Source organism: Ferrigenium kumadai, from assembly GCF_018324385.1.
Taxonomy (GTDB): Bacteria; Pseudomonadota; Gammaproteobacteria; order Burkholderiales; family Gallionellaceae; genus Gallionella; species Gallionella kumadai.
Genome location: NZ_AP019536.1, coordinates 343,121 through 456,543, shown reverse-complemented (window position 1 = coordinate 456,543; position 113,423 = coordinate 343,121). Strand labels below are relative to the sequence as shown.

Annotated in this window: 108 protein-coding genes, 4 tRNA genes and 3 rRNA genes (2 of these 115 running past the window's edge); 36 read left to right on the top strand and 79 right to left on the bottom strand. The window is 58.2% G+C overall.

Annotated elements, in window-relative coordinates; translation table 11 throughout:
* The 8 genes in view from FGKAn22_RS02100 to FGKAn22_RS02065 are tightly spaced (at most 48 nt apart) and all read left to right on the top strand, a layout consistent with a single transcriptional unit that may run on beyond the window.
* Positions 1-1,369, top strand: partial view of an RNA polymerase factor sigma-54 gene (locus FGKAn22_RS02100; protein ID WP_212786335.1) — the 3' portion only. It extends 65 nt beyond the left edge of the window; only the last 1,369 of its 1,434 coding nucleotides appear in the window; its start codon lies beyond the left edge, outside the window; its stop codon occupies positions 1,367-1,369.
* A gap of 12 nt (positions 1,370-1,381) precedes the next feature.
* The gene (hpf, locus tag FGKAn22_RS02095) at positions 1,382-1,714 is read left to right on the top strand and encodes a ribosome hibernation-promoting factor, HPF/YfiA family (protein ID WP_212786334.1); all 333 of its coding nucleotides are present in this window, start codon (positions 1,382-1,384) and stop codon (positions 1,712-1,714) included.
* Positions 1,715-1,762: 48 nt separating this feature from the next.
* The gene (locus FGKAn22_RS02090; RefSeq protein ID WP_212786333.1) at positions 1,763-2,221 is read left to right on the top strand and encodes a PTS sugar transporter subunit IIA; all 459 of its coding nucleotides are present in this window, start codon (positions 1,763-1,765) and stop codon (positions 2,219-2,221) included.
* A 1-nt stretch (position 2,222) separates the two neighbouring features.
* On the top strand, positions 2,223-3,161 hold the full coding sequence (gene hprK, locus FGKAn22_RS02085; protein WP_212786332.1) for an HPr(Ser) kinase/phosphatase: 939 nt from the start codon (positions 2,223-2,225) through the stop codon (positions 3,159-3,161).
* 1 nt (position 3,162) lies between these two features.
* Positions 3,163-3,999, top strand: a complete 837-nt coding sequence (gene rapZ / locus FGKAn22_RS02080) for an RNase adapter RapZ (protein WP_212786331.1) — start codon at positions 3,163-3,165, stop codon at positions 3,997-3,999.
* A complete protein-coding gene (locus tag FGKAn22_RS02075; RefSeq protein ID WP_246487439.1) occupies positions 3,986-4,384 on the top strand; it encodes a NusG domain II-containing protein in 399 nt (132 codons plus the stop codon). Before rapZ ends, FGKAn22_RS02075 begins: the two co-directional genes overlap by 14 nt.
* Complete coding sequence (locus FGKAn22_RS02070) at positions 4,365-4,979, top strand: Gx transporter family protein (RefSeq protein WP_212786330.1); 615 nt, start codon at positions 4,365-4,367, stop codon at positions 4,977-4,979. The genes FGKAn22_RS02075 and FGKAn22_RS02070 overlap by 20 nt, the downstream gene beginning before the upstream one ends.
* Complete coding sequence (locus FGKAn22_RS02065) at positions 4,976-5,578, top strand: flavin prenyltransferase UbiX (RefSeq protein WP_281411889.1); 603 nt, start codon at positions 4,976-4,978, stop codon at positions 5,576-5,578. Before FGKAn22_RS02070 ends, FGKAn22_RS02065 begins: the two co-directional genes overlap by 4 nt.
* A 73-nt stretch (positions 5,579-5,651) precedes the next feature.
* Here the strand turns inward: FGKAn22_RS02065 and mutY are convergent, their stop codons facing one another.
* From mutY to hemN, 3 genes are all read right to left on the bottom strand, one after another.
* Complete coding sequence (gene mutY, locus FGKAn22_RS02060; protein WP_212786329.1) at positions 5,652-6,692, bottom strand: A/G-specific adenine glycosylase; 1,041 nt, start codon at positions 6,690-6,692, stop codon at positions 5,652-5,654.
* Between the two features lie 74 nt (positions 6,693-6,766).
* Positions 6,767-8,986, bottom strand: a complete 2,220-nt coding sequence (locus tag FGKAn22_RS02055; RefSeq protein WP_212786328.1) for an AsmA family protein — start codon at positions 8,984-8,986, stop codon at positions 6,767-6,769.
* A 261-nt stretch (positions 8,987-9,247) separates the two neighbouring features.
* The gene (gene hemN / locus FGKAn22_RS02050) at positions 9,248-10,642 is read right to left on the bottom strand and encodes an oxygen-independent coproporphyrinogen III oxidase (protein WP_212786327.1); all 1,395 of its coding nucleotides are present in this window, start codon (positions 10,640-10,642) and stop codon (positions 9,248-9,250) included.
* An 89-nt stretch (positions 10,643-10,731) separates the two neighbouring features.
* On the opposite strand from hemN, the gene fnr reads away from it, so the two are divergent.
* The 3 genes from fnr (at position 10,732) to FGKAn22_RS02035 (ending at position 12,782) form a co-directional block, all read left to right on the top strand.
* Positions 10,732-11,475, top strand: coding sequence for a fumarate/nitrate reduction transcriptional regulator Fnr (gene fnr, locus FGKAn22_RS02045; protein ID WP_212786326.1), 744 nt, complete (start codon positions 10,732-10,734; stop codon positions 11,473-11,475).
* 92 nt (positions 11,476-11,567) lie between these two features.
* Positions 11,568-12,086, top strand: a complete 519-nt coding sequence (locus tag FGKAn22_RS02040) for a hypothetical protein (protein ID WP_212786325.1) — start codon at positions 11,568-11,570, stop codon at positions 12,084-12,086.
* An 18-nt stretch (positions 12,087-12,104) separates the two neighbouring features.
* Positions 12,105-12,782 carry a hypothetical protein gene (locus FGKAn22_RS02035; protein WP_212786324.1) on the top strand — a complete coding sequence of 226 codons (678 nt, stop codon included), beginning with the start codon at positions 12,105-12,107 and terminating at the stop codon, positions 12,780-12,782.
* Here the strand turns inward: FGKAn22_RS02035 and ccoS are convergent.
* From ccoS to FGKAn22_RS01985, 10 genes are all read right to left on the bottom strand, one after another.
* Complete coding sequence (gene ccoS / locus FGKAn22_RS02030) at positions 12,772-12,969, bottom strand: cbb3-type cytochrome oxidase assembly protein CcoS (RefSeq protein ID WP_212786323.1); 198 nt, start codon at positions 12,967-12,969, stop codon at positions 12,772-12,774. The genes FGKAn22_RS02035 and ccoS overlap by 11 nt on opposite strands.
* Before the next feature lie 10 nt (positions 12,970-12,979).
* Positions 12,980-15,442 (bottom strand): heavy metal translocating P-type ATPase, encoded by a 2,463-nt coding sequence (locus FGKAn22_RS02025; RefSeq protein ID WP_212786322.1) that lies wholly within the window; start codon positions 15,440-15,442, stop codon positions 12,980-12,982.
* Positions 15,443-15,448: 6 nt separating this feature from the next.
* Positions 15,449-15,964 carry a FixH family protein gene (locus FGKAn22_RS02020; protein ID WP_212786321.1) on the bottom strand — a complete coding sequence of 172 codons (516 nt, stop codon included), beginning with the start codon at positions 15,962-15,964 and terminating at the stop codon, positions 15,449-15,451.
* Between the two features lie 25 nt (positions 15,965-15,989).
* On the bottom strand, positions 15,990-17,420 hold the full coding sequence (gene ccoG / locus FGKAn22_RS02015) for a cytochrome c oxidase accessory protein CcoG (RefSeq protein WP_212786320.1): 1,431 nt from the start codon (positions 17,418-17,420) through the stop codon (positions 15,990-15,992).
* A gap of 342 nt (positions 17,421-17,762) precedes the next feature.
* The gene (gene ccoP, locus FGKAn22_RS02010) at positions 17,763-18,701 is read right to left on the bottom strand and encodes a cytochrome-c oxidase, cbb3-type subunit III (RefSeq protein ID WP_212786319.1); all 939 of its coding nucleotides are present in this window, start codon (positions 18,699-18,701) and stop codon (positions 17,763-17,765) included.
* Positions 18,698-18,865, bottom strand: a complete 168-nt coding sequence (locus FGKAn22_RS02005) for a cbb3-type cytochrome c oxidase subunit 3 (RefSeq protein WP_212786318.1) — start codon at positions 18,863-18,865, stop codon at positions 18,698-18,700. The genes ccoP and FGKAn22_RS02005 overlap by 4 nt, the downstream gene beginning before the upstream one ends.
* A gap of 34 nt (positions 18,866-18,899) precedes the next feature.
* Positions 18,900-19,697, bottom strand: a complete 798-nt coding sequence (gene ccoO, locus FGKAn22_RS02000; protein WP_212786317.1) for a cytochrome-c oxidase, cbb3-type subunit II — start codon at positions 19,695-19,697, stop codon at positions 18,900-18,902.
* A 10-nt stretch (positions 19,698-19,707) separates the two neighbouring features.
* Positions 19,708-21,141 (bottom strand): cytochrome-c oxidase, cbb3-type subunit I, encoded by a 1,434-nt coding sequence (gene ccoN, locus FGKAn22_RS01995; protein WP_212786316.1) that lies wholly within the window; start codon positions 21,139-21,141, stop codon positions 19,708-19,710.
* Between the two features lie 750 nt (positions 21,142-21,891).
* Positions 21,892-22,530: a hypothetical protein gene (locus tag FGKAn22_RS01990; protein WP_212786315.1), complete on the bottom strand. Its 639-nt coding sequence runs from the start codon at positions 22,528-22,530 to the stop codon at positions 21,892-21,894.
* A gap of 100 nt (positions 22,531-22,630) precedes the next feature.
* Positions 22,631-23,767, bottom strand: a complete 1,137-nt coding sequence (locus FGKAn22_RS01985) for a hypothetical protein (protein ID WP_212786314.1) — start codon at positions 23,765-23,767, stop codon at positions 22,631-22,633.
* 362 nt (positions 23,768-24,129) lie between these two features.
* Here FGKAn22_RS01985 and FGKAn22_RS01980 point away from each other — a divergent pair, with 362 nt between their 5' ends.
* The 4 genes from FGKAn22_RS01980 to FGKAn22_RS01965 are packed head-to-tail and all read left to right on the top strand — an operon-like array spanning position 24,130 to position 27,743.
* The gene (locus FGKAn22_RS01980; protein WP_212786313.1) at positions 24,130-25,485 is read left to right on the top strand and encodes a DNA modification methylase; all 1,356 of its coding nucleotides are present in this window, start codon (positions 24,130-24,132) and stop codon (positions 25,483-25,485) included.
* A gap of 3 nt (positions 25,486-25,488) precedes the next feature.
* Positions 25,489-25,935, top strand: a complete 447-nt coding sequence (locus FGKAn22_RS01975) for a DUF5681 domain-containing protein (protein WP_212786312.1) — start codon at positions 25,489-25,491, stop codon at positions 25,933-25,935.
* Positions 25,928-27,439, top strand: a complete 1,512-nt coding sequence (gene terL / locus FGKAn22_RS01970) for a phage terminase large subunit (RefSeq protein ID WP_212786311.1) — start codon at positions 25,928-25,930, stop codon at positions 27,437-27,439. The genes FGKAn22_RS01975 and terL overlap by 8 nt, the downstream gene beginning before the upstream one ends.
* 52 nt (positions 27,440-27,491) lie before the next feature.
* Entirely contained in the window at positions 27,492-27,743 is a 252-nt protein-coding gene (locus FGKAn22_RS01965) for a hypothetical protein (protein ID WP_212786310.1), read from the top strand.
* Positions 27,744-27,806: 63 nt separating this feature from the next.
* Here FGKAn22_RS01965 and FGKAn22_RS01960 read toward each other — a convergent pair whose 3' ends face one another.
* The 5 genes from FGKAn22_RS01960 to FGKAn22_RS01940 are packed head-to-tail and all read right to left on the bottom strand — an operon-like array spanning position 27,807 to position 32,685.
* Positions 27,807-29,009: a hypothetical protein gene (locus FGKAn22_RS01960; protein ID WP_212786309.1), complete on the bottom strand. Its 1,203-nt coding sequence runs from the start codon at positions 29,007-29,009 to the stop codon at positions 27,807-27,809.
* A gap of 44 nt (positions 29,010-29,053) precedes the next feature.
* Entirely contained in the window at positions 29,054-29,788 is a 735-nt protein-coding gene (locus FGKAn22_RS01955) for a hypothetical protein (RefSeq protein WP_212786308.1), read from the bottom strand.
* Positions 29,781-30,530 (bottom strand): hypothetical protein, encoded by a 750-nt coding sequence (locus FGKAn22_RS01950; RefSeq protein WP_212786307.1) that lies wholly within the window; start codon positions 30,528-30,530, stop codon positions 29,781-29,783. Before FGKAn22_RS01950 ends, FGKAn22_RS01955 begins: the two co-directional genes overlap by 8 nt.
* Positions 30,505-32,436 carry a hypothetical protein gene (locus FGKAn22_RS01945; protein ID WP_212786306.1) on the bottom strand — a complete coding sequence of 644 codons (1,932 nt, stop codon included), beginning with the start codon at positions 32,434-32,436 and terminating at the stop codon, positions 30,505-30,507. The genes FGKAn22_RS01950 and FGKAn22_RS01945 overlap by 26 nt, the downstream gene beginning before the upstream one ends.
* A 9-nt stretch (positions 32,437-32,445) precedes the next feature.
* A complete protein-coding gene (locus FGKAn22_RS01940) occupies positions 32,446-32,685 on the bottom strand; it encodes a hypothetical protein (RefSeq protein ID WP_212786305.1) in 240 nt (79 codons plus the stop codon).
* 231 nt (positions 32,686-32,916) lie between these two features.
* Here FGKAn22_RS01940 and dcm point away from each other — a divergent pair, with 231 nt between their 5' ends.
* Both dcm and FGKAn22_RS01930 read left to right on the top strand, forming a co-directional pair.
* Positions 32,917-34,362, top strand: coding sequence for a DNA (cytosine-5-)-methyltransferase (gene dcm, locus FGKAn22_RS01935; RefSeq protein ID WP_212786304.1), 1,446 nt, complete (start codon positions 32,917-32,919; stop codon positions 34,360-34,362).
* Positions 34,289-34,717 (top strand): very short patch repair endonuclease, encoded by a 429-nt coding sequence (locus FGKAn22_RS01930; RefSeq protein ID WP_212786303.1) that lies wholly within the window; start codon positions 34,289-34,291, stop codon positions 34,715-34,717. The genes dcm and FGKAn22_RS01930 overlap by 74 nt, the downstream gene beginning before the upstream one ends.
* A 316-nt stretch (positions 34,718-35,033) precedes the next feature.
* On the opposite strand, the gene FGKAn22_RS01925 is transcribed toward FGKAn22_RS01930, so the two are convergent.
* Both FGKAn22_RS01925 and FGKAn22_RS01920 read right to left on the bottom strand, forming a co-directional pair.
* The gene (locus tag FGKAn22_RS01925; protein ID WP_212786302.1) at positions 35,034-36,107 is read right to left on the bottom strand and encodes a hypothetical protein; all 1,074 of its coding nucleotides are present in this window, start codon (positions 36,105-36,107) and stop codon (positions 35,034-35,036) included.
* A 511-nt stretch (positions 36,108-36,618) separates the two neighbouring features.
* Positions 36,619-37,653, bottom strand: coding sequence for a Fe(II)-2OG oxygenase family protein (locus FGKAn22_RS01920; protein WP_212786301.1), 1,035 nt, complete (start codon positions 37,651-37,653; stop codon positions 36,619-36,621).
* Positions 37,654-37,744: 91 nt separating this feature from the next.
* Here FGKAn22_RS01920 and FGKAn22_RS01915 point away from each other — a divergent pair, with 91 nt between their 5' ends.
* Positions 37,745-38,782 (top strand): hypothetical protein, encoded by a 1,038-nt coding sequence (locus FGKAn22_RS01915; RefSeq protein ID WP_212786300.1) that lies wholly within the window; start codon positions 37,745-37,747, stop codon positions 38,780-38,782.
* Positions 38,779-42,111, top strand: coding sequence for a UvrD-helicase domain-containing protein (locus FGKAn22_RS01910; RefSeq protein WP_212786299.1), 3,333 nt, complete (start codon positions 38,779-38,781; stop codon positions 42,109-42,111). Before FGKAn22_RS01915 ends, FGKAn22_RS01910 begins: the two co-directional genes overlap by 4 nt.
* A gap of 429 nt (positions 42,112-42,540) precedes the next feature.
* Here FGKAn22_RS01910 and FGKAn22_RS01905 read toward each other — a convergent pair whose 3' ends face one another.
* From FGKAn22_RS01905 to FGKAn22_RS01895, 3 genes are all read right to left on the bottom strand, one after another.
* A complete protein-coding gene (locus FGKAn22_RS01905) occupies positions 42,541-43,374 on the bottom strand; it encodes an HNH endonuclease (protein ID WP_212786298.1) in 834 nt (277 codons plus the stop codon).
* 78 nt (positions 43,375-43,452) lie between these two features.
* A complete protein-coding gene (locus FGKAn22_RS01900; RefSeq protein WP_212786297.1) occupies positions 43,453-43,929 on the bottom strand; it encodes a hypothetical protein in 477 nt (158 codons plus the stop codon).
* Positions 43,930-44,252: 323 nt separating this feature from the next.
* On the bottom strand, positions 44,253-45,725 hold the full coding sequence (locus FGKAn22_RS01895; RefSeq protein ID WP_212786296.1) for an MvaI/BcnI family restriction endonuclease: 1,473 nt from the start codon (positions 45,723-45,725) through the stop codon (positions 44,253-44,255).
* A 197-nt stretch (positions 45,726-45,922) separates the two neighbouring features.
* On the opposite strand from FGKAn22_RS01895, the gene FGKAn22_RS01890 reads away from it, so the two are divergent.
* From FGKAn22_RS01890 to FGKAn22_RS01880, 3 genes are read left to right on the top strand one after another with little or no spacing between them, the layout of a single operon-like run.
* The gene (locus FGKAn22_RS01890; protein WP_212786295.1) at positions 45,923-46,315 is read left to right on the top strand and encodes a DUF3489 domain-containing protein; all 393 of its coding nucleotides are present in this window, start codon (positions 45,923-45,925) and stop codon (positions 46,313-46,315) included.
* Positions 46,312-46,689 carry a DUF2924 domain-containing protein gene (locus FGKAn22_RS01885; protein WP_212786294.1) on the top strand — a complete coding sequence of 126 codons (378 nt, stop codon included), beginning with the start codon at positions 46,312-46,314 and terminating at the stop codon, positions 46,687-46,689. Before FGKAn22_RS01890 ends, FGKAn22_RS01885 begins: the two co-directional genes overlap by 4 nt.
* A complete protein-coding gene (locus FGKAn22_RS01880; RefSeq protein ID WP_212786293.1) occupies positions 46,686-48,383 on the top strand; it encodes a recombinase family protein in 1,698 nt (565 codons plus the stop codon). Before FGKAn22_RS01885 ends, FGKAn22_RS01880 begins: the two co-directional genes overlap by 4 nt.
* Positions 48,384-48,583: 200 nt before the next feature.
* Here FGKAn22_RS01880 and FGKAn22_RS01875 read toward each other — a convergent pair.
* A tRNA-Ser gene (locus tag FGKAn22_RS01875) sits at positions 48,584-48,674 on the bottom strand.
* Positions 48,675-48,739: 65 nt separating this feature from the next.
* Between FGKAn22_RS01875 and mltF the strand changes: the two genes are divergently transcribed.
* Entirely contained in the window at positions 48,740-50,125 is a 1,386-nt protein-coding gene (mltF, locus tag FGKAn22_RS01870; protein ID WP_212786292.1) for a membrane-bound lytic murein transglycosylase MltF, read from the top strand.
* Here mltF and FGKAn22_RS01865 read toward each other — a convergent pair.
* The 15 genes from FGKAn22_RS01865 to bioB form a co-directional block, all read right to left on the bottom strand.
* Positions 50,122-50,919: a potassium channel family protein gene (locus FGKAn22_RS01865; RefSeq protein ID WP_212786291.1), complete on the bottom strand. Its 798-nt coding sequence runs from the start codon at positions 50,917-50,919 to the stop codon at positions 50,122-50,124. The genes mltF and FGKAn22_RS01865 overlap by 4 nt on opposite strands.
* Positions 50,916-52,250: a serine--tRNA ligase gene (gene serS, locus FGKAn22_RS01860; protein WP_212786290.1), complete on the bottom strand. Its 1,335-nt coding sequence runs from the start codon at positions 52,248-52,250 to the stop codon at positions 50,916-50,918. Before serS ends, FGKAn22_RS01865 begins: the two co-directional genes overlap by 4 nt.
* A 10-nt stretch (positions 52,251-52,260) precedes the next feature.
* Positions 52,261-53,028 (bottom strand): class I SAM-dependent methyltransferase, encoded by a 768-nt coding sequence (locus tag FGKAn22_RS01855; RefSeq protein WP_212786289.1) that lies wholly within the window; start codon positions 53,026-53,028, stop codon positions 52,261-52,263.
* Entirely contained in the window at positions 52,988-54,316 is a 1,329-nt protein-coding gene (locus FGKAn22_RS01850) for a replication-associated recombination protein A (RefSeq protein WP_212786288.1), read from the bottom strand. The genes FGKAn22_RS01855 and FGKAn22_RS01850 overlap by 41 nt, the downstream gene beginning before the upstream one ends.
* Positions 54,316-54,933, bottom strand: a complete 618-nt coding sequence (lolA, locus tag FGKAn22_RS01845; protein ID WP_212786287.1) for an outer membrane lipoprotein periplasmic chaperone LolA — start codon at positions 54,931-54,933, stop codon at positions 54,316-54,318. Before lolA ends, FGKAn22_RS01850 begins: the two co-directional genes overlap by 1 nt.
* A gap of 81 nt (positions 54,934-55,014) precedes the next feature.
* Positions 55,015-57,285: a DNA translocase FtsK gene (locus FGKAn22_RS01840; RefSeq protein WP_212786286.1), complete on the bottom strand. Its 2,271-nt coding sequence runs from the start codon at positions 57,283-57,285 to the stop codon at positions 55,015-55,017.
* Entirely contained in the window at positions 57,278-57,952 is a 675-nt protein-coding gene (locus FGKAn22_RS01835) for a response regulator (RefSeq protein WP_212786285.1), read from the bottom strand. Before FGKAn22_RS01835 ends, FGKAn22_RS01840 begins: the two co-directional genes overlap by 8 nt.
* A 17-nt stretch (positions 57,953-57,969) precedes the next feature.
* On the bottom strand, positions 57,970-59,388 hold the full coding sequence (locus FGKAn22_RS01830; protein ID WP_212786284.1) for a sensor histidine kinase: 1,419 nt from the start codon (positions 59,386-59,388) through the stop codon (positions 57,970-57,972).
* A 2-nt stretch (positions 59,389-59,390) separates the two neighbouring features.
* Complete coding sequence (locus FGKAn22_RS01825) at positions 59,391-59,981, bottom strand: SCO family protein (RefSeq protein ID WP_212786283.1); 591 nt, start codon at positions 59,979-59,981, stop codon at positions 59,391-59,393.
* The gene (locus FGKAn22_RS01820) at positions 59,968-60,678 is read right to left on the bottom strand and encodes a sulfite exporter TauE/SafE family protein (RefSeq protein ID WP_212786282.1); all 711 of its coding nucleotides are present in this window, start codon (positions 60,676-60,678) and stop codon (positions 59,968-59,970) included. Before FGKAn22_RS01820 ends, FGKAn22_RS01825 begins: the two co-directional genes overlap by 14 nt.
* Positions 60,671-61,351, bottom strand: coding sequence for a dethiobiotin synthase (gene bioD / locus FGKAn22_RS01815; RefSeq protein WP_212786281.1), 681 nt, complete (start codon positions 61,349-61,351; stop codon positions 60,671-60,673). Before bioD ends, FGKAn22_RS01820 begins: the two co-directional genes overlap by 8 nt.
* Entirely contained in the window at positions 61,348-62,217 is an 870-nt protein-coding gene (gene bioC / locus FGKAn22_RS01810) for a malonyl-ACP O-methyltransferase BioC (protein WP_212786280.1), read from the bottom strand. Before bioC ends, bioD begins: the two co-directional genes overlap by 4 nt.
* The gene (bioH, locus tag FGKAn22_RS01805; RefSeq protein ID WP_212786279.1) at positions 62,210-62,986 is read right to left on the bottom strand and encodes a pimeloyl-ACP methyl ester esterase BioH; all 777 of its coding nucleotides are present in this window, start codon (positions 62,984-62,986) and stop codon (positions 62,210-62,212) included. The genes bioC and bioH overlap by 8 nt, the downstream gene beginning before the upstream one ends.
* The gene (gene bioF / locus FGKAn22_RS01800) at positions 62,970-64,124 is read right to left on the bottom strand and encodes an 8-amino-7-oxononanoate synthase (RefSeq protein ID WP_212786278.1); all 1,155 of its coding nucleotides are present in this window, start codon (positions 64,122-64,124) and stop codon (positions 62,970-62,972) included. The genes bioH and bioF overlap by 17 nt, the downstream gene beginning before the upstream one ends.
* Before the next feature lie 86 nt (positions 64,125-64,210).
* Positions 64,211-65,206, bottom strand: a complete 996-nt coding sequence (bioB, locus tag FGKAn22_RS01795) for a biotin synthase BioB (protein WP_212786277.1) — start codon at positions 65,204-65,206, stop codon at positions 64,211-64,213.
* A 52-nt stretch (positions 65,207-65,258) separates the two neighbouring features.
* Here bioB and FGKAn22_RS01790 point away from each other — a divergent pair, with 52 nt between their 5' ends.
* Positions 65,259-65,978 carry a ComFC family protein gene (locus FGKAn22_RS01790; RefSeq protein ID WP_246487438.1) on the top strand — a complete coding sequence of 240 codons (720 nt, stop codon included), beginning with the start codon at positions 65,259-65,261 and terminating at the stop codon, positions 65,976-65,978.
* Positions 65,979-65,996: 18 nt separating this feature from the next.
* Here the strand turns inward: FGKAn22_RS01790 and FGKAn22_RS01785 are convergent, their stop codons facing one another.
* The 17 genes from FGKAn22_RS01785 to FGKAn22_RS01705 form a co-directional block, all read right to left on the bottom strand.
* Positions 65,997-67,013: a tetratricopeptide repeat protein gene (locus FGKAn22_RS01785; protein WP_212786275.1), complete on the bottom strand. Its 1,017-nt coding sequence runs from the start codon at positions 67,011-67,013 to the stop codon at positions 65,997-65,999.
* On the bottom strand, positions 67,010-67,966 hold the full coding sequence (locus tag FGKAn22_RS01780) for an ExeA family protein (protein ID WP_212786274.1): 957 nt from the start codon (positions 67,964-67,966) through the stop codon (positions 67,010-67,012). Before FGKAn22_RS01780 ends, FGKAn22_RS01785 begins: the two co-directional genes overlap by 4 nt.
* Before the next feature lies 1 nt (position 67,967).
* Entirely contained in the window at positions 67,968-69,674 is a 1,707-nt protein-coding gene (locus tag FGKAn22_RS01775; protein WP_212786273.1) for a secretin N-terminal domain-containing protein, read from the bottom strand.
* Positions 69,671-70,096: a hypothetical protein gene (locus FGKAn22_RS01770; RefSeq protein WP_212786272.1), complete on the bottom strand. Its 426-nt coding sequence runs from the start codon at positions 70,094-70,096 to the stop codon at positions 69,671-69,673. The genes FGKAn22_RS01775 and FGKAn22_RS01770 overlap by 4 nt, the downstream gene beginning before the upstream one ends.
* On the bottom strand, positions 70,081-70,773 hold the full coding sequence (locus FGKAn22_RS01765; RefSeq protein WP_246487437.1) for an agglutinin biogenesis protein: 693 nt from the start codon (positions 70,771-70,773) through the stop codon (positions 70,081-70,083). The genes FGKAn22_RS01770 and FGKAn22_RS01765 overlap by 16 nt, the downstream gene beginning before the upstream one ends.
* The gene (locus FGKAn22_RS01760; protein WP_212786271.1) at positions 70,770-71,411 is read right to left on the bottom strand and encodes a PilN domain-containing protein; all 642 of its coding nucleotides are present in this window, start codon (positions 71,409-71,411) and stop codon (positions 70,770-70,772) included. Before FGKAn22_RS01760 ends, FGKAn22_RS01765 begins: the two co-directional genes overlap by 4 nt.
* Positions 71,408-72,364: an agglutinin biogenesis protein MshI gene (locus FGKAn22_RS01755; protein ID WP_212786270.1), complete on the bottom strand. Its 957-nt coding sequence runs from the start codon at positions 72,362-72,364 to the stop codon at positions 71,408-71,410. The genes FGKAn22_RS01760 and FGKAn22_RS01755 overlap by 4 nt, the downstream gene beginning before the upstream one ends.
* A 270-nt stretch (positions 72,365-72,634) precedes the next feature.
* Positions 72,635-74,938, bottom strand: a complete 2,304-nt coding sequence (locus FGKAn22_RS01750; protein ID WP_212786269.1) for a DUF6701 domain-containing protein — start codon at positions 74,936-74,938, stop codon at positions 72,635-72,637.
* Positions 74,939-74,969: 31 nt separating this feature from the next.
* Positions 74,970-75,392 (bottom strand): hypothetical protein, encoded by a 423-nt coding sequence (locus FGKAn22_RS01745; RefSeq protein ID WP_212786268.1) that lies wholly within the window; start codon positions 75,390-75,392, stop codon positions 74,970-74,972.
* A complete protein-coding gene (locus tag FGKAn22_RS01740; protein ID WP_212786267.1) occupies positions 75,389-76,207 on the bottom strand; it encodes a prepilin-type N-terminal cleavage/methylation domain-containing protein in 819 nt (272 codons plus the stop codon). The genes FGKAn22_RS01745 and FGKAn22_RS01740 overlap by 4 nt, the downstream gene beginning before the upstream one ends.
* Entirely contained in the window at positions 76,207-76,695 is a 489-nt protein-coding gene (locus tag FGKAn22_RS01735) for a type IV pilus modification PilV family protein (protein ID WP_212786266.1), read from the bottom strand. Before FGKAn22_RS01735 ends, FGKAn22_RS01740 begins: the two co-directional genes overlap by 1 nt.
* A complete protein-coding gene (locus tag FGKAn22_RS01730) occupies positions 76,682-77,155 on the bottom strand; it encodes a pilus assembly FimT family protein (RefSeq protein ID WP_212786265.1) in 474 nt (157 codons plus the stop codon). Before FGKAn22_RS01730 ends, FGKAn22_RS01735 begins: the two co-directional genes overlap by 14 nt.
* A 139-nt stretch (positions 77,156-77,294) precedes the next feature.
* Positions 77,295-77,750, bottom strand: coding sequence for a type IV pilin protein (locus tag FGKAn22_RS12575; protein WP_212786264.1), 456 nt, complete (start codon positions 77,748-77,750; stop codon positions 77,295-77,297).
* 142 nt (positions 77,751-77,892) lie between these two features.
* Positions 77,893-78,504 carry a hypothetical protein gene (locus FGKAn22_RS01720; RefSeq protein WP_212786263.1) on the bottom strand — a complete coding sequence of 204 codons (612 nt, stop codon included), beginning with the start codon at positions 78,502-78,504 and terminating at the stop codon, positions 77,893-77,895.
* A gap of 7 nt (positions 78,505-78,511) precedes the next feature.
* Positions 78,512-79,066: a prepilin-type N-terminal cleavage/methylation domain-containing protein gene (locus tag FGKAn22_RS01715; protein ID WP_212786262.1), complete on the bottom strand. Its 555-nt coding sequence runs from the start codon at positions 79,064-79,066 to the stop codon at positions 78,512-78,514.
* A 23-nt stretch (positions 79,067-79,089) separates the two neighbouring features.
* Entirely contained in the window at positions 79,090-80,328 is a 1,239-nt protein-coding gene (locus tag FGKAn22_RS01710; RefSeq protein WP_212786261.1) for a type II secretion system F family protein, read from the bottom strand.
* Positions 80,329-80,330: 2 nt separating this feature from the next.
* Positions 80,331-82,034 (bottom strand): GspE/PulE family protein, encoded by a 1,704-nt coding sequence (locus FGKAn22_RS01705; RefSeq protein ID WP_212786260.1) that lies wholly within the window; start codon positions 82,032-82,034, stop codon positions 80,331-80,333.
* A gap of 98 nt (positions 82,035-82,132) precedes the next feature.
* Here FGKAn22_RS01705 and trmL point away from each other — a divergent pair, with 98 nt between their 5' ends.
* Complete coding sequence (trmL, locus tag FGKAn22_RS01700; RefSeq protein WP_212786259.1) at positions 82,133-82,603, top strand: tRNA (uridine(34)/cytosine(34)/5-carboxymethylaminomethyluridine(34)-2'-O)-methyltransferase TrmL; 471 nt, start codon at positions 82,133-82,135, stop codon at positions 82,601-82,603.
* Here the strand turns inward: trmL and FGKAn22_RS01695 are convergent.
* The 10 genes from FGKAn22_RS01695 to FGKAn22_RS01650 form a co-directional block, all read right to left on the bottom strand.
* Complete coding sequence (locus FGKAn22_RS01695; RefSeq protein WP_212786258.1) at positions 82,593-83,591, bottom strand: NAD(P)H-dependent glycerol-3-phosphate dehydrogenase; 999 nt, start codon at positions 83,589-83,591, stop codon at positions 82,593-82,595. The two genes, trmL and FGKAn22_RS01695, sit on opposite strands and share 11 nt — an antisense overlap.
* Before the next feature lie 131 nt (positions 83,592-83,722).
* Positions 83,723-84,157 carry an SH3 domain-containing protein gene (locus FGKAn22_RS01690; RefSeq protein ID WP_246487436.1) on the bottom strand — a complete coding sequence of 145 codons (435 nt, stop codon included), beginning with the start codon at positions 84,155-84,157 and terminating at the stop codon, positions 83,723-83,725.
* A 14-nt stretch (positions 84,158-84,171) separates the two neighbouring features.
* Entirely contained in the window at positions 84,172-84,636 is a 465-nt protein-coding gene (gene secB, locus FGKAn22_RS01685) for a protein-export chaperone SecB (protein ID WP_212786256.1), read from the bottom strand.
* A gap of 24 nt (positions 84,637-84,660) precedes the next feature.
* On the bottom strand, positions 84,661-84,918 hold the full coding sequence (grxC, locus tag FGKAn22_RS01680) for a glutaredoxin 3 (protein WP_212786255.1): 258 nt from the start codon (positions 84,916-84,918) through the stop codon (positions 84,661-84,663).
* Positions 84,918-85,328 carry a rhodanese-like domain-containing protein gene (locus tag FGKAn22_RS01675; RefSeq protein ID WP_246487435.1) on the bottom strand — a complete coding sequence of 137 codons (411 nt, stop codon included), beginning with the start codon at positions 85,326-85,328 and terminating at the stop codon, positions 84,918-84,920. The genes grxC and FGKAn22_RS01675 overlap by 1 nt, the downstream gene beginning before the upstream one ends.
* A complete protein-coding gene (locus FGKAn22_RS01670) occupies positions 85,312-87,090 on the bottom strand; it encodes a PglL family O-oligosaccharyltransferase (protein WP_212786254.1) in 1,779 nt (592 codons plus the stop codon). The genes FGKAn22_RS01675 and FGKAn22_RS01670 overlap by 17 nt, the downstream gene beginning before the upstream one ends.
* The gene (locus FGKAn22_RS01665; protein WP_212786253.1) at positions 87,084-87,296 is read right to left on the bottom strand and encodes a YgaP family membrane protein; all 213 of its coding nucleotides are present in this window, start codon (positions 87,294-87,296) and stop codon (positions 87,084-87,086) included. The genes FGKAn22_RS01670 and FGKAn22_RS01665 overlap by 7 nt, the downstream gene beginning before the upstream one ends.
* A 32-nt stretch (positions 87,297-87,328) precedes the next feature.
* Positions 87,329-90,529 (bottom strand): efflux RND transporter permease subunit, encoded by a 3,201-nt coding sequence (locus FGKAn22_RS01660; RefSeq protein ID WP_212786252.1) that lies wholly within the window; start codon positions 90,527-90,529, stop codon positions 87,329-87,331.
* Positions 90,530-90,533: 4 nt separating this feature from the next.
* On the bottom strand, positions 90,534-91,550 hold the full coding sequence (locus FGKAn22_RS01655) for an efflux RND transporter periplasmic adaptor subunit (protein ID WP_246487434.1): 1,017 nt from the start codon (positions 91,548-91,550) through the stop codon (positions 90,534-90,536).
* Positions 91,551-91,616: 66 nt separating this feature from the next.
* Entirely contained in the window at positions 91,617-91,916 is a 300-nt protein-coding gene (locus FGKAn22_RS01650) for an ArsR/SmtB family transcription factor (protein WP_212786251.1), read from the bottom strand.
* A gap of 90 nt (positions 91,917-92,006) precedes the next feature.
* On the opposite strand from FGKAn22_RS01650, the gene gpmI reads away from it, so the two are divergent.
* From gpmI to FGKAn22_RS01630, 4 genes are read left to right on the top strand one after another with little or no spacing between them, the layout of a single operon-like run.
* Positions 92,007-93,533, top strand: coding sequence for a 2,3-bisphosphoglycerate-independent phosphoglycerate mutase (gene gpmI / locus FGKAn22_RS01645; RefSeq protein WP_212786250.1), 1,527 nt, complete (start codon positions 92,007-92,009; stop codon positions 93,531-93,533).
* Positions 93,530-94,705 (top strand): murein hydrolase activator EnvC family protein, encoded by a 1,176-nt coding sequence (locus FGKAn22_RS01640; protein ID WP_246487433.1) that lies wholly within the window; start codon positions 93,530-93,532, stop codon positions 94,703-94,705. The genes gpmI and FGKAn22_RS01640 overlap by 4 nt, the downstream gene beginning before the upstream one ends.
* Before the next feature lie 13 nt (positions 94,706-94,718).
* Positions 94,719-96,113 carry a S41 family peptidase gene (locus tag FGKAn22_RS01635; RefSeq protein WP_212786249.1) on the top strand — a complete coding sequence of 465 codons (1,395 nt, stop codon included), beginning with the start codon at positions 94,719-94,721 and terminating at the stop codon, positions 96,111-96,113.
* 21 nt (positions 96,114-96,134) lie between these two features.
* Positions 96,135-96,539: a hypothetical protein gene (locus FGKAn22_RS01630; RefSeq protein ID WP_212786248.1), complete on the top strand. Its 405-nt coding sequence runs from the start codon at positions 96,135-96,137 to the stop codon at positions 96,537-96,539.
* A gap of 545 nt (positions 96,540-97,084) precedes the next feature.
* Here FGKAn22_RS01630 and rrf read toward each other — a convergent pair.
* The 5 genes from rrf to FGKAn22_RS01605 form a co-directional block, all read right to left on the bottom strand.
* Positions 97,085-97,197: ribosomal RNA gene (gene rrf / locus FGKAn22_RS01625) — 5S ribosomal RNA — on the bottom strand.
* Positions 97,198-97,352: 155 nt separating this feature from the next.
* Positions 97,353-100,235, bottom strand: a 23S ribosomal RNA gene (locus tag FGKAn22_RS01620).
* A gap of 294 nt (positions 100,236-100,529) precedes the next feature.
* Positions 100,530-100,605, bottom strand: a tRNA-Ala gene (locus FGKAn22_RS01615).
* A gap of 12 nt (positions 100,606-100,617) precedes the next feature.
* Positions 100,618-100,694, bottom strand: a tRNA-Ile gene (locus FGKAn22_RS01610).
* Positions 100,695-100,792: 98 nt separating this feature from the next.
* Positions 100,793-102,332: ribosomal RNA gene (locus tag FGKAn22_RS01605) — 16S ribosomal RNA — on the bottom strand.
* The 16S, 23S and 5S rRNA genes sit together here with 2 tRNA genes alongside, the layout of an rRNA operon.
* Positions 102,333-102,821: 489 nt before the next feature.
* On the opposite strand from FGKAn22_RS01605, the gene tsaD reads away from it, so the two are divergent.
* Entirely contained in the window at positions 102,822-103,838 is a 1,017-nt protein-coding gene (gene tsaD / locus FGKAn22_RS01600; protein ID WP_212787122.1) for a tRNA (adenosine(37)-N6)-threonylcarbamoyltransferase complex transferase subunit TsaD, read from the top strand.
* Between the two features lie 36 nt (positions 103,839-103,874).
* Here tsaD and plsY read toward each other — a convergent pair whose 3' ends face one another.
* On the bottom strand, positions 103,875-104,486 hold the full coding sequence (gene plsY / locus FGKAn22_RS01595; RefSeq protein ID WP_212786247.1) for a glycerol-3-phosphate 1-O-acyltransferase PlsY: 612 nt from the start codon (positions 104,484-104,486) through the stop codon (positions 103,875-103,877).
* Between the two features lie 178 nt (positions 104,487-104,664).
* Here plsY and folB point away from each other — a divergent pair, with 178 nt between their 5' ends.
* Positions 104,665-105,021 carry a dihydroneopterin aldolase gene (gene folB / locus FGKAn22_RS01590; protein WP_212786246.1) on the top strand — a complete coding sequence of 119 codons (357 nt, stop codon included), beginning with the start codon at positions 104,665-104,667 and terminating at the stop codon, positions 105,019-105,021.
* 387 nt (positions 105,022-105,408) lie between these two features.
* Here folB and xerD read toward each other — a convergent pair whose 3' ends face one another.
* The 7 genes from xerD to FGKAn22_RS01555 form a co-directional block, all read right to left on the bottom strand.
* Complete coding sequence (xerD, locus tag FGKAn22_RS01585) at positions 105,409-106,305, bottom strand: site-specific tyrosine recombinase XerD (protein WP_212786245.1); 897 nt, start codon at positions 106,303-106,305, stop codon at positions 105,409-105,411.
* The gene (locus FGKAn22_RS01580) at positions 106,302-106,862 is read right to left on the bottom strand and encodes a methylated-DNA--[protein]-cysteine S-methyltransferase (RefSeq protein ID WP_212786244.1); all 561 of its coding nucleotides are present in this window, start codon (positions 106,860-106,862) and stop codon (positions 106,302-106,304) included. Before FGKAn22_RS01580 ends, xerD begins: the two co-directional genes overlap by 4 nt.
* A gap of 75 nt (positions 106,863-106,937) precedes the next feature.
* On the bottom strand, positions 106,938-107,300 hold the full coding sequence (gene rplS / locus FGKAn22_RS01575; RefSeq protein ID WP_212786243.1) for a 50S ribosomal protein L19: 363 nt from the start codon (positions 107,298-107,300) through the stop codon (positions 106,938-106,940).
* A gap of 4 nt (positions 107,301-107,304) precedes the next feature.
* Positions 107,305-108,075: a tRNA (guanosine(37)-N1)-methyltransferase TrmD gene (trmD, locus tag FGKAn22_RS01570; RefSeq protein ID WP_212786242.1), complete on the bottom strand. Its 771-nt coding sequence runs from the start codon at positions 108,073-108,075 to the stop codon at positions 107,305-107,307.
* Complete coding sequence (rimM, locus tag FGKAn22_RS01565; protein ID WP_212787121.1) at positions 108,072-108,572, bottom strand: ribosome maturation factor RimM; 501 nt, start codon at positions 108,570-108,572, stop codon at positions 108,072-108,074. Before rimM ends, trmD begins: the two co-directional genes overlap by 4 nt.
* 13 nt (positions 108,573-108,585) lie before the next feature.
* Positions 108,586-108,840 (bottom strand): 30S ribosomal protein S16, encoded by a 255-nt coding sequence (gene rpsP, locus FGKAn22_RS01560; RefSeq protein WP_212786241.1) that lies wholly within the window; start codon positions 108,838-108,840, stop codon positions 108,586-108,588.
* A gap of 138 nt (positions 108,841-108,978) precedes the next feature.
* The gene (locus FGKAn22_RS01555; protein ID WP_212786240.1) at positions 108,979-109,791 is read right to left on the bottom strand and encodes a cytochrome C assembly family protein; all 813 of its coding nucleotides are present in this window, start codon (positions 109,789-109,791) and stop codon (positions 108,979-108,981) included.
* Between the two features lie 59 nt (positions 109,792-109,850).
* On the opposite strand from FGKAn22_RS01555, the gene ffh reads away from it, so the two are divergent.
* From ffh to rpe, 5 genes are all read left to right on the top strand, one after another.
* Positions 109,851-111,200, top strand: a complete 1,350-nt coding sequence (gene ffh, locus FGKAn22_RS01550) for a signal recognition particle protein (RefSeq protein ID WP_212786239.1) — start codon at positions 109,851-109,853, stop codon at positions 111,198-111,200.
* A 29-nt stretch (positions 111,201-111,229) separates the two neighbouring features.
* Complete coding sequence (locus tag FGKAn22_RS01545) at positions 111,230-111,943, top strand: HAD-IA family hydrolase (RefSeq protein WP_212786238.1); 714 nt, start codon at positions 111,230-111,232, stop codon at positions 111,941-111,943.
* A gap of 26 nt (positions 111,944-111,969) precedes the next feature.
* Positions 111,970-112,045 (top strand) — tRNA-Ala (locus tag FGKAn22_RS01540).
* Positions 112,046-112,239: 194 nt separating this feature from the next.
* Positions 112,240-112,575, top strand: coding sequence for an HU family DNA-binding protein (locus tag FGKAn22_RS01535; RefSeq protein ID WP_212787120.1), 336 nt, complete (start codon positions 112,240-112,242; stop codon positions 112,573-112,575).
* Positions 112,576-112,792: 217 nt separating this feature from the next.
* Positions 112,793-113,423, top strand: partial view of a ribulose-phosphate 3-epimerase gene (gene rpe, locus FGKAn22_RS01530; protein WP_212786237.1) — the 5' portion only. Its footprint extends 56 nt past the window's final position; only the first 631 of its 687 coding nucleotides appear in the window; the start codon lies at positions 112,793-112,795; its stop codon lies beyond the right edge, outside the window.

The window sequence follows — 113,423 nt, the reverse complement described above, 5'->3', positions numbered from 1 at the left end:
TATCCGTTTGCTGCAGCTCTCCACGCAGGACATCCACCAGGAAGTCGCCCGCATGCTGGACGAAAACCCCTTGCTGGAAGCGGCAGAGGAACCCGCATCGGCCATCTATTCCCCCGGCACCTCATCTATGGAATCGCGCGGCAGCGCAAGCAACGACGAGGATGGCACATCGTCTCGCGACGAGCGCGATGTGGACGGTCTGGCCAGCGAACCCGCCGAGTGGAGCAGCAGGACTGCGCGCAGCGCCGACGACGAAGACGACAGCTACCCGGAACAGGCCGCTGAACAGGCCAGCCTGCGCGAACATCTGCACAATCAACTGACCACCAGTTCACTGGACGAACGCGACCGCAAGGTGGTCAGCCTGCTGATCGATGCGCTGGACGAGAACGGTTACCTGGTACAGGACCTGGCCGAACTTGCCGAACTGTTGCCCGCCGAACTGGCGATCTCTCTGGATGACCTGGAGACCGCACTGGTGCAATTGCAGCACCTCGACCAGCCCGGGCTGGGAGCGCGCAACCTGGGCGAATGCCTCGCGCTGCAGCTCAAGGCGCTGCCGGAAGATACGCCGCAACGCGACCTGTCGATCAGCCTGGTGAGCCGACATCTCGACCTGCTCGCCGCCCACGATTTCGCCAGGATCAAGAAGCTGCTGCGCTGCTCAGATGACCAGTTGCGCAGCGCACAGCACCTGATCATCGGGCTCAACCCGAAGCCGGGCGCGGAATTCGACCAGAGTGTCGCGGACTACGTGGTCCCGGACGTGATCGTGGAGAAGCACAAGAACCAGTGGCGCGCCCGCCTCAACACGGAAGCGATGCCCAAACTGCGCATCAACCAGATCTACGCCAACATCCTGCAGCAGCGCGACGACAAGAACGCCTCGCAGCTCGCCACCCAGCTGCAGGAAGCGAAGTGGCTGATCAAGAACCTGCAACAGCGTTTCGAGACCATCTTGCGCGTGGCTCAGGCCATCGTGGATCGGCAGACCAACTTTCTCGAGCACGGCGAGATCGGCATGCGCCCGCTGGTGCTGCGCGAGATCGCCGAGGCGCTCGACCTGCACGAGTCGACCGTCTCGCGCAGCACCACGCAGAAATTCATGCTGACGCCGCGCGGCATCTACGAATTCAAGCATTTCTTTGGCAGCGGACTGGCCACGGAAAGCGGCGGCACCTGTTCTTCCACCGCAATACGCGAACTGATCAAACAAATGGTCAGCGCGGAAGACCGGCGCAAACCGCTTACCGACAGCCGCATGTCGGAAATTTTGGCACAGCAGGGCATCGTAGTCGCCCGGCGTACCATAGCAAAGTACCGGGAAGCGCTGCACATACTCCCGGTGAACCTCCGTAAATCACTCTAAAAGGAGCATGACATGAACCTCCATCTCACCGGACACCATCTGGAAATCACCCCCGCCATCCGCGAATATGCGACCGGCAAGTTCGGCAAGATCAAACGTCATTTTGACAATGTGATTGACGTGAACATCATCCTTTCCGTTGAAAAACTGAAGCAGAAAGCGGAAGCCACCGTGCACATCAGCGGCAAGGACGTGTTCGTCGAGTGCGAGGATGAGAACTTGTACGCCGCGATCGACGCGCTGGTGGATAAGCTGGACCGCCAGGTGCTGAAGCACAAGGAAAAAGTGTCCGACCGTCGTCACGACGATACCGGCAAACACGCAGCGGCAGAAGCAGCAGAATAATTAATCACGGGCGGCAGCAATGCCGCCCCTTTTTTATCCGGCCTGACAATGAACCTGATCAGCAAAATTCTGCTGCCCGACAATATCCTGTTGGACACCGAATCCACCAGCAAGAAGCGCGTGTTCGAACGCGTTGGCTTGCTGTTCGAGAACAATCAGCAGATCGCGCGCAGCCAGGTGTTCGACAGCCTGTTCGCACGCGAGAAGCTCGGCTCCACCGGCCTGGGGCAAGGCGTGGCCATCCCGCACGGGCGCATCGCCAAACTGCGCGACGCCACCGCCGCATTCGTCAAGACCAGCCACCCGATCCCGTTCGACTCGCCGGACGGCCAGCCGGTGAACCTGATCTTCGTGCTGCTGGTACCGGAGCGCGCCACCGACCTGCACCTGCAGATCCTAGGTGAACTGGCGCAGATGTTCAGCGACAGCCAGTTCCGCAACCGCCTGAGCGAATGCGAAGATACCGCGAGCATCCACCAGTTATTCTACGATTGGAAGGGATCCTGATATGTCCGAAGTCAACATCCGGCAGCTGTTCGAAGACAAACAGGCGCGGCTCGAGCTGAGCCACGTGGCCGGTGCTGACGGCAACGACCGCATCATCACTGAAGAGGCTGTCAACGCTTCCAACAACGGCCTGATCGGCCACCTCAACCTGATCCACCCGAACTGGGTGCAGGTGTTAAGCCAGACAGAGCTGGATTACCTGCGGGCGCTGAGCGCGGAACAGCTAGCCGATGCGTTCCGGCAGATCGAGCAAAGCGGCTCGACCTGTCTGATCGTGGCCGGCACCAAGGACATTCCATCCGAACTGGTCGCCTTCGCCGACCGCTCGCGCATCCCGCTGTTCAAGTCGCCCAAGCCCAGCGTGCACCTGATGTGGCTGATCCGCCACTACCTCGCCAAGGAACTGGCCGAATCGACCACACGCCACGGCGTGTTCCTCGATGTGCTCGGCGTCGGTGTGATGATCACCGGCGAGAGCGCGGTGGGCAAGAGCGAGCTGGGACTGGAACTCATCACGCGCGGCAACGGCCTGGTCGCCGACGACATCGTCGAGCTGCACCGCATCGCGCCGGACACGCTGGAAGGCCGCTGCCCGGAACTGCTGCGCGACTTCCTCGAAGTGCGCGGACTGGGCGTGCTGAATATCCGCACCATGTTCGGCGAGACCGCGGTGCGGCGCAAGAAGAGTCTGAAACTCATCGTCCACCTGCACCGCCCGCCCGGCGGCGACCTGTCGCAGATGGAGCGTCTGCCGCTCAACGCCACATTCCAGGAGATCCTCGGCGTGAACATCAGCACGGTGAAGATCCCCGTGGTCGCGGGGCGCAACCTCGCGGTGCTGGTCGAAGCCGCGGCACGCAATTTCGTGCTGCAGCAGCGCGGTATCGACAGCATGCAGGAATTCATCACGCGGCACGACCAGATGCTGCTGGAGGACTAGCGTGCAGTTATTCCTCATCAGCGGGCTGTCCGGCTCCGGCAAGAGTGTCGCGCTGAAGACTCTGGAAGATGCGGGCTTCTATTGCGTCGACAACCTGCCCGCCGAATTGCTCTCCAACCTGGTAGACCAGCTTCTGCCGGCGGGTTATCAGAACATCGCGGTCAGTGTGGACGTGCGCAACGCCCACAGCGTGCAGATTCTGCCTTCGCTGCTGATGCAGCTCATGCAAAAAGACCTGGCGGTGCATGTGCTGTACCTGAATGCGCGGACCGACACGCTGGTGAAGCGCTTTTCCGAAACGCGCCGCCTGCATCCGCTCAGCGACGGCGTGCGCACCCTGCCGGAGTGTGTCGCCTACGAGCGGGAACTGCTCGCCGAGATCAGCGACATCGGCCACCACATCGACACCAGCGACCTCAACGCCAATGCGCTGCGCGCCTGGATCAAACAGTTCATCCAGGTGGACCGCGCGCGGCTGACGCTGCTGTTCGAATCGTTCGGTTTCAAGCACGGCATCCCGCTGGATGCCGACCTGATGTTCGACGTGCGTTGCCTGCCCAATCCCTATTACAGCGAGAACCTGCGTCCGCTCACCGGACGCGATGCGCCGGTGATCGAATTCCTCGAGAACATCGAGGCGGCTCAGCGGATGTTCGGCGACATCCGCGATTTCGTTGCTCGCTGGCTGCCCTGCTACATCGTCGACAACCGCAGCTACCTCACCGTCGCCATCGGCTGCACCGGCGGCCAGCATCGCTCGGTGTATTTCGCCGAAAGGCTCGCGCGCCACTTCGAGGGGCAGCAGCAGGTGCTGGTGCGCCATCGTGAACTCGCATGAGTCCCTGCGCGCGGCCATCCTGCCGCACCTCAAGCCTGGTGACTGGCTGACGCTGCTGATCGGCAGCGCTTGTGTCATCCTGCTCGCGCTCAACCTTTGGAGCGGCGACCTCGCCGACCGAGCCATCATCCGCAGCGGCGGCAAGATCTTCCGCGAAGTACCGTTGTCGCACGACCAGCAGATCGAAGTCCCCGGCCCGCTTGGCACCAGCATCATCACCATAGAGAAACGCCGCGCGCGCATCAGCTCAGACCCCAGCCCGCGACAGTACTGCGTGCGCCAGGGCTGGCTGCAACAGTCCGGCGAGATCGCCATCTGCCTGCCGAATGAAGTCAGCGTCGAACTGGCGGGAAGCCAAAAGAAATATGACAGCCTCAACTACTGAGAAGCAGGAATCAGGATACGGGATACGGGATACAGGCGGGCAGCCCCGCATCCCGGATCCTGCATCCCGGATCCTGCTGAACACCACCGCCGAAGACCACCAGGTCGCGCGCATGGCGGCCGTGGCGCTCGGCCTCACCCTGCTCGAGAACGCCATCCCCTCGCCGCTGCCCGGCGTGAAGCCGGGGCTGGCGAACATCGTCACGCTGATCGTGCTGGCGCGTTATGGCTGGCGCATCGCGGCCTGGGTGTCGCTGCTGCGCGTGGTGGCGGGCAGCCTGTTGTTCGGCAACTTCCTCGCCCCCGGTTTCTTCCTCAGCCTGTCCGGCGCGGTGCTGAGCCTGCTCGTGCTGGCCGCGGCGCAGTACCTGCCCAAGCGCTGGTTCGGCCCCGTCAGCCACAGCATCTACGCCGCCTTCGCCCACATCGCCGGGCAGATGGCCGTGGTGTACCTGTGGCTGATCCCGCACGCGGGCATTGCCTACCTCATCCCCATCTTCGCCGCCGCCGCGCTGATGTTCGGCACGGTGAACGGATTGATCGCGGCGAGATTCATGGATAATGACGGCAAACAGAATTTGGGATCGCAACCATGAAAACGATTACGCTCGCCTTCACCGGCGCCTCCGGTCTGCCCTATGGCATGCGCCTGCTCGAATGCCTGTTGCAAGGCGGACAACGCGTGCATCTGGTGTATTCGCAAGCTGCGCAGATCGTCGCCAAGCAGGAACTGGACTTCACGCTGCCGAGCCGCCCGCAGGACGCGGAACAGATGTTCGCCGAACGCTTCGGCAAATTCAGCGGCGAACTGAAGGTGTTCGGCATCCAGGACTGGTACGCCCCCATGGCCTCCGGCTCCAACCCCGGCGACGCCATGGTGGTCTGCCCCTGCACCATGGGAACCCTGAGCAAGATCGCCGGCGGCATCAGCGACGACCTCATCTGCCGCGCTGCCGACGTGATACTCAAGGAAAAGCGCACGCTGATATTAGTGCCGCGCGAGATGCCCTTCTCGTCCATCCATCTGGAGAACATGCTCAAACTGTCGCATGCCGGCGCCGTCATCATGCCGCCGAATCCGGGCTTCTATCATCATCCGCAGAGCGTGCAGGAGATGGTGAATTTTGTTGTCGCGCGGATACTCGACCATCTGGGTGTCGAGCAGGAGTTGATGAAGAAGTGGGGCGAAAAGTAGCAAGCATGTAGGTTGGGTTGAGCGTAGCAATATCCAACCTACAGATTCTCAATCTGTTCATGCTTCGACAGACTCAGAACGAACGGATTAAATTCTCCAGCATCTTCCTCACCGGCGTCGGTATCGCCGCCCTCAACGCCTCTTCCACATCCAGCCACACACTCCCCGCCTGCTGCACCCGCATAGGCTTGTGCGCCACCTGCAACAGAACGGGCGTGATGTGCAACTTGAAATGCGTGAAAGTGTGGGTGAACTCTTCTAACTCGACTCGTTCACTCACCTCCACACCGTTGCGCTGCAGATAGTCCGCCACGATTCCCTGACCATCGTCCAGTTGCGGCGGACACCACAGCCCGCCCCAGATGCCGCTGCTGGGGCGTTTCTCCAGCAGGATGTCGCGGCCAGACATCAACAACAGGAAGGTGGTATGCCTTTCCGGCACGGCCTTCGTCGGACGCGGAGTGGGAAGTTCGGCGATGCGGTCAGTCTGCCGCGCGACGCAGTCAGTCTGCACCGGGCACTCGCCGCACTTCGGTTTGCCGCGCGTGCAGACGGTCGCGCCCATATCCATCAGCGCCTGGGTGTAGGTCGCTACATTGCGTCGCGGCATCAACGCTTCGGCCTGCTGCCACAGCTTTTCTTCTACCTTCTTGTTGCCCGCCCAGCCTTCGATGCCACACCAGCGCGCGAGCAATCGCTTGACGTTGCCATCCAGTATCGCGCGGGATTCGTGATAAGCCTGCGCGCAGATTGCGGCGGCGGTGGAACGGCCGATGCCGGGCAGTTCGAGTATCTGCTCGAATTCGCGCGGGAATTCGCCGTTGTGTTTTTCCACAATGATCTGCGCGGCTTTATGCAGGTTGCGGCCGCGGGCGTAATAGCCGAGTCCGCTCCAGTGCGCGAGCACTTCATCCTCGGTCGCGGCGGCGAGTGCTGCGATGTTGGGGAAAGATGCGATGAAACGCTGATAGTAGGAGATGACGGTGGCGACCTGAGTCTGCTGCAGCATGATCTCGGACAGCCACACGCGGTAGGCATCCTGCCCCTGCCAGGGCAGGTCGTGGCGTCCGTGCCGGCGCTGCCAGCGGATAAGGCGGGAGGAAAAACTATGCATTCAATGCCGCTGGAGCGGGCCCTGTCCGCAACTAGAAAGTTCGCAGGGAGAGCCCGCTCCTGCAGTACCGCCAATCACTTGAACAATCCCTTGAGGTTTTCTTTCAGTTGATCCTGCAGCTTGGTTTTGACTTCTGTCTTCACCTTCTCTTTAACGGCTTCGCCCACCATCGCGCCGAAGTCCAGCGTGTATTTCAGGTCGGCAAACGGGCCGCTGACGCGCACCGGCACGGTGATGCCGCCGACCATATCCTTGCCACCCTGGCCTTCCAGCGTCTTCGCCAGCGTGGCCTTGGCGAGGTAGTTCATGCGGTCGTTGCCGATGTCGATGTCGCCGTTGCCGGAGACGCGCAGCAGCGGCGATTTCAGCGAGAGGTCTTCGTTGTGCGCCACGCCGCTGTTCACCTTGAAGCTGGCCTTGAGCTCGCTGAAGTCGGTCTTTTCGGCATTATCGGCGGATTGCGTCTGCGCGCTGGCGCCGCCCTTCCCTAGCATGCCTTGCGCTTCGCGCAGCTTCTTGGCGATATTGATGCCCTTGATCGCGCCGTCCGCGAGGTTCAGCGACATTGTGCCGTTGAGCGCCTTCTTCATCGCACTCACGGTATCGCCGCGCATGCTGAGGTTAAGGCCGACGTTGCCCTTGCCCTCCAGTGTGTCGAAGTCCGCCGCGTCCTTGGTCAGTGCGGCAACATTGACGCCGTTCAGCGACTGGTTGACGGTGATGCTCGGCGTGGTCTGCGCGTTGACGCTGACGCTGCCGTTCATGCTGCCTTGGTACAGGTTGGCCGACAGCGGCGCGACGTTGATCTGACCGTTGCGCGCCTTCATGTTCAGCCGCACGTTGCTGGTTTTCACGTTCGCCACTTTGAGTGAGCCGATGCGCAGGCTGCCGTCCAGGTTGAGCTTGCGTAGTGCGGAGAGATCGAGCGGTTGCTCGGGAGCAGCGGCCTTGGATGCCTCGGCGGTCTTCTTCGGCATGTAGAGGTCGGCATCGAACTGGTCGACATCGACGTCGAAATTGATGGCCGGTTCGGCGAATCCGTTCACGCCGACCTTGGCCTTGACTTGGCTCTGCAGCAGGCCGCCCGCAAGATTGGCCTGCACGGTCTGCTTGGCCGCATCCACCTGCACGCGGCCCTTCATCTCGCTGCTTACCGACTTGTTCGGCAGCTTGTCGCCGGAGGCATTTACCGCCAGCACGAGGTTGGAAAAATCGAATTGCTGCGCCTCGAAATTGCCGGACAGCGGCGAGGACAGCTTCACCTTGAACGCCTGTTCGGGCTGCTTCAGGTCGAGGTCGAGAGTGAGCGCGCCGACCTTGAATGCCTTTGCGTTGCCTTCCACACCCGGCACGGACAGTAACGCGACGAGGTTGCCCATCGCGCCGTCCAGCTTCGCGTTCAGCGTCAGCTTGTCGCCGGAGAACTTGTCCTTGGTGAGGCTCAATGCGGGCGCGTCCAGCGATGCCTCGAAGTTATCCTTGCCCTTAACACCGCTCGCCTTCAAGGCGAACTTCTGTGCGCCGAATTCCTGTGTGGTCATATCCGCGTTCGCATCGCCGCTCGCCTGCAGCTTGAGATTGGCGATGTCCAGCGCCACGCCGTTGGCCTGCAGGTCCAGCCCTTCCACGCGGTACTGCTGCTTGTCCAGGTCGAAGGTCAGCGTGGTCTTGAGTTGGGTGTTGATGTCCAGCTTCGGCTGGTTGGCCTGCACGGTAGCGGCAAGGTCGACCTTGCCCGGCACGCCGTTCGCGATACGCCCGGTGTGCAGGTTCAGGTCCTTGATGGCGTATTGTGCGCCCGTGCCTTCATCGCGATAAGTGAGCGCCGTCTTTTCGATGGATACCGAGGCGATGTCGAACTCGACCTGCTGCTTCTCTTCGGTCTTCTTCTCGTTTTTGCCCAGCAGGTCGTCGATGTTGGTCGTGCCGTCCTTGTGCTTGACCAGGGTGGCCTGCAGACCGCTCACCGCCACTTCGTCCACCACCACCTTCTTGGAGAGCAGCGGCATCAAAGCAAGCGAGACTCGCGCCGACTCGACCGCGGCGAACTGATGATCGCTCTTGTATTCCGAGAGCGACACCTTGCCCAGGTTCGCGCCTATGCTGGGAAAGAACGACAGCGTAATGTCGCCATCAAGGCGCAAGTCGCGCTGCTTGCTCTCCTTCACCGTCTGGATGATGCGGTCCTTGTAGTCGTTGGGATTAAAGGTCGCGGCCAGATAGGCCGCTCCGGCCACGGCGACGCCGACTACGCTGCCCGTACCGATCAGGGTGTATTTGAGGATCTTGTTCATGTTATTCGCCTCACACAGGAAGAGGAGGCGAATTATAGCGGAGGTAAAAAAAGCGGGCTTGCGCCCGCTTCTTCAAGAACAAAGCAAAACCGTAGCGAGCGGCTTGAGTGCAAGGCGCACGAAACGCAGAAACCGGAACGTACTTAAGGTACGTGAGGATTTCGAGTACCGCGCAACGCCGCGAGCGAAAGGGTGGCTGCATAACAGCCGGGCACCCATCGGCCTACCCCTTGCGGGTGAATCGGGTCGCGCAGTAGGTTTTCAGATTACCTTGGAGTAGCGGGCGTGCTCAGTGCGCGTCCGCAGGTACTTGTCGAACACCATGCAGATGTTGCGGATCAGCATGCGGCCCTTGGGGGTGACGCTGATCCATTGCGGCGAGATCTCCAGCAGGCCTTCGCGCTCGTACTCGCGCAACTCGCCCATTTCAGTGGCGAAGTACTGGTCGAAGTCGATCAGGTAGGCGATGTTGAACGATTCCTTGGAAATCTCGAAGTGGCACATCAGCGCCTGGATGATGGCGCGACGCACCAGGTCGTCGGCGTTCAACTCCAGCCCGCGCATGATGGGCAATTCGTTACGATCGAGCGCGTCGTAGTAGTCTTCCAGCTCGCGGTAGTTCTGGCTGTAGGTCGGGCCGATCTTGCCGATGGCACTGACGCCCAGGGCCACCAAGTCGCAATCTGAGTGGGTGGAATATCCCTGGAAGTTGCGGTGCAACCGCCCCTGGCGCTGCGCCACGGCCAGCTCGTCTTCCGGTTTGGCGAAGTGGTCCATGCCGATGTAGACATATCCGGCAGCAGTCAGCTTGTTCACGGCCATGCTGAGGATGTCCAGTTTCAGCTGCCCGGTGGGCATGTCCGCATCGTTGATGCGGCGCTGCGGCTTGAAGATGGTCGGCATATGCGCATAGTTATAGATCGACAGGCGATCCGGGTTGGCAGCGATCACCTTGTCCAGGGTCTTGCCGAAACCTTCCAGCGTCTGCTTGGGCAGGCCGTAGATCAGGTCGATGCTGACCGACTTGAAGCCGTTTGCGCGCGCCGCATGGATGATGCGCAGCGTCTCTTCCTCGCTCTGGATACGGTTCACCGCTTTTTGCACCTCTTCGTCGAAGTCTTGCACGCCGATGCTGATACGGTTGAATCCCGTCTGTCCGAGCAGCGCGATGGTCTCGTCGCTGACCTTGCGCGGGTCGATCTCGATGGAATATTCGCCATCCTCCACCAGCTTGAAGTGCTTGCGGATCGCTGCCATCACCTCGCGAATCTCGTCATCGCTGAGGAAAGTCGGCGTGCCGCCGCCGAAGTGCAGCTGCTCGACGACCTGGCCGGGGCCCAGCAGTTCGGCCTGCATCGCCATTTCCTTGAGCAGGTATTGCACGTATTCGGCGGATTTGCTGCGGTCCTTGGTGATGACCTTGTTGCAGGCGCAATAGAAGCACAGCGTGTTGCAGAACGGGATGTGGATATACAGCGACAGCGGACGGGCGATGCCGCCGATCTCGCGCTTGGCCACCCACTGGCGGTAGCTTTCGGCATTGAACGCCTCGACGAAGCGGTCTGCCGTGGGGTAGGAGGTATAACGCGGGCCGTTCTTGTCCAGCCTGCGTATCAGCTCCAGATCCACCACCAGTTGATTGACTTCCTTATCCATTGATTTTCCCCAAAAATTGTGCCGCGAACTATGACAGTTAACCGAGTATATTAGTTTGATATATATCAAAATCCGTGTCATATTTGCAAATGAAACAACCCGGATACCTCGACGTGCAACGACCCGTTTCACCCTCACGCCTCAAAATCGCCTGTTCCAACTGCAACCTGCGAGAGCTTTGCCTGCCCGTCGGCCTGAGCGAGGGCGAAATGCAGCAGCTGGACGAGATCAGCCATCTCAAGCGCGGCTATGCTCGCGGCGACTACCTTTACCGCAGCGGAGACAAATTCCAGTCGCTGTACGCCATCCACAGCGGCTCTTTCAAAACCCAGGTGCTGCACGAGGATGGCCGCGAGCAGGTGACCGGCTTCCAGATGGTCGGCGAGATCATTGGCCTGGATGCGATCAGCACAGAACACCACACTTGCGACGCGGTCGCGCTGGAAGACAGCGAGGTCTGCGAGCTGCCGTTCGACAAGCTGGAGGCTCTGAGCCGCGAGATACCCAGCCTGCAGCGCCACCTGCACAAGATCATGAGCCGCGAGATCGTGCGCGACCAGGGCATCATGCTGCTGCTCGGCTCTATGCGCGCCGAGGAACGGCTGGCCGCCTTCCTGCTCAACCTGTCGCAGCGCTTTGCAGCACGCGGCCTGTCCCCGACCCAGTTCCAACTGCGTATGTCGCGCCGCGAGATCGGCAGCTATCTGGGCCTGAAGCTGGAAACCATCAGCCGGGCATTCTCCCATTTCCAGGAGGACGGGCTGATCAGCGTCAAGGTCCGCTCGGTGGAGATACTCGACCTGCCGCGCCTGCACAGTTTCGTCGGCAAATGACGGTGCGGCTTTTTGCCTCATTCCCATACCGCGCTAAAGCCGGTATGCTGCGCGACGCTTAGCCCCGGAATAACCACCCAAGGAGAAGAATAATGCATCAACAGTTCAGCGTATCGCTCGAAGAATCGACCCGCGCCAAGTGGCCGCATGAGATATTCCTGATCAACCTGGTGTTCAACCATATCCTGGTATTTGCTTCCACACTGGGGGTGTTCAGCACCTTCCCGTACTTCGTGCTGGTCGTTCCGGTCACTTCGTTCTGCATCATCGGCTATATCGAATTCAAGTCCCGCCAGGCCTCCGTCGCCAGCGACACCTGGTTCGTCAGGGTGCACTGGAGGATCGCCGCCAAGCGCAACCGCACATTCATGAAGCTGCTGACCGCCACCCTCACGATCTGCGGCAGCGCCCTGCTGCTTTCCAAAATGATGGGATGGGCCAAGATCCCCACCATCGCCCTGATCGGCGGTGTGGGATTGCTGCCGTTCATGGTGGCACTGCTGGTGCTGATCGTCATGGGGAACGACTCCATGTACCAGGCCCGCCACGGCACCTTGCCGAAACGCCTCGTCGAACAAGACCCGGAAGCGCACTCCGCTCCTGCTCATTAACCCAACCCAGACTCACGCATGACAACTGAACGCAAAATCTATTGGTGGGTCGGCATCCTGTCGGTCCTGATCTTCGTCGGCTCTTTTTTCCTCCCGGGCGACCCCAACAAGAAAGAAGACCTGCCCTGGCACATCGAACACCCCACTCCGGACAGCGTGCGGGTCTTCGGCCTGACGCTGGGACAGTCGTCCGCCGAAGAGGCCGAGAAACGCTTCAAGGAAGAAGCCAAGCCCAGCCTGTTCAAATCACCCGACGGCAAGCTGGTCGCCGAGGTGTTCTTCGAGCAGGTCGACCTGGCCGGGCTGCGCTCCAAGATCGTCCTGACGATCGCCGTTCCCGATGCCGAATTGCAGTCCATGTATGAACGCGGTTTGCGCATGAGCAGCACAGGGAGCGGGAAGAAGATCACCATGACGCCTGAAGATGTCGCCAGGCTGCGCACGCTGCCGATCGGCAGCCTGACCTACATGCCCGGTTTGCGCGTGGAAGAGGCCCTGTTCCTAAAGCGCTTCGGCCAGCCGGCTCAGCGCATCCGTGAAAAGAAGAATGGCGTGATCCATTGGCTGTATCCGCAAAACGGACTGGACATCGCGCTGGGCGGGGAAGAAAAGCCCCTGCTGCAATACGTGCCGCCGAAAGAATTCGACAAGCTGACCCGCCCCCTGCTGGCGGACGGCGAAGTGATCAGTCAGTAGCCTTTTTGCCCGCACCCTGCCGGCTGGTAGGGTGCGGCATCATGTCCTCGTCGTCATCCAGCAGGATACGGTTCCCACTACCTTCCATATCCTCGTACTGGCCCTTCTTCACCGCGATGATCAGCACCACGACGAGCAGGACGCCGAAGAACATCATGCCGGGAATCAAACTGTAGATCACATTCATAGCAACACCTCTATTGGTTCTTGAACAGCGTGCGTATCCGCGCCGCATTGCCTATCACCACCAGCGAACTGATCGGCATGGTGATCGCCGCCACCAGCGGGCTGACCTTGGCCATCATCGCCAGCGGCACCATAATGGCGTTATACACGAAAGACAGTCCGATATTCTGCTTGATGGTACGCAAGGTGCGGCGCGACAGCTGTGTCGCCTGACGCACCTTATCCAGCTCGTTGTGCATCAGCACGATGTCGGCGCTCTCAACCGAAACGTCCGTGCCCGATCCCAGCGCGATGCCAACGTCGGCGCGGATCAGTGCCGGCGCGTCGTTGATGCCATCTCCCACCATCGCCACCACCGCACCGCCCTGCTGCAATTTCTGGATCACCTGATCCTTGTCCTGCGGCAGCACTTCGGCGATCACTTCCATGCCGCCCAGTTGCCGCGCGATGGCCTCGGCGACCGGCCTGCGGTCGCCGGAAAGCAGCGTCATCGCGATACCCTCCGCGCGCAACTCGTTCACCAGTTGCAGCGCATCGCCGCGCAGCTTGTCGGCCAGAGCGAGGATCGCGACATGTTTCCCCTCTTGCGCGACATGCACACAGCTCATCGCCTGTGCCTCCAGCTCATGCGCCTGCGCCTGCAATACCGCATCCAGAGCGATGCCGCACCGGGTCAGCCATTCCGCGCTGCCCAGCAGCACCCTCTGCCCGGCGACATTCGCCTCCACCCCCAAGCCTGCCGTCGCATGGAAACCGTCCACCGCGATGTCGCGATAACCCGATTGCCGCGCTTCCGCCTCGGCGACGATGGCCTTGGCCACGCTGTGTTCGCTGTATCGCTCCACTGCCGCCGCATGGCGCAACACCTCCTGCTCATCGCTCCCGGCTGCGACGTGCAGCTGCGCAACGCTCATCTTGCCTTCGGTCAACGTGCCGGTCTTGTCGAACACGAAGTGTGTCACCTTGGACAGGGTCTCCAGCACCAGTCCGTTCTTGACCAGGATGCCGTGTTTCGCCCCCAGTCCGGAGGCCACCGCGATGGACATCGGCGTCGCCATGCCTAGCGCGCACGGGCATGTGATGATGAGCACCGAGGTCGCCGCCATCAGGGCGACCTCGAAATCCTGTTGATTCCAGATGAAGAAGGTCAGCGTCGCGCAGATCAGCGTGACCAGCACGAACCAGGGCACGATAGTATCGGCCAGCCGCTGGATCGGAGCCTTGGAGGACTGAGCCTCTTCCACCAGGCGGATGATCTTGGACAGGGTGGTGTCCTGCAACAGCGAGCGCACCTCGACCAGCAGGGCGCCGGTGGCATTCACCGTGCCAGCGGAGACTTGCGCCCCGGCCGCCTTGCTTACGGGCACCGACTCGCCGCTCAGCATGGATTCGTCCACCGCGCTGTGACCTTCAAGCACCACACCATCCACCGGCACCTTGTGTCCGGGCTTGATCAGGACATGGTCGCCCAGCTTAACGCCCCGTATCGGCATCATCTGCTCCTGCCCGTCGCGCATCACGATGGCAACTCGCGGCTGCAGCTCCATCAGCCGCTTGGTGGCCGACACGGCCTGGTGGCGGAACATACCCTCCAGATAGCGGCCGATCAGGATCACAAAGGTCAGGTTGGTAACCGTGTCGAAATACACTTCCCCGGTCTTGCTGCCGGTGACCGTGACATATAGGGAATACAGGTAGGTAACCGAGAGACCGATGGCGATGGGCATATCCATGGTCAGGCGCCCGCCGCGCAACCCGCCGATCGCGCCGCGATAGAAGGGATAGCCCGAATACAGCAGCGTCGGTGTGGCCAGCACCAGCCCCATCCAGTGGAAGAACTCGCGGAACTCGTCCTGGTTCGCGCCGCTGTATAGCGCGATGGAGATCCACATCATGTTCATCATGGCGAAGCCGGCGAAGAACAGGCGGAACAACATGGCCCGGTTGGTCTTCTTGATCACTCCTTCCGCACTCTCCGGATCGTAAGGAACGGCGGCGTAGCCAATCCTGGCGAGCGCACGGATCAGGTCGGAAAGTTTGCTGCGGCTGTTGTCCCAGCGCAGGTGCAGGCGCTTGGCGGCGAGGTTGACGTTGGCAGACAGCACGCCGGGGATGCGCTGCAGGCCGCGCTCGATCAGCCATACACAAGCGGCGCAGTGGATGCCCTCGACCAGCAGGTGGATGTCGCGCACATCGCCGGAACAGGTGGTGAATTCCTGCTGCACCTCGTCGAAGTCGTAGATTTCGACATCCTTCGACGGCTCCGGCGGCGGAGCGAGCAGCGCCCCCTCCGGGGTACGCTGGTAGTAGCCTTCCAGTCCGGCGTCGTGGATGGCACCAGATACCGACTGGCAGCCGAAGCAACAGAAACGCCGCTCCGCCCCGCCCAGCACCGAACGGTAGTCGGTCTCCGGGGCGATCGGCAAGCCGCAATGGTAACAAACGCCGGCGACGGACTCGCTGTACTGCGTCATCGATAACTACTGCGCGGTTTCGGCGACCATGAACCTGTCGGTGTTCACCCCGAAATCGTCCTCACCCCGTTTGACGTGGATGCGCAACTCCCAGTAACCCTTCAACGGAAAATTGATGGCTCCCTGATAGTTGCCCGGAGACACTTCCTTGAACTCGGTGGTGAAATCCTTGCTGGCATCCGATGCACGGTAAGCATCGACTGTCATCGTGCCGCTTACCGGTTTGCCATCGCGATCCACTACACTGATCTCGTATGTAGTAGGCGCACCCACGACAAGTGATGCAGGCTTCTTGATGGAGGTCTGCCAAGCCAGCGATTGCTGCTCTCGCAGTTCCTTCAACAACTCTTCGTTCGCCTTGCGGTCCTTGGTCTTGTAATCCTGGTCGACGAGCGAAGAACGGCTGCTGTTCGCGGAATACCAGATGAATGTGATATTCACGCCCAATACCACCACGATCAGCCCCAGCATGCCGATCAACCAGGGGTTGCGCAGGCCGGCCTTGTTGCTCTGTGAAATCATTTTCTCTAACTCCTGTGTTCTTGAATCAACGCTTGGGGCCATTGAATTTCGTCGAATACTCGGCCGCGATCGTCGGATCATCGACGGACTGCACACGGAACTCAAGCGGCGTCACTTCCTTCTTGATGTTCTCGCCGGGTGCCTTGACGAAGATGGTGAACGAGGTTCCGCGGCCATGATGGGTCAGCAACGGCTTATCGGCCCCGATGACCACCTGTCCTTTGATGCCGCCTTCAGCCGCGACCGTCACAAAGACATCCTTGTCGGTCTTGTTGAGCACCTTGAATTCGTACTTGTTCTGGATCGAGCCGTCGCTCAGGGTCACGAACAGCGGCTGGCGTTCCGGAATCACCTTCAAGGTCATCGCCCCGAGGTGCGTCAGACCGTAAACGATGCCGGCCAGCGCGATAAGGATGATACCGATATACACAAGTGTGCGGGGATGCTGGTACATCTTCTTTGCCGGCTTGCCCTCCAACTCGTCCAGTGACGCGTAACGGATCAGACCATGCGGCTTGCCGATCTTATCCATGATGGAATCGCAGGCGTCGATGCACAGACCGCAAGTGATACAGCCCAGTTGCTGGCCTTCGCGAATGTCCACGCCAGTAGGGCAAACCTGCACGCACTGGAAGCAGTCGATACAGTCGCCCTGTTGCGCCACGACTTCTCCGCCGCGGCGCAACTTGCCGCGAGGCTCGCCTCGATTGAAATCGTAGGTCGGCAGGATGGTCTGCGCGTCGGACATCACGCCCTGAATGCGTGCATAGGGACACAGCCAGAAACAGGTTTGCTCACGCAGCAGACCGGCAAGGATGTAGGTACCCAGGAAGAACATGGTAATCACCACCCAGCCGACAGTCGGCAACTGGAGATGTACCAAGTCGCGCCAGTAATCGTAGGCGTCAACGAACCAGACGGAGAAACTGATGCCGGTGAACAGGGCGATCACCATCCAGATGAAATGCTTGGAGACCTTCTTCTTGATCTTGTCAAAATCCCAAGGGGCCTCTTCCAACTTGCGCCTGGCCGTCGGATTTCCCTCGATCTTGTCCTCGATCCAGGTGAACCAGTCGGTCCAGGCCGTCTGGAAACAGAAATAGCCGCACCAAACGCGCGATGCGACCGAAGTGACCGCAAACAGAGTCATTGCCAACACCAGCAGGAGCAACGACAGCATCCAGATGTCCTGCGGCAACACTGTCAGATTGAAAAAATGGAACTGGCGATTCTGGATATCGAACAGGATCGCCTGCTTACCGTTCCAGCGCAGGTAGGGCAGCAGGAAAAACGGCAGCCACAGTGCCAATTGCGTGTAATTCTTTACTGTGCGGAAGAAGCCCGGCATGCGCTTGGCATGGATGGTCTTATCGCCTTTGTTTACATCCCAGTGTTCGAATTCCTGATAAATGCTGGTGACTGTGCCTACTTCTTTCTGTTCGACTTCCTTATCCACGTTCTCACTCCTAATAGACCCAACGGGTTATTTTGGTCTTCGCCAAATTCAAGATAGCTCCAGATAAGCTCTCTGCCTGATACAGAACCAATCCGGAGATATCCTTTATCACAATATGAAAAAAGGAGGAGATATGACTCTCCTCCTTCACAAACGTTCCTGCAGTTACTGATTCGTGCCTTTGGTTGCGTTCCGATACAGCATGTAGAACAGCCAGCCCATAACGGCGGCAGCCCCTATTACGCAAATAATCACGCCGTAAAACACCATATCATGATTCATCTCTTAATCTCCTTGTAGGTAAATTCCGTGCGGAGTTGCTTCCGCACGGATTGAGACAAATTACTGTGCGGCAGGTGCGGCAGCCTCAACTGCGGAGGCGGCTGCTTCTGCAGCAGGTGCGGCCGGTGCCGGTGCTTCAGCCTGGCCACCGCCAAACTTGTACACATAGACAGCCAGCTTCTTCATTTCAGCATCGCTCAGCTTGCCGGCGGACTGGAAGGAAGGCATCACCGCAACGCGTGTTTCCGGAGTACCGGCGTTCACACCGTTGGCGATGGTGTACTTGATACCTTCGACGGAGCCGTCAAAACGCCAGATCTTGTCGGTCAGGTTAGCAGAACCCATGGGCTGCACACCCTTGCCATCAGGACCGTGACAAGCAGTACAACCTTTTTCCGCGAACAGCGGTGTGGAGGTCGGGTTGCCACCGGCAACAGCATTGGCCAGCGTGTCGATCTCGGCAGCGGACAAGATATCCTTGTGCGCAGGCATCATGCCCTGGCGACCGCCAGTGATGGATGCGTAGATGTCGTCGATCTTACCGCCGTACAGCCAGTCGTCGTCGTTCAGGATCGGAGCGAACAGACCTTGCTTGTCGGTCGTGCCCACGCCGTTCTGGCCGTGACAGGCAGCACAGTTGTCACCGAACAGCACCTTGCCGGAACGGGTAACGTACTCGGTCAACTGGCTATCCGCCAGGATCGCAGCCGGAGTCATGCCCTTAAGCTTGTCTTCATATTGCTTACGGACATTGTCCACCACGCTCTTGTCGGCTTCCATCTCGGTGATCGCTGTCCAGCCGCCGATCCCCTTGAAGAAGCTGTTTGCGTTGGAAACAGGAATCGACGGGTAGTACAGGAAGTACACCACACACCAGATTGCACTGGCGGTCAGACCCAGCATCCACCACTTGGGTGGCTGATTGGTCAAATCCCCCAGATCGTCGTCCCACACGTGGCCTGTCGTTGTCACGCCACCTACATCGTGTTTTTCACTCATCTTTTTTCTCCCATATTGATAGGGTCTTCGTCATCCAGGGCGATAACGCCCTGGGACTCGAACGATTCCTTGTTGGCTGGCCGGAATACCATGAAATAGATCGCCACCATGCCGATTGCCGAAACCAGGGCGAAGAACACCCCCAGCCAATCGTTCGTGGTCATGACTTCCACGTCCATCCCAAGGTACCCGAGCAGCTTAGTCACGGTAATTCACACCCTCTTCAAACTTGACGTGATTACCCATGCTTTGCAAGTAGGCAATCAACGCATCCATTTCGGTCTTGCCTTCCAACTGCGCCGACGCGCCGTCGATGTAGGCATCCGAGTAGATGGTCTTGGGAATCGGGTTGAACGGCATCATGGTCATGACCTTCATGGTTTGCACCGTTTCCGCGACATTCACAGGATTGCTTTCCAGCCAGAAGTAGTTCGGCATGACGGACTCGGGCACCACTTGACGCGGATACTTCAGGTGGCGGCGATGCCACTCATCCGAGTACTTGCCGCCGACGCGGGCCAGATCCGGACCTGTACGCTTGGAACCCCACTGATAAGTGTGATCGTACATGGACTCTTCGGCGATCGAGTAATGACCGTAACGATCCTTCTCGTCACGGAACGGACGAATCATCTGCGAGTGGCACAGGAAGCAGCCTTCGCGGATGTAAACGTAACGACCAGCCAGTTCCAGCGGCTTGTAAGGACGAACGCCGTCGCCAGGCTGCCAGTCTTCCAGCGTCTTGTGCGCCGAAGTAGCCGGATTCCAGACGATCTTGTCCATCGGAATGACGTTGCCGTTCTGGTCCTTGTGGGCCGTGCCGTTGAACGTGCCGTCACCACCGCTCATCGCGGTATTGGGCAGGTAGAACAACGGAACGATTTCCACGATACCGCCGATCGCCACGGCGAAAGCGGTCATTACAAACATCAGGAGTGTGTTGCGCTCGATCTTGTCCTGAAATTTGGTCGAATAGATTTTGTCGTGATCAGACATGTCTCACTCCTTATGCGTTAGCCGGAACAGCGTTAGCGGCACGCACAGCACTTGCCGTACGCACTGTCATCACGATGTTGTACAGCGCGATCCAGGTACCCAGATTGAAGATTGCGCCGCCGATTGCGCGCATCGCGTAGTACGGATGCATTGCGGACACAGACTCAACGAAGGTATAGGTCAGGGTGCCGTACTCGTCATAATCACGCCACATCAGACCCTGCATGATGCCGGAAACCCACATCGCCACGACATAAACCACCGTACCGATAGTAGCCAGCCAGAAGTGCACGTTCACCAGGCCTTCGGAGTACATCTTGTCCACGCCCCACAGCTTCTTCACCATGTGGTACATCGCGCCGTAGGCAACCATCGCCATCCAGCCCAATGCGCCGGAGTGCACGTGACCAACGGTCCAGTCGGTGTAGTGAGACAGGGCATTAACGGTCTTGATGGACATCACCGGACCTTCGAAGGTGGACATCGCGTAGAACGCCAGAGCCACAACCAGGAAGCGCAGGATGTAGTCGGTACGCAGACGGTCCCAAGCACCGGACAAAGTCATCATACCGTTCATCGCACCACCCCAGGACGGGATGATCATCGCCAGGGAAACCGCAGCACCCAGGGAACCGGTCCAGTCAGGCAGAGCGGTGTATTGCAGGTGGTGCGCGCCCAGCCAGACATAGCCGAAGGTCAGCGCCCAGAAGTGCAACACGGACAGGCGATAGGAGAATACCGGCTTGCCGACTTGCTTAGGCACGAAGTAGTACATGATGCCCAGGAAGCCGCCAGTCAGGTAGAAACCCACCGCATTGTGACCCCACCACCATTGCACCATCGCGTCTTGCACGCCGGTGTAGATGGAGTAGGACTTGGTCAAACTGACCGGGAGAGCCAAGCTATTCACCACATGCAGGTAGGTGATCATCACGATCATACCCATGGTGAACCAGTTGGATACATAGATGTGAGAGGTCTTGCGGATCGACACGGTCATGATGTGATTCAGACCGAAGGACAACCAGACCACGGCGATCAGAATATCGATCGGCCATTCCAGCTCCGCGTACTCCTTGCCGGAAGTCAGACCCAGCGGCAGAGTAACAACAGCCAGCACGATGATCAGGTTCCAACCCCAGAAGGTGAACCATGCCAAGCCATTGCTCCACAGCTTGGTCGCGCCGGTGCGCTGCACCATATAGAAACCGGTCGCCATCAACGCGCAACCGCCGAATGCAAAAATCACCGCATTGGTATGCAACGGACGCAAACGTCCGAAGGTGATATACGGAATGTCAAAGTTCAAAAACGGGAACGCCAGTTCCGATGCGATATACACACCGATCAGCGTACCTACTACAGCGTAGATAGCGGCAGCGATGGTGAACCATCGAACCACTTCCATGTCGTACTTTACTGGTGTCGCTTGAGTTGCTTCCACAGTAGTCTCCTCCCCAGAGCCAAGTTAAAAAACAATGTGTTACCTCAAAAAAACCGAGCAAATAACACACCACTTCGTTACAGCTTTAAAAGCTGCGCAATCATGGCACACCAATCAGGGACACGTAAAGGGGAAAACTGTACTAATTACAGCCATAACCACCCAGAACGCTCAAGATTGGTGCTGATTGCACGCAGGGATAGTATGCAGAAATGGAATGGGGTGTTTGATGTATATCAAATTTCAATTAGCGCGAGAGCCAAAGAAAAAGACCTCCCATGCGGAGGGCCTTTCTTAATCTGACGGAGAGGAAGAGATTGCTCGATGCGTCTGCGAAAGCCTCACTCCTCGGCTGCACTTGGAACCGCCCCCTGGGCGTCCTGCGCGAGCAGCGCTGGCCGGTGAGTACGGCCGCGCTATCGCGCTTCAAATTCGCAAGCTCACGTTAGCCTGCGTCGCAGCAAACCTCGCCGCGTGTCGTCGAACACAAGCCCCTATTCACACTTGGGTTTCAGCCAAATAAAAACCGCCCACAAGGGGCGGCTTTGATTTGGCGGTGGGCAGAGTCTCCACCGCTTTTCTCTCTGCTGTTTTCCCCTGCTAACAGGGATAAATACAGCGAATTTGGCAATGATACCCCACTGCTTCATAAACACACCAGCACAAAACCCAATATCGGAGCCGGTTTCGCGCGAAATCAGGCTATTGGTGGCGACACTGGAACAGGGAATTATCAGTGGAAAATAAACACTAGCCGTTCCGGCGCTCTGCCTCATCCAGCCATTGCTGTCGGCCATAGCTATAACCGGGGAATTCGCCATCCAGAGTGGCAATACCTTTAATAAGGCGACGGGCAAGATCGACCAATGATCCAGCCTCGTTCTGGTCGCGCACCTCCACCGGCACGCAAAGCTCCATACCCAGTCCCCACGAATATGCTCTGACGGACACGGACGGCCTTACTTCGAAATCGGTTCCGTCGGATTTCAGGCGTTTCTCAGTAGCCTGGACCTGGTCATAGCGCTCCAGCCTAGATTCGGACTGAGGCGGAGCTTGGTAGCCGACCACCTTCTTGCGGGATTTCCCGACTTTCTTCCAGATTTTCTGACTGGGTTCATGGCCCAATAGCTCTGGAAGAGCTGACGGGGTAGTTACCGTTTCCTCCCAGGCCCGTTCTTCGATGGCGTCGGCATAGGCCATTCGTGGATGAATCCACCACACCATCACCCGCCGCCCATTCAGAATGAATCCGATGTCGTCCCACCAGGACAATTGGCGCGGGGTCTCATAGCTGTGCGGCAAATACAACCCATTGGTCAGCCCCCATTGGCTGTGGCGATGATGCTGACGCATCAAGCGATAAAGGCGTTCGTGTCTGGGATTTTTCATAATCGGCAGCTTTCAGAGCAATGCCCCATCCTGCCAGATTCCTGCTGCCTTGTCCTTAATGGATATGCTCTCTTCGAAGGGCGTAACCCATGGTGGGTGCTCATTCGCCTTGATCCTCCCGCACACTTGATGCCGCACCTTTACCGCGCCACTTTTCTGTCGGATCCAGCCAACTAACCGCCTCCTCTGCACGACTGAGCCAATTCTTTCCGTAATCGGTTAGCTCTGTTTGGCTAAAAGCCACGACTTCACGCAGATGTGCCACATATTGACGAAGCAGCGTGGCATCAGACCATGCCCTAGCCTCTTTCAGCGCCCCATCAAGGAATTGCTGTCGCTCATACGCAATGCGTTCTTTCTCTCGGCGAATAGCTGCCTCTTCCGCCCATCGAGCTTCTCTCTCTCGCCACTCCTCAGTTCGTCGCCGCATCGCCTCGGCGGCCGCAATGAAACCCTCGATGATCTGCGGCAATTTCTCTTCGAGGCGCTGAGTTTTCCCGTCGCTCCATGATTTACGTCCTTCGTAATATCCATCAACGGTAATTTTGAGGTCGCCGAGGAACTGATAGGTATAGCTGCGACTATCCATCCAGCTATAAGTCGGATGCTTTTCTATATGCTCGGTACGAGAGGTGGCCTCGACAATACTGAATACGATGGTTTCTTCGAGGAAGCGTCCTACTATGCCACGCTGATTCTCCCCCTGCTCCCACTTCATGCCGGCAGCAGCGAGGCTTGTTTCGAGCACGTTCAGGATTCGAATTACTCGGTCTTTGCTGCCCGGAGAAATGCGAACAGTAAATGTATCGCTCTTCCCCCAAATGAAGCCATCCTTATCGGGTTTGCGATCCAACGCTCTAGCGGTTCTTCGCGTGACCGGTCCCAGCGGTACATCTTCATTAGTCGTGACGGAAATCACAGGCAATGCAAGCGCGCTCTCCAGCTTCACTCTAAGTTCGGCCGGAAGCGGATGTGAGCTCGGCTTGAGATTGGGATCATGAGCGCAATACACCGGCTCGCTTTCACCTGACTTCCAAGGAGTCAGTGCTGGTTTTGGTGGGACCGGCTTGCCGTGCTCTTTCTTCGCCCAATATCCCAACGGGGGTTTGGGAATATCATGCTTTGCACACCACTTGGTTAACGCGACATCGGAAATACCAAGCTGTTTTGCGATCTTGGTGGTTGGTGTCTCCCACAACAGACCGAAAATTTCAGTTCTTGTGTATTGGACTTTCATACCTACCTCCATGAGTAATTCAAGGAGATAAGCTTAACCATATTGCATATGGCTGGTTGGCTACTGACCGTAGTGACGTAAGCGCATGTCTCGACTCGAATTACCTCTTGTCCTTGGGTTCTAATAATCACAAGATCTGACTTCGTATCGTGAGGGGACTGCACGCCTGCGCGGCGTATGCCCCGAGTCAAAACATGTCAAAAACTTAACTTTACGTTGTTTCATTCGGCTAGTCGCCAGCCTAAATCTGCGTGATCGGGCGGCGAGGTCGGAACTTGGTTCTCCGGATTAGGTGGTACGGAGATCTCTTCCACATAAGACCTCGTCGCCGGTTCCGCCGGAATGCAAAAGGAAACATCGCTATGACGACTAACGAACTGGAAATCAAGTATCGCAAGATCCTAGACCTCAAACCTTACGCAAACTCTCCCCGCATCCACAACCGCGCAAAACGCCAAAAGCTCGACAAGCTCCTCCGCCGCTTTGGTCAGATAGCCCCCATCATCACCGACGGGGAAGGTGGAATTGTAGATGGACACCTTGTTGTCGAGTTATTGAAGGAGATCGGCCACGAAAAAGTGGCTACCGTAGAAGTTTGCACCAATGATCCGGCCGAGATCCGCGCAATTCGCCTAGCTTTAAACCGCGTTGCCCAAGACGCGAAATGGGACAACGCCCGCCTGATGACAGAATTTCAGGAGCTTCTGGACATCGGTTTCGACATGTCGTTTACCGGCTTTGACCAAGTCGAGATCGATATGACACTGTCGATGGAGGAGCCGACGAGCGCCATCACCGAAGATGCACCTCCGGCAGTCGATCCGGACGCCGTCGCAGTCACGCGCCCCGGCGATCTTTGGGTGCTGGGCGGCAACCGCGTACTTTGCGGTGACGCCCGAGATCCAGCCGCAATGGCCCATCTGTTCGACGGTCAGACTGCACAAATGGTTATGTGCGACCCCCCATACAATGTCCCTATTGTAGGCAATGTTTCTGGTCTGGGAGCCAACCACCACCGTGAGTTTGCCATGGCCTCCGGCGAGATGACCAGCATCCAGTTTACAGACTTCCTTGCGGACTTCCTGACCACGGCCTGCACGGTTCTGGCAGACGGCGCCATTCTATTTATATGTATGGACTGGAAACACTTGCCGGAACTGTTCACAGCAACTGGGCGAGCCGGGCTCACCCCCATGAATCTTTGCGTGTGGGCAAAAACCAACGCCGGAATGGGAACCTTCTACCGCTCTCAACACGAGATGGTACTTGCGGCCAAGCATGGAACAGCGCCGCATATCAATAACTTCGAGCTGGGCAAGAAAGGGCGGTCCCGCAGCAATCTCTGGACATACCGGGGTATGAACGTGCCTGGCCAGGAGCGCGACGATCTGCTCAAACTGCACCCGACCGTAAAGCCTGTCGCGCTTGTGGCTGACGCCATCAAGGACGTCTCTCATCGCGGCAGTATCGTGCTCGATTCGTTCCTTGGCTCAGGAACGACGCTGATTGCCGCCGAGACTACCGGCCGGCGCTGCTACGGCATTGAGTACGACCCGCTCTACGTGGACTTGATCGTGCGCCGGTGGATGGACCATACCGGCGGCACAGCCATGCTGTCCGGGACGGGGGAAACATTCGAGCATCGTGAGGAGATTGCTCACCGAAATGCTGAGGCTACCGATCAATCGCCCGCGGGCAACACGAACGGGGGAATCTGAGCCATGACAGCCAAAAATCCTAACTATGACGTCGGCTATGCAAAGCCGCCCAAGCATAGCCGTTTTCAGCCCGGCCAGTCTGGCAATTCCAAAGGCAGGCCCAAGGGCACCCGAAATCTTTCGAGCGACCTGAAGGACGAACTCGGCGAAAGAATCCGTGTGCGGGAAGGAGATCAGGAAAAATCGATCTCCAAGCAACGCGCACTGGTCAAAGCCTTGGTCGCCAAAGCACTCAAGGGCGACACGCGGGCAGCCACAGTGCTGATCACGATGGTCGACAAATATATCGTGCCAGAACTCGCCGCAACCGACACACGCCCGCTTTCCAGAACAGAGGAACAGATTCTGGACGACTTCCTGCGCCAGCATGGAGCAACGCCAGCGGAAATCCCTAAAAAACCTGCCATGCGGGAAGAGTCCGCACCGAAAAAGGAGATAGATCATGAGTGATGCAAACACCCAAGTATTGTCTGCGATTCTGCGGCGCAACCTGCAGGCGTTCGTTTTTCAGGCATTTGACCGGGAAGAGGTAAAAGATGGCTTGCGTCCCACGCAGGCCATCCGACTGATTTGCGAAACCCTGCAGGAGGTGACTGAGGGAGACGTTCGACGGCAGATCATCAATCTCCCGCCTCGGACGCTGAAGTCGTTCATCTGCTCCATCTGCTTCCCGGCATGGCTATTGGGACTTGATCCGTCCACCAAAATCATCGTCATCAGCCACGACAAGAACCTCGTGCACACCCTTGCGTACAGATGCCGCCAAATTATCGAGTCGAAATGGTATCAGGAGGCGTTTCCCGGAACTGCGCTGCAGCCTGATTTCGCAGGGACACTTCATTTCAAGACGACGGCTGGCGGAGGTGTTCTCGCCACCTCCGTGGGAAGTGGCCTCACGGGCCACGGGGGTGACTGGATCATCCTCGACGACCCAATCGATGCCAGTGACGCTTATTCAGGCGTGGAGCGTAAAAACGTGAATACGCTTTTTGACGGCAAAATCACCTCGCGCCTCGATAACCGATCAGAAGGCAAGATCCTGATCGTGATGCAGCGACTTCATGCTGAAGATCTTTGCGGCCACCTTCAGGGCCGGACTACCTACCGCCATTTGGTCGTACCTCTGGTGGCCGAGGCCGATACGGTCTACCGGGCAGGGAAGTTTGAATGGCGGCGGCCGGCAGGCGATATCATCGACCCGCAATCCTATACAGCGGAAGAAGTTGAAGTATTGCGCCGGGAATCGCCGGCACATGTCTTCCAGGCTCAGTACCAGCAAGCGCCAATTCTCCTGGACTCCGGAATCGTCAAGGCAGATTGGTTTGGACGATACGACAACGTACCGCTGAACGCACACAAGGTGATATTCAGTTGCGATTTCGGGCAGACAACCGGTGAAACCTCCAGCTATTCGTGCGTCCTCGTGATCCGGACAGACGGAGTCAACCACTATCTCGCTCATGTACTGCGCAAGCGGGCGGCCTTCGCCGAACTTCAGAATGATCTGCTACGGCTGGCCGGTCAGTATACGCCGAACTCTGTCCTGATCGAGAATGCTGCATTGGGCACGGCCATGATTTCGGCACTGCGGGAGCACAGACTAACCATCTGCTCCATACCCCGCCCGACGAAAAGCAAAATTGAACGTCTGGAGGCAGTCCTTCATTTGCTGAACGGAGGCAATGTCTTATTGCCGAATGCCGGAAACTGGCTCAGCGATTTTTTCGAGGAAATGTGTTCGTTTCCTACCTCCCCTCACGACGATCAGGTCGACGCCCTCAGTCAGTATCTCAGCTGGGTCGAAGACCCGGACAGGCGGCGACATTCACCTGTGGTTTTGGGTGTCACCACTCCTCAGAATGGAGGTGTCTGTTCGGCACGGAAGCAGGTTCCGCATCCGATGCGGAACCCGAAGGGGCCGCCGCGTATGCCGCCTCTCCCCCAGCGGAGGTAACAGGCATGGACGGCGAATCTGAAGGTACGGCAATTCAAATTCAAGGAGATATATGATGGTGCAATCAACATGTGTTAAATGCGGAAATACCCGCTTTGAAGTTCGTGAAAACCTGTTAGCGAGGCAAGGAATCAAAGTGCAGTTTGTGCAATGTATACGATGCGGCACGCCGGTCAGCGTGCTGGATCATTACGTTCCCAGTGCCGCGCTGAAGGCTAATGCTGAATTGCTTGAGGAAATGGATGACTACTTCAGGCAGGACGATCAATTCGTCACGAGCATCACAAGCATGTTGGCGCGGTAGCGATTCGCCAAGTTAAACTGCATGTGCCACTCAAGATTGGGCTAACTTAACTCGACTGACAGATTATTGGCACTGATCTGTCAGTCGCCTCAGTCCGTCATATCCAATTTTCGGAAGTTTCTCCATGGAAGCTGATGCAAGAAAGTCTCTCAGGCTTATAAGCGCAGATTCACTCATCCCGAGTCCTTGTGACAATAAGCGGCATCCATCCCATTCGATCGCATGCTGAACGCGCGCTCCGCCATGATGGCCTGAGTCCCCGCCTTCGGTTTGCATTGAAGTGTCATGCCCGATAAATTTTTCATCAAGTGTCGCAGCAACCCATGCCCACTTGTGTTCAAAGTTTGGGACATCCAGATACCAAAGTACCGGGTCTGCATTAGCAGTCCAGACAGGACTGACAAGAAGTATGTGTAATGACGCGACACCGACGTCCTTCATCAAATTCATTACACTTACATGCGCCTCATCAAGGCCGAATTTTTCTTGCCCTGCCGCAGGGTATTTTCTCTTGAATTCAATATAACGAATTTGCCCATCCTCAGCGAGGTGGACAACATCCAGATCTATTGGGCTCCAGCCGAATCCTGGAATCAAGCAATTCATGAATCGCCTGCGAATGGAAAGATCTTTCAGATTGGAATCTCGTAAATATTCCAAGCACCTGATAGCTCGCTCCTGCCTGCCTGAATTACTCCCAGATGAGTCCTGTATCTTTGAAACATCTTTACCATCCCGCTTTAGTATTTTTCGGAGTGCATTTTCGTCGACCTCATTCCAGAATTTTCCATCCTCCCCTCTCTTGGAAAAAACAAACAGTCCTTTGTTTGGACATAGCCTGACCCGATATACATCCGTGCTTACCGTAAATTCACCACTTCCATCTTTTCTATTTTTAATCCACTTTTTACTCTGCAGCTTTTTAGCAATCGCATCGTCGCAAACATTCCACAAGTCGCTATCTGTTTCCAAACGAAACCAATAAGAAAGACTCCCATAAGCAAAAGCCCCGACCCAACCGAACGAGATTTTTCCTATATCGTTCTTGAATGCCCTGATGACCAAGCGCTGAAACAACTCCTCGAACAACATTGCCTCTGTTCGTTTGTATCCTTCAGCCATGAGCTGCCTACGAACATCATTAATCTCAGAATGCTTAAGGTTTCCTGATTGGAAATCTTTGCAGAGAGGCTCCATGACCGCCGAGGATTGTTTCGAGCCACTTCTTTTCGCTACAGCTTGTGTTGTTTGGGAATCAAGTGGCAAGTTGGTCACCTTTGAGAAAATCGATACGCATGGCAAGTTTCATCCTAGGCAAATTTCTGCCACATAGAAAACTCTTTTGGCAGCACGTCGCACATCTGCCGGGAATCCATATCTTCAGTATCGTAGGTAAGATCCAGACGCTGCAGGGCAATTGCCAATCTCCGCACGCTCCCCAAGCCAGTTCGATCACCGGGTTTTCGATCCTTCAGTTTCTTTGGCTTCGACGATGCCCCACGTTTAAGCACTCCGCCTTTGATATAAAGCTCATGAGCCGTCTGGAAAAACCCCCTGTTATGCGCAATTCCCTGACGTGAAGCAAGCTGTTCGGTCATGTCACCGAATGTGGCCATTGGACTCTTCAGACATATTTCAGCGAAAGCTCCGTGTATATGCACAAGCTCATATGGCGTGCGTACTGCATGACGATAGGCAAGTGAGCCTGCAGATCCTTTTCGTATCACCACATAGTGCTCAGCCCGGCGGATTCCTTTCGCCGTTAGCTGACGGAAGTATGCAATCGCAACCCATGCCCAGAAACCATCACTGTCCGGCGACATCAGTTCATTGAAGTTGGCTCCTGAAAATTGTTCATTCAGGTATTCCCCGAACTCCTGACGGGAGACAAACTCCCGGGAAGGATCAATGTCGAAATCACCAAATGGCTCGGTCATTTCTTCGCTGTCGAGAAGGGGGGCCGGAGGCTGGCTGCCTGAGGGATTTTCAAGCCATTTTGTAAATGTTGCTATTCCATCCGCATTCAGCATTCTGCTCTTAATCATTTCCGGCTCCCTTCAACAGTTCAGCCTGAAGGCGTGAGGCAAAGCTAAATTTTTCACAGAAACGGTCAACCACCTGGTTGCACCAGACTGCTTTTGCCTCGTCATCATCCGCAGGCGGAAGGCCTGCCCCGATTGAGGACAGCCATACACCCCAGACACTCCAGGGATCACCTTCATCCTCAAGACACCCCGGCTCGTCAGCAATTTTTTCCATTACCTGACGAAGCGCTTCAGGAAGCACCATGGCTCCAAATGGTATGTAGTTCTCGGCTCCGGCAGCACTTGGAAATACCCTCGAATTAAACTGCAGCACAGGACCGTCCTCGCTGATCGCGAGTTTCCACAACCGTTCCCCGAGATCTGCGGGCTCCATAGGCAGCAGACTCTCGCTCTGCGAGTCATCGCGGGCTCGCAGATTTTCGATCGATGCCACAAGCTTCGGACTATCCTTTTCATGCATCAGGACACGGAAACGCAGAGGCTGAGACCTGTCCAGTCCGTCGATGGATCTGCTCTCATTCCCAATCTCCGCAACTGAGCCCATTTCATGGCGCACATTAGTATTGCCTGCACGAGCCACAATCACAACACTGAGGGAGTCAGAAAGACCTGTGTCTTTGAGATCCAGACGGTCAAGCGTGAAGCTGCGCTTACCCCCCACTTCCGAAACCGAAATACCAACCCGGCTGCGATCAACTTCCTTCAGTCCGGTTGGATTACTCCTCGCTGACAGACGTCCCATTGCTCTTCTCCGTATAGTTAAGCCTTGCACGCAGGCGGATGTTCGGATCGAATCCCGGCACCTCAAGGACGAATTCCGGCTCGGTGATGTCGAAATTAATCCTGTTTCCCTGCCTGCCTGTTATGGTGGCACCGGAAGTCGTGACTTGGTGCACGCTCTCATCTGCAAGATCAAAATCGAATGGGTCATAAGCCTTGAACGGATCCTGATCAAGACCTTCGTATGCCAGCTCAAGCCCACAGGATATCGGCAGTCCCTCCGCCGTCAGCGCTGAACTGCCATTTGGCAGAACCCGCACCCTGTCCGTACCTGTCACAATTTTTACAGGCTTCCGTACTTTTGGCGCTGTGATATCAGGATTAGGAGGGGTTCCGCCACCCGGCTTAACATTGCCGCCCGCAGCATGACGTTTTCCTTCATCTGTATGCCGCGTAAAGTATTTAGCCAGAGCTTTCATATCGCGCCTGACCATTCCGTTTGATACAAGTGCAAGCAGACGGGGAGCCGCATTCCTCACCGCGCGGAGTGTTGCCTGCGGATTTAAATAATCCTCGGCCAGACGAGGACGGCTGCCATTCCACTTGAGGTGCGTCGGCTCCTCGGCATCGGCGAGAAACGCAGACAGGTTACTGTCACTGATAATCGTAAGTGCCCGTGCCTTCTGCAGATATGCACTGGCAGCAAGATGACTCTCTGAACCGATCAGCAAATCACGGCGGATGTATGCCTCTTCAGCCCGCGCAAGATCTTCAGGAATTTCGATATGAACATCAAACCAAGTCTGAATTAACTCCGTCTTTCTCGGGCGGACTGTAACCGGGCAGCGGACTGAAATACGCTTCCCGTTCTCCATCGCGGCCCGGAGCGTCTCAAGCGCTCCTTCCGGCAGGGAATCCTCCTTCAGTGTTGGCGTTTTGTCCCAGCCGGGCTTCAGCTCGACAAACTTATCCCCATTATTTTTGGCATCGATTGCGCTCCGGACAAGATTTCTGAAGCCCTTGGTAAAGCTGGACTTCCTCTTGTAGGCAGTTTCATCTGAAAACTCACGTACTGCGATGGTGTCGACATTGGATGAGTCAATATCCATGCTGGCAAGTGAGAGCTCTAGGTTGCCACAGGCTATCGGGTAGTAAAAATCGCTGATAAGCGTACGGACGGCCTCTTTCGGATCAAAACCAGCCGGGAATGGAATCACCAGACTTAGCCCCGGCTCGCTCTTGCGCGAAAGCCCGAATGCATCCTGGAAAGCCGTAATTTCTTCGTCATCAGTAACCGGAAGCGGCTGTTCACTTCCGCAACACCAGAATGAGTGACGGTTGAATTTTGATCCGCCATACGGGTAGACCCTGCGAAAAGCACTGCGTCCCATCAAAAGCCGCTGCCCGTCTGACTTGCGGACGGTAAATCCAAATACTGCCCGGGCAGCACCAATCCGGTAGTAGGTAATTTTTCCCTGCCCGGCACGACCATTACTGCCTGTCGCCGACTTGGCGCCTTCCCCTTCCCGGAACCAGAATGCGTTCCAGTTTTCTTCAGGGCCGTCAGCATTCTGATCATCCCAGCGTCCCTGCAGGCCTGTTGTGCCAAAGTCTTCGATTACCAGAACAGAGCTCATGGCAAGGTCCGGAAGAGGCTCGCCGCCGGACGCCTCCAGACGCTTCGAATACTCACCACCCAGCAGGCTGGCCAGATAGTCTGCGTCAAAATTACCTGGCTGAAGAATTTTAAGTGTGACTCTGACCGGGCCGGCATTATCAGATGCCCGCGCATCAAGCGGATTCTGGAGAACTTCCCGCATCAGAATTTCCAGACTCGTCCGGTCCTCCTGCGCGAAATTATCTTCTGACAGATCTCTGCCCTGAACCTGATACGGCGTTACTTCCGGATATACCCAGTCTGCAGCCATCACTCCCTCCTAAAGGGAAAAAATTGAATCGTCATCCCCGTCATCACCGCGGAAGCGTGCTTTCAGAACATCCACTTCCTTCTGTAATGCACGGATGATTTTTTTTGCATCTGCCTCATCGTATTTATAAGCCCGGCGGTTCGCGAGATTTCCCACAAGACGCAAATCCTTGATTGCCCTTGTCACACGTTTATTAGCCAGCTCTACAAACTTCTCTGCAGCATCTCTTTTCTCTGTTTTTTCAGCCATTTTTGCTCCTGCTCCAGATAGAAAATAACCAATCTATTGCGCACATTTCTCATATATGTGCATTTTGTTGCGGTCTTTATACACCATATTTTTGCAGTTTTGCAACATATATATCGAATATAACAGTGCAACAAAACAAATATATATCGCCGTCATGAGCATTCCATGAACCCACATTGCGTTCGACATACCGTGTCAATTGAGTGATAATTCGTCACACAATTGACCCAGATGAACACCGCGATGAATCCTCAGCAAGAAGACTTGGCCCTCCTGAAAACCCTGCTGGAAATTTACGACCAGAAGTTCATTGGCAGCTATCTGAACGAGGTCTCCCCGGGCGAATGGTGCCGGGAGACAATTAATCGCTGGCTGAATGGAAAAGCATCACCGCGCCTCAGCCATCATGAACTTGAGGCCCTCAAAAAGCTGCTTCCGGCACCGCCCGTCAACCACCCCGGTTATGAATTTGATTTCATCGACCTCTTTGCTGGAATCGGAGGTATCCGGCGTGGCTTTGAAGCAGCTGGCGGACGATGCGTGTTTACCAGCGAATGGAACAGTCAGGCGCTGAGAACCTACAAGGCCAATCACTATGCAGATCCGGCCTTCCATTCCTTTAACGAGGATATCCGCGAAGTAACACTAAGCCACAGGGAAGAAATATCAGCGGAAGAGGCAGCATTAAATATTCAGAAGATGATCCCGGATCATGATGTTCTGCTGGCAGGATTCCCGTGTCAGCCATTTTCTATCGCTGGTGTTTCAAAGAAGAATGCACTTGGCCGCGCTCATGGTTTTGAGTGCAAAACCCAGGGCACCCTTTTCTTCGATGTGGCCCGCATTCTTGAAGTTAAACGCCCGGCCGCATTCCTTCTGGAAAACGTGAAAAACCTGAAGAGCCACGATAAAGGCAGGACATTCAAGGTGATCATGGAAACACTGGATGAACTTGGCTACTGGGTTTCTGACTCAGAGGTCTTGGGCGCAAATGATCCGAAAATCATTGATGGCCAGCATTTTGTTCCGCAGCACCGCGAACGGATTGTCCTGGTAGGCTTTCGGCGCGACCTAGGAAGTCAGGAAGATTTTTCACTGAGGAGCATTAAACAATTATTCCCGAAGAAAAAGCCCAGGCTGAGCGACATCCTCGAAGAGAAGGTTGATGACAAATACATCCTGACTCCTAAGCTCTGGGAGTATCTGTTCAATTATTCGATCAAGCATAAAGCCAAGGGAAACGGCTTTGGGTATGGGCTCGTCAGCGGCAAAGACATCACCCGCACGCTGTCAGCAAGGTATTACAAGGACGGCTCTGAAATCCTCATTGACCGCGGATTTGATCCTGCGCAGGATTTCAGTCACCCGGAAAACATTAAGAACCGGCCGCGTCGTCTGACCCCAAGGGAATGCGCACGACTGATGGGTTACGATAGCCCAAGGGGGGCAGAATTCCGCATCCCTGTTTCCGATACGCAGGCATACAAACAGTTTGGAAACTCCGTGGTAGTGCCGGTTTTTGAGGCCGCAGCCAAGCTCATGAAACCCCACATCATGGCCGCAATCAAAGCCCGCAAGAAAATGCAGCAGAAACGGAGTTCAGATGGCAGACGTGCACAGCCCGGCGGTTCGCTCAAAAAACATGCGGGCGATCCGGTCAAAAAACACAAAGCCTGAACTGCTCGTCCGCAAAAGTCTCCATGCAGCCGGATTCCGGTATCGCTTGCACGATAAACGGCTGCCCGGGAAACCGGACATCGTTCTGCCAAAATACCGCACGGTGATCTTCGTTCACGGCTGCTTCTGGCACGGCCATGACTGTAAATTTTTCAAGCTACCCCAAACGCGCACCAAGTTCTGGCAGGAAAAGATTGAAACAAACCAAGCAAGAGACCGGGAACATATTGCTCAGCTAATCCAGCTTGGATGGAGCGTGATTGTAGTTTGGGAATGTGAAGTAAAAGCTTGCGGGCAAGGGATATTGGATTTAATACGCCCAAGCTTGGGAAAAAGTAATTCCGATAAAATTTAGCTGGAAGCGCGGCAGCACATTGCCGGCTTTTCGGCCATAGCAGTCAACCCGGCTTTTGTGACAGGATGACTGCTGTGCGCAGATATCCGGACTCACTACACAGGCTTCGAGGGCTCTGTTCTCCAACGGCATCACGAACCGCGTAGGGAAATTGTCGTGGCGTTCCGGCGTGAGCAGTCGCCCGCACGGGGATGGAATTTTCGGGCACGAGAGGCCGAAGCGGATAGTTCGTTGTTGGGCTTCTAGGAGTTCAGCAGCGTCATAGGTGGTCAGATGGAAGGATTTGTTAGCCATCAACAACCAGCTCAAAGCTGAGTCAACCGTCAAAGAACTCCTCCATAATCTGAAAAGAAAGTTGAACCCGCGTTCTTTCAGGAGCGAGAAGCGGAGCGATGTCTTCATCGAAGAGCCTCTTCGTGTCCTTTAGCTCCTCATCTGTGTAGATAAGACACATGACAGAATGCTCTTTGAAGTAGGCGCGATGCTTCTTCATTTCCTTTGCAAAATTGTCTGCCGCCATCTCGTTGATCTTTTTCTGAGTCAATCCTCCGATTTTCGAGAGATATCCGTGCGTAGACCACGGTGAAAGCTCAAATCCGACTTTGTCCAAGGTATACGGGTTGATCACAAGAAAATCGAGGCGATACACATGCTTCTTCTCCAATCCTGCATATCTAAACTCTGGGATCAGGAGGGGAACTTGGTTCGGATCGGTTTGATTTCGGACATAGTCGCAATAGTGGCCAGCAATCTCGTACTCATACCTCGACCCAGAATTTCGGACCAGGGTGTCTTGGAAAAATAAAAGGTACTGCTCGACGTCACTAAACTTGAAAATCTTTTCCTTACCAGGAATCACTAGCCCTGTAGCCATCACGTGCCCAATGGTCCAGTATGCCTTGGTAAAAGCCCTGATCTCGCTCTTGTCGTTCTCCCAAGCGCCCTTCCTAAACCGCGGGCTGACGAGAAGACCGTAGTTCGCGTTTTCTTGGCCGATCCAAAGCTCGGCGTCCTCTACCTCTGGACGGTTCTTCGATAGCTCATCGAAATGCTTGAGATATGATCGCTTTAGAAACAGAACCGTGTACTCCCGGAATTTCTTGTGCTTCTTCAGGTACTTCCAAATCGAGAGATGTGCAGCGACGCCGTTTTCCAAAGCACTGGTCTTCAAGCCCTCTAGCCATCTGGAGACAAACTCCTCTTGACCGTGAATCACATCATTCTTGAGATCGAAAAACTCATCATTCTTGCTGCCGATCGTCGCGTTCAGGGATTGTTCATCTTCAAACCCTGTCTCCTTAAGAACGTCTGGCAACATCTCCCTCAGCTTGAGTTTGATAGACTTAATTATCCTATTCCGGGCCGAGTTGTTTGGATCTCGCTTTGCCAATGGCTCTCTCCTGTGGAAGCTAATAGTTGTTGTAGAGCCCCATGAGGCCGAATGTTTTTCAATATAGAGACAGGCATTTTAGCCTCCTATCCTTGTTAAGTGCTTATGTATGACTACGTTTCTTTATTACATTACGAAAAGGGAGACGCATACTCCGAGCGCATTGAACCACACTGCCAAGATTGTCGAGAAAGATGTGTAAAGCAGCCATTACCCTCATTTGTTGCGGATAATCACTTGGGTCGACGACCTATCATCTGCCTTATGTGGAGCGTTACATAATCGGCCAAAGTCGCCTCTGAGTCAGGTTATCGAAAGAGTCCGCCACCAACCCATTGCGGACATCCGAACTTCAGTGTCACCGAACTGATCGGCAGCGGCTACTGTCACTTGCTTAGTTCGTTCGGATCGTTAAACGCGATGCGGCCGAAAGCGATCATCCTGAGGCGAAACACTCATGGTGCTTACAGGTCTGGAAGACTCGAGGTTCCCCGTAGGCCATGAGCGCTTATCAGGGATAGAGGACGTAAGATGGGCGGCCATCCAGATGCCGCCGGCTCGAGTCCAAGTCTGATGTGTCCAACCCGTAGGTTCGAAGCAGCCATCTTGCCTCACCTCCGACACCCTCGCCTACGACACCGCGCCCGTGCAAGCAAAGCCGATTGCTGACGACTAGCACATCGCCAGGTTCAATTACGACTCGGATGACCACTTTATTGCACGCGGCCTCGAAATTGTCCGAAGCTGTCTGTGCTGCACCGCCCTCATCAGTCGGCAGAACCGAGCTGTGGCTATAGCGAACGATAGTCAGTGGAGGAACGTCCTTCAGCACCGGCTCATCATTGGCGGTGTGAACGTCCCCCAAGATTTCCTTCATACCGGAGATGAAGGTCAACTGGGCCGTTAAGGAATACTGACTTTTTTTCAGTTCGGCGATATCGGTTGGCGACAGCTCGGCAAGCACATCCTCCAACACCATCACAGTCGTCGGTACTGAATTCGGGTTGCGCAGCCCCACCAAGGTCAATATGTCGGGTGAGGGCGCGATTCGCGGGTCATGTGCGTCGACATCTCCACTGAATGGAAAGGTCACGGCTTCCGTATGACCTCGCATCCCGCTTTTAGACTTGTCAGCGAACCTGCCCTCGCCGGGTAGCGGCACAAGGTTCACGAAAAGGGCGCCATCGTTCTCCGACCCGTAAGAGACTGTCTCCTTACCTAGAAAACCATGTACAGCCAGCGCGGCTGCGCGACCGGCCACGGAACCGGCCCCGTCAGGCACAGGAGTAAACGACTCCGGTGTATCCGGAAGGTCGGCCGGGACGAACACTTGCTTCATGTGAAAGTACGGAGCCCCCAGCACGACTTGCCGCGCGGCCCCCAAGGTAAAGCCGTCATTGACCAGCACCTTCTCGACAGTTGCGGCCAACATGGCGCTTAGCTCAGCAGGATTGTTAAGGTCAACAAGCCACTGATCAGGCGATTTAGCCTGAATCCATGCGTCTACGGCGGTCTTGATGGCCACAGCCAGTTCCGGCTCTGTCATAGTATTCTTTGGGGTTGATATATTGTTGATATAGTACTACACTTTTCTTAAGGGGGTGAACATGCGCCTCCAACTGCCATGGAGGGCGCTCATGAATCCCACTCTTGACCGGGTAAACCTTGCGCAAGGGCAAACACTCTTATCCCGGCTTTCAGATGGTTACTTTACCATTCTTAAAGAGGCCAGCCTTGAACAAGAAGGCATGAGCAGAGTAGCTTGCAGATTCGAAGTTCCTGGCGTTGGGAAACGATCAACATCAGCCTCATCCTCCAACGAAGCAATTCGCTTGGCCCTTATCGAACTTGCTTCAATACTGACTAGTCAACCCTACTTAGATTCGGATCATCCAATGCTCGCTAATGTTTCCTCAACGGGAGGAACTAAATTGACTTCGCATATGACCGCCGAGCGGTTCCACTCAAAGACTCGACAGATCACCGTTGGCGTAACGATGTCAACTCGCTTAAAGGACCACCTTGTTTCCCTTGCTGACTCGCAAAGGACAAGCTTTGCTGAGGTCTCTCGAAGAATTGCGGTATTCGGCTTTGAGGACTTTGTAGATAAGTCTCTCTTTGTCAGCTCGAAATCGCTCTTTGAGACGCTGGGAAGCGAGCTCCGTGGGTGGCAGAGCTCAGACTCTGAGCAAGTGATGCTAAGGCTAGAGCCTGGGCACGCGGCTCGTATCAGGGCTACAGCAAAGGAGTACGGAAAGTCTGCCTCTGAGCTTGGCGCCCTATTCATAGCTCATGGACTCGTTTTACAGGAGCAACTGGTATCTCTCGAGGCTAAAGTTTCCAATTGCAAGGGGGCTGCTATACGTTCGCTGGTAGCTCAAGTAGGACTAGGTTCCTATGCGGCCTCCCTGCTTTCCGGCGTTCTTGTAGGCAACGTACGAGCACCGAAGGCCCTTCTCAAAAGGCTTGAGAGCATCTTTGAAGCTCCAGAAGCATTGCTGACTACGCTGTTCAAGCGCTCGTTTAACAACAGAATGGTTCCCGCCTTCAAGGCGGAGAACGGGAAACCCGAAGTCTCTAAATCTCCTACTCCATGGGGCGTGGCTGTGAAATCCTTAAACCTCCCGGCGGACCAAACCAAGGCCCTTCTCGACCTAGAGCATGAAAGGTTATGAATCCATTCCAGCGAGCTCGAGAGGAAGCACATGCAACCAGAGCGAAGCTGGCTCCGGGGCTAGCTCATACCGCAATTTCTGCGAAGGATCTCCTTTTCCAAGTTGAGAAGGTCCTTAATATCGCAATTGAGCAAGTGGCTACAACCTACGCAGACTTGGGCGGAGGAAGTGCAGTCCTTCAGCGGGACCAACAGTTCATCTACCTCAGCACGAGTGTGCATGAGTGGGGCGACGAGTTCTGCGGGCTGGTCGCACACGAGCTGGGCCACTTCTTCCTTGATGGCTCGAAGGCTCCCCTTACCGTAGCCCACCTGAGCACACTATTTGGCAGCGAGGGCTCGCCGGGAGCCATGAAGGTGGAGGCATATGGTGCTCGAGAGCGCCAGGAACTTCAGGCCAACGTCTTCGCGCGGGAACTTCTATTGCCCCGAGACGTGGCGCGGAATCTTGCAGTGGCTGGGAAGGGACCGACTGAGATTGGCAAGCTGCTTGGTATTCCGCTCGAGTTCGTCCGTCAACAGATGCTCGATGCACTGCTGTTGCCAGAGGCTGCGTTCCCCCCTACCTCGTTGAGTGCTCCCAGCCCAGACCAGCTGGCTGCGGCAATGGCTGAAGAGCGCGCCGCCAACGTAGTGGCCGGCCCAGGCACCGGCAAGACGACTACCCTGATTCATCGGGTCAAGTACCTGGTGGATATGAAAAAGGTTCACCCCAGTCAGATTCTTGTTCTGACGTTCACTAACAAGGCTGCCCTCGAACTGGTGGAGCGGCTCAGAAGCTCTGGCATCAGCGAAGCCACGGAGATCTGGGCTGGAACCTTCCACTCGTTCGGTCTCGAGTTCCTGCGCAAGTACCACCAACACTTTGGACTGGAAGCCGAACTGCACGTGTCGGACCTTCTCTCGTCCATGACGATGCTGGTCGCGGCCCTCCCTCGCGTCACCCTGACCAACTTTTTGCGCGTTGAAGACCCTTACGAGTGGCTGGGTCCTGTTATTGAAGGCATAACACGCCTCAAAGAGGAACTCGTCACTCCCGCTGCTTATCGAAGCTTCGTCGAAAGCCATCCGGTGCCAGACCTTGAACTGCAACGTAAACGCTTGGATGTGGCAACCATTTACGAGCTTTACGAGGTCCTGTTAACCGAGCGCAAGTCAGTCGATTTTGTTGACCTAATAGCGAAACCAGCCGTCGCGCTCAAGGCTGGCCGCGCGCCGTTCACCGAACTCGTTGACCGGTTCCAGTACGTGCTCGTTGATGAGTATCAGGACGTGACCCAAGCGATGGTCGAGATGCTGCGTCAGCTCGCACAAAAGAAATCCATCTGGGTGGTTGGAGATGTACGTCAGGCCATCCACCACTGGCGCGGAGCATCGCTCAAGAGCCTACTAAAATTCGACACGGTGTTCAAAGCACATGCTGACGGAACGAAGATTCAGCGCTATCCACTCAGCAACAATCGTCGAAGTACGCAAGAGATTGTTGACCTCACGCAGCATGTGGGGCGCATTCACATGCTGGAGTCGGCAATGCCGCTAGATGACGTGATGGCGACAAAGGGAAATTGCGGAGAAAAACCAGTCGTCGTAACGTGCTCCGAACGAGACGCCATCCTGAGCTCAGTTCTGCAGAACATTCAGGCTCTGCGTCATCAAGGTGTGTCGTTTGGCCAACAGGCAGTCCTCTGTCGGAGCGCTTCGGATGTGCAAAGAGCCTCGGAGCTCTTAGCAGGGCAGGGGATTCCAGTCATCCATATCGGAGAACTGGCGCAACGCACAGAGATAAAGCAGTTGCTCTGCCTAATGCAATTGCTAGTAGAGCGCCGTCCTAAGGCGTTGATTGGCCTTTTTGGCAATGCTGGACTGAGCATGTCCATGAGCGACGTCAATGTGCTTTTACATGCGACCGAGGCCGATGTGGCGCGTCAGCGCGGTAGGTGGCTGCACTCTCCTCCGCCCGGGCTCTCCTCGGCTGGGCAAGTCGTTGTCGCGAACTTGCGTCAGTTGATTGGCAAACATAGCCACAATTCAAATCCTTGGGACTTTGTATGCGACATACTGCTCGAGAGGCGATTTTGTCTCCCGCCTACTGCGGACGTGTCCGTCCAAGCCTGGGTCAAGCGAATCGCCTTATGGCAGTTCGCCTACGCCGTTCGCAACGGTGATGGCGAGATAAAAGAAGCGCGGCTTTCTCGCTTCCTGATGCGACAACGCCTACGTCAGCGCATTGGAGACAGCCAAGTTCAGCGCGAGCTTCCTCCTGAGGCTGGAAGCCTTGACGGCGTGCGTCTTATGACAGTGCATGGGAGCAAGGGCCTTGAATTTGAGGCGGTGCATGTGGCGTACGTCACCGCTGACAACTACGGTGGACAGAAACCTAGCTGGCGACCAGAAGGCATCCTCGACATAGTGCCACCTGAGGCATTGGGCAGCAGCATAGAGGAGTACGAGAGCGAGTCCGCGGTCGAACGGAACAACTTGCTATATGTTGCTGTCTCTCGTGCGAAGCGTCACCTTTACGTCTACCAAGACAATAAGTTCGGCGACCACACTCTTGCTCCACAGTTTACTCACTTCCCGCAAAAGTTCACGCCTCAAATTTTTGGCGGCCCAGTTTTAAAAGCGGCGAAGGTAGCCACGACAAAGGCGTTCGTTGTACCAAGCACGCTGAGCTTCGAGGATTTTGACTCTTACGTGATGTGCTCGCTCAACTACTGGTACTCCCGGATATTGGGGCTCCAAAGCGAAGCAGATGTTGATGTCTCGATTCGAGCCCGTAGAGCAGTGCTCGATGCACTTAAGGCGGTGGCATCCGGAGCCATGGGCTCATCAGAGGCATCGCTTTCAGCTGCGTGGACCACTCGGAAGTTGCCTTCGGCTGTTGAGGACCCTACGCTTTGGAGGGACGCTCAATACGCGATGGCTCGCGGTACCGCACTCATAAAATCCGCACGGGTGCGCGGCGGTAGTTTCTATGAGCCTTCTGCTGTCGTCGGGGGTGTCACCGTGCAGATGCCTTGGGGTTTTGCAATCAACGGTAGCTATGCTCTTGAATATGCGATGGTGAGGTTCGCACGCAGACGAGTCGCAGACCTGTCCACGGTGCTTAAGCCCCTAGTCCCGGGGCTCAATGTCTCCGGCTCGAAGAAGATGACATTGAACTACGTTCTTTCCGAAAAGGTGGACGACGTTCCAGGCGCTAAGCGGATTGAGGCAACGAAGTCGTATGGAGCTGCTATACGGCTGCTCTCGGGAGAAACCAGTTCGATCGTAGGTCACCATTGCACTCGCTGCGACTTCTCAACCATCTGCCCTTCGTCGCCGAGCTGAAGCGTATTCACCCGTGGGCGGCGCAGTGGGAGCCGCGGCCAATTTCTCCTTGCGCCCCTTATTAATTCGCTCTCAGATCAATGGCATCTGTGCTTGCCACGATGTAAATTTCTACAGAATTTCGACAGCACGTTGATAGCGCGGCCGATTATGACCGACCGCAAGCAGTCTTGTGCAGTCATCCAGCCAGACGAATCGGCCGACAGCTTCTGGTCGATAACGGCCACCACGACCTTCCTATCAGACTGCCTGTTCTGGCCGACGACCGGACTTCGGCCTTAGCCGTCCTGCCGGCTTGCTTGAAATTTCTTCCGGTACTTGCTCAATACCAGACGTTCAATGTTCAAGTTCAGGGGCGCGCCGCCGATAGGCGGATCGCCCCTGCAGCTGGCCATTAGCTACGTTTGAATTCACCGGCGCTGCGCGACTTTATCGCACAGCGTCCGGTGGAATGATGGGTTGGGCTTTTGCGCCCAAAACGCTTTTGATTTTCGCGTACTCATAGCCGCATTTCTTCATATAGATGTGAACCGCCTTGTGACAGTTAGGGCAGAGAAGAGCAAAGTCTGAAAGGCTGACGACATAGCTCGCGGAATAAGTGGATATTGGGACCTTGTGGTGGGCTTCAATGTATTTGGCTCCGTACCTGACGAAAAAATCCTCACCACATATATCGCATAGCCATGACTCGACGCTTTTCAGCGACTTCACAACCCCCTTGCTTCTTTCAGCCATAAGGTGCGTAACGTACTTCCTCTCACCCTCTAGAAACAACAGCTCATCCTGCGGTGCGGAAATCTCAGCAACAGAAGCTAGGCCACGATGCAGGACGACGAATTTATTTTCTATTTCAGAAACTGAAAAATCCCCCTCAAAGTACCACCCATCTTTGTGTTCCGTGAACAGGAATATTGGATAAAGATGTTGAGGCTGCTTAACAAGGACTTCATTTGCTTTTTCGGTATATGAGATTTCACTGTCCCTTGCTTTGAAGGAATAGCGGTAGGAAGTTTTAGCTTCGTCAGACCATCCATCGTCGTCGTAGGAACCTGGGCGCGTCTTGATTATCACCGCCTGAACTTCAGGTGGCTGACCGACCCAATTTATTCCTTGCTGTGGCGTATTGCCAATAATGCCATCCGTACCAGACCAGTAGGGAGATGCCTCGACTTTCGAGAACTGCACGAGGTCATACAGATTTCGCTTGCTGACAATGTCTCCAGTTGAAAGAGAAAAGAGATCCTGAGTTTTTTTCAGTTCCATATACGGCCAGTTAATAGAGAAGCACGACGTAAAGTTGAGGGACGCCGCGCTTTTTCGGCATCACGCTCGAACGCAAGGTTAGACCTTCTGCATTGCGAGCCTGGTAAAGTCTTTAACGACATAACGCAAGTAACGTTCTTTGACATATTCTGATTTTTCTCCTGTCTTGCGATCTGTGCGCTTGCCGTTAAACCAGACGCTGCGCAAGCCAATGTTTTTTCCGTTCTTGTTTTGATTTGATTCTTCGAGGAACTCTTCGGAGGTCATGAGCCAGATTGTTTCAAGACGCTCAGAGTAGAAAACAAACCAGTAGTCAGCTCGGTTCTCGTGTGTAATGGCTGCGTACAGTGCAGCATCGCCAAAAGCGACTGTTTTTGAGCGTGCCTTGATTTGTACAAGGGCAATGCTTCCATCTTTGCGCCGGACTATTGCATCAACAGCATGATCGTCAACGAGAGGAACGTAAACATCCATGCCTTCCTTGAGCATGAGGCCGATGATCCAATATTCAATTCTTTTGCCGAATCCTGCGGAGTGCCGAAATGTGGTGGTCATAAAGGTCTAACCTCAACTAGACACCCAAAGTGTCGTTTAATCCGGCTGCGGATGTCGGACAATCTGGCGGCACAGAACTCATCCTATTGATTCCCTGAGAATTACAATTCATAAACAGCCCAACCTCGCCAGAAAAAACGACATCATGATTTTGCAGCTTGAGCTGCGTTTGCGGCGCATACCGTACCGGTATGGAGTAGGGGCGTCAACAGACCTGAAGGTCTATATATTTTCTGCCGGGCCGCTATTGGGTCGATGGTGAGAAGGGCTGCGGCCGAGAACCAGACGCTACGCAACAGTACAAGTCTAATAAAAATGATCAGTCAGATTGATGGTGGCTGATCGCTGACCTCTCCGGAAATACGCAGCACCTCGGTATGCTGATACAGAGCTGCCACTGCCTTGGTGATGTCATTCACCCTCCACTGAGCACGACGCTTGTTCTTCGATGGATCTCCCGGCACAAATTTCGGGGCAGGATCCAGATAGATCACCCCACTGCTGATCGCATTCAGCAGATGTTCTGCCGAAGTTTCCCGGCACCAAATTACGGTCGGTTCGAAAATCACCACATATTCGAAGCCTTGTCTGGCTTCCTCCGCATCCGGATTGGCTGTCTTGGTGGCCGGGATATAAATCACCTCATTGTGTTTGACGCCCCAGTTGTTCATCAGACGTTCCAGTGTCCAGCCTGCGGCAACGAAACTGTTGTCATCTTCCAGCACAACCTCCACGGCCCCCAGCTTTGTGGTCAGTGGGGTCATCGGGTCGTACGGAAAAGGCTGTTTGTCACCTTTTGCATCCCGGATCCAGTCAGTTCCGTCACATTCGGATTCGGCTGTGTGGTATTCACGGATTTTTAAAGTCAGGCCGGATTTATCGCAACGCACGCCGGCCCGGTGAATGCCGGTGACCCGGAATGCGCCGTTCATTTCATAACCATAACTGCGCATGAACGCTTCGAAGCTCTCGGTATACAGACCAAAATCCGGCTCTGGCGTGAACAGCGTGGCTTTCACCTGCGTATGCGTTTTAAGTTCGATGCCGTAAATATCACCGTCTTTTGCCGCATTCGGAATGATACCCAAGGCATGTTCCAGTGTGTATCCGCATACCTGTGTGCCAGTGAACGGAAGGGTATTTCCGGCGGCATCCAGACGACAGCCTTTCATCGGGCGAGAGACGATCTGCGCCAACTGAGTGAACAGCTTCTCTGCATTGCCGGTACTGATCTCCAAAACCTTGCAGACTCTTGACCCGTCCAGTCCAGGCAGTGCTGTAATTTCGTCAAGGAGACTTTGCGACACATCAAGATACATCAGCCCGAGACATGCCCCGCCAGGCAGGCGTGCCAGTACCAGTAGCCGCATTGTTTCCGGATGTTCTTTGGTATAGGCCACAGAAAGCGAATGTGGCATTGTGTTTTCCACAGTCTGAAATCCCGACAGCCGGGCTTCGGGGTACTGGGTATATACGATGACCTTAACGTTCTTTGCCTGAATCAGAGAGCCATCGGCTTTAACCCATGAAAATCGGTTGAAGACGGCTTCCGGAATACAACTGCCCGGCGCAGAGCGGGACTTGGTCTGGCTGGTGCTGCCCCCGCGCTCGGCCAGTGTCAGGTCAAAATTGTTATAGAGCGAACTAAAGCTGCTGGCGAAGTAAATCTGATTTTTATCATTGGCATTGCGCGGCAGAATTTTCAGGATAGCTTTGTCTGCGCCCAGCGCCCTCAGCGACGCTTCGATTTCGGAGAGCGAGTCAGCGTAATGCTCAAAATCAGACGGGGAATTCATTACCTTAGGTGCCTGTGGTTTACGTTCAGCAAGGTTCGGAGCCTATCAATCGCCTGACCAGAACACAAGGTGCCGCCGATTTGCAGCCACACAAAGCTGCATCTGCCGGCATGCACGAAAGACTTGATGTGTTCCGCCTTCAGAGCGTTACTTGCTCACCGCCGCGACTTTCGCGCCGGATAAACAAGGAGACAATCATGACAAAAGCCCCATCTGCAACCAAAGCAGCCGCTTCCAAGCCCGGCAAACAGACGCAACCAGCCAAAAACAAAGCGGCCAAGCTTGAAATCCCTGCTTTCCTCGCTTCCGCCTCATCTGCCCCCACAAAAACAAAACCCGCCACCCCCCGCAAGAAGGCACCCATCGTCTCAGAGCCACCATCAAGCAAGCAGGATCGGCTCATCGCCCTGATGAAGCAGGGAAAAGGCTCGACCATAACCGAGATGATAGAAGCCACCGGCTGGCAAGCTCACTCCATCCGTGGCGTCATCAGCGGAGTGTTAAAGAAACGCCTCAGCCTGAATGTAATCTCAGAATTAGCTTCCGATGGCACCCGGCGGTACCGGATCATCAAGCAGGCACAAGCATGAAAGCCCAGCTCGCCGAACTGATGGCAATGGATCGACGAGCATTGATTCTGCGGTGGCAGGAGGTATTCGGCCACCCGGCTCCTCTCAATAGTCGAGAGATGCTAATGCGACAAGCGCTTGGCTGGAGAATACAAGCTGATGCACAAGGCGGGCTTACCGGATCACATCGTCGACAGCTTCGCAAAGGCCCCTCTCAGCCGCTTGTCGTCGGCTCGCGCCTGATCCGCGTCTGGCAAGGCGAAACTCACCAAGTGATGGTTTTGGAGAAAGGCTACTCCTACGCTGGGAAGCACTGGAAAAGCCTGAGCGCAATCGCTAGGGCCATTACCGGCACACCATGGTCCGGCCCGGTGTTCTTCGGAATCAAGAAATGAGCTCGCGTCGGCAAACGATCAATTGCGCAATCTACACCCGCAAATCATCCGAGGAAGGCCTGGAACAAGGATTCAACTCCTTAGATGCCCAACGGGAGGCCTGCGAGGCTTTCGTTTTGAGCCAGCAGCATGAAGGCTGGCGAACCATACCGACCCACTATAACGACGGAGGCTATTCCGGCGGGAATATGGATCGGCCAGCCCTGAAGCAATTGCTGGATGACATCGACAGCAAGCGAATTCAGGTTGTAGTCGTCTACAAGGTAGATCGGCTAACCAGATCCCTTGCAGACTTTGCAAAGATCGTCGAACGGTTTGATGGGCGTGGCGTGTCCTTCGTGTCGGTGACGCAACAATTCAATACGACCTCCTCGATGGGGCGACTCACCTTGAATGTGTTGTTGTCATTTGCGCAGTTTGAGCGGGAGGTAACTGGAGAACGTATCCGGGACAAGATCGCCGCCTCAAAGCAAAAGGGAATGTGGATGGGTGGCGTCCCTCCTCTAGGCTACAAAGGGCAGGAACGTACCCTCGCGATAGATGAACCCAATGCCGCTTTAGTCAGAACCATCTATCAGCGCTATCTGGCATTGGGCTGTGTTTGGTCGCTGCAGCAAGAACTCATCACCTCCAACATCAGAACGCCGCTCCGCACCAGCAAAACAGGCAAGTCGTATGGAGGATGCCACTTCAGTCGGGGCGCGCTTTATAAGATTCTAGCCAACCCGGTATACATCGGCCGGATCGTGCATCGGGACCAGGATTTCCCTGGGCAACATCCCGCCATCATCGATCAGGAGCTATGGGATGCCGTCCAGAACCAGTTGCGTGAGAATCGCCAAGGACATCATCAACGAAGATCTACCCCGTCAGACAGCTTGCTCGCCGGACGGCTCTACGATGAACATGGACATCGCTTACTTCCCTCCCACAGCCAGAAGAAGAGCAAACGCTTTCGTTACTACGTGTCAGAAACATTAGTCATATCCAACCGGGAAAATGCACCCAATGGCATTCGTCTGCCCGCGCAGGAAATCGAAACCTTGGTGATAAACAGCTTATGCGACTGGCTGAGCGATTCATCTGCCATGCTCGATTCACTTGGCCGGATTGATCACGCGGCAGTGCAAGGCATCCTGATTCATGCTCAACAAGTTATTTCAGAACTAGAAAATCCTTCCGGGAACCGATACCAGATAGTGCAGAAACTGGTTAGCAGAGTCACAATCGCAAACAGTGAAGTGCGCATCGCCCTCAGCCCAACAACGTTGTTTCTAGCAAACTCAGCATCGGCCAGAGAATCTGAACTGTCCCCTCGCGAGCTAACCATCCCGGCGCAAGTTCGCCGCTGCGGTTTGGCAATGCGGTTAATCATTCAGGGGCAGAACGCACCACAAAGGATAGCTCCGGATCAGGGGCTGATACAACTTATCGCCAAGGCACACGACTGGCTCGGACGATTGACTTCCGGTAATGCGAAAAGCGTTCAGGAAATCGCGGATGCAGAAGGTGTCACTAGTTCCTATGTCACCCGGGTCGTCTATCGTAGCTTTCTGGCACCCGATATCGTTCAGGCCATTCTCGAAGGCACCCAGCCAGCCTCTCTGACATTGGATAAGCTCAAACAGAACCTCCCCCTCCCCATTGACTGGAACGAACAACGAAAATTATTCGGTTTCGCACCCACCGCGTAATCACAGCCTTAAATTCCCGACCATTCGAATCAACAATACGGCACTATCGGTACCGGCTAATGAGCACGCAGAGAATTCAGAAGAAAATGGCCTAATTTTCGAGGCACAACGTACCGTAGAGAATACGCGAATGACAAAGGCCCGCGTGGTGCGGGGCTTTGCGGGGTATGCGCCGGAACTGCGGTGCGCATAACGAATACTGGCGGAGAGGGAGGGATTCGAACCCTCGGTACGGGGTTACCGTACGCCTGATTTCGAGTCAGGTACATTCGACCACTCTGCCACCTCTCCGGATGCGGTCTATAACAGCGGCGCGCATTCTACCAGCAACCCGCAATTTCGTGCATCATGTTCGCATGCGGAACCCAACCCGATATTTGAGTGCGGCCACCCTTGGCATATGTGTGCTGCTGGCCGGCTGTGGCCAGCAGCTCCCCTCCTGGCGGAATGACAAGCTGCTGGTGATCGTGCCCGATGCCTCACAAGGCGCGGAGGCGGAATTCGAGCGTGAACTGGCAACAATTTTTGCCGAGCACCTGCATTCCACCGTTGAATTGATCCCCAGCCCGCCAAACAAGATCGATCGGGCATTGCGCAGACATCGCGCCCATCTGGCCGCAGCCTCACTACGCAGCGAGATCAACGTTTCCGCCCTGCACTTCGGCCCCAGCTACCAGACCGTGCGCGAACAGTTGATCTGCAACCGTGATCACAAGCAGCCACGACGCCTGGCCGATCTGCAGGGCATGAGCCTCGCCGTACCAGTCGGCTCCGCCCCGGAAGCAGCCCTGATGGAAGCCAGAGCCAATTTCTCACCCCTCAAATGGGAATCCCGGCGCAACACCACCACCGAAGGCCTGATCCGGGAAGTGTCCGACGGGACACTGGACTGCACGGTGGCAAACGAAAACCGGTATGCCAGCGCGCGCAACTATTACTCGAACCTGGTCGCAACTCTGGATATCGGCACCCCATCCAAACTGGCCTGGGCATTCTCAAGGGATGTCGACCCTGCCTTATACAAAGAGGCGCAAGCATTTTTCTCCCGCATCGAGCGGGATGGCACGTTGAACCGCCTGCTGGAACGCTACTACGGACACAACAACAGACTGCAGACTCTGGATGCCGCCTCCTTCATCGCCAACATCAACCAGATACTGCCGAAATACCGCAACCTGTTCGAAGAAGCTGCAACGCTGACAGGAATCGACTGGCGTTTGCTGGCGGCACTGGCCTACCAGGAATCGCAATGGGACCCGCTCGCCACATCCTTTACCAACGTGCGCGGCATGATGATGCTGACTGAAGAAACTGCCGACCGGATGAATGTCACCAACCGGCTTGATGCCCGCGAGAGCATTATCGCCGGCGCAAAATACCTGGCTTTGATCAGGGATCAGATGCCGGAACGCATCGCCGAACCGGATCGCACCTGGATGTCTCTGGCCGCCTACAACCAGGGCTATGGACATCTGGAAGATGCTCGCGTCCTGACCAAACGCATGGGAATGAATCCGGATAGCTGGGCGGACGTGAAGAAATGGATGCCGTTGCTGAATCAACCCGGCTATTACGAGACGCTCAAGTACGGCTACGCACGCGGCGGCGAGGCGGTGATACTGGTGGAAAGCATTCGCAGCTACCATGACATGCTCGAGCGGCTGGCCCCCGACGCGACCGCCTTCGATTCAAACGCAATCTCATACCGCCTGATCGAGCCGCTAAAACGCCTGCTGCGCTAATCCGGACTCGCGCCTTTTTTCTCTTCCAGCAAACGTTCGATGCGTTCGAGGCGCGCCGAGATATCCTTGAGCAAACGGTCGGCCTCTTTTTCCTCACGCTCCACCTTCTCGACATCGCTACCGATATCGCTGCCGATGAAGAAGGCTGCAAGGTTCGCCGTCAGCATCGACAGCAACACCACACCGAACAGGATCAGTAACGCCCCGAACAGTCGTCCTGCACCATTGTGCGGGACGACATCGCCGTAGCCCACCGTCGCCATGGTCACCCATGCCCACCACATGCCGTCCCATACCGTTCCGATCGAGGGATCGATGCGGGAAATGACGATGCCGGACAACACCATCGTGACCAGCGCCACGACCATCGTCGCGCCTAGCCTGTGCTGCGACAACAACCTGCGTGCCGATTTCGACATGCGCACCAGCAGCATCACCACCAGGATCAACCGGAAGCTGCGCAACAAGCCGGCCAGCGGTGCGACATGCCAGAAGATCGGCAAGCCGCCGATGATGATGACCAGATTCAGCCAATTGCTGATGAGAAAACTGCGCCGGTCGGCGACCAGCGCGGTCAGAAACGAGGTCTCCAGCAGGAACGCCAGCCAAACCAGCCAGTCGGCGACATCCGCCAGGATGGGGGAGATGGACTGCGTCTCCTCGAGATACCACTGGACGACGATCCAGAACGCCACCCCGACCATGGGCCATTCCAGCCGCTTACCCCACAGCTTGGCAGCCGGACGCTCGTGCTCCGCGACTCCCGCGATGCCGAGCAGGTGGACGACCTTCACTTGGTGATCTTCTCCAGCCCGCCCATATAGGGACGCAGCACTTCCGGCACGACCACGCTGCCGTCGGCCTGCTGGTAGTTCTCAAGCACGGCAACCAGGGTGCGCCCCACCGCCAGGCCGGAACCGTTGAGGGTATGCACCAGCTCCGGCTTGCCCTGCGCATTGCGGAAACGCGCCTGCATGCGCCGCGCCTGGAACGCCTCGAAGTTGGAACAGGAAGATATCTCGCGGTAGGTGTTCTGCGCGGGCAGCCACACTTCGATGTCATAAGTAGTGGCTGCGGAAAAGCCCATGTCGCCGGAACACAGCTTGACCACGCGATACGGCAGGCCAAGCTGCTTCAGGATGGTCTCGGCATGGCCGAGCAACTCTTCCAGCATCTCGTAGGATTTTTCCGGATGCACGATCTGCACCAGCTCTACCTTGTCGAACTGGTGCTGGCGGATCATGCCGCGGGTATCGCGGCCGTACGAACCCGCCTCGCTGCGGAAACATGGCGTGTGCGCCACGAACTTCATCGGCAGATTCTCCAGCGGCACGATCTCGTCGCGCACCATGTTGGTCACAGGCACTTCGGCGGTGGGAATCAAAAAATAACCGCCCCCCTCTTCAAATTTCGTTAACTCAGGCTCCGCAGTCGCCAACAATCGATTGGCAATTGGCTGAGTAGTAACCCTGAACAAGTCTGTTTCAAATTTTGGTAATTGACCTGTGCCGCGCATCGAGTCCGCATTCACGATATAGGGCACATAGGTCTCGGTGTAACCGTGTTTGTCGGTGTGCGTGTCCAGCATGAACTGCGCGAGTGCACGATGCAGCCGTGCCAGCGGTCCTTTCAGCAGCGAGAAGCGTGCACCGGAGATCTTTGCGGCGGTGTCGAAATCGAGACCGCCCAGCCCCTCCCCGAGGCTGACGTGATCCTGCACATCGAAGCCGAACTGCGGAACGTCGCCGACCTTGCGCACCTCGACGTTGTCGGCTTCCGATTTGCCGACCGGCACGCTAGCGTGCGGTGTATTCGGGATGACCGACAGGAACGCATCGAATGCCTGCTGTATCTCAGCGAGGTGTGTTTCGAGCTGCTTCAGCTCATCGCCCAGCGTCGCCACCTCGGCCATGATCGCCGACACATCTTCACCCTTGGCCTTGGCCGCGCCGATCTGCTTGGAGGTCGCATTGCGCTTAGCCTGCAACTCCTGCGTGCGCGTCTGGATAGTCTTGCGCTCGCCTTCAAGCTGCTCGAAGCGAGCCGTGTCCAGCACAAAGCCGCGCGTTTCAAGACGTGCCGCCACCCCTGCCAAATCATTGCGTAATACCTGAATATCCAACATACGGTGCCCTTTATTTGAAAGCCGAGACGACGATGGTCCGCCCCAGCCTGATGATCTGCGAATTATGCTGCGCCACATAAGGCTCGTTCTCTTTGCCGAGCGTATGGTAACGGGTGCGCTCCAGACGCATGAACTGGTTCCACCCCAGCCACACCAATGGTGCGAACAATATGCTCAACACCCGCGAACTTCTCTGCAGCTTGTCCGTGTCCAGTTGTAGTTCGCGGAAATCGCAATCCAGCATGGCGTGCGCCAAATAAAAATAAGGGATGGGGGTCACGTGCCCGCTGGTGGCGAACCGGTCCTGATTCTTCACCGGCAACGGACCAAACAGGTTAGCGAAGCCACAAACCAGATAACGCAGGCGCGACTTCATGTTGAGCACATTCGGTGTCGTCACCACCATCAGCCCGCCCGGTTTCAGCACGCGATGAATTTCGCGCAACACGGCACGATAGTTTTCGACGTGTTCCAACACCTCCGAGCAAGTCACCAGATCGAAGCTTTCATCGGGATATGGGAGGGGGTGAGTGTTGAGATCGAGTTGAAGGATATTCACATCCTTCAGCGCAAAGCGTTCAATGTGGTAATCACATGCTTCAGCCTCCAAACCCGGCCAAGTCTCACGCAACAGCCTCAACAAATCGCCGCTACCCGCACCAATGTCCAGGCAGCGCGGCGCCTCCTGCTTCAGGCGCTCCTTGACAACACGCTCGACCGAACAATAAATCGCATCATTACACATCGTTTTCTCTATTCTTGTTTTTTGCCGCAGCATCCAATTCGCGCAAATGCGCCAACTTCTCCGAAATCTTCGCTTCCAGCCCGCGCTCCACAGGCTCGTAGAAACTCACTTTCGGCATTCCATCCGGGAAATATCTCTCGCCCGCCGCATAGCCTTCAGCCTCGTCGTGCGCGTAGCGGTAGTCCTTGCCGTAATCGAGCTGTTTCATCAATTTGGTCGGCGCGTTGCGCAAGTGCAGCGGCACTTCGCGCGAACCGTCCTGCCTGACCCAGGCGCGGGCGGCATTATACGCGACGTATCCCGCGTTCGACTTGGCGGCGACTGCGAGATACAGCACGGCCTGTGCCAGCGCCAGCTCGCCTTCCGGCGAGCCTAGGCGTTCGTACGTCGCTGCGGCATCGTTGCACAACTGGATGGCGCGCGGGTCGGCGAGGCCGATGTCTTCCCACGCCATGCGCACGATGCGCCGCGCCAGGTAACGCGGGTCGGCGCCGCCGTCCAGCATGCGCACCAGCCAGTACAGCGCGGCATCGGGGTTCGAGCCGCGCACCGACTTGTGCAGCGCGGAGATCTGGTCGTAGAAGGCCTCGCCGCCCTTGTCGAAACGGCGCATCTTCTGCGCCAGCGTGGCATCAAGGAACTTCGTGTCGATCATGCCGACCTTGGCCGCGCTGGCGGCGGTCTGCAACTGTTCCAGCACATTGAGCAGGCGGCGCGCATCGCCGTCGGCATAACCGATGATGCGCTCCTTCGCCGCCGTCTCGAACTCCAGCCCCTGCAGCGCGGTCTGCTGCGCACGCTCGAACAATTGTCCCATCTCATTTTCGGACAGGGATTGCAGCACATACACCTGCGCCCGCGACAGCAACGCGTTGTTCAACTCGAACGAGGGATTCTCGGTGGTCGCACCGATGAAGGTGACCAGTCCCTGCTCTACATAAGGCAGGAAGGCGTCCTGCTGAGACTTGTTGAAGCGGTGGACTTCGTCCACGAAAAGGATGGTGTGACGGCCGCTCTGCTGCAGGGTCTGCTCCGCCTGCGCGATGGCCTCGCGGATGTCCTTCACGCCGGACAGCACCGCAGACAGCGGCACGAACTCGGCATCGAACGCGGAAGCCATCAACCGTGCCAGCGTGGTCTTGCCCACGCCGGGAGGCCCCCACAGGATCATCGAATGCAGCTTGCCGGACTGGAACGCGAGGCGCAGCGGTTTGCCCTCGCCCAGCAGATGGGATTGGCCGATGACTTCATCTATATGCCTGGGACGCAGCCGCTCGGCGAGCGGCGCGGCGGGCTGGTTGGGGGCGAACAGGTCGCGCATTACTCGCTCAGCACATCCGCGCCTTTCGGCGGCTCGAACTTGAACAATTGAGGCGGCAGTTGCGGATTGCGTTTCAGGCCCGAGAAGCGCAGCACGGTCTTGTGACCGAACTGGTCATTCAACTCCATGACGACCAGTTCGGCCTGCGCATTGAAACCCATCAGGATGCTGTTGAAACTGCTGTCCTGCGCCTTGGGCGTGGCTTGCAGCCAGTCCAGCCCGTCCTGGCTGCCGCTCTCCTTGAGCGCGAAGCCCCGCTCGATCTCGTTGCTGCCGGACAACAACGCCGCCGGGCTGCTGCCCAGCGCGGCATCCAGTTTCTTCACCGTCACCTGATTAAGATCCACGTCATACAGCCAGAACTTCGCACCATCGCCGACGATCAGCTGCTCATAGGGTTTCTGGTAGGTCCAGCGGAACTTGCCGGGACGCACGAACTGCATCACGCCGGAGGCGCTCTGGATGCGCTTGCCGCCCTGGTCCAGCACCACCTGGCTGAAGTTCGCCTGCGCGGAACGGGTGGAAGCAACGAATTCCTTGAGCTTGTCGATGCCGCCTGCGTGGGAGGTAGCGGCACACAAGAAAATCGAGAGTCCGAGAAGAAGTTTTTTACACATGTTCAATATCCGGGTTGGAAAAGGGAGAAGAGAGATGGGAGAAGGGTAAACCTGCGCTCGGCCTCCCTTCCCCTTCTCCCTTCACCCTTCCCTGTTTGGAGCGATCACCTCGCGGTTGCCGTTGCTCTGCATCGCGCTGACGATGCCTGCGGCCTCCATCTGCTCGATGAGCCGTGCGGCACGGTTATAGCCGATGCGCAACTGGCGCTGCACCGACGAGATCGACGCCCGGCGCGACTTCAGCACGATGTCCACCGCCTGGTCGTACAGCGGATCGGCTTCGGCATCCAGAGCAGGGCCGCCCTCGCCATCCTCGCCGCCGCCCTCCTCCAGCGAATTCAACACGCCGTCGATGTATTGCGGCTCGCCCTGCGCCTTGAGGTATTCGGCGACGCGGTGCACTTCCTGGTCGGACACGAACGCACCGTGCACGCGCTGGGGATAACCGGTGCCCGGCGGCAGGTAGAGCATGTCGCCCTGACCCAGCAGCGCTTCCGCGCCCATCTGGTCGAGGATGGTGCGCGAGTCGATCTTGGACGACACTTGGAACGCCACGCGCGTCGGCACGTTGGCCTTGATCAGGCCGGTGATCACGTCCACCGACGGGCGCTGCGTCGCCAGCACCAGATGGATGCCGGAGGCGCGTGCCTTCTGCGCGAGGCGCGCGATCAGCTCTTCGATCTTCTTTCCCACCACCATCATCAAGTCGGCCAGTTCGTCGATGAACACCACGAGCAGCGGCAATTCTTCCAGCGCCTCGGGGTTCTCCGGCGTGAGGGTGAACGGGTTGGTCAACGGCTTCTCGGCCTTGATCGCATCTCGCACCTTCTGGTTGTAGCCGGCGATGTTGCGCACGCCCAGTGCGGACATCAGCTTGTAGCGCCGGTCCATCTCCTGCACACACCAGTTCAGGCCGGATGCGGCCTGGCGCATGTCGGTGACCACGGGGCAGAGCAGATGCGGAATGCCCTCGTAAACGGAAAGCTCCAGCATCTTGGGATCGACCAGCAGAAGGCGCACCTGCTGCGGCGTGGCCTTGTACAGCAGAGACAGGATCATCGCGTTGATCGCCACCGACTTGCCGGAACCGGTAGTACCCGCTACCAGCACGTGCGGCATCTTGGCCAGGTCGGCGACCACGGGCTTGCCGGAGATGTCCTTGCCCATCGCCATGGTCAGCATCGAGCCCATATCGGCGTATACCTGCGAACCGAGTATCTCGGACAGATGCACCATCTGCCGTTTCGGATTGGGCAGCTCAAGCGCCATGTAGGTCTTGCCGGGGATGGTCTCAACCACGCGGATACTGACCACCGACAGCGCGCGCGCCAAGTCCTTCATCAGGTTGACGACCTGGCTGCCCTTCACCCCGACCGCGGGATCGACCTCGTAGCGCGTGATGACCGGACCGGGATAAGCGCCGACCACCTTGACCTCCACGCCGAAGTCCTTGAGTTTGCGCTCGATCAGGCGCGAAGTGAATTCGAGCGTCTCGGCGGAGACCACCTCGACCTGCTGCGTCGCCTCGTCCAGCAGGTGCAACGGGGGCAGCGGCGAATCGGGCATCTCGGTGAACAGCGAGACCTGCTTCTCCTTTTCCACGCGCTTTGAGCGCGGGATCTCGACGACGGGCATCTCGATATGGATGGGCTGATGCTCCTCGACGCGCTTCTTCTCTTCTTTCACCACGATGCTGCGTTCCTGCATCGCCTGCGCGCCGATACGCTTGTCGCGCCGAGTCTGCCACGCCAGAGATGCCCGGCGATATGCCTCCTCCAGCACACCGCCCAGACTATCGATGAATCGCAGCCAGGACAGGCCGCTGAACACGCTGAAGCCGGTCGCGATCAAAACCAGCAGCAGCAGCGTGGCGCCGGTGAACCCAAGCAACATGGTCAGTGCGTCGCCGAGCACGGCGCCGAGCATGCCGCCGGGAGCCAGCGGCAGCGCGACTTGCAGACTGTGCAAACGGATGGCTTCAAGCGCACTGCTGGCCAGCAGCAGCACGGCAAAACCGGCAACGGAAACCCAGAAAGTGCGCTTGCAGAAAACGCTGTCGGGGCGCAGGTCGCGGTAACCCGCCCACACGCGCTGCAGCATGAACGCCACCAGCCACCAGGCGGAGGCTCCGAACAGGTAGAACAGCAGGTCAGCCAGATGCGCCCCGAGCGCACCGGCGGGATTGCCGGTCAGCGCGCCGGTGGCGCTGTGCGACCAGGACGGGTCGGCTGGGTCGTAGCCATACAACGCCATGGCGAAATACGCCGCACCGGCGGCCAGCAGCAGCCAGCGCGACTCGCGCAGCAGGACGAACAGCTTGTTTCCCGGCAGCTCGCCGCTTGCCTCAGCCATGCGAGGAGCTACCGATCAAGCCCAGCTGCTCGGCGGCACGCACCGCCTCCATGCGGCTGTTTACCCGCAACAGCTGGTATATCGCGGCAACGTGGATCTTCACCGTCCCCTCGGCGAGATACACGGCCTGGGCGATCTCCTTGTTGGATAGGCCCGCCGCAAGGTGTTTCAGCACTTCCATCTGACGCGCCGTCAAGCCATACTCGTTGGTACGCAGACTGCGCCGGTCGACCCGATCCCCGTCCCGAGGCTTCGGCTCCGCCACACTGTGCTGCTGCAATATCTGCGGCGGGATGTACACGCCGCCGGACAGCACCAGCTTCAGTGCGCCCAGCATCACCGGTGCCGTGGAGTTCTTGCACACGAAGCCCATTGCGCCGTAGTTCATCACTGTTTCCATGACCCCGCGCCCATCCTCGCCGGACACCACCACCACCGGGATATGGGGATAGCGCTGATGGAAGAACTTGATGGAAATCGGCCCTTCGCTACCGGGCATATTGAGGTCCAGCAATGCCAGGTCCAGCTCCGGATACTGCTCCGCCAGCTTAAGTCCGTCGTGGAAATTGCCTGCCTCCAGCACTTCGACGTCTTCCGGCAATTGCTGCAACACATAGCGCAACCCCTCGCGGAACAGCGCGTGATCATCTACCAGCAAAATCTTCATGGTTTGCCTTCCTCCCCTCAGGCCGATTCGACGGGGCTAATCATAGCATCAGGAGATGCCGCCGCATCGGCCAGCGGCACGACAAAAGCGAAGCAGCTCCCCTCGCCGAGCGTTGAATCCAGAGTCATCCGGTAGCCCAGCAATTGCTCCAGGCGTTTCACGATCGCCAGCCCCAGCCCCAGGCCATTGCTGCGGTCGCGCTGCCGGTTCCCGACTTGGTAATACTCCTCGAAGATGTGCGGCAAATGCTCCGGCGCAATGCCGATCCCGGTGTCGCGCACCTCGATCTGCAGGCCATCGCCGGCTTGCCGGCAGCTCACCACCACTTCGCCCCGCTCGGTGTAGCGGATCGCATTGGCGATCAGGTTGCGCAAAATACGCTCCAGCAGCAACGAATCGCTGTAAACCTCTGCACTGCTGTCCGCCATCTCGAAGCGCAGCCCCTTGCCCAGCGCCAGCCAGGAAAATTCGGCATACATCCGGTCCAGCAACGGCTGGATGGAAAATCGCTCATAGCGAGGTTGTACCACTCCCGCATCGAGCCTGGAAATGTCCAGCAAGGCATCGAACATCGAACCCAGCACTTCTACGGACTGTTCCACTTGTCCGACCAGGTGAGTAGTCTGCAGATCGTGTTCGCGGTTTTTCAGCACGTCCACGAACAAGGTCAACGCGTGCATGGGCTGGCGCAGGTCGTGGCTGGCGGCGGCGAAGAACTTCGATTTCATCCGGTTGGCCTGCTCGGCGGAGCGTTGCGCATCTTCGGCGCGCTGTTTCTCTTCCGTCAGCTGCTTGACCAGCTTTGCGTTCTCCAGCCCCCGGCGTAGCGACAACTCGAAAGTGGCGGCCATTTCGCGTCCGGCACGCAGCACAAATGCCAGATACACCGCCAGCATCAACGCCAGAACAAGATGGGGATGATCTGCCACCAGCAGGCTACTGAACGTGACCGGCAGAATCAGCAGGACAACGTAGATGTACAGGGATGGCGGGAACACCGGATTGACGGTCACCGCTCCCGCGGCCAATCCCAGGACTACGCAGATCAGCATCGCCTGGTAGGCCAGATCGCCGGGGACGAACATCAGAACACCGATGCTGCCCCACAGCGAGCCCAATACCGTGACGAACAGGATGAACCGCGTTCGCCACCGCTTGCACTCCGCCATCGTGCCGTTCGCCTTGCGGTAAACGGCCCAATAGCCTATTTCAGCCAGATGCGCGATATACACCAGCGCCAGCCATCCCAACAGTGTCCCGTGATCGACCGCCTGCCACATGAGCGCGCACAGCAACGGCGCCAGCAGCATCTGCCCGCCCACCATCAACGGATAGTTTTGCAGGCGAGCACGGATCTGCTCGGCACGAATCGGGAAATTCTCCTCATCGATATCGCTGCGGGTCATGGCGAAGAAGCAATCGAGAATCTTTTGCATGATCATTTGCGATTCAACGCCAGCAACAAGCGCACATCGTCGGCCAGCCATTCGGCGCGCTGCGCATAAGGCGCGAGCAACCGCCCCCTCCCGGCGGGGTCGATCAGGAACGTTCCCGCGCTGTGGTCCATGTTGTAGCCGGAGCTGGTCGGCTGCTTCTGATAGGTCACATCGAACGCCTTGGCAACCTGGGCCGTGGCTTGTGCATCGCCGTACAGGGCGAGGAAGGATGGATGAAAAGCTGGCACGTACTGCGCCAGCATCTCCGGCTTGTCGCGCTCGGGATCAATCGTAACGAACAGCACCTGCACCCTGTCCGCATCCTTGCCCAGCAAGCGCATCACATGCGCCAGGTCGGCCAGCGTGGTGGGGCACACGTCCGGGCAATGGGTATAACCGAAGAACAGCATCACCGCCTTGCCGCGGAAATCCGCCAGCGTGCGCGGCGTGCCATTGTGATCGGTCAGATGAAAATCGGCCTGCGCGAACTTCGCTCCGACCTCGCTGGCATGGAAGGGAGAAGGCAGCTTGGGTTCGCCGCAAGCTCCAAGCAGGACGACCAGCGCGCACAGGAACAGATTACGCAGCCACATGGCAACTCCCCGCCCAACCGTAAGTGTAAAAAGTGTATCCCACCTTGATCAGGCCATACACACCGAATCCCGCCACCAGCAGGCCGGCGGTCAGCCGCATGCCCGGCGACTGCGCCCAGCGTTTGATGCTTTCCCAGAACAACCCGATCGCCAGCAGGTTCGGCAGCGTGCCGAGGCCGAACGCCAGCATGATGATCGCGCCCTGCGATGCGCTGCCGCTCGCCAGCGAGGTGACCAGCACGCTGTACACCAATCCACACGGCAGCCAGCCCCACAAGGCCCCGAGTCCCAATGCGCGCGGCACGGTGTTCACCGGCAACAGTCTGGTGGTGAGCGGTTGCAGGCGTTTCCACAGACCGCTCCCCATACGCTCAAGCTGCCTCGCCGCCCCCCAAAGCCCGGCGAGGTACATCCCCAGGACGATGAGCATCAGGCTGGACAGTGCAAACAACAAGTGCTGCACCGGAACCGCATCGCGCATCAGCAAACCGGCCTGTCCCACGGCACCGGCCAGTGCGCCTGCGATCGCGTAGCTCGCGATGCGCCCGCTGCTGTAAGCCAGATGGAACGGCCAGCGCGGTGCGTCTTTCGGCACCTGCGTCGTGAAGATGCCGACGATGCTGCCGCACATGCCGAGGCAGTGCACGCCTCCCAGCAGCCCGACCAGAAACACCGCGATGATGCTGAATTCAGTCATGCGCTTCCGCTTGTTCCAGCAAGCTCAGATCAAGATATTTTGCGGCTTCGAGCGCATCGGGTTGCGCGAGATACGGCACGATACCCAGCAAAGGTGCGGCGATGCGTTGCCTCAACGCGGCGACGTTCTCGTCCAGCATCGACATATCCGCATCCACCTCATTCGCTACCCAGCCCGCCAGTTTCAGGCCCCGCCACTTCATCGCATCCACCGTCAGCAAGGCATGGTTCAGGCACCCCAGCCGCATCCCGACGACCAGTATGACGGGCAGCCCCATCTCCTCCATCAGGTCGGCGCTGTCCTGTTCTTCATTCAGTGGCACCAGCAGCCCGCCCGCGCCCTCGACGATGACCTCGTCCGCCATCCCGTTCAGTTCGCTGAGCGACTCCACGATGCGCGAGAAATTGATGCTGACGCCGACGAACCGCGCGGCCAGATGCGGCGCGACCGGTCGTGGGAAACAATACGGGTTGACCTGCCCCTTGCCGGCAATCACGTTGCTTGCTGCACGCAGGCGCACCACATCCTCGTGCTGGTCATCCTCGTCGCAACCGGCCGCGACCGGTTTCATGCCGATCACGCGCTTGCCCTGCACGGCGAATGCGTGCAGCAGCGCGCAAGAAATCAGGGTCTTGCCCGCCCCCGTATCGGTGCCTGTAACAAAATAGCTCATAGTTTGAATGGCGTCCGGATGATCGCCGCTCCCTCTTTGGTCATGCGCGGTTGTGCCTTCCAGGCATGGCCGTAGACCACTTCATAGGTGGCCGGCAGTTTGCCGTCGCGGCGCAACCCTTCGTAATTATCCAGCAAACGGGCCCAGGCCTGCTTGCCCATCAACCCCTGCCCGCGCCCCCCGGTGGCATTATGCGCGCCGATGCGTTTCAGGTCGTACATCACACCGCGCACGTCGTCATAGGTCAGCGTCAGATATTCCATGTCCATCACCGGTTCAGCAAAGCCGCTGTGCGTCAGCATGTCGCCGATGTCGTGCATGTCGGCGAAGCGGTTGAGGTGATTGTGCCCGTCCACGCCGTGGAATGCCTGGCGCAATTCCTTCAGGGTGTCCGGTCCGAAGGTGCTGAACATCAACAGCCCATCCGCCTTCAGCACGCGATGCAGCCCGGCGAAGGTCGCCGGCAGGTCATTGCACCACTGCAGCGCGAGGTTCGACCACACCAGTTCCACGCTGTTCGCCGCCAGCGGCAGCGCCTCCACATCAGCGCAGACATAGCCCTGCTTCGCGCCGCCGAACAATTTCTGCCACCAGCCCGCCTGTCCGCGCGAGGACTGCAACATGCCGATGGCGATATCCAGCGCGACCATCTGCGCAGCTGGATAGCGTTGCGCCAGCTGGCGCGTCCCCCATCCCGTGCCACTGCCCACATCCAGGACACGCGAGGGCTGGAGCTTGACGTAATCGAGCCGCTCCAGCATGCGCGAGCACACCTCACGCTGCAACACGGCAGCCGCATCGTAATCCGTTGCCGCTCGACTGAAGGAGCGGCGCACCTGGCGCTTGTCTATCTCGAACTCATTCATGCAAAAAACTCTTCAAACTTCCCATAAACTTTTCCGGATGCGACAGGAACGGCGCATGCGCCGCCCCTCCGATGATTTCCAGCCGCGCATCGGGCAGGCGTTCTGCGCTGTATCGAGAAGCCTGCGGCGGTGTGAGCGTATCACGTTCCCCGGCGATCACCAGCACCGGCAGCTCGATCTCCGGCAGTGCCGCGCGCTGGTCGCTGTCGCGCAATATCTCCAGCCCGGACTGCAACGCAGCCATGTCCGGTTCACCGCGGCTGAACAAGGCTGCGCGCAACCGCGCCAGCAACTCGCGTTCGCCCTCGCTGCCGCGCACCTGCAGCGCGAGAAAACGGCGCAAGGTCGCCGCATGATCCCGCTGCAGCGCAGCGGCGAACTGCGCCAGGGTGTCCGGCGCCATCGCGCAGTCCCATCCCGGCTGACGCACGAAACACGGCGTGCTCGCCACCATCACCAAACGGCTGACCTGCCGCGGATGGCTCGCCGCCCAGCGCAACGCGATCTGTCCGCCCAGCGACCAGCCGCACACGGTGAGCGACTCGTCGAACCGCTCAGCCAATTCGTCGACGATGGCATCCAGCGCAGAACTCGATCCGAGAACCTCGATCCCCGGACTGCGTCCGTGCCCCGGCAAATCCACCACCAGCACGCGAAAATCCTGCGCCAGCCTGCTAGCCACATCGCCCCACATGCCGCCGTGCATGCCCCAGCCGTGGATCAGCAGCAGCGGCTCTCCGCTGCCAGACTCTTCAACGTGCAAGCTCATGCAGTGCTTCGGCCAACCGTTCGACGTCCGCTTCGCTGTGTGCGGCGGACAGGGTGATGCGCAGCCGTGCCGTGCCCTGAGGCACGGTGGGTGGGCGGATCGCCGCGACCCAGATGCCGCGCTGGCGCAATCCTTCGCTCAACTTCAACGCCTGCAGGTTGTCGCCAATCAGCAGCGGCTGGATCGCCGTGTCCGACTGCATCAGCTTCCAGGGCAAGTCCGCGAGTCCCTCGCGTAACTTTTCGATGAGGCGATGCAGATGCTCGCGCAACGCTGCGCCCTGCTCGATCAGGTTCACGCTTTCCAGCAAAGCGATGGACAGTGCCGGCGGCGTGGCGGTGGTGTAAACGTAACTGTGCGCATGATTGACCAGCGTGTCGATGACTGCGGGCTCCGCCGCGACGAAGGCGCCGAACACGCCCGCCGCCTTGCCCAGCGTCGCCATGTAGACGATGCGCGGCGAATCGATGCCGAAATGCGACAGCGAACCGCGTCCCTGTTCTCCCAATACGCCGAAGCCGTGCGCGTCGTCCACATACAGCCAAGCGTCATGCCGCTCGCACAGGGCCAGCAATTCGCGCAACGGCGCGATGTCCCCGTCCATGCTGAATACCGTGTCGGTGACGATGAGTTTGCGTCCGTTCTTCGTCTGTTCCAGCAATTGCTCGAGTTGCGCGATGTCGCCGTGACGATAGCGTTTCACCTCGGCACGGGACAGCAGCATCGCATCGTTCAGCGAAGCGTGATTGAGCTTGTCGGCGAATACCGTATCGCCCCGCCCGACCAGTGCCTGAACCGTGCCGAGATTCGCCATGTAGCCGGTAGAGAACAGAAGAGCTGCGGGCTTACCGACGAAGGATGCAAGCCGCTGTTCGAGCCGATGATGTGCATCGCTGTGACCGCTCACAAGATGCGCCGCTCCCGCCCCCACGCCATGCTGCAATACAGCCTGCTGCAATGCGGCGATAAGGTGAGGGTGATTCGCCAGGCCCATGTAATCGTTGCTGCAAAACGCGAGATAGGATTTGCCGTCCACCACGATATGCGGCGACTGCGGGCTTTCCAGTGTGCGACGGCTCCGCAACAGCCCTTGCGCTGCGCGCTCGTCGAGTTCGGTTTGGAGTTGGGTGAATGGCACGTATTGTGTTTCCGGTAGGTCGGGTTAGGCCACAGGCCGTAACCCGACATCTCATAGTCGGGTTGGCTGGCTAATCCGACCTACGCTTAATGACTTTCGGCGAATGGGTACATGCCCAGCTTGTCCATCAACGCACGGTCACGTTCGACATCGGGGTTGCCCGTGGTCAGCAGTTGATCTCCGTAGAAGATGGAGTTCGCCCCGGCGAGGAAGCACAGGGCCTGCACCGCATCGCTCATCTGCTGACGCCCGGCGGACAGGCGCACGCGCGCCGTCGGCATGGTGATGCGCGCCACGGCGATGGTGCGCACGAAATCCAGAGGATCGAGGTCTTCCTGGCCTGCCAGCGGCGTGCCTTCAACTTTCACCAGGTTGTTGATCGGCACGCTTTCCGGATACGGCTCCATGTTCGCCAGTTGCGCAATCAGCCCGGCGCGCTGGGTAAGGTTCTCCCCCATGCCGACGATCCCGCCGCTGCACACATGCATGCCGGCCTTCCGCACGCGCTCCAGCGTGTCGAGACGATCCTGATAGTCGCGCGTGCTGATGATGTTGCCGTAGAACTCCGGCGTAGTGTCGAGGTTGTGGTTGTAGTAATCCAGGCCTGCTGCGCGCAATTGTTCGGTCTGCTCGTCATTGAGCATGCCCAATGTCGCGCAGGTCTCCATGCCCAGTGCGCGCACTTCCTTGACCATCTCAATGACTGCGGCCATATCCTCCTCGGTCGGCTCGCGCCACGCAGCGCCCATGCAGAATCGGTCAGCCCCGGCATCCTGTGCGGCCTTGGCGGCCTTCACCACTTCGCTCACGTCCAGCATCTTCCTGTTTTCCACGCCGGCATTGTGGAATGCCGATTGCGGGCAGTAGCCGCAGTCCTCGGAACAGCCACCGGTCTTGATCGACAGCAGCGTGGAAAGCTGCACCGCGTTCGGGTCGAAATGCTCGCGGTGCACTTGCTGAGCGCGGTACAGCAGGTCCGAGAACGGCAGCTTGAACAGCGCTTCGACCTCCGCCACGCTCCAGCGTTGAGAGTCGGGATTGGTCTTGATGGGACGCAGGAATTCTATGGTCTGGGTGTTCATGGCCTAACTGGGTATCATGGGAACGCAACATCATCCTAGAAAGGGTAATGGCTTGTCAATTTTACACAGCGCCTTGCTTAACATTCGCTCAGAAATTAAGCACATCCTGCCGACCCAGCCTTGCGCGCTGTGCGGGCAGATGAGCCGGGACGGCCTGTGGTGCGCCGCCTGCGACGATGCCTTGCCCTATCTGGATATGCCGCACTGCCCGGCTTGCGCATTGCCGACACCGTCCGGCGAACTATGCGGGCATTGCCTCAAACATCCGCCATTGTTCACGCGCACCGTAGCCGCGTTCGGCTACGCCTTCCCGCTCGACAAACTGGTTCAGGCGATGAAATACGGCGAACAATTGGCACTGGCGCACGCCTTCGCGGACAGGCTGGCGCGGCGCATCCCCCGAGACAGCCTGCCGGACTGCGTCATCCCCATGCCGCTGCACCCCGCCAAATTGCGTGAACGAGGCTACAACCAGTCGCTGCTGCTCGCCGCACCCATCGCCCGCACACTCGACCTCGAACTGTTGCCCCATGCCTGCATGCGCGTGCGCGACACTGCGCCGCAATCCAGCCTGCCTTGGAAAGCGCGCAAGAAGAACATGCGCAACGCCTTTGGTTGCGAGGTGGATTTGAGCGGCAAACGCGTGGTGCTGGTAGATGACGTACTGACCACGGGCGCCAGCCTGAACGCGCTCGCAGAAGCGGTCAGGCTACGCGGCGCGGCCGAGATCGAGGCATGGGTGGTGGCGCGGACGCTGCCGCACAGGCATTAAAAGCCCACTCAGTAAGCTCTACAGCTCCTTGAGCTTCTGCTGCACGAACTTCTGCAGATCCGGACTGAGGGTCTGCGAATCGAGCGCGCGCTTGAACGCATCCCTGGCATCCGCGTTGCGCTGCAAGCCTTGCAGAGAAATGCCGTAGCCCATCAGCCATACGCCATTGCTTGGGGCATGCTGCAGCGCAAGCTGATAGTGATTGACAGCCTCCATGTGCCGCCCCTGACGCTGCAACATCGCGGCGACAAACGCCTGATAATCGGCCTGGTTACCCGCATACGGCAGGGAATTCTCAAGCGTCGCCACGGCCTGCTCGACCGCGCCGCGCTCGACCTGAAGACGGGCCAGCAACATGGCGAATCCTGCTTGCTCCGGCCTGTCTTTTAGCCCTTCCTGCAGCACGCGTTCTGCATCCGCGGTGCGCTTTCCCTCCAGCAACAAGGCCGCCAGCGCCTGGCGCGCCGCATGGTGTGCCGCATCCAGCCGCAACGTCGCCTCGTACCCGGTAATCGCTTCGGCAACGCGCCCTTGCTGCATCAGTGATATTCCCCGCCGGAATTCCGCGTCGGCCTGTTGAGCCTGACTGACTTTTTTGACTGGCAACTCTCCGGCTGCAGCCTCGACGGCAGGCGCATTCTGGGCTATCAAAAACCGTGGTTTGCCTGGCTCGTTGGCTGTCTGAATTCCCTCAGATGAATGAGACACGGCAGTGCTTTTTTCCTCGCGAGCGGCTGACGGCAATGGCACTGAACTCAAGTCAAAACTCAGGCGAGAAGCGGGGCCCATCTCTTGCACTGACTCATCGGGTGGCATTGCCGTGGTAACTGGCTGTGTTACGTTCGGCGACACGACTGCCGGTTTCCAGACTTGCAGCCATGCGGCGCTCCCGACTGCCGCCAGCAGCAACACCAGCAAGAAAGGCTTGAGCAGGCTGCGCCTGGCGGGCGGCACGGAACGCACCATGGTCTGTTCCGGCGCGGTGTTCGCCCCGCGCTGTTCGAGCTGGTTGAGCACCTGGTTGATGACACTCATTGCAAGGCCATCCACGCAGCCGCCAGCGAGGCGATGAGCGCCGCTCCGGACAATGCCACCGCCCAGGGCAGCCAGTCACGGCGCACCTCAGGCGTATCGGCCGCCGCATCGCGAACGTGCTTGGCCAGTACCTGACTCCGGCCTTCGCTGAAGGCGAGCATCAATGACTTATGCGCGACGATGTTGACCAGTCTCGGCGTGCCGCCTGTGATGCGGTGCAGCTTACCCACCGCCCTCTTGCCGAACAGCGTCTCGCCCTCAAACCCCGCCACCGTCAGGCGATGGCGCACATAGCGCTCCAGTTCATCCCGGAGCAGCCCCCGCAGATCGTATTGGAAGCTGATGCGCTGGCGCAGTTGGCGAATGGAATTGTGACGCAAACGTTCATTCAGCTCCGGCTGGCCGAACAGCACCACCTGCAACAGTTTGCGCTTTTCGGTTTCGAGATTGGTCAGCAGGCGCAACACCTCCAGGCTTTCCAGCGGCATCGCCTGAGCCTCGTCCAGACATACCAGCGCGCGCTGACCGTTGCGGGCGCATTCCAGCAGCGCATGCGTCAAACCCTTCAGCAACTGGTGCTGGTCGGTGTCCTTCTCCAGCGGCACGCGGAACTCTTCCGCCAGCGCCAGCAACAGGCTGCGCGGTTCGAGATAGGGATTGGGAATGTAGGCGGTAATAAAGCGCGGCGCGGGAGGCGCATCCGCCGCCTCGTCCTGCGTGCCGATCAGTGTGGTCGATTGCCGCCCCTGGCCGAGCGTGGAGAGGAACTTGCGGCACAACAGCGTCTTGCCATTGCCCACCTCGCCGGTGATCTTGATGAAGCCTTCGCCATTGCGCGCCGCCACCAGCAAGGTGTTTAGCGCCTCCTGGTAGCTGGTGCAGGCGAAAAAAAAGCTGGTGTCAGGAGTTAGACCAAAAGGCGGTTCACGCAGGCCGAAGTGCTGTAGGTACATCTCACTGTTTGCCGGCGGAACCCGCCATGCTGTTGAATCGGTCACGACTTTGCGTGATGTCCTGCGACCAGTCCTTGTCGTTGTCCACCACGGTGGGCTTCAGCAGGATCACCAGTTCGCGCTTCTCGTTGCGTTTGTTGGTCTGGCCGAACACCGTCTTGGGCAGTCCCGGCAAGCCGGACTGGTCGTCGAAGGTCGCCTGGCGCATCAGACCGCCGATCGCGACGATCTGTCCATCTCTCGCACGCACGATGCTATCGGTCTCGGAAACGGAACTGGACGCCAACGGCAAGTTCAGCGTTCCGCCCACGCCGCCGACATTCACCGTCTTGTTCACCGTGGACACCTGACTCACCGAAGGATGCACGTGCAGGATGATCTCATTGTCCTCGTCGATGCGCGGCGTCACATCCAGCGCAATACCCGAGAAGAACGGCTGCAACGTCACGCTGGGCGTGGTGGTGGTCGCCGTGCCGGTGGTGGTGGTCGAAGTCACATTGGTCACGAAGAACTCGTCCGTCCCGACCTTCAGCACCGCCTTCTGGTTGTTCAGGGTAGCGATGCGCGGACTGGACAACACGTGCACGTTGCCCTGTGATTCGAGGAAGTTCAGCAGCGCGGCAAAGTTGTTGGTCTGGAATGCCAAGCCAAACAATGTCCCGCCTGTCGCTGCAGAGGACAGCAGGTTCGATCCGGGCACCACGCCAGTAGTCACGCCCCCCACCCCGCCGTTCAGCAGCGAGTTGCCAATTGATTGCGCGGCACCACCCGCAGCATTGGGCGCCAGCGTGGTAGCGGCCCCAAGCTGGCCGAACGATACCCGGCTATCCGGTTTGGTTTTGAATGCAGCCCAGTTCACGCCGGACTGGAAGCCGTCGTTCAACTGCACCTCGACGATCTTGGCCTCGAGTATCACCTGTCGCTCGATCGATATCTGCGATGCCTTGAGATAGGCAGCCACATTCTTCAACTCATCTGGCATCGCGCGCACCACGATCACACCGGTCATCGGGCTGACCACCACACTACGCCCTTTGTCGTTGCCGACGATCGCGGTCAGCGCCTTGACCAGTTCCTCCCAGAAATCAGCACTGGAAGTCATGCTCACCTTGCTGCTATCCAGGCCACGGGTAGTGGTGCTGGAAGTGGTTGTCGTAGTGCCTGCCGTTCCCGACGTTGCGGACGGATTATCCGATACCGAGCCAGATGTGACTCGCAGCGCAGACTCTCCCTTGCGCTGCCCCGTCAGGTAATTCACCTGGAACAACCGCGTCTGCAGGGTCAACGGCTGTATGTAGATGCGCGAGCCGTCGACCTTGTAATCGTAACCGTATATCTCGCGGATCGCTTCCAGCGCCTCGAACACCGTCACGTCCTTGAGATTGAGCGAGATGCTGCCGCCGACTTCCGGGTGCAACAACACGCTGTAACGCGTCCCTGAGACGATGGCCATGAACACCTGGCTGGCCGGCGTGTTGTTCACCGACAGGTCGAACTTGGTTTCCAGCGGCTTGTTCTCCAGTTTGGGCATGGCGGCCGCCAGCGGCGGCAACAAGGCGTTGTTCACCGCATCGGCTTTAGACTGCGTGCTGTCCTGCACTGCCTGGTTCATTTCACGCTGAATGACATCCGCCGTCTGGCTCTTACCCGCCGGAACCGCGCAGCCCGCCAACAGCAGCCCCGCGCTTAACCATAACAATGCCCTCATTTTCCCTCCTTGCGTGCGACCGGTTTGGTTTTATGCTTGCCGGACTGCACCTTGTCAGCCGCCACTGGCGGTTTTGCTTTCGTTTCTACCTTGCTGGTCATTTTCACACCGGGGAACAACGTCAGCACTTGCCTGCCTTGAGACCCCTTCAACACTACGCTGCTTTCGTTCACCTCGATTAACCTGGCATCGCCATGTTTCCTGCCCAACTCGACGGTTTCACCGTCGATGATCGCAGCACGGCGATGCCCGGAGATGATGACAGACTGCAATCCCGTGGCCGGCGCCTCTATCGCGCCGGTGGCGGACGGGGCCAGGATCGCGACCGGAGGCCGCGTCGGGTCGGGCAATTCCTCGGCCAATGCGCAAATCGGCAGCATCAGCGCGAGAAGCGCACTTTGTTTGCTCAAACCGTTAGCCATGTCTTATCCAAGCTCAGGGTATACAAAGTCAGTGTCAGCGTCGCAGTCGGGTACTGGTCCACGCTCAGGTTCGCCTCACCCCATAGCATCTGCACGGGCATCTTCTCCAGCGCGGAGAGATATTGCAGCAGATCCGGATAGCTACCACGCACGGTTATTTTCACGCCATGCTTGAATATCTGCTTCTCCCCCCCGGGCAGATCCTTGGCCGCAGGCTGTGCCGGCGTTCCATCCGGCAACGGCTTCTCGATCAACAACCCGGCAGGCAACGTGTTCAGAGACACCAGTTCCAGCCTGCCGTTTTTGTTCAGGACTTGTTCCAGCAGCCCGGCCATCTTGCCGGGCTCGACCAGACGGTCCTGAAGGCCCTGCAAATATCCATCCTGCTCTTGCAATTGCTGCTTGAGCTGCTCCAGCCGAAGCCGCAACGGAGAATGCTCGTCGTCGCGCTTGGCTTGTGCCAAGGCTTGCACTTGCGCCTGCAGCTCTTTCCTTTTCTCCTGTTGCTGCACGATTTGGGAGGACAATACTTTTTGCTTGGCCAACAACGGGTCAAGCAGTACCGCATTGATTGTGGATATCGCCACGAAAGCCGCCGCCGCAAAGATCAGCGCGCGCTCCCGCAAAGACATCTCATCTATCTTGCCGCTCGCCAGTCCCCAGTAACGCCGCATCATTTCTTGGCCTCGCTTTCCGGCGCGGAATGCAAGACAAACTCCACATAGCGCGATGCACCATGAGAAACCGCACCGGCACCGCCGTCTGTCTTGGGTTGCTGCATCTGCAAGGTCGCGAATGTCTTGCCCTGCATGATGCGCTCCTTGCTCAGGCGCTGGATATAGACCGGCAGCGATTCCGGGCTGACCGCCCCGCCCTTCAGGCTGATCTGCGATGCATCACCAATCAAAGTAAAGCCGGTCAACCACACCCCCGGCACGACCTGGCGCGCAAACGCGCGCAGGTATTCCGAATAGCCGGTGGTATTCCCGACCGCCCCGGACTTCAGTGTCTCGATCAGGTCAGACTGGTCAGCGACATGCTTTTCCATTTGCTGCACCTCATCCTGCAACTGCTTGCCGGCCAGCTGCGGGGAGAACTCTGCGGAGAAACGCACCAAACGAGCCTGCTCCGCCTCGTAACCCTTGACGCTCTCGGCAGCCTGCTTTTCGAGCTGCCTGACCTGATAATTCGCGTAGGCGTAAAAACACAACGAGCCCGCCATGATCAACCCCAGCGCCTGCAGCATGGTGAGCAGCGAGAAGTACTTGCGCTGCTTCATGAAGACCGGATTGAACAGATTGATCTGCTGGCTCATAGCGCACGCTTCTCCTGACGCAAGGCCGCGCCCAGCGCCGGCAACGCAAACGAAACGAACTCGCTATCGCCGAGTGCGGGAACCGCACTGACATCCAAGACCTGAGACAGGTCCAATTTCTCCACCCTGGCGTCGACCGCCGAAGCGAGGAACTCCACCACTCGCGTGCTATCCGGCGCACAGACCAGGACGCGACTGAGTGGCAGGTGGTTAAATTGCCGGTCGAAATAATCCAGCGAGCGCTGCAGCTCCAACTCGACGCGGTCGCAGTATTGCGCGCGCAAATCCTCGTTGGCGTCCTGCAACTGCCCCACGCTGATTTCGATGCGCCGAGACAGATACAACTCTCCGCCAGCCGAGAACGTCAGCAATCCGCCCCGGTCGTCGAACGACAACAACGCCAGCGCCCGCTCTTCCGTCTCAAACAGCGCGGCGATATTCCGCTGCGCCATTTCGGGAATATCGATCACATCCAGCGGGATCTTTGCATGCTCGAACAGCTCGATGCGTTTCTGGATCGTGGTATTCGAAGCGGCGATCGCATACATCGAAGTCGGCCGGTCAGAACCGTATTTACTGGCGGGTATCTGCAACACATCGACCATCGCGTCGTCGATATGGAAATTCAACCCATCCTTGATCTTCCAGCGGATTGCCGTCTTCAATTCGCTGGCGGGGACATTGGGCGCTTCGACCATCAACATCTGGTATTCGCCCGGTGCCAGCAAAGTGGTAAAAGCCTGGCCATCGAGCCCTGTCTCACGGCGCAACCGCTCGAGTGCGTCCGCGGACACCTTGCCGGTCTCATGGTATTCGCAGCGCAATACCCTGGGCATAGTTTCGACGAATTGGATCTTTGCCAGATAAACGCCATGCTCGGCCAGGCAGACGGCAAACCACCCCGCATCGCGGGATTTTCGGCCAAACAGACTGGAGATCGACGGAATTTTCATAATCGACGCGAAGTTAATTCAATAACCCATTGTTGTCAATAAATTATAGGTACTCCGCCCGCGTCCTGGACGGTTGGCAACCCCGACTCTGCATCCAATATCCCCATTCCCATCACGGGAACCCATTCATTCATATCGCGGTTATTACGCCATGCCTGCCTCGGACTCGAGCAGCAAGCTGCGGGGCAAACTTGCAATACGCCGCCGGCACACCCAAGTCCACCCACAAGCCAACTGCCCCTGCAACGAGCAGACCGGACTCGCCCGCACTCAGCGGCCGCGCCGGCCGCGATAAATGACGGCCTCGTTGCCCTTATACACACCGAAAGTGGCACGGCCAGCCGCATTGGGCGACAAATAGGCGGGGGCGCCAAGACTGATGTTTGCGCTTCCTGTCTTGTTTGGCGCACCAAATGTAAAGGTTCTGCTGCCGCCACCTACGGTGACCGCTCCGCCGCCGGAGACTTTCAGATCACCGCCAGCCAGCGGCCCATCGATGATCTGAGCCACAATGTCCGCCGCCGTGTTGAAAGAAGTCGCACTGTCCGTAGTACTCTTAGTCCAGGTGCAATTGCCTCCCGCCACGGCAGAGCAATACTGGACCGTCGCCGTCATGGTGAGCGGCAACAGTTCCGATCCGTATGCGTTGGAAATCTTGATTTGGCCGCTGGCCACCTTGACACCGCCTTCCACCGAACTTGCCCCCCTTAACGATGAGGCCCCATCTGTATCGTTTGCGCGCACATAGACATCGGTGGGGGGGGTGGCTACAACCGCGAACGTAAATGCCGAAGATGCGGCCCCGCTTGTGGTTGCGACCCCGCTGCCGAATCCGGCGATGTTTGCGGGAACGATCGTCGGCTGACCTGCACCACCCGTTGCAATCACCGCACCGCCCTTGCTCGCCGCGGCGCTCAAAGTCACCGTCTGGGCAAACGTACCCTGGTAATTTTGCGTAGTACATGCGTCCGGCGAACCGCCGGCACAGGCAGTAGTATTGCGTGCCGACACTTGGACGCTGAATGGCTGGCCGGAATAAACGAATCCGTCATACGAAACCGGACAAGTCAGCCCGGTCGGGCATGGCATCGGAGTGGTGGCTGTTGCCACCACAGCCGTATCGAAGTGATCCGGAATAAAACGGCCGAAATAACTTGTGGCTGCCGTATTACCGAATTTGCAGCCGACCTTGCCCGCGGCGTTTGGCGTGTTGCTGAAATCATTAGCGGGAATAGCGTCGTTAATGACGCAATCGCCAACCGCGCTATCGACCGCCGTGAAAGTCGCGTCCACAACGCCATTGGCGTTGAGCATGAAGTAGCCCACATCGTCGTAGGTAAATGCCGTCCCGCTCGCCACACCCGCAACAGCGGCACCGAATGTTCCCGCGAGGGTACCGTTGCGCACCGCACCGGCGTGGGCGGCCAACTGCGCATTATCCAGCGTAGGGGTGCCGGCATAGCCTGTGTCCGTCGTTGAGGTTGCCGTTACTGCGGTTGCCGTTAGCGCGAAATTGGCTCCCGCCTTCACCACCGGCGTCGCAGTTGCACTGGCACCGGTCGCATCGGCATTGGCATTGCTGGAGCTCACCGTGAACAACGATGGACGCACCGCGAAATGGTCGTTGGGGCAAGTTACCACGCCATTTCTGTCGGTCACCTGCACTTGCAGATTTTTGTAGGCAGCCGGCACGGTAAACGTATAAGTCGTTTTGCCGCTTGTCATCCTCGTGTTGGCGCCCGGGCTGACCGTTGCCGTTACAGGAACGGCAGTTGCGCAGGTGAACCCTGCGGCAGAGGCATCCACCAGACCAACGGTTATCCTGCTGGTATAGCCAGTATCAACCCCGCCCGTGGCCGCCCTGATCTTCACTACGTCTAACTGGAATTGCTGACCTGCAATGTGTGTCCAGATATGCCCACCAACGGTACTGCCCTGTTCAAAGGCGTCGAACGCAAGGGGCGCGGGCGGTTTCGTACCGCCGCCACAATAAGTCGCGGCAATGAATATAGCCGAGGCGCAAGGGCCGGTATAAGTTGTACCACCGACAGTCAGCGTCGAACCCGCTTCAACGGTTATCGGCGTGAGTCCTGGAGTGAATGCTCCCGTAACGGTTACATTTCCGGAAAAAGTGACTCCCCCCAAAAGATTGTTCAACATCAAATCCGCAAACGTGAATGTCCCTGAAATTGTCTGGGGAGTAAGAAGGTTGAAAAGACTCACGATGCCGCCGCCCGCGGTGAAGGTTCCGCCAGGGATGTTGGTGAGGTTGCCGGACAGGCTGATGGTGTTGCCCGCCTGACCTGACAGGATCCCACCGGAGTTGATGGTGACATTGCCAACCACATTGGTGCTCGCATCGGCGAGTATCGAAGTGCCGGTATCGATAATCACCGTTGCACCGGTGGGAGGCTGTCCCGTGCCGCAGCCACCGCCATTGTCCCACGCAGCACCCTTGTTCCAGTCGGTTTGGGTGGTGGCAATGCTGGTACAGGTCGCCGCCAGCGCACCCTGCGCAAACGCGGACATGGCAATCAGACTCAACACGCCCAACCAATGATTTGCTCGTTTCATATTCTCCCCCGTTCAACTGACTGATTGTTTGCTACCTGGCGAATTTCGCCGTTGCCACCTGTTCCACGTAATTCAAATCGCCGGAAGCGCCGCCCGCGCTGGCGACCGCCGACACATCGTATATCCAGACCGTGCTGACGCCCTCCACGGCGGAAGTCGCGCTGCAGTTCACAGTCACGGGACTGAAAGCCGCCAGATTGCCGCCGACCGTCACACTGCTTGCAACGCACCCCCATGCAGTGGCCGCACTCACCGGCTGTACGTTTACATTGTATGCTGCCCATTCTACACCGGCCAAAGCCGCCTGATAGGCGCGCGCGCCCATCACGTCCATCGCCTGGCTCTGGTTCTGCGTGACGGAAAGCGTCACGGCGAAAGTACCCAAAGCGGCAATAACTACCAGCAGGAAGATCGCCGAAACGAGACTGAAACCTTTTTGACGCAAACTCATCATGGCACGTTGTTCACATGGATCTCGTGGTACAGGCTGACGCTCTCGCCGCCGCTCGTCAATGTCAGTCGGATGGCCAGCAAGCCCATCCGCTGATTGACGGCTGCGTAATCGATCACGCAGCCGCTAACCCGGTCGGCAAGTACCGGGGGGGTCGGCGTAGCCGGAAGGGATTGGATTGCATTGATACCATAATTCGCATAACGCACCAGCCTGGCCTGCCCATTCTGGTTGGCATCAAGTGTCCCCAAGGTACCGGTGCAGGCATAAGTCACTGCATTCTGTGCGCCATCCACCACGTCGAAACGCCTCGTAGAAAGCTCCGCCACTATCGGCAACCCGGCGTTAAGTGTAATGGTCGCTCCTGCCACCGCATTCACCGTGCGCAACCCTCCGGCATAGGCCATCGCTCCGGTCGAACTGGTACTGCCGATCACGATTTGGTCACCCGCCGCGACATTCGCCGTGCCCATCATATCGAAAGTCGTGTCGACTCCGTCAAACACGAGAGTATTGCCGGGCGCACCGGCGCGATAACGGCCGGCATCCCTGGTCGGCAGGAATTCCACGCAGGGCGTCGCACCGCAACCCGCGACGCGGACACTGTTCGGCACGGCGGTGCTGATGTCGCTGGCCATACGATACAAAGCCGTATCGGCGATATCGGTCAGCTCCGCGCGGCGCGACACATCCATGTATTGCTGGATCGGCGCGCGGAGGAACATGGCGACCATGCCGCCGATAATGCCGGTGATCACGATCACCATGATCATTTCGACCAGGGTAAATCCGGCGTGCTGGCGATGTGGCGCGCGCATCAGTAAGCCGTCCTGTAACCGGTTGCAGTGACTGCCTCGCCATTCGGCGCGATCACCGTCACGCTGACCCGCACCGCACTGGCCGCCGGGATGCCGTTCCACGCGGCAGCTTCCGGCACCGCCGAAACACTGACACTGTAGTTTGGCAGCACGGCCGATGCCGACAAAGCATCATCCACCGGGAATATCCCGCTCGTGGCAAAGTTGTTGTAGTCGGTGACGATGTGGTAAGCGGAGGCACGATTCGCCTGCGTGACGGCGGCTGTCGCACCGGAGGCGGAAATAAAATCCTGCAACTCGATCTCTTCCAGCAGCGAATAGGCGGCAGCCAGCGCCTGCTTGCGCACCAGCGGATCGGCGCTGCCGCGGGTGACGGTGTTCATCACCAGCAGGATACCCGCCAGCGCGACGCTGACGATGACGATGTACATGATCAGCTCGATCAGACTGACGCCCCGCTGCAAAGAAGACCGGTTACTGGTGCACATACCCTGTCTCCGCTTCGACTGCGATGGTCGAGCCGTCGATTACGCCTGATACGGCGGCGCTCGGCCGGCCGAATTCGTTGAAATTGAAATTCGCGGGTTGTGTCGCAAACGTCACGTTGGATGGCGCGACAATGACATATGCCGCCGCACCGTCGGGCGATTGCAGATTCGTCCCGCAAGCCGCTGTCGCTCCGACTGTCAGCGTCACGCTGTTGTTCGTAAATGCAGCGCAAACAAACCTGCGTTGCGCAATCGCCACTTTTTGCGCATAGCGCAATGACGCACGCACCTGGTCGGCAAAGCCGCGCGACTGGAATACATTGTTGTCGAAGAAGCGCGGCGCAACAACGGCCGCGAGAATGCCGATGATCATCATCGTCATGATCAGCTCCACCATCGTGAAGCCGCGTTGGATGTCTTTGCCGAACCGCCCAAACCTGCTCATGTTTTCAAGTGCCACAAAATCTTGTGTACCGCAAAAATTCCCTTGATCCCATCCGCAACCAACCGACAAATTGCAGGCAAAAAAATAGGGGAGCACGCCCCCCTGGCTGGAATTTCAAAGTGGGCGCAACGCGCCCACTTTTCCACGTTTCAGATTAGCAATTTCCCGGAACGAGTGGCGATGGAACGGTAACAATTGTCGGGGGGAGATTTGCACCTGTCGGCGGTGTATAGCTCACTGTACAGCTACCCTGCGCCGCCCCGTTAGGCGTCACCACTTGGGCGGTTCCCGATGCTGCGATCTGATAATTTGCTGCGGTAATGCCCGCCAAAGGCGCAATCGAACCCGCGTCCGGATAACCGCCGTTATTTGCATCATAGGTAACTGTCACGCCTTCGATCACAGCAGAAGCCGGCTGATTGCGAAGAAGCCATTGCGCATGCGCGATGGTTGCAGCGGAGCTTATAGAACCCAGGGCCGCATTCGCGGATGCCATGCGCGCATCGCCCTGCAAATTGGCGAACCGTGGCAGCGCCGTCGCCGCCAGGATGCCCAGAATCACGATGACCATGATCAGTTCGATCAGGGTAAAACCAGTTTGTTTGTTCATTTTATGCTCCTAAAGATTGGGGCCGCAGCCCCGATTATCGAACCACTTCCTGCCCTGTTAACCCCTTGCCGCAGCAAGGAATTTGACAAAACCGGCCACACTATAAGCGAAGCCGCCCCTGCGCGCAACTGCGCCGCCCGCGCTAAACCAGCCAATTGACCAGCACAAAGAACAGGTAAATGCTCCCCAGCAACAGCAGCCAACCCACGCGCGGCGCATGGCGCACGACGACGCGCTCCACATGATCGCGCGACCTGTCCAGCGCCCTCGTAGCCCGGCGCGTGCACACCCATTTATTGGCATCCGCCTCGATGCCGCGCAACAGGCTGGGACGCAACCACAGGAACAGCCCAGTCATGAATGCCGCCGCTGCGCCGACCAGCGCGCTCAGCACCAGGGCATCGAGCAATCCGTCGAGTAGCCGGAACGGGATGTAACCGCTCAGGCGCCGAATGGCAACCGCCTTGTCGAACAGCAGACCGAAGGAAACGAAGAGGTAGACCGCTCCCAGCACGGCAAGCATGCCGAACACGCGATGATGACGGTAGAACCAATGCTCGATACTGACGCTATGATCCAGCATCAGGTGCAGACGGCGAGTGGGTATCCAGCGGCTGGCCACGCGATTGACCATCAGCATCAGCTGCGGCCTGAGGATGAGCAGCAGTCCGGCCAGAACGCCGAGCAGCGAGCCCACCAGCAGAAAGATGGTGGAAGCTTCCCACAGAATGATTTCTGCCAAGTCAGTATTCATGGCTTCATCAGAACCACGAATACGGCTCGACCGGATCGAACAGCAAGCCGGTCAGCTCCGGCTGCGCACCCGGACGCAAAGGTTCTGTGTTCACGACGACATGGAAACGTATCCATTTATTGCCGTCCTTGCCCGGCTTGAAGTAATTGGCATTGTGCACGACGTAGATCAGATCGCGTGACTTGAGGTCGAACACCCAGTTTCCGGACTCGACGGACGACGGCGCGGGATCATAGAACTCGCCGGCATAGTTGTGCGGCTTCTTCTGCAGCCAGTTCATCGGATTGTCTTCCGCCAAAGCCGCCACATCGAACTGCTTGCCCCGTGTCAGTATCTGGCCATACTGCATGATCAAGGCGCTTTGTATGGCCCCCGCCACCTGTTCCATCGCAGTCTTCTCGGCCTGTTCCTGGTAGAACCGCGCACGATCGAGGAACAACCCCATCATCACCATGACGATGATGATGACCACCACCAGTTCGATGAGGGTGAAGCCTTTCGAGGATACGGGATACGGGATACAGGATACAGGCCGCTGCCGCCCGTATTCTGTATCCCGCATCCTGAGTCCCGTATCCTGAAAAGTCATCGGTGCAACGCCGCCTTGCCCAAGTCCCACATCGGCAGGAACACGCCCAGCGCGAGGATCAGCACCAGAATGCCCAGCGCCACGATCAGGATAGGCTCGATCTGCGAACTCAGGGTCTTCACCTCGTAATCGACTTCGCGCTCGTACATGGCGGCGATTTCGAACATCAAGCCATCCATGTCGCCGGTCTCTTCGCCGACCGCGATCATCTGCAGCACCACGGGATTGAACACGCCGGTCGCGACCGCGGTGCGCAGGATGCTTTCGCCGCGCTCCACGCCGTCGCGCATCTGCTCGATGCGGCTGCGCATGAATTCGTTGTCCACCACCATCCCGACCACGTTCAGCCCCTGCAGGATCGGCATGCCGCTCTTGAACGACAGTGCCATGCTGCGCGCGAAGCGCGACAGCGTCGACTTGAAGATGATCTTGCCGGCAATAGGCAGCTTGAGCTTGTATCTATCCCAGTTGTAGCGGCCATCCGGCGTGTTGATGTAGTAACGGAAGCCCAGCACGGCACCGACCAGCATCGCCAGCATCAGCATCCAGTACTGCACCATGAAGTTGGAGAAGCCGATCAGAAACCGGGTGAGCATCGGCAGTTCGGCATGGAAGCCCGCATAGACCTTGGCGAAAGCGGGAATAACGAACAAGTTGATGACCACGATGGCGATCGCCATCGCAACCACCACAAACGTCGGGTAGCGCATGGCGGCCTTTACCCGCTCGCGCGTTTCGCGCTCGAACTCCAGATGGTCGTACAGCCGGATGAAGGTCTCATCCAGCATGCCGGTCATTTCGCCGACCTGCACCATGCTGATGTAGAACGGCGAGAACACCTTTGGGTGGCGGCGCATCGCCGCACTGAGCTCGCGCCCGCTGTCGAGGCTCTCGCGCAAGTCCTGGATCATCGCGGCGAAGGTGGGATTCTGGGTGGACTCCTGCAAACCCGCCAGGGCGCGCAGGATGGGCACGCCGGCCTTGAGCAGGGTGTACATCTGGCGACTGAACAGCATCAGATCCATCTGCGTGATCGGCTTCTCGGTGAACAGCTTCTTGAGCCAGTCCTGCTTGCTCGCCGTCGCCCCAGTCACCCCGCGGAATGGCCTGATCTCGATCGGCGTAATACCGGTATGCATCAGCTGGTCGGCGATGGCGCTGCTGTCGTCGCCGTCCAGCGTGCCTTCCACCAGATCGCCGCGCCCGTTTCGCCCCTTGTAGGCAAACACGCCCATCGCTAATCCTCGACCTGATTGCTGATGCGCATCACTTCCGCGACCGTGGTACGCCCCAGCTTCATCTGTGCCAGCGCGTTGTCGAGTATGGTCTTGCCGCGCATGTGCTGGCGCGCGACCTGGATGAAGTGGGTGGCGCTGTCATGCGCGGCGGCCTCGACCAGTTCGCGCCCCATCTCCAGCATCTCGTACACGCCCATGCGACCGTGATAACCCGTGCCGTTGCAGTGCGAGCATCCACGGCCATGCAACAGGCCCTGACACTGATCGGGCAGCACCCCTTCCGCCTCCAGCCACTCGCTTTCCTGCGGCGTAGGCGTATGCGGCTCGCTGCAGCTTTCGCAGATGCGGCGCAACAGGCGCTGCGCCACCACCGCCTGCACCGAGGAGGCCACCATGAAGCGCGGCGTGCCCATATCCACCAGGCGGAACAGGGTACCCGCCGCATCGCGGGTATGCAGGGTGGAGAACACCAGGTGACCGGTCATCGCCGCGCGCAGGCCGATCTGTGCTGTCTCGACGTCGCGCATTTCGCCGACCAGGATCACGTCCGGATCCTGGCGCAAGGCGGAACGCAGCACGCGCGCGAAAGACAGATCGATCTTCTCGTTCACCTGCACTTGGTTAATGCCGGACAGTCGGTATTCCACCGGGTCTTCCACGGTGATGATCTTCTGGTCGATGGTGTTGATCTCGGCCAGGGCCGAGTACAGCGTGGTGGTCTTGCCGCTGCCGGTCGGCCCGGTGACTAGCACCATGCCGTTGCTGCGCCGAATGACCTCGCGGAATCGCTTCAGCATCTCAGCCGGCATGCCGATCTTGTCCAGGCTGATCATCCCGCCTTCCTGCCGCAGCAGACGCATCACCACCGATTCGCCGTACTGCGTGGGGCAAGTGGCGATACGCACATCCACGCCCTGGTCGCGCACCCGCACCTGGAAGCGGCCGTCCTGAGGCAGGCGCTTCTCCGAGATATCCAGGCCGGACATCAGCTTCAGGCGCAGCACCAGCGCCGGCGCGATCTTGTTGTCGGCCTCGGTCTGCAGGTGCAGCGCGCCGTCGATGCGGAAGCGGATCATCAGCCGGCCTTCCTGCGGCTCGATGTGGATGTCGGACGCGCGGATCTGCGTGGCATCGTCGAACATGGTCTGCAACAGCTTGACCACGGGCGCCTCTTCGGCGCCGACCGCCCCGGTCAGGGTGCCGAAATCGACATAGGTATCGCCCAGCTCTTCGCTGAGTTCGCGCGCCAAGCCAGAGATCTCGTCGGTGCGGCGATAGCCTCGGTCTATGCTTTCCAGCAACTGCCCCTCGGTGACCACAGCCACATCGATGTCGCGCTTGACGATACGGCTGATCTCGTCGAAGGCGAACAGATCGGTGGGGTCGGCCATACCGATCAGCAGCATGCCGTTACGTTCCTCCAGCACGACGGCGCGGAAACGCCGCGCCTGGTTCTCAGGCAGCAGCCGAACCTGCTCGAGATTGAGGTTGTAGTACTTGAGGTTGATGTAGGGAATGTTGAGCTGCTTGGCGAGCGCCTCGGATATCTGCTCCTCGGTGACAAAGGCGTTGTCCACCAGCACCCGGCCGAGCTTGCGACCGCTACGCTTCTGCTGCTCAAGCGCAAACTTGAGCTGATCTAGGGAAATAAGTTTTTGCTGAACCAGCAAATCGCCTAAGCGAACTTTTTCCGGACGCGCCATAATTCTTCCCTGAGTGGTTTTACTGCTACGAAGGCCATAACAGCCGGAGAAGTTAGCCCTTTTTTCTTATACTGACAAGCCTTAACGGGCACTTTTTCATGTTCCACGTCATTCTGTATCAGCCGGAAATCCCGCCCAACACCGGCAACATCATCCGCCTGTGCGCCAATACCGGCTGCCAGCTGCATCTGGTCCGTCCGCTCGGATTCACGCTGGAAGATAAGCAACTCATTCGTGCCGGCCTTGATTACCACGAGTTCGCCACGTTGCGTGTACACGACACGCTGCAAGACTGCTTGGCGGCTTTTGATCCGGCGCGCGTTTTCGCGTTCACCACCAAGGGCTCCCAGCCCTTCCATCAGATCCGCTACCAGGCAGGAGATGCCTTCCTGTTCGGCCCGGAGAGCCGTGGATTACCCGATGAGGTGCTTGCGCAATTCGATGCCGTGCAACGCGTGCGGCTGCCGATGCTGCCCGACAACCGCAGCCTGAACCTGTCAAACACGGTAGCCGTGACGGTGTTCGAAGCGTGGCGGCAATGCGGCTTCGAAGGCGCGATTACGGGTTGAGATCGAACTCGTAATTCGGGGTGCGGCTGAGCAAGTCGGCGACCACTTCGCCTGCCGGAACCTTCTCGTAAATGATGCGGTAGACCGCTTCGCAGATCGGCATCTCCACGCCGAGGCGTTGCGCGAGGCCGCGCACCTCACGCACGGTATACACCCCTTCGGCGACATGCCCGATCCGGTGCAGTATCTCCGCCAGGTCGTGTTGTTGCGCCAGCAGCAGGCCGACCTGCCGGTTGCGCGACAAGTCCCCGGTACAGGTCAGGATCAGATCCCCCACTCCGGACAACCCGGTGAGCGTTTCGGGCCTTCCGCCGAGCTTCAACCCGAGGCGGGATATCTCGGCCAGGCCGCGCGTCAACAAGGCGGCACGGGCGTTATAGCCGAACCCCATGCCGTCGCAGATGCCGGAGGCGATCGCCATCACGTTCTTCACCGCCCCTCCGACTTCCACCCCCACCACATCGGTACTGGCGTAGATGCGCAAGCGCGCGTGATGCAGCGCATGTGCCGTATCGCGCGCAAATTCCACATCGGAGGAGGCGAGCGTCAGGGCCGTAGGCAGGCCGCGCGCGACCTCCTGGGCGAAACTGGGACCGGACAACACGCCGTAGCGAAATTCTTCCGGCAACACTTCGGCGACCACCTGATGCGGCAGCTTGGAGGTCTCCGCTTCGAAGCCCTTGCACAACCACACCACACCGAAGCGGTTGGGCATCCGGGCGATCTGCTGCAGGATGGAACGCAACGCCGCAGTCGGCACGGCGATGATCGCCAGATCGGCGACCGATAACGCGGCGGACAGGTTCGCGCTCAGCGTCAAATTGGGCGGGAAGGGAGTATCCGGCAGGTAACGCTGGTTGCAACGCGCGGCACGCATCGCCTCTACCTGCTCCGCAGCGCGTGCCCACAGCGTGACGCGGTGGTTCGCGGCCAGACTGATCGCGAGAGCGGTTCCCCATGCGCCCGCGCCGACAACGGTAATGTTCATACTCGCTATTCCAGTTTCATTTCGAAGGTCAAATAAGGCAGCGACGAGCGAACGAGGCAGACAGTGCAGGTAGCACGGCAAGGAGTGAGCGAGGAAGCCAACGCAGTTTCACCGATGAAATGGGACTGGAATTATTCGCCCCAGACTTCGGTGCTGCGCACATATCCCGTTTCACCGTCCTGATGCCGCACCTTGACCCATCCGGTACCGGTCGATTCAAGGCGCTCCAGCACCACCTGCTGTCGCACCTGGAACAGGCGCGGCGAAATGGAGTCCGGCTCTGCGCGCACGTCCAGCAGCGGCGGTAGCGCAAACACATAGCGCTTGCTGCTCAGCACGCGCTTCTCCACCCAGTACAAGCTGCCGGAACGGTCGCGCACCTTGACCCAGTTGTCCAGCGCGACGACCTGTTCGAAAGGCATGTAGCGGTTCACCACGAACAGCTTCTTCGCCTTGAGCGAAGGCGCATCGTAGAGAATCGCGCTGCGCTCTCCGACCGATACATAATCCACCGCGCAGGCCGTGCTCGCACCGCAAAGCAGCGCCAACAGAGCGGCAAAACGCAATGGATTATTCCTCATCAGTGTGTGGTGGCCGTTGCGGCCTGCGCCTGCTGTTTCTGCTGCTGGTAGAGCACCTCGAAGTTGATCGGGTTCAGCAACACCGGCGCGAAACCGGCGCGCACCGCCATATCGGAAACCACTTCGCGCAAATACGGGAAAAGGATGTTCGGGCACACTACCGCGAGGATAGGTTCCAGCTCTTCATTCGGCACATTGCGCACCTGGAAGATGCCGGCCTGCTTGGCCTCGATCAGGAACATCACCTTGTCGCCGATCTTGGCAGTTACGGTACTCATCACAGCCACTTCGAAGACACCTTCTTCGACCGAAGCGGCCTGGCTATGCAGTTGCACGTCGATCTGCGGATTCTCACGCTCAAGGAATATCTGCGGCGCGTGCGGGATCTCCAGCGAGATATCCTTCACATAGATCTTCTCCATGTTGAACACGGGTTGATTGTTTGCTTGAGCGGCTTCGGTCATTTCGTTTCCTCGGTTGATTGTTCGTTATCTTGCCAATAGTTCGTCCAGCTTGCCAGCCTGATCGAGCGCAGCCATGTCATCGTAGCCGCCGACATGTTCGCCGCCTATGTAGATTTGCGGCACGGTGCGCCGCCCGGTCTTTTCCATCATCGCCACCCGCAATTCCGGCTGCAGATCGACGCGTATCTTTTCGATCTCCGTCACCCCCTTGCGCTGCAGCAGCTGCTCGGCGCGGACGCAGTAAGGACAGACGGCGGTGCAATACATCACCACTTTCGCCATCACTTCTCCAGCGGCAGATTGGCTTTCTGCCAGGCGATCACGCCGCCCGCCAGATTGTAGGCTTGAGCAAAACCTTGCTTGCCCAGCAGGGCGCAAGCGGTACCGGAGCGGTTGCCGCTGCGGCACACCACCACGATGGGCTGACCCTTGTACTCTTCCAGTTCGCCGATACGTCCGGCCAGCTTGCCCAGCGGGATCAGCGTACTGTTCAATATATGGCCGGCCTTGTACTCGCTGTCTTCGCGCACATCCAGCACCAGCGCGTTCTTGTGGTTGATGAGCTGCGTGGCAGCAACGCAATCCACGTCCTTGATGCCGCGGATGCGGCTGCCGAACGCCGACCAGAACAGCATGGCCCCGCTGAACAGGGCGATGAGAATTGGGAAAATGTTATTACTGATGAACTGCACGCCTGTACTCCTGATCTTTTTGGAGGGCGAATTCTAGCAGAGCCGAAAAGTGCGCGGGGTCCTTCTCCGCCAACCCCGCCAATTGCCTGCGGGCATTGGCAAAGTCTCCCGGATACGACCAGATAGCCTGTTCCAGCGTGATTCTGGCCTGATCCTGCTGACCGGCCAGCGCCAACAGCAAGGATTGGCGATATACCACCATGCCTATCGGCACGAAACGCATCACACGCGTGTTCAGATCGAGCTTCTCCTTGAGGCGCTCGTCGTTCACCTCGATCAGCGAACTCATGAACAGCTCGGCATAAGGCGACAGCAATGAGCCGCTGTGCACCACAACCAAACTATCGCGCGTACGCTCGAACGCGCTGCGGTCGGCTGCCGACGCGGGACGTATCCGCAACGTCTGTTCCAGCTGCTGGTAGCCGCTGCGCAACTGCACCAGCGTCACCAGGCCAAGCAACAGGACGGCCACCACGGACAAACGCCCCACGCGGCGCAACTCCAGTTGGTAGCGCGTCTGGTCCAGCGCCCCCAGCAAGAGCGCTGCGACCGCAACAAAATAGGTATACCACAGCGGATATTCAAGCAGGCTGTGGATGATCAGCACCCCCAGCGCGGCACAACCCCACCAGTGGGCTGCATCCAGCGGGGCACGGCGCAGGCCATATAACCAAACGCCCAGTGAGGCGAAGAGCACCAGCAAGCCGGCCAGTCCGGCCTCGGCAGCCAGCTGGAACACCAGATTATGCGCGTTGTTGTATAGCCCCTGGATATTGCCCTGCTGCAGTACCGGCAGCAGCTCAAAATGGTGCCAGGCGAACTGGCCGAAACCCACGCCCAGCCACGGCGACTGACTGAACATCAAGCCAGCCTCGCGCCATAGGTACAAACGTATCCCGCCGGTAGCGCCCTCACCGAGCAGGCGCTGCACGGTGTCGATACTGCCTCCCGCCCCAGCCATGAACGGCAGTTGCACCACCAGGTGCATCAATCCGAAACCGGCCAACAGCGACAGGCTGTAGCGCAACAGCGGGCGCTGCGCCGCATCGCGCCGCACCCACCACCAGGCGAGGCCGCTCAACATCAGCAGGTACAGCCAGGAGCTGCGCGACCCGCTCAGCGTCATCACGAACAACAATGGCAACGCCAGCGACACGACATAGCGCACTTTCAAACGGCCTTGCTGGAGCAGCAGGCCGAGCGAAGCCAGGCCCAGCGCGATGTAGTTTGCAAAATGATTAGGCTGGGCGAGGTTGCCATACACGCTGGAAGAGACCTTCACCACCACCACCGTATCCAGCGGCGTATGCCAGCGGAAGTGTTGCAGCACACCGATCAGCGCGCTTGCCTCCGCCCCGGCCAGCAGAAAGATCCCCAGCACCAGTGCCAGCCGATCCATGCCGAAGCATTCGCGCAGCCGCGCCCCGAGCAGCATCAGCATTGCCGCGAACAGTAGGTACAGCACGTACAGCAGCGCCTGATCGAGATAGACCACCTTGCCCAGCCCCCATTGCAGCAGCACCAGGACTATCAGCCCGATCGGCAGTTGCGCGATGCGAGGCACTTGCGGTTGTTGCCAGTAATCGCGCGCTACCAGCAAAGTGAGCGCCAGCACCCCGAACAGTGCGCTCCACCACTCCTGATAGAAGGTGGTCAGCGGATATTGGTGGCGGTAATGCAGAAAAGGCAAGACCCACATCAACCCGACCAAGGCCAGGCTGATGTGGGCCAAGCGCAGCGAGCCCGGGAAGTTCTTTAGCAAGAACCGCTCTTGATGCCGAATTTTGCCAGGATGTTGTTCAGCGGACAGAAGGTGGTGAAACCGCTCTGGAACAGGTTGACGCCGACGAAGGCGGTGAACCACAGGAAGTTCTGATTCACGAACAGCGGGCTGCCTTCCACTCCCAGAGACAGGGACAGCAGGACAAAGAAGCCGGCGACGATACGGACGATGCGTTCAGCAGTCATAGTGATTCTCCTAAAATGGTTAGCCGCGGATTTTACCGGAATTTACGGTACAAAGTAGCGTAGTACAGCACCGGAATCACCACCAGCGTCAGCAAAGTGGATACGAGAATGCCGAAGATCAGGGATAGCGCCAGCCCGTTGAAGATCGGGTCATCGAGGATGAACAGCGCTCCCAGCATAGCCGCCAGCCCGGTGAGCAGGATGGGTTTGGCACGCGCGCCGGCCGCGTTGATCACCGCATGCTGCAGGTCCGCGCCATCACGGAGCTGCAGATTGACAAAGTCCACCAACAGGATGGAGTTGCGCACGATGATGCCGGCCAGCGCGATCATGCCGATCATCGAAGTCGCGGTGAACTGTGCACCGAACAACGCATGTCCCGGCATCACGCCGATGATGGTGAGAGGTATGGGCGCCATGATGATGAGCGGCACGAGATACGACTTGAACTGCGCCACCACCAGCAGATAGATCAGGATCAGTCCCACGCCGTACGCGATGCCCATGTCGCGGAAAGTCTCGAATGTCACCTGCCATTCGCCGTCCCACTTCAGCGCGTAGCCGGCATAAGGATCACTGGGCTGCCTGAAGAAATAGCTCTCCAGTTCGCCGCCCTGCGCCAGCATCATGCCGCCGGTCTCGCCGTTGATGTCGAACATGCCGTACAGCGGGCTATCCAGCTTGCCCGCCATGTCGCCGAACACATACACCACCGGCAGCAGGTCCTTGTGGTAGATCGGGTAGTCGCGCTGCGCGGGAACCACCTGCACCACCTCGGACAGCGGCACCAGCACGCCGTCGCGTGCGCGCACCTTGAGTTTCAGCACGTCGTCGATCCGGCTGCGTTTTTCGGCAGGGAGTCCGATACGCAGGGGGGGCGCATACTTCGCCTGTTCGTCGTGCAGCGAGGCGACATCCCGGCCCGTCAGCGCCATCCCGATCACATCCACGATGTCATGCGGTGACACGCCCAGCAGCGCCGCCTTGCTTTGCAGCACATGCAGCAGCAGCTTGGGAGCCGACTCGGTGACGGTGTCGTCGATGCCGACGATGCCTTCGGTCTTGCCGAACTGCTCCCGCACCTTGCTCGCGACCTGGCGTGCGCCCTGGTAGTCCGGCCCGTAGATCTCGGCCACGATGGGCGACATTACCGGGGGGCCGGGCGGCACTTCGACGATCTTCACCTTCGCGCCCCAGTTGTTCGCGATCTTCTGGATCGGCTCGAGCACGCCGGTGGCGATTTCGTGGCTGCTGCGGTCGCGATGGTGCTTGTCGCGCAGGTTCACCTGGATGTCGCCCTGTTCGGCGGCGCTGCGCAGGTAGTACTGGCGCACCAGGCCGTTGAAGTTGATTGGCGACGCCGTGCCTGCGTAGGCTTGGTAGTCGGTCACTTCCGGCACGGTCGCCAAGTAGTCGCCGATCTCGTGCAGCACGGCACTGGTCTGCTCCAGCGCGGCACCGCTCGGCATGTCGACCACGACCTGGAATTCGGATTTGTTGTCGAACGGCAGCATCTTCAGCACCACCAGCTTCACCACCGCCAGCGATACCGCAAGCATCAGCGCGGCGAGGATGCCGAGCCACAGCTTGCGGCGCGCCTTCTTGCCGTGCTCGCCGTTCAGGAAGGGGCCGAGCCGCTCACGGAAGAAGCGGTTGATTTTGGTGTTCTGCTCATTGTGAACGGCCTCATGCTGCGCACCGGCGAAGCGGTACACGAGCCACGGGGTGATGATGAATGCCACCGCAAGCGAGATCAGCATGCCCATGCTCGCGTTGATCGGGATCGGGCTCATGTACGGCCCCATCAGGCCGCTGACGAAGGCCATCGGCAACAGCGCGGCAATAACCGTGAACGTGGCCAGTATGGTCGGACTGCCGACCTCGTCCACCGCTTCGGGGATGATCTCGGACAACGGCTGGTGCTCGGCCATGGCGCGGCGGCGGTGAATATTCTCAACCACCACGATGGCGTCATCCACCAGGATACCGATGGAGAAGATCAGGGCGAACAGCGATACGCGGTTCAGCGTGAAGCCATAGGCCCAGGAAGCGAACAACGTGGCCGCCAGCGTCAGCAACACCGCGATACCCACCACCAGTGCCTCGCGCCGCCCCATGGCGAACCACACCAGCGCGACCACCGCCACGGTGGCGAACAGCAGCTTCTGGATCAGCTTCATCGCCTTGTCGTTCGCGGTCTCGCCGTAGTTGCGTGTCACACTGACTTGCACGTCATCCGGGATGACGCTGCCTTTCAGCTCGTTCACGCGGGACATCAGCCGATCGGCGATCTCCACCGCATTCGCGCCCGGCTTCTTGGTCACGGCCACCGTCACGGCGGTAAATTCGCCCTTGGCCTTGATCTGTTTGTCTTCCGCGGCAGGTCCAGTGCCGAACCACACGTAGCTGCCCGGCTGGTCGGCGCCATCCTGCACTTCGGCGACGTCGCGCAGGAACACGGGCTTGCCGTCGGCCACGCCGATCACCAGCTGTCGCACCTCGTTCGCGTCGCTCAGGAAGCTGCCGGTCTGCACCAGCACCTCGCGGTTGTCCTGCACCAGATTGCCGGAATTCTGCGATACATCGGCGGACTGCAGAGCGGCACGGACATCCTGCATGGTCAGCCGGTACGCGTTCAGATTCTCAGGATTCAGCAGCACGCGCACCATGCGTTGTGTCGCACCAAGCGTGCTCACTTCGCGCGTGCCCGGTACGCGCTTCAGCTCCGCTTCGATGGCATGCGCCACCTGAGTCAGCTCGACGCCACCGCCCGTTTCCTGCTTGCGCCACAGCGTCAGCGCAACCACCGGCACATCGTCGATGCCCTTGGCCTTGATGATGGGCGGCGCCACTCCCAGGGTGGGGGGGAGCCAGTCGGCGTGGGAATGCACCACATCGTAAAGCTTGACCAGCGAGGGCACGTGCTCCTCGCCCACCTTGAACTGTACGGTGATGACTGCCATGCCGGGCTGCGACACGGAGTAGACGTGATCCACCCCAGCGATCTGCGCCAGCACTTGCTCGGCCGGCGTCGCCACGGTCTGCGCGACGTCTTTTGCCGATGCGCCGGGATACGGGATCAGCACGTTCGCCATGGTCACATTGATCTGCGGCTCTTCCTCGCGCGGGGTCACCGACACCGCGAACAAGCCCAGCAGCACGGCAACCAGCGCCAGCAGCGGCGTCATCTGCGAATGCAGGAACAGCTTGGCGATACGCCCCGAGATACCCATGACCTTACTTCCTGCCGGACATGCCGGCCTTGATCGGGTCCAGCGCAACCTGCTCGCCCGGCTTCAGCCCCGCGAGCACCTCGACCAGGCCATCGCTCTCCTCGCCGAGTCGGACCTGGCGCAGCTTCATGTTGCCCTTGTCGTCCGCCACGTAGACTGCCACCACTTCGCTGCGGCGCAACACGGCACTGGCCGGAATGGTCAGCTTCTTGACTTTGCCGACCACGAAATGGGCTCGCACGAACATGCCCGGATAGACGCCCGCCTCATTGGCAGGCAGGTACACGCGCACCTGGGTGCTGTGGGTACGCGCATCGGCGATGGGCTGCACGGTGACCGAAGCGGCCTTGATCCAGCGGTTCAGCGAAGGAATCTCCACCGACGCTTCGGGACGTGCGCCGATATCGGCCAGCTTGTACTGCGGCACACTCACCACAACACGCATCTCGGAGGGGTCAAAGCCGGTCATCAGGGGCTTGCCCGGCATCACCATCTCGCCGACTTCCACCAGACGCGCCGCCACGACACCGCCGTAGGGAGCGATCACTGAGGTATAGCCGTGCGCCAGGCTTGCCTGCCCCGCGCCCGCCTCGCTCGCGGCCGCCTGCGCCAGCGCCACCTTGTAGTCAGCCTGCGCCTTGTCCAGCCCGGCCTGGCTGATGAATTTCTGCGCGAACAGCTGCTTGGCGCGCTCGTAGTTCGCCTTCGCGTTCTGCATGTTGGCCTGTGCCTGCAGCACCTGCGCCTGGCTTCCCGCCAAGGCCTGCGCAGCCTCGCGTTCGTCGATGCGCAGGATCACCTGCCCCTTGGCGACGCGGTCGCCCACATCGAACAGCACTTCCTTGACGCGCCCGCCGATCTGCGCCGACACGGTAGATTGGCGCGTCGCCTCCACCAGGCCATCCGCACTGTAGGTCTGCGCCACTTCGCGATACTGCACGGGCGCGACGGCAGGCTGCCCGGCAGCCTCTGCAGCGACGGCGCTTATCAGCAGAAGATATAACACCCACGTTTTTTTCACGGCCTTTGCTCCATTTGGTATTTTCGCATATTAGAATATACTAATACTTAGGCCGGGGCGCAAGCCCTACGCACTGCAGAACACGTCGCGCATCATGCCGACCAGCTTGAGCGTACGCAGGTCACCGATGCGGTAATAGACCCGGTTCGCGTCCTTACGCGTCGCCAGCACGCCCTTTTCCCGCAGGATCGCCAGATGCTGGGAGATGTTGCTCTGCGACGTCCCCACTTGCTCCACGATGTCCTGCACGCTCACCTCCTGGTCGCCCAGCACGCACAATATGCGCAGCCGCAACGGATGCGCGATCGCCTTCATCGCCTGCGCCGCCTGTTGAATATCCTCTTCCCGGTCGATCAGCCTTGCCATGTTTTCCTCCAGTCATCCCGCGCACGAAGCCAGCCGAATTCGGCTAAAATACGCGCCTGCACAAATCATCATCCGCTTATATTCTATCCAATGAATGTCACTCCTGTCTTACTGCTGATCCTGGACGGTTTCGGCTACCGTGAAGATGCCGATTCCAACGCCATTCTGGCGGCGCGCAAACCCAACTGGGATACCCTCTGGCGCGATTACCCCCACACCCTGATCGACGCCTCCGAGAAACATGTCGGCCTGCCTTCCGAGCAAATGGGCAATTCCGAGGTGGGGCACCTCAACATCGGCGCCGGACGCGTGGTGTACCAGGAACTCAGCCGCGTGGATGTCGCCATCGAGGACGGAAGCTTCTACACCAACCCGGCACTGAGCGCCGCCGTCGCCAAAGCCAAGCAAAACGACAGCACCCTGCACGTCATGGGACTATTGTCGCCAGGCGGGGTTCACAGCCACGAGAATCACGTCCTCGCCATGCTGGACATGGCCGCACGCAACGGGCTGAAAAAGGTCCACCTGCACGCATTCCTAGACGGTCGCGACACGCCGCCCAAGAGCGCCGCCCAATCGTTGAAACTGTTGCAGGACAAGTGTGACTCGCTGGGCGTCGGTCGCATCGCCAGCGTGGTCGGACGTTTCTACGCCATGGACCGCGACAACCGCTGGGAGCGTGTGCAACCTGCATATGAGTTGCTCACGGAAGGCCGAGCCGAATTCCATGCAGCTGACGCGCTGACCGCGCTTGAGCAGGCCTATGCGCGGGGCGAGACCGACGAATTCGTCAAGCCGACCGCAATTGCGGGCACGGGCATGCAGGACGGCGATGCCGCGGTGTTCATGAACTTCCGTGCCGACCGTGCCCGCGAACTGACGCGCGCCCTGACGGACGAGGCATTTACCGGTTTCGCGCGAGCGCACTTCCCGAAGTTGTCCGCCTTCGTCACGTTGAGCAGCTACGGCGAGGACTTCAGCTACCTGACCTGCGCCTATGCCCCCGAATCCATCCACAACGGCTTCGGCGAATACATTTCCAACCTCGGACTGAAACAACTGCGCATCGCCGAGACCGAAAAATACGCGCACGTCACCTACTTCTTCAGCGGCGGCAAGGAACAACCCTATTCCGGCGAAGACCGCATCCTGGTGCCGTCGCCCAAGGTCGCGACATATGACCTGAAACCGGAGATGAGCGCATTCGAGGTGACCGACAAGCTGGAGGCCGCGATTCTCAGCCGCCAATACCACGCCATCATCTGCAACTATGCCAACGGCGACATGGTAGGCCATAGCGGCAACATGGAGGCAGCCACCAAGGCGATCGAGGCCCTCGACATCTGCATCGGCCGCGTAGTCAAAGCGATGCAATCCATCGGCGGCGAGGTCATCCTCACCGCCGACCACGGCAACGCCGAACAGATGCTGGACCGCACCACCCACCAGGCGCATACCGCGCACACGCTGAACCAGGTACCGTTCCTCTACGTCGGCCGCAAGGCGCGGATGGTCGATGGGGGCGCACTGCGCGACATCGCCCCCAGCCTGTTGACCATGATGGGCCTGCCGCAACCGCCTGAAATGACCGGACGCAGCCTGATCCAACTGCAGTGATTCCGCATACGCGTCTCCTGTCGCTGGCCTTGTGTGCGCTGCCCCTGGTCGGCACGGCGCAGGCCAGCCAGCAGGAGGAGGAGCTGGAGAACCTGCGCAAGCGCATCAGCGCCATGCAGCGCGAAATGGACAAGACCAGCGAGTCGAAGTCAGAAGCAGCTGATGCACTGCGCGAATCCGAACGGGCGATCAGTGACAGCAACCGCAAGCTCGCCGAACTGTCCACCCAGCAACGCATCGCCGACCAGCGGCTGGTCGAATTGCAATCCCGTGAACATCAACTGAGCGGCAGCCTTGAAAGCCAGCAGACCTTGCTCGGCAAGCTGCTGTATCAGCAGTACCTGGGCGGCAAGCAGGAATACCTGAAAATGCTGCTGAACAATCAGGATCCCAATCAGGCAGCACGCGACCTGCTGTATTACCAGTACATCGCCCGGAGCCGGGCCACATGGCTTGCAGGCCTGCGCACAGACCTTGCCGAGCTGAATGCCGTCAGTCTCGCCACGCGCGAGCAGCGCAGCGCGCTGGAATCGTTGCACGCCGAGCAAGCTGCACAAAAGAAAACGCTGGAAAAAGAACAGCGCGCACGGCAACAGATGATGGGCAAGCTCTCGCAGCAACTACGCCAGCAACGACGAGAGATCAACCGCCTGCACCGCGACGAGAACCGCCTGGCGCAGTTGGTCGACAGACTGACCAGAATGCTGGCGCAGCCCAAGTCCCGGTCACTGTTCCGCAACGATAACCTGCCGGATAACCGCTTCGACGGCAGCCCGTTCGAACAGTTGCGAGGCAAACTGGCTTTCCCGGTCAAAGGCGAAGTCACCAACCGATTCGGCACGCCGCGCCCCGACAGCACCGTGCTGTGGAAGGGATTATTCCTGAGAACTTCCAGCGGCCAGGCCGTCAAAGCAGTTGCAGCAGGGCGAGTGGTATTCGCCGACTGGCTGCGAGGCTTCGGCAACCTGCTCATCGTCGATCACGGCAAGGGCTACATGAGCCTGTACGGCAACAATGAGACGCTATACAAACAGGTCGGTGACGTGCTGCATGGCGGCGACACCATCGCCGCGGTTGGGAACAGCGGCGGCAATGAGGATTCCGGTTTATACTTTGAACTGCGTCACGAGAGTAAGCCGCTCGATCCAATGAAATGGCTGGCGTTGAAATAACTTTGAGGAAACTATGCGTCTTCTGGAAAAAACAGGGTTGGTTGGTATCGGTCTGGTCGCGGGCGTAGCGATCAGCCTGCATTTCGCTGCGCTGGCCGAAAAGGCAACCGTCGCCACGCCGCTGCCTGTTGAGGAATTGCGCGCCTTCTCCGAGGTATTCGGACGCATCAAGAGCGACTATGTCGAGCCTGTCACCGACAAGAAACTGATCAACGAAGCCATCAATGGCATGTTGAGCGGGTTGGACCCGCACTCCGCCTACCTCGACGCCGAAGCCTTCAAGGAACTTCAGGTCGGTACCCAGGGCGAATTCGGCGGCCTAGGTATCGAAGTGGGCATGGAAGATGGCCTGGTGAAGGTGGTTTCTCCGATCGAGGACACTCCCGCCTACCATGCCGGCATCAAGAGCGGCGACCTGATCGTCAAGCTCGACGATACGCTGGTCAAGGGCATGTCCCTGAATGACGCAGTCAAGCGCATGCGCGGTAAACCCGGCAGCAAGATCGTACTGACCATCATCCGCAAGGACGAGCCCAAGCCGCTGACCATCACCCTGGTGCGCGCGGTCATCAAGGTGCAGAGCGTGAAGTCCAAGCTGGCTGAGCCGGGTTATGGTTTCGTTCGCATCACACAATTCCAGGAACACACGGGCGAGAACCTCGCCTCTGCGCTGGAAAATCTGACCAAGCAGAATCAAGCTCCGCTCAAGGGCCTTGTGCTTGACCTGCGCAATGACCCGGGTGGCCTGTTGACCGGAGCCGTTGGCGTTTCTTCCGCATTCCTGGCCAAGGACGCTTTGGTCGTTTACACCGAGGGCCGTACCGATGATGCCAGGATGCGTCTGACCGCCAGCCCAGAAAACTATCTGCGCGGCAACGGCAAGGAGGACTATCTGAAGAATCTGCCGGATTACATCAAGAGCGTGCCACTGGTCGTGCTGGTTAACGGCGGCTCGGCCTCGGCCTCCGAGATCGTTGCCGGCGCGCTGCAGGACCACAAGCGCGCGGTCATCATGGGAACGCAGACCTTTGGTAAGGGCTCGGTACAAACCGTGCTGCCACTGGGCAATAACACTGCCATCAAGCTGACCACCGCGCGCTATTACACACCGGGGGGCCGCTCTATCCAGGCCAAGGGCATCGTGCCGGATATCCTGGTCGAAGATCCATCCACGGCGGCCCTGGATAGCGCGTTCCGCCTGCGCGAAGCCGATCTGGACAAGCATCTGGCCAATGGCAAGGAAGCTGAGGATAAACCGGATACCACCAGCAAGAAAGTCCAGCCCGCACCGGACAACAAGGGGGATGCGGCGAAAACCGCCCCTGCTGAGTTCGGTTCGAAAAACGACTATCAGCTTACCCAGGCCCTGAACCTGCTCAAGGGGATGCGGATACTGCAAGGGAAGTAACCAGTTCAAAGCGAGGCCAATATGATCAACCCATTCGAATTGGATAAACAGCGCGACATCGTATTCAGTGACGGGCACCCGGAACAACTCGAACAGGCTTACCTGCTCCTGTCCGGCCTTCCGAACTGCAAGGTCGCGTATGGCGACGGTCCGCATACCCTTCAGGTCAGCTACAACTTGCGCGACTACACGCTCGAAGGGCTGGAGAATGCATTGATCGAGGAGGGCTTCCACCTGGATCACAGTCTGCTGCACAGTATAGGACGCAAGGTCATCTACTACTGCGAAGACACCACCTGCCATAACATGGAGATCCCGGTACATCCGACCAAGAAGAACGAGCGTGAAGTCTTCATGAAGGCGTACGATCAGCAGCCCCATGGCGACCACGACGACATTCCGCCCGAACTGCGCGAATACAAATAAAGCAACGCATCGGAAACAAAGTAGCCCCGTCACACTGGCGGGGCTTTTTATTTGCGTGAGCCCGATGGCTTGGTTGGGCTTTCTAGGGGCCGTTGTTTCTAATGGGTCTGAGACGCCCCACTTTGGTGGCCAGGTCGCATTAGCATTATGCCTATGCCGCGATAAGCTCACTTCGCGCGCGTCTAGCCCCTGCGTTCCAGCCTCTAGATTTCCGCAGCGCAAAAGCGAAACGCCCCACCATTTCTGGCGGGGCGTTTGCTTTGCAAGGAGGCTGACGCCTGTCCTGAGCTTGTCGAAGCATGTCCTGAGTTTATCGAAGGGATGACCTACTTTGGCTGCCACACTTGCTGCGCAAGTTAGTGTTCGCCGCAACAAGCTGCTACGCGGCGTGTTGTGGTGCGACCTCACTCGGCTACGCCGATATGAGTCTTCACCGCAAGAAGCTCGCGTTGCGAGCGTATGGTCACAACCTCAAGTAGGTCCATTTTCAAACCCACAAACAAAAAACCCTCAGGGGGTACCTGAGGGTTTTCTGTTTGTAAGGAGTCTGACGATGACCTACTTTCACATGGGAATCCACACTATCATCGGCGCGGAGTCGTTTCACTGTCCTGTTCGGGATGGGAAGGAGTGGGACCAACTCGCTATGGTCGTCAGACAAACTGTTCGGCAATCGACGGTGTTCTGTCGCCTGCCATGTCTGTGGTTCATCGGTTGAGTTTTGAGGCTCTTGCGCTGAACCGTATCTGGAAGAAGTAAAGTTTCTGTGTCTTTGATTGTGCGTTGCGAAACGCCTTTGTTACTTAACGTTATAGGATCAAGCCTCACGGGCAATTAGTACTGGTTAGCTTAACGCATTACTGCGCTTCCACACCCAGCCTATCAACGTCCTGGTCTCGAACGACCCTTCAGGGGGGTCAAGCCCCCAGGGAAATCTTATCTCAAGGCGAGTTTCCCGCTTAGATGCTTTCAGCGGTTATCTCTTCCGAATTTAGCTACCCGGCAATACCACTGGCGTGATAACCGGTACACCAGAGATTCGTCCACTCCGGTCCTCTCGTACTAGGAGCAGGTCCCTTCAAATTTCCAACGCCCACGGCAGATAGGGACCAAACTGTCTCACGACGTTTTAAACCCAGCTCACGTACCACTTTAAATGGCGAACAGCCATACCCTTGGGACCGGCTACAGCCCCAGGATGTGATGAGCCGACATCGAGGTGCCAAACTCCCCCGTCGATATGAACTCTTGGGAGGAATCAGCCTGTTATCCCCAGAGTACCTTTTATCCGTTGAGCGATGGCCCTTCCATACAGAACCACCGGATCACTATGACCTACTTTCGTATCTGCTCGACTTGTCAGTCTCGCAGTTAAGCATCCTTTTGCCATTGCACTATCAGTACGATGTCCGACCGTACCTAGGATACCTTCGTACTCCTCCGTTACAATTTGGGAGGAGACCGCCCCAGTCAAACTGCCTACCATGCACGGTCCCCAACCCCGATAAGGGGTCTAGGTTAGAACCTCAATGACACCAGGCTGGTATTTCAACGTCGGCTCCACGATGACTGGCGTCACCGCTTCAAAGCCTCCCAGCTATCCTACACAGGTCCCATCAAAGTCCAATGCAAAGCTACAGTAAAGGTTCATGGGGTCTTTCCGTCTAGCCGCGGGTAGATTGCATCTTCACAAACATTTCAACTTCGCTGAGTCTCGGGTGGAGACAGTGTGGCCATCGTTACGCCATTCGTGCAGGTCGGAACTTACCCGACAAGGAATTTCGCTACCTTAGGACCGTTATAGTTACGGCCGCCGTTTACTGGGACTTCAATCAAGAGCTTGCACCCCATCATTTAATCTTCCAGCACCGGGCAGGCGTCACACTCTATACGTCCACTTTCGTGTTTGCAGAGTGCTGTGTTTTTATTAAACAGTCGCAGCCACCATTTCACTGCAACCCCATCGGCCTTCGTCCGCGAGGGACTACAACCTACCGGGGCGCACCTTCTCCCGAAGTTACGGTGCTAATTTGCCGAGTTCCTTCACCCGAGTTCTCTCAAGCGCCTTAGAATTCTCATCCTGCCCACCTGTGTCGGTTTGCGGTACGGTCCCAATATAACTGAAGCTTAGTGGCTTTTCTTGGAAGCTTGGTATCAGCAACTTCGCAGCACAAGGCCGCTCGTTATCACGCCTCAGAATTGACCTCCCGGATTTGCCTAAGAGATCTCCCTACACGCTTGAACTAGGACGTCCAACACCTAGCTTGCTTAACCTTCTCCGTCCCCACATCGCATTATATTGAGGTACAGGAATATTAACCTGTTTCCCATCGACTACGCTTTTCAGCCTCGCCTTAGGGGCCGACTCACCCTGCGCCGATGAACGTTGCGCAGGAAACCTTGGGCTTTCGGCGAGGGAGCCTTTCACTCCCTTTATCGCTACTCATGTCAGCATTCGCACTTCTGATACCTCCAGCATCCCTCACGAGACACCTTCGCAGGCCTACAGAACGCTCTCCTACCATATGTACAAAGTACATATCCGCAGCTTCGGTGCACAGTTTGAGCCCCGTTACATCTTCCGCGCAGGACGACTCGATCAGTGAGCTATTACGCTTTCTTTAAAGGATGGCTGCTTCTAAGCCAACCTCCTGACTGTTTTAGCCTTCCCACTTCGTTTTCCACTTAACTGTGTCTTGGGGACCTTAGCTGGCGGTCTGGGTTGTTTCCCTCTTGACACCGGACGTTAGCACCCGATGTCTGTCTCCCATGCTCGCACTTCTCGGTATTCGGAGTTTGCAATGGTTTGGTAATCAGCAATAGACCCCTAGCCATAACAGTGCTCTACCCCCGAGAGTGATACATGAGGTACTACCTAAATAGTTTTCGGAGAGAACCAGCTATTTCCAGATTTGTTTAGCCTTTCACCCCTATCCACAGCTCATCCCCTAACTTTTCAACGTTAGTGGGTTCGGACCTCCAGTTGGTTTTACCCAACCTTCATCCTGGCCATGGATAGATCATCTGGTTTCGGGTCTACGCCCAGCAACTATCGCCCTTATCAGACTCGGTTTCCCTACGCCTCCCCTATTCGGTTAAGCTCGCTACTGAACGTAAGTCGCTGACCCATTATACAAAAGGTACGCAGTCACCCTTGCGGGCTCCCACTGTTTGTATGCATGCGGTTTCAGGTTCTATTTCACTCCCCTTCCGGGGTTCTTTTCGCCTTTCCCTCACGGTACTGGTTCACTATCGGTCGATTACGAGTATTTAGCCTTGGAGGATGGTCCCCCCATGTTCAGACAGGGTTTCTCGTGCCCCGCCCTACTTGTTCCAAACCTAGTTCCACTCCTGTATTTTCGCTTACGGGGCTATCACCCACTATGGCCAGACTTTCCAGACTGTTCTTCTAATACAGAAGCTAAAGTTTGCAGGCTCTTCCGCGTTCGCTCGCCACTACTTACGGAATCTCGGTTGATTTCTTTTCCTCCGGCTACTTAGATGTTTCAGTTCGCCGGGTTCGCTTTACCCTGCCTATGTATTCAGCAGGGAATGACCCAAAGGGCCGGGTTTCCCCATTCAGAGATCTACGGATCAAAGCTTTTTGCCAGCTCCCCGTAGCTTTTCGCAGGCTAACACGTCTTTCATCGCCTGTAATCGCCAAGGCATCCACCACATGCACTTATTCGCTTGACCCTATAACGTTAAGCCCTCGACCTTTCGATCGAAGCGCCATAGGTGTTTCGCATTTGTGTCCGATTCATACGACTAGCATGAATCGACTTGATACAATCAAAAACCCATTTAGTTTTTCCACTTCCACTCAGACGGTTGCCCATCCTCGTTTCAGTGAGAATCACTTTCTTTACTTCTTCCAAATTTTTAAAGATCAAACTTTCGTCGTTAGACGTTAGTCGGTAGCTCTCAGAATTCCAATGCAGTTGCGGCTGCATCTCTAAAAACTAGCGACTAATGACTAAAACAAGGTATTGGTGGAGGTTGACGGGATCGAACCGACGACCCCCTGCTTGCAAAGCAGGTGCTCTCCCAGCTGAGCTAAACCCCCGTTTTACTACTCTGGTGGGTCTGGTTGGACTCGAACCAACGACCCCCGCGTTATCAACACGGTGCTCTAACCAGCTGAGCTACAGACCCAAACTTACTTCGAGCCTGCTTCGAGCCTAAGCCCTTACCAGCTCGTTACCTTGTTAAACAACCGATGAGTGTAGGCACTCAGTCCTGGATATCTCTAGAAAGGAGGTGATCCAGCCGCACCTTCCGATACGGCTACCTTGTTACGACTTCACCCCAGTCATGAAACCCAGCGTGGTAAGCGCCCTCCTTACGGTTAGGCTACCTACTTCTGCCAGATTCCACTCCCATGGTGTGACGGGCGGTGTGTACAAGACCCGGGAACGTATTCACCGCGACATGCTGATCCGCGATTACTAGCGATTCCGACTTCATGCTCTCGAGTTGCAGAGAACAATCCGGACTACGATCGGCTTTCTGAGATTAGCTCCCCCTCGCGGGTTGGCAACCCTCTGTACCGACCATTGTATTACGTGTGAAGCCCTACCCATAAGGGCCATGAGGACTTGACGTCATCCCCACCTTCCTCCGGTTTATCACCGGCAGTCTCATTAAAGTGCCCAACTGAATGATGGCAATTAATGACAAGGGTTGCGCTCGTTGCGGGACTTAACCCAACATCTCACGACACGAGCTGACGACAGCCATGCAGCACCTGTGTCCAGGTTCCCTTTCGGGCACAATCACATCTCTGCGATCTTCCTGGCATGTCAAGGGTAGGTAAGGTTTTTCGCGTTGCATCGAATTAATCCACATAATCCACCGCTTGTGCGGGTCCCCGTCAATTCCTTTGAGTTTTAATCTTGCGACCGTACTCCCCAGGCGGTCAACTTCACGCGTTAGCTGCGGTACTAAAGAAGTCTCCTTCCCCAACACCTAGTTGACATCGTTTAGGGCGTGGACTACCAGGGTATCTAATCCTGTTTGCTCCCCACGCTTTCGTGCATGAGCGTCAGTGTTAGCCCAGGGGGCTGCCTTCGCCATCGGTATTCCTCCACATCTCTACGCATTTCACTGCTACACGTGGAATTCTACCCCCCTCTGCTACACTCTAGCCTTCCAGTTCCAAATGCAGTTCCCAGGTTAAGCCCGGGGATTTCACATCTGGCTTAAAAAGCCGCCTGCGCACGCTTTACGCCCAGTAATTCCGATTAACGCTCGCACCCTACGTATTACCGCGGCTGCTGGCACGTAGTTAGCCGGTGCTTCTTCTGCTGGTACCGTCATCCGCATCTAGTATTAATAGATACGTTTTCTTTCCAGCTGAAAGAGCTTTACAACCCGAAGGCCTTCTTCACTCACGCGGCATGGCTGGATCAGGCTTGCGCCCATTGTCCAAAATTCCCCACTGCTGCCTCCCGTAGGAGTCTGGGCCGTGTCTCAGTCCCAGTGTGGCGGATCATCCTCTCAGACCCGCTACGGATCGTCGCCTTGGTGAGCTTTTACCTCACCAACTAGCTAATCCGATATCGGCCACTCCGAAAGCGAGAGGTCTTACGATCCCCCCCTTTCCCCCTCAGGGCATATGCGGTATTAGCGTAACTTTCGCTACGTTATCCCCCACTTCCGGACATGTTCCGATATATTACTCACCCGTTCGCCACTCGCCACCAGGTGCAAGCACCCGTGCTGCCGTTCGACTTGCATGTGTAAAGCATGCCGCCAGCGTTCAATCTGAGCCAGGATCAAACTCTTCAGTTCAATTCCTGTTACTTGATTCATTTAAGAATCTGGTCTTACTCAAAGTGAATCATTGACATGATTCTTTTCGACTTTGCGTAAGTACTACTATATTTTTAAAGTCGTTTCGTCAGCCTCAAGGACCTTCGAAACTTCCCAAAAACCAAGCACCTACACTCGTCGGTTGTTTGTTTAACTTTTAAAGAGCAGCTGCCGTGGCAGCGAAGAGGTGCGCATTATAGTGACTAAAAACTTGCTGTCAACTTTAATTTCGAACTTCTTACATCCGACACCGAAGCCGGGGAAACGCAATCATTTGAATGAGAGTTAAGCGAATTTAAATACATTTCGCTTCGTTTCAACCCCGCCGCAGCGAAGAGGTGCGCATTATAGGGAGCAAAAAAATCACGTCAACACATTTGTGAAATATTTACGTAATTAATTCCAGTCGACCTGCTCTATCCCATTATTCACTACAATGCGGCCTCGTCTGAAAGGCTATAAATGTCATTGATTACACTTGGAATTGAATCATCCTGCGATGAAACCGGCGTCGCCCTGTATCAAATGGGGCGCGGATTGCTGGCCCATGCCCTGCACACGCAGATCGCCATGCACAGCGAATACGGCGGCGTCGTCCCCGAGCTCGCGTCGCGAGATCACGTGCAGCGCGTCATCCCACTGGTGCGACAAGTGTTGAGCGAAGCCGAGGTGTCGCTGGAACAGGTCGATGCCATCGCCTACACGCAAGGCCCCGGCCTGGGGGGCGCACTATTGGTCGGTGCCAGCGTGGCGAATGCGTTGGCTTATGCGCTCGACATCCCCACCATCGGCATCCACCACCTGGAGGGCCACCTGCTCTCGCCTTTACTGTCCGATCCTGCGCCCTATTTCCCCTTTGTCGCATTATTAGTATCCGGCGGACATACGCAGTTGATGCGAGTGGATGACGTGGGCCGCTACACCTTATTGGGAGAGACGCTGGACGATGCCGCGGGCGAAGCCTTCGACAAGAGCGCCAAGCTGCTCGGCCTCGGCTATCCCGGCGGCCCCGCACTCTCAAAACTCGCCGCACAGGGCAACCCCGACCGCTTCAAGCTGCCGCGCCCGATGCTGCACAGCGGCGACCTCGACTTCAGCTTCAGCGGATTAAAGACGGCCGTACTGACCCTGACCAAACAGCACGAAGTCGACGACCAGACGCGCGCCGACATCGCCTGCGCGACACAGGAAGCCATCATCGACGTACTGGCATACAAGGCGCGCGCAGCATTGGCGCAGACCGGCCTGAGCCAACTGGTGGTAGCAGGGGGGGTCGGCGCCAACCAGCTGCTGCGTCAGCGCCTGAGCAAGGATATCGGCAAGCGCGGCGGCAAGGTGTTCTACCCCGACCTGCAGTTCTGCACCGACAACGGCGCAATGATCGCCTTCGCCGGCGCCCTGCGCCTCGCGCAACACCAGGGCCGCAAGGATTACCGCTTCGACGTGAAGCCGCGCTGGGACCTGCAGGAGATGTGTATCAAATAGGCTACCGTCCCCCGCGAGAGCGGGGATGACGTGAGGTTACTGGGCGGTCTTTTTGGAGCCGATCCGGCTTTCCTTGCCGGCCAGCAGGTTCTGGATGTTGCTCTTGTGCCGCCAGATCAGCAGCAGCGACATGATGGCCGATGCCAGCACCCACTCACGCGGCAAGCCCAGCACCATCGCGTAGACCGGCACGCCGATGGAGGCCACCAGCGCAGCCAGCGACGACAGGCGGAACACCAGCGCGATCACCAGCCAGGTCCCCAGCGCCGCCAAGCCCAGCCAGACATTCAGCGCCAGCAGCACGCCCAGCGCCGTTGCCACACCCTTGCCCCCCTTGAACTTGAGGAACACGGGGAACAGGTGGCCGAGGAACACCGCCAGCGCCACCAGCGCAATGGTCGTCACGCCTTGGGCGCTATGCGCCCCGAACATGATCGCCAGCACCACCGCGATCCAGCCCTTGGCCGCATCGCCCAGCAGCGTCAGCGCGGCAGCGATCTTCTTGCCGCTGCGCAGCACATTGGTCGCACCGGGGTTGCCGGAGCCGTAGGTGCGCGGGTCGGCCAGGCCGAACGCCTTGCTCATCAACACCGCGAAAGAAACTGAACCCAACAGGTAGGCGCACACAACAAAAACTAGGGTCATCATCTGGAATACCTTAAAATGCGAGCGGCGGATTCTACTTGAATACGCCGGCACAACCAACGCACCACCCTTCCGCTCACTCCTCGATACCACCGGGCGAACGGATGCCCCTACAACGGGCTGTACGAATTTGCCGTTCGTGACGAGGTATCGAAGAACGAACGGCGCAACGGACTATCACATGGACATCATCTTTCTGCGCGAACTCAAAGTCGAAACCCTCATCGGCGTCTACGAATGGGAAAAGCAGGTGCCGCAAACCCTGCAGATCGACCTCGACATCGCCCTGCCCGACAGCCGCGCCTGCGCAACCGACGACATCAAGGACGCGCTCAACTACGCCGACATCGTGCGCCGCATCCAGGCCGAACTCGCCGCCCGCCACTTCAACCTGCTCGAAGCGCTGGCCGAACACATCGCCCAAATTATCCTGAAAGACTTCAAGGCCCCCTGGGCCAAGGTCAGCGTCGCCAAGCTGCAGGCGATACGGGGGAGCAGGATGGTGGGGATTAGTATCGAGCGCGGGCAAATAAAATAATGCCACCTACATCGCCGACTTAATTTGAAGGGGCTGACCCATATCGCCTCCGTGGCAAGCCAGAACTAATCTTTCAACAACTTGCAAACCGCACTTAATTCTCTAACTATTTGCACACCGCCCATTTCCCTTGCGCCGCCGAGTAGCGCAGGCTGGTCAGGGGTAGTCGGCGAGGACTGTCTGAGCGCGTAGCGCGAGTTCCGCAGCCGCCTGACCAGTCGAGCAACGCAGGGAACCGCGCAGCGGCGGCAAACCGGGGGCGCCTTCTTTCGGTTACCTTTCTTGGCAAGACAAGAAAGGTAACTTGCTGCCGGGCAACCCCCGGCAGTTTTATGTTGTAGCGAGTTGATGCGCGATACGGGCGGGTTTGAAACCCGCCCCTACAAGTCACCCTCTCGGATGATGCTGCGCATGCAACTGCTTCAACCGCTCCCGCGCCACATGCGTATAGATTTGTGTCGTCGAGATATCCGAATGCCCCAATAACATCTGCACCACGCGCAAATCCGCACCATGGTTCAGCAGGTGGGTGGCGAAAGCGTGGCGCAGCGTGTGCGGCGACAGCGGCTTGTGCAGGCCGCCTGTCTTCGCGTGTTTCTTGATCAAGTACCAGAACATCTGACGCGTCATGCCCTCGCCGCGGGCGGTGACGAACAGCGCATCGCTCACCCTGCCCGCGAGCAGCACGGGCCGCCCTTCGGCGAGGTAGCGGCGCAGCCAGTCCAGCGCCTCTTCGCCCAGCGGAACGAGGCGCTCCTTGCTGCCTTTGCCCATCACACGCACCACGCCCATATCCATGCTCACCTGCGCGATGCGCAGCGTCACCAGCTCCGACACGCGCAGGCCGGAGGCGTACAGCACCTCGAGCATGGTGCGGTCGCGCAGGCCGAGCGGCGTTTGCAGGTCCGGCGCATCGAGCAGCTGCTCGACGTCCTGTTCGGTGAGGCTCTTGGGCAGATTGCGCGGCAACTTGGGCGCGTCGATCTGCAGCGTCGGGTCGGCGTCGATCTTGCCCTGCCGCAACAGGTAGCGGAACAGGCGCTTGAGGCTGGAGATGTTGCGGCTGGTGCTGCTCGGTTTGGCCTTCTGCTTCGCAACCAGATGGGCTAGGTAGCCCTGGATGTCGGCATGAGTGGCAAGCAGAATGGTAGCGTCGCGCTGCTTCTCCAGCCAAGCGGCGAACTTGCGCAGGTCACGACGGTAGCTGTCCAGCGTGTTGCGCGACAGGCCGTCTTCCAGCCACAGGTTGTCGCAGAATTCGTCGAGCAGTTCGGCGTTGTTCATTTCTTCTCCCCTCGCCCACTTGTGGGAGAGGGGTGGGGGAGAGGGGCTTTCTCGCTTCTGCCCTCTCCCCAGCCCTCTCCCTGCAAGGAAGAGGGAGTGGCGCGCTCATGCGCCAGCAGCCAGCGCTTGATGTCCAGCGATTCGCCGCTGCCATGCCGCATGAAGCCGCCGAGGCCCGACTTGCCGACGACGCGGTGGCACGGAACAACGATGGGGATGGGATTCGCGCCGCAGGCCTGGCCCACAGCTTGCGCGCCGGAGTGAAGCTCGGCGGCAAGCTCGCCGTAGCTGCGCGTTGCGCCGGACGGGATGCGCTGCATCGCCTGCCATACTTTCAGCCTGTGCGCCGTGCCGTTCAGCTGGAGCGGCAGATCGAATTGGAAGGCAGGATCGGCGAGATAGGCTTGCAGCTGTTCGCACACCTTACGGCTGAAAGCGTCGCGTGGTGGTTGCGGCGGCGTGCCCGCCGGCAGGAAGTCGATGCCGGTGAGCGCGTCCGCCGTGCAGCGGATGCCCAGCACGCCGAACGGCACTTTCAATTTCGCCTGATATTCCATTTGAGAATGATAGCGCACAAATAAAAACGGGAGCCGAAGCTCCCGTTTCTTTGCAGCAGAAAAACCGCGTGCAGCTTAGCCGCGTGCTGCCAGCTTTTCCTTGATACGTGCCGACTTGCCCGAACGCTCGCGCAGGTAGTACAGCTTGGCGCGACGCACAGCGCCCTTGCGCTTCACTTCGATGCTGGCGATGGTGGGTGCGTAGGTCTGGAAAGTACGCTCAACGCCTTCACCTGCGGAGATCTTGCGCACGATGAAAGAAGAGTTCAGGCCGCGATTGCGCTTGGCAATCACCACGCCTTCGTAAGCCTGGACGCGCTTGCGCTCGCCTTCGACCACGTTCACGTTCACGATCACGGTGTCGCCGGGGGCGAAGACCGGGATGGTTTTGCCCAGACGGGCGATTTCTTCCTGCTCCAGTTGTTCGATCAGATTCACTTTATTACTCCTTGGTTATCGGGTCTTGTTCCTTCTGGAACTGTGCCAGAAGCCGAGACTCCTCTTTTGTCAAATCACGCTTGGCCAACAGATCCGGCCTGCGCAACCACGTTCTGCCCAACGACTGCTGAAGCCGCCAGCGCTGTATGTCCGCATGATTGCCGGACAACAATACCGGGGGCACGGCTTCACCATTAAACACTTCCGGGCGGGTGTAGTGCGGGCAATCCAGCAGGCCTTGCACGAACGAATCCTGCTCCGCCGAATCGGCATCGCCCAATACACCGGGCAACTGCCGCACCAGACTGTCCATCAACACCATTGCCGCCAACTCGCCACCGGACAACACGTAGTCGCCGATGGATATCTCTTCATCCACATACTGGCGGATCAGGCGCTCGTCGATGCCTTCGTAACGTCCCGCCAGCAGGATCAATCCTTCATCTTGCTGAGCCACCAGCTCCTTGACCACCGCATGGGTCAGCAGCCTGCCTTGTGGCGACATATACACCACACGGCTCTTCTTCGCGCCGCCGGCTGCCTGCCGCTGTTTGGCCGCGTTGATCGCGCCGGCCAGCGGCTCTCCCAGCATCACCATCCCGGGGCCGCCGCCGTAAGGGCGGTCGTCGATGGTGCGGTAGTTGTCGGTCGTGAAATCGCGCGGATTCCACGTCTTCAACTCATACTTGCCCTGCTCCGCCGCACGCCGCGAGATGCCGTATTGCGTCAACGCATCGAACATCTGCGGGAACAGCGTGATGACGTCGAAGATCATTTCAGGTAATCCGCCGACCAGTCCACCAGGATGGTCTTGTTTTCCAGATCCACCTGCTTGATCACCGCTTCCACGAAGGGAATCAGGATCTCGCCGCTGTCGCCCTTGACGCTCAACACGTCGTTCGCGCCGGTCTCAAGCAGGTTAGCCACCGTTCCCAGCCGCTCGCCTGCTTCGTTCACCACCGACATTCCTATCAGGTCGGACCAGTAGTACTCGTCTTCGTCCTGCTCCGGCAACTCACTGCGCGGCACCGCGATCAACTGGCCTTTCAGCCTCTCGGCGGCATTGCGATCCGGGCAATCGGCCAGCAGTGCTGCCAGCGTCTTGTTATGGACTTCGCTTTGTTCGACCTTGACCTCGCGCCACGGGCCATGCTCCCGCCCTATCCACCAAGTATCGTAGTCCAGCAGACTGTCGAGATACTCGGTGAATGGCTGGATCTTGACCCAGCCGCGGATGCCGTGCGCGGATGCCACGCGCCCCATGATCACCATGGGGCTGGAGTCATCAGGCTTGTGCTGCTGCACCGGCGCGCTTGACCAGCTTGGCAACGGCTTCGCTCAATTGCGCGCCCTTGCTTTGCCAATGAGCTACGCGTGCCAGGTCCAGGCGCAGTGCTTCTTGTTTTTCCGTAGCGACCGAATTGTAGAAACCGACGCGTTCGATGAAGCGGCCATCGCGGCGATTGCGCGAATCGGCTACGACTACGTTGTAGAACGGACGATTCTTGGAACCGCCACGGGAAAGACGAATGATAACCATATGAAACCTATTTAAAGTTGTTAGCCCAGCAAAAGGGCGCGAATTTTACGACAATTCCTGAACTTATAGCAAGCGCAAGGAAATCAAAGGGTTTGGAGCCTATTTCCAGGCTTCATGCCTCGCACCCCTTGCCCGCTCTTAGCGCCCCAGCAGCACTTCGAGGACGAACTTGCTGCCGAGGTAGGCCAGCAGCAGCAGCACGAACCCGCCCACCGTCCAGCGCACGGCGATGCGTCCGCGCCAGCCGTGGAAGCGATGCCCCCACAACAGCACGGCGAACACGCCCCAGGAGATGAAGCCGAACAGCACCTTGTGATTGAACTGCCATGCCTTGCCGAATATCTCCTCGGAGAAGATCACCCCGGAAGCCAGCGTCAGCGACAGCAGCACGAAGCCGATGCCGATCATGCGGAACAGCAGCGTCTCCATGGTCAGCAGCGGCGGCAGGTTCTGCAGCACGCGAGGCAGCGTCGCATGGTGCAGGCGCTTTTCCACCTGCGAGATCAGCACCGCATGCAGCATGGCGATGGTGAACAGGCTGTAGGCCAGCATCGCCGCAGCGATGTGCGCCTTGAACGCGAACAGTTCGGTGTTCTCCAGCTGGTGCGCGGCCGGAAAGATTTCGGGCAACAGCACCGCCACCGCGGCCAGCGGCAGCACCAGCGCCTGCAAGCCGCCGACGGGATAGAAGAAGCGCGCCACCCAGTACACCAGCAGGGTCAGCCAGACGATCAGCGACAGCGCATTGACCATACTAAGGTTGAATCCGCCCCCGGCGAACACATCCTGTGCGAGCAGGTAACCGTGCAGCGACAGCGGGAGCACCACCCAGTGACCCAATGCGGAACGGCTCAGCACATCACCCTTGCCGCGCACCTGCGCATGCCAGAAATAGACCGCAAGCACGCCGTAAACAGTGAAGGCCAGCCAGGAAAGGATAACGTTAGGCATTTTTTATCGGGATGTTTTAGACTTCGCGGATTCTACACCATACGCAATAACACACCCATATGCTGGACAATCTGACGCAACGCCTTTCCGGCGTCATCAAGAACCTGCGCGGCCAGGCGCGCCTCACCGAGAGCAACATCCAGGACGCGCTGCGCGAAGTGCGCATGGCGCTGCTCGAGGCGGATGTCGCGCTGCCCGTGGTCAAGGATTTCATCGCCCAGGTCAAGGAGGCGGCACTCGGCCAGGAAGTCATCGGCAACCTGAATCCGGGGCAGGCATTCATCGGCGTGGTGCACCGCGAACTCACCAAGCTGATGGGCGAGCACAACGATGCGCTCAATCTCGCCACCACCCCGCCCGCCGTGATCCTGATGGCCGGCCTGCAGGGCGCGGGCAAGACCACCACCAGCGGCAAGCTGGCCAAGCTGCTGCGTGAGCAGCAGAAGAAGAAGGTGTTGCTGGTCAGCTGCGACGTTTACCGCCCCGCCGCGATCGAGCAACTGCGCACGCTGGCGCAACAGCTTGAGATCGATTTCTTCGCCTCCGACATCAGCCAGAAACCGCAGGACATCGCACTGGCCGCGCATGACTACGCGAAGAAGCACTATCACGATGTGCTGATCGTCGACACCGCCGGCCGCCTCGCGATCGACGCTGCGATGATGGAGGAGATCAAGCAGCTGAATGCCGCACTGAAGCCAATCGAGACGCTGTTCGTGGTCGACGCGATGACCGGCCAGGATGCGGTGAACACCGCCAAGGCATTCGGCGAGGCGCTGCCGCTCACCGGTGTGATCCTCACCAAGCTCGACGGCGATGCGCGCGGCGGCGCGGCACTGTCGGTGCGACAGATCACCGGCAAACCGATCAAGTTCATCGGCGTGAGCGAGAAGCCCAACGGCCTCGAAGCCTTCCACCCGGAACGCATGGCTTCGCGCGTACTCGGTATGGGCGACGTGCTGTCGCTGCTCGAAGAAGCGCAGCGCGGCGTGGACATGGCCGAGGCCCAGAAGCTGGCCAAGAAAGTACAGAGCGGCAAGGGCTTCGACCTCAACGACTTCAAGATGCAGATCGTGCAGATGCGCAAGATGGGCGGCATGTCCGCACTGATGGACAAGCTCCCCGCGCAGCTCAGCCAGGCCGCCGCCGGCGCCCAAGTGGACGACAAGCAGATCAACCGCATCGAAGGCATCATCAACTCGATGACCCCGCTGGAGCGCAGCAAACCTGAGTTGATCAAAGCCTCGCGCAAGCGCCGCATCGCCATGGGCGCGGGCGTGCAGGTGATGCACGTCAACCAGCTGCTCAACCAGTTCGAACAGTCGCAGAAGATGATGAAGATGTTCAGCAAGGGCGGGATGGGCAAGCTGATGCGCGGCATGGCGGGCAAATTCCCCGGCCTGCGTTAAATTCAACTCACCCGAAATCGCAACACATCATGACTATCAAAGCCATCATATTCGACGTTGACGGCACGCTTGCCGATACCGAAGACGCACACCGCATCGCCTTCAACAAAGCTTTCGCCGAGAACGGCCTGGACTGGAACTGGGACGTCGCGCTCTACGACAAGCTGCTCAAGGTGACCGGTGGCAAGGAGCGCATCAAGCACTTCGTCGAGACCTGCCTGCCGGAGTTCGAGAGGCCCGCCGACTATGAAGGCTTCGTGAAGAACCTGCATGTGGTGAAGACCGGCCACTACAACGCCATGCTGCGCGAAGGCCGCATCCCGCTGCGCCCCGGCATCAAGCAACTGATCACCGATGCACATGCCGGCGGCATCTTGCTCGCGATCTCCACCACGACCTCGCCCGAGAATGTCGCCACCCTTCTCGAAATCGGCCTCGGCAAGGACTGGGAAAAACACTTCGCTGCCATCGGCTGCGGCGACATCGTGCCGAACAAGAAACCCGCGCCGGACATCTACTTCTGGGTGCTGGACAAGCTGGGCCTGCCCGCTGCCGATTGCATCGCGCTTGAGGACTCAAACAACGGCCTGCGTTCGGCGCTGGCTGCAGGCATCAAGACCTACGTCACCACCAATCCCTATACGCACCGGCAGGACTTCGCCGATGCGGCCGGAGTGTTCGACGACCTGAGTGACCTGGCTAGTTTCTACCGCATCACCGGCCTGCCGCTTCCCAAAGCGTAAATTTCTGTTTAGGATTCACCAGCCGTGGGGGTGTAGCTCAGTTGGGAGAGCGTCTGGTTCGCAATCAGAAGGTCGTCAGTTCGATCCTGATCACCTCCACCATATCCTGTCGCCCAATCCACATTAGGTGCGCAATCTGCCCCCCTGTATGCCAGTCTATTGGCAGACCCCGATGATCCGGCCACCAAAAATCGCCAGCAAACTCACCTATTGAAGATTCTCAAATATTGAGCTGGCCACTCAATTGCACATTTCCATCACAAAGAGACCTCATACCCCTTGTCAACGAATCAAATATCCACAACAATCCGCAGCGGCTTTTGCCACAACCATATGGAGTAATCACAATGAATCGTAAAGAACTCATCGATGCACTTGCAGACAAGACATGCGGCACCAAGGCTGATGCGGATCGCAATATCGCAGCTCTGATCGACATCATCACCAACACTCTGAAGAAAGGCGACAGCCTGACTCTGGTAGGTTTCGGCACATTCGAAGTACGCAAGCGCGCTGCGCGTACAGGCCGCAATCCGGCCACTGGCGAAGAGATCAAGATCAAGGCCTCCAAGCAGCCAGCATTCAAGGCCGGCAAGGCTTTGAAGGATGCGGTAAACAGCGCCAAGAAGTAAGTCTATCCGAATTGGATACAACGCCCCTTCACAGGGGCGTTTTCGTTTGCATCAACAAACCGGCAGTTCATCCCACCCGGTCGTAGGGCCGGACTCTTGTTTCCTCTCTTCATTTTCCATTCCTGCCCCCGCCCGCTGGTAGCGCCCGGTATAAACCGAATCGGCCATTTCGGTTAGAATGCGCCCTTAGCATTCGAACTAACTGAAGGGTAACAACATGTATCAAATCGCTCCTAGCATCCTGTCCGCCAACTTCGCCAAGCTGGGCGAGGAAGTCGACAACGTCCTGGCCTCCGGCGCCGACATCGTGCACTTCGACGTGATGGACAACCATTACGTGCCCAACCTGACCATCGGCCCGCTGGTATGCGAAGCGCTGCGCAAGCATGGCGTGACCGCTCCCATCGACGTGCACCTGATGGTCAAGCCCGTCGACCGCATCATCCCCGACTTCGCCAAGGCCGGCGCGACTTACATCACTTTCCACCCGGAAGCATCCGAACACATCGACCGCACCATCGGCCTGATCAAGGAATTGGGCTGCAAGGCAGGTCTGGTGTTCAACCCATCCACCCCGCTGGACGTACTGGAATACACGCTGCCCAAGCTGGACATGGTGTTGCTGATGTCGGTGAACCCCGGCTTCGGCGGTCAGAAGTTCATCCCCCACGTGCTGGACAAGGCACGCAAGGTCCGCCAAATGATCGATGCAGGCAAGTACAACTGCCGCCTGGAGATCGACGGCGGCGTGGGCCCGGCCAACATCAAGGAAGTGGCAGAGGCAGGCGTGGACACCTTCGTCGCGGGTTCCGCAGTGTTCGGCAAGTACAACGCCAACGACAAGAATC

Bases quoted from the DNA above. Each gene is read 5' to 3' on its own strand.
- hpf (WP_212786334.1), top strand. From the start codon at position 1,382: ATGAACCTCCATCTCACCGGACACCATCTGGAAATCACCCCCGCCATC.
- FGKAn22_RS02090 (WP_212786333.1), top strand. From the start codon at position 1,763: ATGAACCTGATCAGCAAAATTCTGCTGCCCGACAATATCCTGTTGGAC.
- hprK (WP_212786332.1), top strand. From the start codon at position 2,223: ATGTCCGAAGTCAACATCCGGCAGCTGTTCGAAGACAAACAGGCGCGG.
- FGKAn22_RS02070 (WP_212786330.1), top strand. From the start codon at position 4,365: ATGACAGCCTCAACTACTGAGAAGCAGGAATCAGGATACGGGATACGG.
- FGKAn22_RS02065 (WP_281411889.1), top strand. From the start codon at position 4,976: ATGAAAACGATTACGCTCGCCTTCACCGGCGCCTCCGGTCTGCCCTAT.
- mutY (WP_212786329.1), bottom strand. From the start codon at position 6,692: ATGCATAGTTTTTCCTCCCGCCTTATCCGCTGGCAGCGCCGGCACGGA.
- FGKAn22_RS02055 (WP_212786328.1), bottom strand. From the start codon at position 8,986: ATGAACAAGATCCTCAAATACACCCTGATCGGTACGGGCAGCGTAGTC.
- hemN (WP_212786327.1), bottom strand. From the start codon at position 10,642: ATGGATAAGGAAGTCAATCAACTGGTGGTGGATCTGGAGCTGATACGC.
- fnr (WP_212786326.1), top strand. From the start codon at position 10,732: ATGAAACAACCCGGATACCTCGACGTGCAACGACCCGTTTCACCCTCA.
- FGKAn22_RS02040 (WP_212786325.1), top strand. From the start codon at position 11,568: ATGCATCAACAGTTCAGCGTATCGCTCGAAGAATCGACCCGCGCCAAG.
- FGKAn22_RS02035 (WP_212786324.1), top strand. From the start codon at position 12,105: ATGACAACTGAACGCAAAATCTATTGGTGGGTCGGCATCCTGTCGGTC.
- ccoS (WP_212786323.1), bottom strand. From the start codon at position 12,969: ATGAATGTGATCTACAGTTTGATTCCCGGCATGATGTTCTTCGGCGTC.
- FGKAn22_RS02025 (WP_212786322.1), bottom strand. From the start codon at position 15,442: ATGACGCAGTACAGCGAGTCCGTCGCCGGCGTTTGTTACCATTGCGGC.
- FGKAn22_RS02020 (WP_212786321.1), bottom strand. From the start codon at position 15,964: ATGATTTCACAGAGCAACAAGGCCGGCCTGCGCAACCCCTGGTTGATC.
- ccoP (WP_212786319.1), bottom strand. From the start codon at position 18,701: ATGAGTGAAAAACACGATGTAGGTGGCGTGACAACGACAGGCCACGTG.
- FGKAn22_RS02005 (WP_212786318.1), bottom strand. From the start codon at position 18,865: ATGACCACGAACGATTGGCTGGGGGTGTTCTTCGCCCTGGTTTCGGCA.
- ccoO (WP_212786317.1), bottom strand. From the start codon at position 19,697: ATGTCTGATCACGACAAAATCTATTCGACCAAATTTCAGGACAAGATC.
- FGKAn22_RS01990 (WP_212786315.1), bottom strand. From the start codon at position 22,530: ATGAAAAATCCCAGACACGAACGCCTTTATCGCTTGATGCGTCAGCAT.
- FGKAn22_RS01985 (WP_212786314.1), bottom strand. From the start codon at position 23,767: ATGAAAGTCCAATACACAAGAACTGAAATTTTCGGTCTGTTGTGGGAG.
- FGKAn22_RS01980 (WP_212786313.1), top strand. From the start codon at position 24,130: ATGACGACTAACGAACTGGAAATCAAGTATCGCAAGATCCTAGACCTC.
- FGKAn22_RS01975 (WP_212786312.1), top strand. From the start codon at position 25,489: ATGACAGCCAAAAATCCTAACTATGACGTCGGCTATGCAAAGCCGCCC.
- terL (WP_212786311.1), top strand. From the start codon at position 25,928: ATGAGTGATGCAAACACCCAAGTATTGTCTGCGATTCTGCGGCGCAAC.
- FGKAn22_RS01965 (WP_212786310.1), top strand. From the start codon at position 27,492: ATGATGGTGCAATCAACATGTGTTAAATGCGGAAATACCCGCTTTGAA.
- FGKAn22_RS01955 (WP_212786308.1), bottom strand. From the start codon at position 29,788: ATGATTAAGAGCAGAATGCTGAATGCGGATGGAATAGCAACATTTACA.
- FGKAn22_RS01950 (WP_212786307.1), bottom strand. From the start codon at position 30,530: ATGGGACGTCTGTCAGCGAGGAGTAATCCAACCGGACTGAAGGAAGTT.
- FGKAn22_RS01945 (WP_212786306.1), bottom strand. From the start codon at position 32,436: ATGGCTGCAGACTGGGTATATCCGGAAGTAACGCCGTATCAGGTTCAG.
- FGKAn22_RS01940 (WP_212786305.1), bottom strand. From the start codon at position 32,685: ATGGCTGAAAAAACAGAGAAAAGAGATGCTGCAGAGAAGTTTGTAGAG.
- dcm (WP_212786304.1), top strand. From the start codon at position 32,917: ATGAACACCGCGATGAATCCTCAGCAAGAAGACTTGGCCCTCCTGAAA.
- FGKAn22_RS01930 (WP_212786303.1), top strand. From the start codon at position 34,289: ATGGCAGACGTGCACAGCCCGGCGGTTCGCTCAAAAAACATGCGGGCG.
- FGKAn22_RS01920 (WP_212786301.1), bottom strand. From the start codon at position 37,653: ATGACAGAGCCGGAACTGGCTGTGGCCATCAAGACCGCCGTAGACGCA.
- FGKAn22_RS01915 (WP_212786300.1), top strand. From the start codon at position 37,745: ATGAATCCCACTCTTGACCGGGTAAACCTTGCGCAAGGGCAAACACTC.
- FGKAn22_RS01910 (WP_212786299.1), top strand. From the start codon at position 38,779: ATGAATCCATTCCAGCGAGCTCGAGAGGAAGCACATGCAACCAGAGCG.
- FGKAn22_RS01905 (WP_212786298.1), bottom strand. From the start codon at position 43,374: ATGGAACTGAAAAAAACTCAGGATCTCTTTTCTCTTTCAACTGGAGAC.
- FGKAn22_RS01900 (WP_212786297.1), bottom strand. From the start codon at position 43,929: ATGACCACCACATTTCGGCACTCCGCAGGATTCGGCAAAAGAATTGAA.
- FGKAn22_RS01895 (WP_212786296.1), bottom strand. From the start codon at position 45,725: ATGAATTCCCCGTCTGATTTTGAGCATTACGCTGACTCGCTCTCCGAA.
- FGKAn22_RS01890 (WP_212786295.1), top strand. From the start codon at position 45,923: ATGACAAAAGCCCCATCTGCAACCAAAGCAGCCGCTTCCAAGCCCGGC.
- FGKAn22_RS01885 (WP_212786294.1), top strand. From the start codon at position 46,312: ATGAAAGCCCAGCTCGCCGAACTGATGGCAATGGATCGACGAGCATTG.
- FGKAn22_RS01880 (WP_212786293.1), top strand. From the start codon at position 46,686: ATGAGCTCGCGTCGGCAAACGATCAATTGCGCAATCTACACCCGCAAA.
- mltF (WP_212786292.1), top strand. From the start codon at position 48,740: ATGCGGAACCCAACCCGATATTTGAGTGCGGCCACCCTTGGCATATGT.
- serS (WP_212786290.1), bottom strand. From the start codon at position 52,250: ATGTTGGATATTCAGGTATTACGCAATGATTTGGCAGGGGTGGCGGCA.
- FGKAn22_RS01855 (WP_212786289.1), bottom strand. From the start codon at position 53,028: ATGCTGCGGCAAAAAACAAGAATAGAGAAAACGATGTGTAATGATGCG.
- FGKAn22_RS01850 (WP_212786288.1), bottom strand. From the start codon at position 54,316: ATGCGCGACCTGTTCGCCCCCAACCAGCCCGCCGCGCCGCTCGCCGAG.
- lolA (WP_212786287.1), bottom strand. From the start codon at position 54,933: ATGTGTAAAAAACTTCTTCTCGGACTCTCGATTTTCTTGTGTGCCGCT.
- FGKAn22_RS01840 (WP_212786286.1), bottom strand. From the start codon at position 57,285: ATGGCTGAGGCAAGCGGCGAGCTGCCGGGAAACAAGCTGTTCGTCCTG.
- FGKAn22_RS01835 (WP_212786285.1), bottom strand. From the start codon at position 57,952: ATGAAGATTTTGCTGGTAGATGATCACGCGCTGTTCCGCGAGGGGTTG.
- FGKAn22_RS01830 (WP_212786284.1), bottom strand. From the start codon at position 59,388: ATGCAAAAGATTCTCGATTGCTTCTTCGCCATGACCCGCAGCGATATC.
- FGKAn22_RS01825 (WP_212786283.1), bottom strand. From the start codon at position 59,981: ATGTGGCTGCGTAATCTGTTCCTGTGCGCGCTGGTCGTCCTGCTTGGA.
- FGKAn22_RS01820 (WP_212786282.1), bottom strand. From the start codon at position 60,678: ATGACTGAATTCAGCATCATCGCGGTGTTTCTGGTCGGGCTGCTGGGA.
- bioD (WP_212786281.1), bottom strand. From the start codon at position 61,351: ATGAGCTATTTTGTTACAGGCACCGATACGGGGGCGGGCAAGACCCTG.
- bioC (WP_212786280.1), bottom strand. From the start codon at position 62,217: ATGAATGAGTTCGAGATAGACAAGCGCCAGGTGCGCCGCTCCTTCAGT.
- bioH (WP_212786279.1), bottom strand. From the start codon at position 62,986: ATGAGCTTGCACGTTGAAGAGTCTGGCAGCGGAGAGCCGCTGCTGCTG.
- bioB (WP_212786277.1), bottom strand. From the start codon at position 65,206: ATGAACACCCAGACCATAGAATTCCTGCGTCCCATCAAGACCAATCCC.
- FGKAn22_RS01785 (WP_212786275.1), bottom strand. From the start codon at position 67,013: ATGAGTGTCATCAACCAGGTGCTCAACCAGCTCGAACAGCGCGGGGCG.
- FGKAn22_RS01780 (WP_212786274.1), bottom strand. From the start codon at position 67,966: ATGTACCTACAGCACTTCGGCCTGCGTGAACCGCCTTTTGGTCTAACT.
- FGKAn22_RS01775 (WP_212786273.1), bottom strand. From the start codon at position 69,674: ATGAGGGCATTGTTATGGTTAAGCGCGGGGCTGCTGTTGGCGGGCTGC.
- FGKAn22_RS01770 (WP_212786272.1), bottom strand. From the start codon at position 70,096: ATGGCTAACGGTTTGAGCAAACAAAGTGCGCTTCTCGCGCTGATGCTG.
- FGKAn22_RS01765 (WP_246487437.1), bottom strand. From the start codon at position 70,773: ATGATGCGGCGTTACTGGGGACTGGCGAGCGGCAAGATAGATGAGATG.
- FGKAn22_RS01760 (WP_212786271.1), bottom strand. From the start codon at position 71,411: ATGAGCCAGCAGATCAATCTGTTCAATCCGGTCTTCATGAAGCAGCGC.
- FGKAn22_RS01755 (WP_212786270.1), bottom strand. From the start codon at position 72,364: ATGAAAATTCCGTCGATCTCCAGTCTGTTTGGCCGAAAATCCCGCGAT.
- FGKAn22_RS01750 (WP_212786269.1), bottom strand. From the start codon at position 74,938: ATGAAACGAGCAAATCATTGGTTGGGCGTGTTGAGTCTGATTGCCATG.
- FGKAn22_RS01745 (WP_212786268.1), bottom strand. From the start codon at position 75,392: ATGATGAGTTTGCGTCAAAAAGGTTTCAGTCTCGTTTCGGCGATCTTC.
- FGKAn22_RS01740 (WP_212786267.1), bottom strand. From the start codon at position 76,207: ATGCGCGCGCCACATCGCCAGCACGCCGGATTTACCCTGGTCGAAATG.
- FGKAn22_RS01735 (WP_212786266.1), bottom strand. From the start codon at position 76,695: ATGTGCACCAGTAACCGGTCTTCTTTGCAGCGGGGCGTCAGTCTGATC.
- FGKAn22_RS12575 (WP_212786264.1), bottom strand. From the start codon at position 77,750: ATGAACAAACAAACTGGTTTTACCCTGATCGAACTGATCATGGTCATC.
- FGKAn22_RS01720 (WP_212786263.1), bottom strand. From the start codon at position 78,504: ATGAATACTGACTTGGCAGAAATCATTCTGTGGGAAGCTTCCACCATC.
- FGKAn22_RS01715 (WP_212786262.1), bottom strand. From the start codon at position 79,066: ATGCGGGATACAGAATACGGGCGGCAGCGGCCTGTATCCTGTATCCCG.
- FGKAn22_RS01710 (WP_212786261.1), bottom strand. From the start codon at position 80,328: ATGGGCGTGTTTGCCTACAAGGGGCGAAACGGGCGCGGCGATCTGGTG.
- FGKAn22_RS01705 (WP_212786260.1), bottom strand. From the start codon at position 82,034: ATGGCGCGTCCGGAAAAAGTTCGCTTAGGCGATTTGCTGGTTCAGCAA.
- trmL (WP_212786259.1), top strand. From the start codon at position 82,133: ATGTTCCACGTCATTCTGTATCAGCCGGAAATCCCGCCCAACACCGGC.
- FGKAn22_RS01695 (WP_212786258.1), bottom strand. From the start codon at position 83,591: ATGAACATTACCGTTGTCGGCGCGGGCGCATGGGGAACCGCTCTCGCG.
- secB (WP_212786256.1), bottom strand. From the start codon at position 84,636: ATGACCGAAGCCGCTCAAGCAAACAATCAACCCGTGTTCAACATGGAG.
- grxC (WP_212786255.1), bottom strand. From the start codon at position 84,918: ATGGCGAAAGTGGTGATGTATTGCACCGCCGTCTGTCCTTACTGCGTC.
- FGKAn22_RS01665 (WP_212786253.1), bottom strand. From the start codon at position 87,296: ATGACTGCTGAACGCATCGTCCGTATCGTCGCCGGCTTCTTTGTCCTG.
- FGKAn22_RS01660 (WP_212786252.1), bottom strand. From the start codon at position 90,529: ATGGGTATCTCGGGGCGTATCGCCAAGCTGTTCCTGCATTCGCAGATG.
- FGKAn22_RS01650 (WP_212786251.1), bottom strand. From the start codon at position 91,916: ATGGCAAGGCTGATCGACCGGGAAGAGGATATTCAACAGGCGGCGCAG.
- gpmI (WP_212786250.1), top strand. From the start codon at position 92,007: ATGAATGTCACTCCTGTCTTACTGCTGATCCTGGACGGTTTCGGCTAC.
- FGKAn22_RS01635 (WP_212786249.1), top strand. From the start codon at position 94,719: ATGCGTCTTCTGGAAAAAACAGGGTTGGTTGGTATCGGTCTGGTCGCG.
- FGKAn22_RS01630 (WP_212786248.1), top strand. From the start codon at position 96,135: ATGATCAACCCATTCGAATTGGATAAACAGCGCGACATCGTATTCAGT.
- plsY (WP_212786247.1), bottom strand. From the start codon at position 104,486: ATGATGACCCTAGTTTTTGTTGTGTGCGCCTACCTGTTGGGTTCAGTT.
- folB (WP_212786246.1), top strand. From the start codon at position 104,665: ATGGACATCATCTTTCTGCGCGAACTCAAAGTCGAAACCCTCATCGGC.
- xerD (WP_212786245.1), bottom strand. From the start codon at position 106,305: ATGAACAACGCCGAACTGCTCGACGAATTCTGCGACAACCTGTGGCTG.
- FGKAn22_RS01580 (WP_212786244.1), bottom strand. From the start codon at position 106,862: ATGGAATATCAGGCGAAATTGAAAGTGCCGTTCGGCGTGCTGGGCATC.
- trmD (WP_212786242.1), bottom strand. From the start codon at position 108,075: ATGATCTTCGACGTCATCACGCTGTTCCCGCAGATGTTCGATGCGTTG.
- rimM (WP_212787121.1), bottom strand. From the start codon at position 108,572: ATGGTGATCATGGGGCGCGTGGCATCCGCGCACGGCATCCGCGGCTGG.
- rpsP (WP_212786241.1), bottom strand. From the start codon at position 108,840: ATGGTTATCATTCGTCTTTCCCGTGGCGGTTCCAAGAATCGTCCGTTC.
- FGKAn22_RS01555 (WP_212786240.1), bottom strand. From the start codon at position 109,791: ATGCCTAACGTTATCCTTTCCTGGCTGGCCTTCACTGTTTACGGCGTG.
- ffh (WP_212786239.1), top strand. From the start codon at position 109,851: ATGCTGGACAATCTGACGCAACGCCTTTCCGGCGTCATCAAGAACCTG.
- FGKAn22_RS01545 (WP_212786238.1), top strand. From the start codon at position 111,230: ATGACTATCAAAGCCATCATATTCGACGTTGACGGCACGCTTGCCGAT.